Source organism: Sphingomonas sp., assembly GCF_035944535.1.
GTDB lineage: Bacteria > Pseudomonadota > Alphaproteobacteria > Sphingomonadales > Sphingomonadaceae > Sphingomonas_B.
The window spans coordinates 55,913-165,396 of record NZ_DASZBC010000002.1 but is presented as its reverse complement, the minus strand read 5'-3'; the positions used below and the strand labels follow the sequence as shown (position 1 = coordinate 165,396).

General features: G+C 65.9%; 115 protein-coding genes, 1 tRNA gene and 2 riboswitches (1 of these 118 cut by a window edge). Of the genes, 53 read left to right on the top strand and 63 right to left on the bottom strand.

Annotated features, from left to right (window positions below; translation table 11 throughout):
* The first annotated feature begins 30 nt into the window (after nucleotides 1–30).
* From VGT77_RS01345 to VGT77_RS01315, 7 genes are all read left to right on the top strand, one after another.
* Entirely contained in the window at nucleotides 31–861 is an 831-nt protein-coding gene (locus VGT77_RS01345; RefSeq protein WP_327458806.1) for a tetratricopeptide repeat protein, read from the top strand.
* A 1-nt stretch (nucleotide 862) separates the two neighbouring features.
* Nucleotides 863–1,282, top strand: a complete 420-nt coding sequence (locus tag VGT77_RS01340; protein WP_327458804.1) for a secondary thiamine-phosphate synthase enzyme YjbQ — start codon at nucleotides 863–865, stop codon at nucleotides 1,280–1,282.
* Entirely contained in the window at nucleotides 1,279–1,776 is a 498-nt protein-coding gene (locus tag VGT77_RS01335; RefSeq protein ID WP_327458802.1) for an NUDIX domain-containing protein, read from the top strand. The genes VGT77_RS01340 and VGT77_RS01335 overlap by 4 nt, the downstream gene beginning before the upstream one ends.
* A 9-nt stretch (nucleotides 1,777–1,785) precedes the next feature.
* Nucleotides 1,786–3,720, top strand: a complete 1,935-nt coding sequence (locus tag VGT77_RS01330; RefSeq protein ID WP_327458800.1) for a TonB-dependent receptor plug domain-containing protein — start codon at nucleotides 1,786–1,788, stop codon at nucleotides 3,718–3,720.
* 34 nt (nucleotides 3,721–3,754) lie between these two features.
* On the top strand, nucleotides 3,755–5,875 hold the full coding sequence (locus VGT77_RS01325; protein WP_327458798.1) for a S46 family peptidase: 2,121 nt from the start codon (nucleotides 3,755–3,757) through the stop codon (nucleotides 5,873–5,875).
* A gap of 94 nt (nucleotides 5,876–5,969) precedes the next feature.
* A complete protein-coding gene (dmeF, locus tag VGT77_RS01320; protein ID WP_327458796.1) occupies nucleotides 5,970–6,845 on the top strand; it encodes a CDF family Co(II)/Ni(II) efflux transporter DmeF in 876 nt (291 codons plus the stop codon).
* A 195-nt stretch (nucleotides 6,846–7,040) separates the two neighbouring features.
* Nucleotides 7,041–7,931, top strand: coding sequence for a hypothetical protein (locus VGT77_RS01315; RefSeq protein WP_327458794.1), 891 nt, complete (start codon nucleotides 7,041–7,043; stop codon nucleotides 7,929–7,931).
* 98 nt (nucleotides 7,932–8,029) lie between these two features.
* On the opposite strand, the gene VGT77_RS01310 is transcribed toward VGT77_RS01315, so the two are convergent.
* The 3 genes from VGT77_RS01310 to zapE form a co-directional block, all read right to left on the bottom strand.
* The gene (locus VGT77_RS01310) at nucleotides 8,030–8,326 is read right to left on the bottom strand and encodes a hypothetical protein (RefSeq protein ID WP_327458792.1); all 297 of its coding nucleotides are present in this window, start codon (nucleotides 8,324–8,326) and stop codon (nucleotides 8,030–8,032) included.
* 188 nt (nucleotides 8,327–8,514) lie between these two features.
* Nucleotides 8,515–9,915 carry a M20/M25/M40 family metallo-hydrolase gene (locus tag VGT77_RS01305; protein ID WP_327458790.1) on the bottom strand — a complete coding sequence of 467 codons (1,401 nt, stop codon included), beginning with the start codon at nucleotides 9,913–9,915 and terminating at the stop codon, nucleotides 8,515–8,517.
* A gap of 120 nt (nucleotides 9,916–10,035) precedes the next feature.
* The gene (gene zapE / locus VGT77_RS01300; RefSeq protein ID WP_327458789.1) at nucleotides 10,036–11,148 is read right to left on the bottom strand and encodes a cell division protein ZapE; all 1,113 of its coding nucleotides are present in this window, start codon (nucleotides 11,146–11,148) and stop codon (nucleotides 10,036–10,038) included.
* Nucleotides 11,149–11,241: 93 nt separating this feature from the next.
* Here zapE and VGT77_RS01295 point away from each other — a divergent pair, with 93 nt between their 5' ends.
* The 5 genes from VGT77_RS01295 (at nucleotide 11,242) to VGT77_RS01275 (ending at nucleotide 14,964) form a co-directional block, all read left to right on the top strand.
* Nucleotides 11,242–12,027, top strand: coding sequence for a Coq4 family protein (locus VGT77_RS01295; RefSeq protein ID WP_327458787.1), 786 nt, complete (start codon nucleotides 11,242–11,244; stop codon nucleotides 12,025–12,027).
* Between the two features lie 29 nt (nucleotides 12,028–12,056).
* Entirely contained in the window at nucleotides 12,057–13,115 is a 1,059-nt protein-coding gene (gene recF / locus VGT77_RS01290) for a DNA replication/repair protein RecF (RefSeq protein WP_327458785.1), read from the top strand.
* Nucleotides 13,116–13,189: 74 nt separating this feature from the next.
* The gene (locus VGT77_RS01285) at nucleotides 13,190–13,822 is read left to right on the top strand and encodes a hypothetical protein (protein ID WP_327458784.1); all 633 of its coding nucleotides are present in this window, start codon (nucleotides 13,190–13,192) and stop codon (nucleotides 13,820–13,822) included.
* Between the two features lie 116 nt (nucleotides 13,823–13,938).
* A complete protein-coding gene (locus VGT77_RS01280) occupies nucleotides 13,939–14,433 on the top strand; it encodes a glycine zipper 2TM domain-containing protein (protein WP_327458782.1) in 495 nt (164 codons plus the stop codon).
* Nucleotides 14,434–14,535: 102 nt separating this feature from the next.
* Nucleotides 14,536–14,964 (top strand): EF-hand domain-containing protein, encoded by a 429-nt coding sequence (locus VGT77_RS01275; protein ID WP_327458780.1) that lies wholly within the window; start codon nucleotides 14,536–14,538, stop codon nucleotides 14,962–14,964.
* Nucleotides 14,965–15,070: 106 nt separating this feature from the next.
* Here VGT77_RS01275 and VGT77_RS01270 read toward each other — a convergent pair whose 3' ends face one another.
* The 10 genes from VGT77_RS01270 to VGT77_RS01225 form a co-directional block, all read right to left on the bottom strand.
* Nucleotides 15,071–15,865, bottom strand: a complete 795-nt coding sequence (locus tag VGT77_RS01270; RefSeq protein ID WP_327458778.1) for an esterase/lipase family protein — start codon at nucleotides 15,863–15,865, stop codon at nucleotides 15,071–15,073.
* 63 nt (nucleotides 15,866–15,928) lie between these two features.
* Complete coding sequence (locus VGT77_RS01265; RefSeq protein WP_327458777.1) at nucleotides 15,929–16,477, bottom strand: GNAT family N-acetyltransferase; 549 nt, start codon at nucleotides 16,475–16,477, stop codon at nucleotides 15,929–15,931.
* Complete coding sequence (locus tag VGT77_RS01260) at nucleotides 16,474–17,547, bottom strand: alpha/beta fold hydrolase (RefSeq protein WP_327458775.1); 1,074 nt, start codon at nucleotides 17,545–17,547, stop codon at nucleotides 16,474–16,476. Before VGT77_RS01260 ends, VGT77_RS01265 begins: the two co-directional genes overlap by 4 nt.
* The gene (locus VGT77_RS01255; protein WP_327458773.1) at nucleotides 17,544–17,903 is read right to left on the bottom strand and encodes a hypothetical protein; all 360 of its coding nucleotides are present in this window, start codon (nucleotides 17,901–17,903) and stop codon (nucleotides 17,544–17,546) included. Before VGT77_RS01255 ends, VGT77_RS01260 begins: the two co-directional genes overlap by 4 nt.
* 221 nt (nucleotides 17,904–18,124) lie before the next feature.
* Nucleotides 18,125–18,201, bottom strand: a tRNA-Pro gene (locus tag VGT77_RS01250).
* 95 nt (nucleotides 18,202–18,296) lie between these two features.
* Entirely contained in the window at nucleotides 18,297–18,878 is a 582-nt protein-coding gene (locus tag VGT77_RS01245) for an MT-A70 family methyltransferase (RefSeq protein WP_327458771.1), read from the bottom strand.
* Nucleotides 18,879–18,925: 47 nt separating this feature from the next.
* A complete protein-coding gene (locus VGT77_RS01240) occupies nucleotides 18,926–19,702 on the bottom strand; it encodes a hypothetical protein (RefSeq protein WP_327458769.1) in 777 nt (258 codons plus the stop codon).
* A gap of 67 nt (nucleotides 19,703–19,769) precedes the next feature.
* Nucleotides 19,770–20,132 (bottom strand): hypothetical protein, encoded by a 363-nt coding sequence (locus VGT77_RS01235; RefSeq protein ID WP_327458767.1) that lies wholly within the window; start codon nucleotides 20,130–20,132, stop codon nucleotides 19,770–19,772.
* A 57-nt stretch (nucleotides 20,133–20,189) separates the two neighbouring features.
* Entirely contained in the window at nucleotides 20,190–21,077 is an 888-nt protein-coding gene (gene mmsB / locus VGT77_RS01230; RefSeq protein WP_327458765.1) for a 3-hydroxyisobutyrate dehydrogenase, read from the bottom strand.
* A gap of 29 nt (nucleotides 21,078–21,106) precedes the next feature.
* Complete coding sequence (locus VGT77_RS01225) at nucleotides 21,107–22,321, bottom strand: MFS transporter (RefSeq protein ID WP_327459005.1); 1,215 nt, start codon at nucleotides 22,319–22,321, stop codon at nucleotides 21,107–21,109.
* Between the two features lie 187 nt (nucleotides 22,322–22,508).
* Between VGT77_RS01225 and VGT77_RS01220 the strand changes: the two genes are divergently transcribed.
* The 3 genes from VGT77_RS01220 to VGT77_RS01210 all read left to right on the top strand — a co-directional run bounded on the left by VGT77_RS01220 (nucleotide 22,509) and on the right by VGT77_RS01210 (nucleotide 24,751).
* Complete coding sequence (locus VGT77_RS01220; RefSeq protein ID WP_327458763.1) at nucleotides 22,509–23,123, top strand: class I SAM-dependent methyltransferase; 615 nt, start codon at nucleotides 22,509–22,511, stop codon at nucleotides 23,121–23,123.
* 71 nt (nucleotides 23,124–23,194) lie between these two features.
* The gene (locus VGT77_RS01215) at nucleotides 23,195–23,935 is read left to right on the top strand and encodes a PEPxxWA-CTERM sorting domain-containing protein (protein WP_327458761.1); all 741 of its coding nucleotides are present in this window, start codon (nucleotides 23,195–23,197) and stop codon (nucleotides 23,933–23,935) included.
* A 93-nt stretch (nucleotides 23,936–24,028) separates the two neighbouring features.
* Entirely contained in the window at nucleotides 24,029–24,751 is a 723-nt protein-coding gene (locus tag VGT77_RS01210; protein WP_327458759.1) for a PEPxxWA-CTERM sorting domain-containing protein, read from the top strand.
* Between the two features lie 15 nt (nucleotides 24,752–24,766).
* Here VGT77_RS01210 and VGT77_RS01205 read toward each other — a convergent pair whose 3' ends face one another.
* Complete coding sequence (locus VGT77_RS01205; protein WP_327458757.1) at nucleotides 24,767–25,906, bottom strand: phosphatidylserine/phosphatidylglycerophosphate/cardiolipin synthase family protein; 1,140 nt, start codon at nucleotides 25,904–25,906, stop codon at nucleotides 24,767–24,769.
* Nucleotides 25,907–26,016: 110 nt separating this feature from the next.
* On the opposite strand from VGT77_RS01205, the gene rpoZ reads away from it, so the two are divergent.
* Entirely contained in the window at nucleotides 26,017–26,358 is a 342-nt protein-coding gene (rpoZ, locus tag VGT77_RS01200) for a DNA-directed RNA polymerase subunit omega (protein ID WP_327458755.1), read from the top strand.
* 77 nt (nucleotides 26,359–26,435) lie between these two features.
* Entirely contained in the window at nucleotides 26,436–26,720 is a 285-nt protein-coding gene (locus VGT77_RS01195) for a hypothetical protein (protein WP_327458753.1), read from the top strand.
* Here the strand turns inward: VGT77_RS01195 and VGT77_RS01190 are convergent.
* On the bottom strand, nucleotides 26,707–27,066 hold the full coding sequence (locus tag VGT77_RS01190) for a hypothetical protein (RefSeq protein WP_327458751.1): 360 nt from the start codon (nucleotides 27,064–27,066) through the stop codon (nucleotides 26,707–26,709). The genes VGT77_RS01195 and VGT77_RS01190 overlap by 14 nt on opposite strands.
* Before the next feature lie 68 nt (nucleotides 27,067–27,134).
* Between VGT77_RS01190 and VGT77_RS01185 the strand changes: the two genes are divergently transcribed.
* On the top strand, nucleotides 27,135–27,572 hold the full coding sequence (locus tag VGT77_RS01185) for a hypothetical protein (protein WP_327458749.1): 438 nt from the start codon (nucleotides 27,135–27,137) through the stop codon (nucleotides 27,570–27,572).
* On the opposite strand, the gene VGT77_RS01180 is transcribed toward VGT77_RS01185, so the two are convergent.
* Complete coding sequence (locus tag VGT77_RS01180; protein WP_327458747.1) at nucleotides 27,569–27,886, bottom strand: hypothetical protein; 318 nt, start codon at nucleotides 27,884–27,886, stop codon at nucleotides 27,569–27,571. The two genes, VGT77_RS01185 and VGT77_RS01180, sit on opposite strands and share 4 nt — an antisense overlap.
* A gap of 295 nt (nucleotides 27,887–28,181) precedes the next feature.
* On the opposite strand from VGT77_RS01180, the gene VGT77_RS01175 reads away from it, so the two are divergent.
* Nucleotides 28,182–28,979 carry a universal stress protein gene (locus VGT77_RS01175; protein WP_327458745.1) on the top strand — a complete coding sequence of 266 codons (798 nt, stop codon included), beginning with the start codon at nucleotides 28,182–28,184 and terminating at the stop codon, nucleotides 28,977–28,979.
* A gap of 36 nt (nucleotides 28,980–29,015) precedes the next feature.
* On the opposite strand, the gene gyrB is transcribed toward VGT77_RS01175, so the two are convergent.
* The 7 genes from gyrB to pdxH all read right to left on the bottom strand — a co-directional run bounded on the left by gyrB (nucleotide 29,016) and on the right by pdxH (nucleotide 36,138).
* Nucleotides 29,016–31,478, bottom strand: coding sequence for a DNA topoisomerase (ATP-hydrolyzing) subunit B (gene gyrB, locus VGT77_RS01170; protein ID WP_327458743.1), 2,463 nt, complete (start codon nucleotides 31,476–31,478; stop codon nucleotides 29,016–29,018).
* A 48-nt stretch (nucleotides 31,479–31,526) separates the two neighbouring features.
* Entirely contained in the window at nucleotides 31,527–31,694 is a 168-nt protein-coding gene (locus VGT77_RS01165) for a hypothetical protein (RefSeq protein ID WP_327458741.1), read from the bottom strand.
* A gap of 93 nt (nucleotides 31,695–31,787) precedes the next feature.
* A complete protein-coding gene (locus VGT77_RS01160; protein WP_327458739.1) occupies nucleotides 31,788–32,417 on the bottom strand; it encodes a PEPxxWA-CTERM sorting domain-containing protein in 630 nt (209 codons plus the stop codon).
* A 166-nt stretch (nucleotides 32,418–32,583) separates the two neighbouring features.
* Nucleotides 32,584–33,849, bottom strand: a complete 1,266-nt coding sequence (locus VGT77_RS01155; RefSeq protein WP_327458737.1) for an APC family permease — start codon at nucleotides 33,847–33,849, stop codon at nucleotides 32,584–32,586.
* The gene (locus tag VGT77_RS01150; protein WP_327458735.1) at nucleotides 33,846–34,634 is read right to left on the bottom strand and encodes a PhzF family phenazine biosynthesis protein; all 789 of its coding nucleotides are present in this window, start codon (nucleotides 34,632–34,634) and stop codon (nucleotides 33,846–33,848) included. The genes VGT77_RS01155 and VGT77_RS01150 overlap by 4 nt, the downstream gene beginning before the upstream one ends.
* Entirely contained in the window at nucleotides 34,631–35,566 is a 936-nt protein-coding gene (locus VGT77_RS01145; protein WP_327458733.1) for a cation diffusion facilitator family transporter, read from the bottom strand. The genes VGT77_RS01150 and VGT77_RS01145 overlap by 4 nt, the downstream gene beginning before the upstream one ends.
* Nucleotides 35,563–36,138, bottom strand: a complete 576-nt coding sequence (gene pdxH / locus VGT77_RS01140) for a pyridoxamine 5'-phosphate oxidase (protein ID WP_327458731.1) — start codon at nucleotides 36,136–36,138, stop codon at nucleotides 35,563–35,565. The genes VGT77_RS01145 and pdxH overlap by 4 nt, the downstream gene beginning before the upstream one ends.
* A gap of 83 nt (nucleotides 36,139–36,221) precedes the next feature.
* Here pdxH and VGT77_RS01135 point away from each other — a divergent pair, with 83 nt between their 5' ends.
* Together VGT77_RS01135 and ligD are read left to right on the top strand one after the other, a co-directional pair.
* Nucleotides 36,222–37,127 (top strand): Ku protein, encoded by a 906-nt coding sequence (locus VGT77_RS01135; RefSeq protein ID WP_327458729.1) that lies wholly within the window; start codon nucleotides 36,222–36,224, stop codon nucleotides 37,125–37,127.
* A gap of 8 nt (nucleotides 37,128–37,135) precedes the next feature.
* Nucleotides 37,136–39,628 carry a DNA ligase D gene (gene ligD / locus VGT77_RS01130; protein ID WP_327458727.1) on the top strand — a complete coding sequence of 831 codons (2,493 nt, stop codon included), beginning with the start codon at nucleotides 37,136–37,138 and terminating at the stop codon, nucleotides 39,626–39,628.
* A 78-nt stretch (nucleotides 39,629–39,706) separates the two neighbouring features.
* Here the strand turns inward: ligD and VGT77_RS01125 are convergent, their stop codons facing one another.
* Nucleotides 39,707–41,971 carry an NADP-dependent malic enzyme gene (locus VGT77_RS01125; RefSeq protein ID WP_327458725.1) on the bottom strand — a complete coding sequence of 755 codons (2,265 nt, stop codon included), beginning with the start codon at nucleotides 41,969–41,971 and terminating at the stop codon, nucleotides 39,707–39,709.
* A gap of 84 nt (nucleotides 41,972–42,055) precedes the next feature.
* Here VGT77_RS01125 and VGT77_RS01120 point away from each other — a divergent pair, with 84 nt between their 5' ends.
* The 4 genes from VGT77_RS01120 (at nucleotide 42,056) to VGT77_RS01105 (ending at nucleotide 47,239) form a co-directional block, all read left to right on the top strand.
* The gene (locus tag VGT77_RS01120; RefSeq protein WP_327458723.1) at nucleotides 42,056–43,084 is read left to right on the top strand and encodes a quinone-dependent dihydroorotate dehydrogenase; all 1,029 of its coding nucleotides are present in this window, start codon (nucleotides 42,056–42,058) and stop codon (nucleotides 43,082–43,084) included.
* Between the two features lie 32 nt (nucleotides 43,085–43,116).
* Nucleotides 43,117–44,814, top strand: coding sequence for a gamma-glutamyltransferase (gene ggt, locus VGT77_RS01115; RefSeq protein ID WP_327458721.1), 1,698 nt, complete (start codon nucleotides 43,117–43,119; stop codon nucleotides 44,812–44,814).
* Nucleotides 44,815–44,844: 30 nt separating this feature from the next.
* The gene (locus VGT77_RS01110; protein WP_327458719.1) at nucleotides 44,845–46,635 is read left to right on the top strand and encodes an AMP-dependent synthetase/ligase; all 1,791 of its coding nucleotides are present in this window, start codon (nucleotides 44,845–44,847) and stop codon (nucleotides 46,633–46,635) included.
* A gap of 73 nt (nucleotides 46,636–46,708) precedes the next feature.
* On the top strand, nucleotides 46,709–47,239 hold the full coding sequence (locus tag VGT77_RS01105; RefSeq protein WP_327458717.1) for a hypothetical protein: 531 nt from the start codon (nucleotides 46,709–46,711) through the stop codon (nucleotides 47,237–47,239).
* 12 nt (nucleotides 47,240–47,251) lie between these two features.
* Here the strand turns inward: VGT77_RS01105 and gloB are convergent, their stop codons facing one another.
* On the bottom strand, nucleotides 47,252–47,980 hold the full coding sequence (gene gloB / locus VGT77_RS01100) for a hydroxyacylglutathione hydrolase (RefSeq protein WP_327458715.1): 729 nt from the start codon (nucleotides 47,978–47,980) through the stop codon (nucleotides 47,252–47,254).
* Between the two features lie 81 nt (nucleotides 47,981–48,061).
* On the opposite strand from gloB, the gene VGT77_RS01095 reads away from it, so the two are divergent.
* A complete protein-coding gene (locus VGT77_RS01095) occupies nucleotides 48,062–48,796 on the top strand; it encodes an SIMPL domain-containing protein (protein ID WP_327458713.1) in 735 nt (244 codons plus the stop codon).
* A 104-nt stretch (nucleotides 48,797–48,900) separates the two neighbouring features.
* Here the strand turns inward: VGT77_RS01095 and VGT77_RS01090 are convergent, their stop codons facing one another.
* The 4 genes from VGT77_RS01090 to VGT77_RS01075 form a co-directional block, all read right to left on the bottom strand.
* Nucleotides 48,901–49,320, bottom strand: a complete 420-nt coding sequence (locus VGT77_RS01090) for a VOC family protein (RefSeq protein ID WP_327458711.1) — start codon at nucleotides 49,318–49,320, stop codon at nucleotides 48,901–48,903.
* Nucleotides 49,317–50,036 carry a tetratricopeptide repeat protein gene (locus VGT77_RS01085; protein ID WP_327458710.1) on the bottom strand — a complete coding sequence of 240 codons (720 nt, stop codon included), beginning with the start codon at nucleotides 50,034–50,036 and terminating at the stop codon, nucleotides 49,317–49,319. Before VGT77_RS01085 ends, VGT77_RS01090 begins: the two co-directional genes overlap by 4 nt.
* Nucleotides 50,037–50,041: 5 nt before the next feature.
* Nucleotides 50,042–50,776 (bottom strand): alpha/beta hydrolase, encoded by a 735-nt coding sequence (locus VGT77_RS01080; protein WP_327458708.1) that lies wholly within the window; start codon nucleotides 50,774–50,776, stop codon nucleotides 50,042–50,044.
* Between the two features lie 96 nt (nucleotides 50,777–50,872).
* On the bottom strand, nucleotides 50,873–51,127 hold the full coding sequence (locus tag VGT77_RS01075) for a DUF6356 family protein (protein WP_327458706.1): 255 nt from the start codon (nucleotides 51,125–51,127) through the stop codon (nucleotides 50,873–50,875).
* A gap of 85 nt (nucleotides 51,128–51,212) precedes the next feature.
* Between VGT77_RS01075 and VGT77_RS01070 the strand changes: the two genes are divergently transcribed.
* The gene (locus VGT77_RS01070) at nucleotides 51,213–51,650 is read left to right on the top strand and encodes an addiction module antidote protein (RefSeq protein WP_327458704.1); all 438 of its coding nucleotides are present in this window, start codon (nucleotides 51,213–51,215) and stop codon (nucleotides 51,648–51,650) included.
* Here VGT77_RS01070 and VGT77_RS01065 read toward each other — a convergent pair.
* Both VGT77_RS01065 and VGT77_RS01060 read right to left on the bottom strand, forming a co-directional pair.
* A complete protein-coding gene (locus VGT77_RS01065) occupies nucleotides 51,647–52,690 on the bottom strand; it encodes a M48 family metallopeptidase (protein ID WP_327458702.1) in 1,044 nt (347 codons plus the stop codon). The two genes, VGT77_RS01070 and VGT77_RS01065, sit on opposite strands and share 4 nt — an antisense overlap.
* A gap of 7 nt (nucleotides 52,691–52,697) precedes the next feature.
* Complete coding sequence (locus tag VGT77_RS01060) at nucleotides 52,698–53,795, bottom strand: YjgN family protein (RefSeq protein ID WP_327458699.1); 1,098 nt, start codon at nucleotides 53,793–53,795, stop codon at nucleotides 52,698–52,700.
* 163 nt (nucleotides 53,796–53,958) lie between these two features.
* Between VGT77_RS01060 and VGT77_RS01055 the strand changes: the two genes are divergently transcribed.
* From VGT77_RS01055 to thrS, 3 genes are read left to right on the top strand one after another with little or no spacing between them, the layout of a single operon-like run.
* Complete coding sequence (locus tag VGT77_RS01055) at nucleotides 53,959–54,240, top strand: AbrB/MazE/SpoVT family DNA-binding domain-containing protein (protein ID WP_327458697.1); 282 nt, start codon at nucleotides 53,959–53,961, stop codon at nucleotides 54,238–54,240.
* A complete protein-coding gene (locus VGT77_RS01050) occupies nucleotides 54,237–54,617 on the top strand; it encodes a type II toxin-antitoxin system VapC family toxin (RefSeq protein WP_327458695.1) in 381 nt (126 codons plus the stop codon). The genes VGT77_RS01055 and VGT77_RS01050 overlap by 4 nt, the downstream gene beginning before the upstream one ends.
* A 45-nt stretch (nucleotides 54,618–54,662) precedes the next feature.
* Nucleotides 54,663–56,657, top strand: coding sequence for a threonine--tRNA ligase (gene thrS / locus VGT77_RS01045; RefSeq protein ID WP_327458693.1), 1,995 nt, complete (start codon nucleotides 54,663–54,665; stop codon nucleotides 56,655–56,657).
* Between the two features lie 93 nt (nucleotides 56,658–56,750).
* On the opposite strand, the gene VGT77_RS01040 is transcribed toward thrS, so the two are convergent.
* Together VGT77_RS01040 and aceA are read right to left on the bottom strand one after the other, a co-directional pair.
* Nucleotides 56,751–58,274: an amino acid permease gene (locus VGT77_RS01040; RefSeq protein WP_327458691.1), complete on the bottom strand. Its 1,524-nt coding sequence runs from the start codon at nucleotides 58,272–58,274 to the stop codon at nucleotides 56,751–56,753.
* Between the two features lie 198 nt (nucleotides 58,275–58,472).
* Nucleotides 58,473–59,753, bottom strand: coding sequence for an isocitrate lyase (gene aceA, locus VGT77_RS01035; RefSeq protein WP_327458689.1), 1,281 nt, complete (start codon nucleotides 59,751–59,753; stop codon nucleotides 58,473–58,475).
* 231 nt (nucleotides 59,754–59,984) lie between these two features.
* Between aceA and VGT77_RS01030 the strand changes: the two genes are divergently transcribed.
* Nucleotides 59,985–61,364 carry a helix-turn-helix domain-containing protein gene (locus tag VGT77_RS01030; protein WP_327458687.1) on the top strand — a complete coding sequence of 460 codons (1,380 nt, stop codon included), beginning with the start codon at nucleotides 59,985–59,987 and terminating at the stop codon, nucleotides 61,362–61,364.
* A gap of 78 nt (nucleotides 61,365–61,442) precedes the next feature.
* Here the strand turns inward: VGT77_RS01030 and VGT77_RS01025 are convergent, their stop codons facing one another.
* Nucleotides 61,443–61,754, bottom strand: coding sequence for a GIY-YIG nuclease family protein (locus VGT77_RS01025; RefSeq protein ID WP_327458685.1), 312 nt, complete (start codon nucleotides 61,752–61,754; stop codon nucleotides 61,443–61,445).
* Between the two features lie 162 nt (nucleotides 61,755–61,916).
* Here VGT77_RS01025 and VGT77_RS01020 point away from each other — a divergent pair, with 162 nt between their 5' ends.
* On the top strand, nucleotides 61,917–62,714 hold the full coding sequence (locus VGT77_RS01020) for a DUF1206 domain-containing protein (RefSeq protein ID WP_327458683.1): 798 nt from the start codon (nucleotides 61,917–61,919) through the stop codon (nucleotides 62,712–62,714).
* Nucleotides 62,715–62,771: 57 nt separating this feature from the next.
* Nucleotides 62,772–63,752, top strand: a complete 981-nt coding sequence (locus tag VGT77_RS01015; protein WP_327458681.1) for a sensor histidine kinase — start codon at nucleotides 62,772–62,774, stop codon at nucleotides 63,750–63,752.
* Here VGT77_RS01015 and VGT77_RS01010 read toward each other — a convergent pair whose 3' ends face one another.
* Nucleotides 63,753–64,154, bottom strand: a complete 402-nt coding sequence (locus tag VGT77_RS01010) for a response regulator (RefSeq protein ID WP_327458679.1) — start codon at nucleotides 64,152–64,154, stop codon at nucleotides 63,753–63,755.
* A gap of 298 nt (nucleotides 64,155–64,452) precedes the next feature.
* Between VGT77_RS01010 and VGT77_RS01005 the strand changes: the two genes are divergently transcribed.
* Nucleotides 64,453–65,052, top strand: a complete 600-nt coding sequence (locus VGT77_RS01005; RefSeq protein WP_327459003.1) for a PEPxxWA-CTERM sorting domain-containing protein — start codon at nucleotides 64,453–64,455, stop codon at nucleotides 65,050–65,052.
* A gap of 53 nt (nucleotides 65,053–65,105) precedes the next feature.
* Here VGT77_RS01005 and VGT77_RS01000 read toward each other — a convergent pair whose 3' ends face one another.
* Both VGT77_RS01000 and VGT77_RS00995 read right to left on the bottom strand, forming a co-directional pair.
* Entirely contained in the window at nucleotides 65,106–65,831 is a 726-nt protein-coding gene (locus tag VGT77_RS01000; protein WP_327458677.1) for a Crp/Fnr family transcriptional regulator, read from the bottom strand.
* Nucleotides 65,832–65,926: 95 nt separating this feature from the next.
* Nucleotides 65,927–66,661, bottom strand: a complete 735-nt coding sequence (locus VGT77_RS00995; RefSeq protein WP_327458675.1) for a Crp/Fnr family transcriptional regulator — start codon at nucleotides 66,659–66,661, stop codon at nucleotides 65,927–65,929.
* A 244-nt stretch (nucleotides 66,662–66,905) separates the two neighbouring features.
* On the opposite strand from VGT77_RS00995, the gene VGT77_RS00990 reads away from it, so the two are divergent.
* A complete protein-coding gene (locus VGT77_RS00990; RefSeq protein ID WP_327458674.1) occupies nucleotides 66,906–67,091 on the top strand; it encodes a hypothetical protein in 186 nt (61 codons plus the stop codon).
* Nucleotides 67,092–67,094: 3 nt separating this feature from the next.
* On the opposite strand, the gene VGT77_RS00985 is transcribed toward VGT77_RS00990, so the two are convergent.
* Nucleotides 67,095–67,505, bottom strand: coding sequence for a low affinity iron permease family protein (locus tag VGT77_RS00985; RefSeq protein ID WP_327458672.1), 411 nt, complete (start codon nucleotides 67,503–67,505; stop codon nucleotides 67,095–67,097).
* 106 nt (nucleotides 67,506–67,611) lie between these two features.
* Between VGT77_RS00985 and VGT77_RS00980 the strand changes: the two genes are divergently transcribed.
* Nucleotides 67,612–67,797, top strand: a complete 186-nt coding sequence (locus VGT77_RS00980; RefSeq protein WP_327458670.1) for a hypothetical protein — start codon at nucleotides 67,612–67,614, stop codon at nucleotides 67,795–67,797.
* 4 nt (nucleotides 67,798–67,801) lie between these two features.
* Here VGT77_RS00980 and VGT77_RS00975 read toward each other — a convergent pair whose 3' ends face one another.
* Together VGT77_RS00975 and VGT77_RS00970 are read right to left on the bottom strand one after the other, a co-directional pair.
* Nucleotides 67,802–67,987, bottom strand: a complete 186-nt coding sequence (locus VGT77_RS00975) for a hypothetical protein (protein ID WP_327458668.1) — start codon at nucleotides 67,985–67,987, stop codon at nucleotides 67,802–67,804.
* Nucleotides 67,988–68,191: 204 nt separating this feature from the next.
* Nucleotides 68,192–68,641, bottom strand: a complete 450-nt coding sequence (locus tag VGT77_RS00970) for a hypothetical protein (RefSeq protein ID WP_327458666.1) — start codon at nucleotides 68,639–68,641, stop codon at nucleotides 68,192–68,194.
* Between the two features lie 129 nt (nucleotides 68,642–68,770).
* On the opposite strand from VGT77_RS00970, the gene VGT77_RS00965 reads away from it, so the two are divergent.
* On the top strand, nucleotides 68,771–68,986 hold the full coding sequence (locus tag VGT77_RS00965) for a hypothetical protein (protein ID WP_327458664.1): 216 nt from the start codon (nucleotides 68,771–68,773) through the stop codon (nucleotides 68,984–68,986).
* On the opposite strand, the gene VGT77_RS00960 is transcribed toward VGT77_RS00965, so the two are convergent.
* The 4 genes from VGT77_RS00960 to VGT77_RS00945 form a co-directional block, all read right to left on the bottom strand.
* Complete coding sequence (locus VGT77_RS00960) at nucleotides 68,958–69,791, bottom strand: SDR family NAD(P)-dependent oxidoreductase (protein WP_327458662.1); 834 nt, start codon at nucleotides 69,789–69,791, stop codon at nucleotides 68,958–68,960. The two genes, VGT77_RS00965 and VGT77_RS00960, sit on opposite strands and share 29 nt — an antisense overlap.
* A gap of 17 nt (nucleotides 69,792–69,808) precedes the next feature.
* Entirely contained in the window at nucleotides 69,809–70,276 is a 468-nt protein-coding gene (locus VGT77_RS00955; protein WP_327458660.1) for a ribose-phosphate pyrophosphokinase, read from the bottom strand.
* Nucleotides 70,277–70,409: 133 nt separating this feature from the next.
* The gene (locus VGT77_RS00950; protein ID WP_327458658.1) at nucleotides 70,410–70,943 is read right to left on the bottom strand and encodes a dihydrofolate reductase family protein; all 534 of its coding nucleotides are present in this window, start codon (nucleotides 70,941–70,943) and stop codon (nucleotides 70,410–70,412) included.
* Nucleotides 70,944–71,104: 161 nt separating this feature from the next.
* The gene (locus VGT77_RS00945; RefSeq protein ID WP_327458656.1) at nucleotides 71,105–71,905 is read right to left on the bottom strand and encodes an HNH endonuclease; all 801 of its coding nucleotides are present in this window, start codon (nucleotides 71,903–71,905) and stop codon (nucleotides 71,105–71,107) included.
* Between the two features lie 206 nt (nucleotides 71,906–72,111).
* Here VGT77_RS00945 and VGT77_RS00940 point away from each other — a divergent pair, with 206 nt between their 5' ends.
* Together VGT77_RS00940 and VGT77_RS00935 are read left to right on the top strand one after the other, a co-directional pair.
* The gene (locus tag VGT77_RS00940; protein ID WP_327458654.1) at nucleotides 72,112–73,692 is read left to right on the top strand and encodes an AAA family ATPase; all 1,581 of its coding nucleotides are present in this window, start codon (nucleotides 72,112–72,114) and stop codon (nucleotides 73,690–73,692) included.
* Entirely contained in the window at nucleotides 73,685–74,620 is a 936-nt protein-coding gene (locus VGT77_RS00935) for a DUF4435 domain-containing protein (RefSeq protein ID WP_327458652.1), read from the top strand. Before VGT77_RS00940 ends, VGT77_RS00935 begins: the two co-directional genes overlap by 8 nt.
* A gap of 257 nt (nucleotides 74,621–74,877) precedes the next feature.
* On the opposite strand, the gene lepA is transcribed toward VGT77_RS00935, so the two are convergent.
* Complete coding sequence (lepA, locus tag VGT77_RS00930; RefSeq protein WP_327458650.1) at nucleotides 74,878–76,689, bottom strand: translation elongation factor 4; 1,812 nt, start codon at nucleotides 76,687–76,689, stop codon at nucleotides 74,878–74,880.
* Nucleotides 76,690–76,739: 50 nt separating this feature from the next.
* Here lepA and VGT77_RS00925 point away from each other — a divergent pair, with 50 nt between their 5' ends.
* Nucleotides 76,740–77,447: a DUF72 domain-containing protein gene (locus VGT77_RS00925; RefSeq protein ID WP_327459002.1), complete on the top strand. Its 708-nt coding sequence runs from the start codon at nucleotides 76,740–76,742 to the stop codon at nucleotides 77,445–77,447.
* Nucleotides 77,448–77,607: 160 nt separating this feature from the next.
* A complete protein-coding gene (locus VGT77_RS00920) occupies nucleotides 77,608–78,438 on the top strand; it encodes a CsgG/HfaB family protein (RefSeq protein WP_414713337.1) in 831 nt (276 codons plus the stop codon).
* A 123-nt stretch (nucleotides 78,439–78,561) separates the two neighbouring features.
* Here VGT77_RS00920 and VGT77_RS00915 read toward each other — a convergent pair whose 3' ends face one another.
* Complete coding sequence (locus tag VGT77_RS00915; RefSeq protein ID WP_327458648.1) at nucleotides 78,562–79,101, bottom strand: AAA family ATPase; 540 nt, start codon at nucleotides 79,099–79,101, stop codon at nucleotides 78,562–78,564.
* Nucleotides 79,098–79,676, bottom strand: coding sequence for a nicotinamide riboside transporter PnuC (gene pnuC / locus VGT77_RS00910; RefSeq protein WP_327458646.1), 579 nt, complete (start codon nucleotides 79,674–79,676; stop codon nucleotides 79,098–79,100). The genes VGT77_RS00915 and pnuC overlap by 4 nt, the downstream gene beginning before the upstream one ends.
* Nucleotides 79,677–79,860: 184 nt before the next feature.
* Here pnuC and VGT77_RS00905 point away from each other — a divergent pair, with 184 nt between their 5' ends.
* The 3 genes from VGT77_RS00905 to VGT77_RS00895 all read left to right on the top strand — a co-directional run bounded on the left by VGT77_RS00905 (nucleotide 79,861) and on the right by VGT77_RS00895 (nucleotide 83,086).
* Nucleotides 79,861–80,841 (top strand): beta-propeller fold lactonase family protein, encoded by a 981-nt coding sequence (locus tag VGT77_RS00905; RefSeq protein WP_327458644.1) that lies wholly within the window; start codon nucleotides 79,861–79,863, stop codon nucleotides 80,839–80,841.
* A 173-nt stretch (nucleotides 80,842–81,014) separates the two neighbouring features.
* Nucleotides 81,015–82,316: an FAD-dependent oxidoreductase gene (locus tag VGT77_RS00900; RefSeq protein ID WP_327458642.1), complete on the top strand. Its 1,302-nt coding sequence runs from the start codon at nucleotides 81,015–81,017 to the stop codon at nucleotides 82,314–82,316.
* Between the two features lie 50 nt (nucleotides 82,317–82,366).
* Nucleotides 82,367–83,086, top strand: coding sequence for an SIMPL domain-containing protein (locus VGT77_RS00895; protein ID WP_327458640.1), 720 nt, complete (start codon nucleotides 82,367–82,369; stop codon nucleotides 83,084–83,086).
* Nucleotide 83,087: 1 nt separating this feature from the next.
* On the opposite strand, the gene ispG is transcribed toward VGT77_RS00895, so the two are convergent.
* A complete protein-coding gene (gene ispG / locus VGT77_RS00890) occupies nucleotides 83,088–84,203 on the bottom strand; it encodes a flavodoxin-dependent (E)-4-hydroxy-3-methylbut-2-enyl-diphosphate synthase (protein ID WP_327458639.1) in 1,116 nt (371 codons plus the stop codon).
* Nucleotides 84,204–84,302: 99 nt separating this feature from the next.
* Here ispG and VGT77_RS00885 point away from each other — a divergent pair, with 99 nt between their 5' ends.
* From VGT77_RS00885 to VGT77_RS00870, 4 genes are read left to right on the top strand one after another with little or no spacing between them, the layout of a single operon-like run.
* Nucleotides 84,303–84,644, top strand: coding sequence for a DUF6152 family protein (locus VGT77_RS00885; protein ID WP_327458638.1), 342 nt, complete (start codon nucleotides 84,303–84,305; stop codon nucleotides 84,642–84,644).
* Between the two features lie 53 nt (nucleotides 84,645–84,697).
* Nucleotides 84,698–85,111 carry a hypothetical protein gene (locus VGT77_RS00880; RefSeq protein WP_327458636.1) on the top strand — a complete coding sequence of 138 codons (414 nt, stop codon included), beginning with the start codon at nucleotides 84,698–84,700 and terminating at the stop codon, nucleotides 85,109–85,111.
* A 9-nt stretch (nucleotides 85,112–85,120) separates the two neighbouring features.
* Nucleotides 85,121–86,044 carry an isoaspartyl peptidase/L-asparaginase gene (locus tag VGT77_RS00875; protein WP_327458634.1) on the top strand — a complete coding sequence of 308 codons (924 nt, stop codon included), beginning with the start codon at nucleotides 85,121–85,123 and terminating at the stop codon, nucleotides 86,042–86,044.
* A complete protein-coding gene (locus VGT77_RS00870; protein ID WP_327458632.1) occupies nucleotides 86,044–86,880 on the top strand; it encodes a S1/P1 nuclease in 837 nt (278 codons plus the stop codon). The genes VGT77_RS00875 and VGT77_RS00870 overlap by 1 nt, the downstream gene beginning before the upstream one ends.
* Here VGT77_RS00870 and VGT77_RS00865 read toward each other — a convergent pair.
* The 5 genes from VGT77_RS00865 to VGT77_RS00845 form a co-directional block, all read right to left on the bottom strand.
* Nucleotides 86,873–87,760, bottom strand: a complete 888-nt coding sequence (locus VGT77_RS00865; protein ID WP_327458630.1) for an acyl-CoA thioesterase II — start codon at nucleotides 87,758–87,760, stop codon at nucleotides 86,873–86,875. The genes VGT77_RS00870 and VGT77_RS00865 overlap by 8 nt on opposite strands.
* Nucleotides 87,761–87,867: 107 nt before the next feature.
* Complete coding sequence (locus VGT77_RS00860; protein ID WP_327458629.1) at nucleotides 87,868–89,004, bottom strand: acyl-CoA dehydrogenase family protein; 1,137 nt, start codon at nucleotides 89,002–89,004, stop codon at nucleotides 87,868–87,870.
* Between the two features lie 99 nt (nucleotides 89,005–89,103).
* A complete protein-coding gene (locus VGT77_RS00855) occupies nucleotides 89,104–90,294 on the bottom strand; it encodes an acyl-CoA dehydrogenase family protein (RefSeq protein ID WP_327458627.1) in 1,191 nt (396 codons plus the stop codon).
* A 4-nt stretch (nucleotides 90,295–90,298) separates the two neighbouring features.
* Complete coding sequence (locus VGT77_RS00850; protein WP_327458625.1) at nucleotides 90,299–91,609, bottom strand: amidase family protein; 1,311 nt, start codon at nucleotides 91,607–91,609, stop codon at nucleotides 90,299–90,301.
* Between the two features lie 77 nt (nucleotides 91,610–91,686).
* The gene (locus VGT77_RS00845; RefSeq protein ID WP_327458623.1) at nucleotides 91,687–92,916 is read right to left on the bottom strand and encodes a serine hydrolase domain-containing protein; all 1,230 of its coding nucleotides are present in this window, start codon (nucleotides 92,914–92,916) and stop codon (nucleotides 91,687–91,689) included.
* A 113-nt stretch (nucleotides 92,917–93,029) separates the two neighbouring features.
* Here VGT77_RS00845 and VGT77_RS00840 point away from each other — a divergent pair, with 113 nt between their 5' ends.
* Nucleotides 93,030–94,733 (top strand): class I adenylate-forming enzyme family protein, encoded by a 1,704-nt coding sequence (locus VGT77_RS00840; RefSeq protein WP_327458621.1) that lies wholly within the window; start codon nucleotides 93,030–93,032, stop codon nucleotides 94,731–94,733.
* A gap of 134 nt (nucleotides 94,734–94,867) precedes the next feature.
* Here the strand turns inward: VGT77_RS00840 and VGT77_RS00835 are convergent, their stop codons facing one another.
* The 7 genes from VGT77_RS00835 to VGT77_RS00805 form a co-directional block, all read right to left on the bottom strand.
* The gene (locus VGT77_RS00835) at nucleotides 94,868–95,650 is read right to left on the bottom strand and encodes an SDR family oxidoreductase (RefSeq protein ID WP_327458619.1); all 783 of its coding nucleotides are present in this window, start codon (nucleotides 95,648–95,650) and stop codon (nucleotides 94,868–94,870) included.
* A gap of 51 nt (nucleotides 95,651–95,701) precedes the next feature.
* The gene (gene gcvPB / locus VGT77_RS00830; RefSeq protein WP_327458617.1) at nucleotides 95,702–97,297 is read right to left on the bottom strand and encodes an aminomethyl-transferring glycine dehydrogenase subunit GcvPB; all 1,596 of its coding nucleotides are present in this window, start codon (nucleotides 97,295–97,297) and stop codon (nucleotides 95,702–95,704) included.
* Nucleotides 97,294–98,652 (bottom strand): aminomethyl-transferring glycine dehydrogenase subunit GcvPA, encoded by a 1,359-nt coding sequence (gene gcvPA / locus VGT77_RS00825; RefSeq protein ID WP_327458615.1) that lies wholly within the window; start codon nucleotides 98,650–98,652, stop codon nucleotides 97,294–97,296. The genes gcvPB and gcvPA overlap by 4 nt, the downstream gene beginning before the upstream one ends.
* Nucleotides 98,653–98,692: 40 nt before the next feature.
* Nucleotides 98,693–99,457 carry a class I SAM-dependent methyltransferase gene (locus VGT77_RS00820; protein ID WP_327458613.1) on the bottom strand — a complete coding sequence of 255 codons (765 nt, stop codon included), beginning with the start codon at nucleotides 99,455–99,457 and terminating at the stop codon, nucleotides 98,693–98,695.
* A 109-nt stretch (nucleotides 99,458–99,566) separates the two neighbouring features.
* Complete coding sequence (gene gcvH, locus VGT77_RS00815) at nucleotides 99,567–99,938, bottom strand: glycine cleavage system protein GcvH (RefSeq protein ID WP_327458611.1); 372 nt, start codon at nucleotides 99,936–99,938, stop codon at nucleotides 99,567–99,569.
* Nucleotides 99,938–101,065, bottom strand: a complete 1,128-nt coding sequence (gcvT, locus tag VGT77_RS00810; protein ID WP_327458609.1) for a glycine cleavage system aminomethyltransferase GcvT — start codon at nucleotides 101,063–101,065, stop codon at nucleotides 99,938–99,940. The genes gcvH and gcvT overlap by 1 nt, the downstream gene beginning before the upstream one ends.
* A gap of 49 nt (nucleotides 101,066–101,114) precedes the next feature.
* A riboswitch (glycine riboswitch) is annotated at nucleotides 101,115–101,220 on the bottom strand.
* Nucleotides 101,221–101,312, bottom strand: a riboswitch (glycine riboswitch). It lies immediately after the preceding riboswitch.
* A 20-nt stretch (nucleotides 101,313–101,332) separates the two neighbouring features.
* Entirely contained in the window at nucleotides 101,333–101,806 is a 474-nt protein-coding gene (locus VGT77_RS00805; protein ID WP_327458607.1) for a DUF2231 domain-containing protein, read from the bottom strand.
* An 85-nt stretch (nucleotides 101,807–101,891) separates the two neighbouring features.
* Here VGT77_RS00805 and VGT77_RS00800 point away from each other — a divergent pair, with 85 nt between their 5' ends.
* On the top strand, nucleotides 101,892–102,737 hold the full coding sequence (locus VGT77_RS00800) for an alpha/beta hydrolase (protein WP_327458606.1): 846 nt from the start codon (nucleotides 101,892–101,894) through the stop codon (nucleotides 102,735–102,737).
* 27 nt (nucleotides 102,738–102,764) lie between these two features.
* Here the strand turns inward: VGT77_RS00800 and nadB are convergent, their stop codons facing one another.
* A complete protein-coding gene (gene nadB, locus VGT77_RS00795) occupies nucleotides 102,765–104,351 on the bottom strand; it encodes an L-aspartate oxidase (RefSeq protein WP_327458604.1) in 1,587 nt (528 codons plus the stop codon).
* Nucleotides 104,352–104,538: 187 nt separating this feature from the next.
* Here nadB and VGT77_RS00790 point away from each other — a divergent pair, with 187 nt between their 5' ends.
* A complete protein-coding gene (locus VGT77_RS00790; protein ID WP_327458602.1) occupies nucleotides 104,539–106,284 on the top strand; it encodes a right-handed parallel beta-helix repeat-containing protein in 1,746 nt (581 codons plus the stop codon).
* Between the two features lie 4 nt (nucleotides 106,285–106,288).
* On the opposite strand, the gene VGT77_RS00785 is transcribed toward VGT77_RS00790, so the two are convergent.
* Nucleotides 106,289–107,206 carry an ABC transporter ATP-binding protein gene (locus VGT77_RS00785; protein ID WP_327458600.1) on the bottom strand — a complete coding sequence of 306 codons (918 nt, stop codon included), beginning with the start codon at nucleotides 107,204–107,206 and terminating at the stop codon, nucleotides 106,289–106,291.
* A gap of 159 nt (nucleotides 107,207–107,365) precedes the next feature.
* Between VGT77_RS00785 and VGT77_RS00780 the strand changes: the two genes are divergently transcribed.
* Nucleotides 107,366–107,569 carry a zinc-finger domain-containing protein gene (locus tag VGT77_RS00780; RefSeq protein ID WP_327458598.1) on the top strand — a complete coding sequence of 68 codons (204 nt, stop codon included), beginning with the start codon at nucleotides 107,366–107,368 and terminating at the stop codon, nucleotides 107,567–107,569.
* A 111-nt stretch (nucleotides 107,570–107,680) separates the two neighbouring features.
* Complete coding sequence (gene tldD, locus VGT77_RS00775) at nucleotides 107,681–109,111, top strand: metalloprotease TldD (protein WP_327458596.1); 1,431 nt, start codon at nucleotides 107,681–107,683, stop codon at nucleotides 109,109–109,111.
* 70 nt (nucleotides 109,112–109,181) lie between these two features.
* On the opposite strand, the gene VGT77_RS00770 is transcribed toward tldD, so the two are convergent.
* A protein-coding gene (locus VGT77_RS00770; protein ID WP_327458594.1) for a hypothetical protein crosses the window boundary here: on the bottom strand, nucleotides 109,182–109,484 show its 3' portion. Its footprint extends 159 nt past the window's final position; the window shows 303 of its 462 coding nt (coding positions 160–462); the start codon falls outside the window, past its right edge; the stop codon is at nucleotides 109,182–109,184.

The window sequence follows — 109,484 nt, the reverse complement described above, 5'->3', positions numbered from 1 at the left end:
TTGAAGCCGCTCCATCGGGGTTCTCACCTTATGTTCCGATTGCTTATTGTCTCTCTGCTGCTGACGACCGCTGCGACCGCTCAGACCGCGCCCGACCTTGGCACGCGCGTCAACAAGATCGAGCGGGAGTTGCGCGCGGTGCAGCGCAAGGTGTTTCCGAACGGCCAGCCGCTCGAGCCGGAAATCGTCGCGCCGGCACCCGCCCCGACGCCGGTCGCGCCCACCACGTCGCCGATCGCCGACCTGACTGCGCGGGTCGACGCGCTGGAGGCGCAGATCCGCAGCCTCACCGGTCAGACAGAGCAGAATGGCTTCAAGCTGCGCCAGCTCGAGGAGCAGGTGAAGAAGCTGACCGACGAATCCGCCGCCCGCACCGCGGCGACGCCGCCTCCCACCGTCAGCAATGAACCGACGCCCTTCGTCGATGAATCGACGACACCCGGCAGCGGCATCGAGCGGCCGTCGACCGGCGACCCGGCCGAGGACAGCTATAGCTACGGGTTCCGCCTTTGGCAGGCTAAGCGCTATGCCGAGGCGCAGGCCGAGCTGAAGCGCGTCGCGGACAAGCATCCGGAGCATCGCCGCGCCTCGTTCGCCCAGAACCTGCTCGGCCGCGCCTATCTGGACGAAGGCAAGCCGGCGCTGGCGGCAGTGGCGCTTTATGACAGCTACAAGAAGTGGCCGCAGGGTGAGCGGGCCGCTGAGAGCCTCTACTGGCTCGGCCAGGCGCTCACCCGGCTGAAAAAGCCCGCGGATGCATGCAAGGTCTATGCGCAGTTCGGCGACGATTATGGCGCCACGGCTTCCGCCAGCCTGAAGGCGCAGGTGGCTGCGGGCCGCAAACAGGCCAAGTGCGCCTGAGGTGAAGCAGGCGACCGGTCAGATCGAGGTCACGACGCCGGGCGCCGGGCTGGTCGAGATCACCGATCGGGTCGCCGCATGGGTGGCGGATCAGGACATGGAACAAGGCCTGCTCACCCTGTTCTGCCGCCACACCTCGGCCTCGCTGATCATCCAGGAGAATGCCGCGCCGGCGGTGAAGAGCGACCTTCAGCGCTATTTCGATCGGATCGCGCCGGAGGATGCCGCTGCTTACGATCATGACGACGAAGGCTTGGACGACATGCCGGCGCATATCCGCACGGTGTTGACCGGGGTGAACCTTTCCATCCCGGTTATTGGCGCGCGGCTGGCGCTCGGCACCTGGCAGGGCGTTTATCTGTTCGAGCATCGTCGGCGCCCGCACCGGCGGTCGGTCGCCCTGCATCTGATCGGCGCATGAAAAAGGCGCCGGGCAGCGCCGGCGTGCTGCTGTTCCGGCACACCGGCGATGCGCTCGACGTGCTGCTCGCGCGTCCCGGCGGCCCTTATTGGCGCAGCAAGGATGTAGGCGCCTGGCAGATCCCGAAAGGCGCGATCGAGGTCGGCGAGGCGCCCGTGGAGGCTGCGCTGCGCGAGGCAGAGGAGGAACTGGGCTTTCGTCCGCAAGGCGAGTTGCTGCCGCTGGGACAGCTTCGTCAGGCGGGCGGAAAGCTTGTGGAGGCGTTCGCGGTCGAGGCGATGTTCGATCCCGCCCAGCTGGTCAGCAACAGCTTCGAGATGGAATGGCCGCCCCGGAGCGGCCGGCGCGAGCGTTTTCCGGAGCTGGAGGAGGTCCGCTGGTTCGGGCTCGATGCGGCGCGTGCGATGATCCTGCCGAGCCAGCTGCCCTTCCTTGATCGCCTGGCGGACTTGTTCCCGCACGTCGCCGGTGACGACCGCCCCGCTTCGCTTTAGGTCCACAGGATGTTTCTTCCCGTTCTGATGTTCGCGTTGCTGCCGCCGGCAGAAGAAGAGTGGCAGACGATTACCGTCACCGCCGAGCCTGCCCAGGGGCGCGTGCTGCCGCCGCAGGTGGAGATTGGCGAAACTAGGCTGTTGGAGCGTCAGCCGCGCAATGCTGCCGAAGCGTTGGAGGGCTTGGCGGGCGTCTCCACCCGCACCAACTCGCGCGGCGAGACGATCGCACGCGTGCGTGGCAGCGAGGAGCGGCAGACCCAGGTGTTTCTGGACGGCGCGCCGCTCGCGGTGCCCTGGGACGGGCGCGTCGATCTGGGCGTGATCCCGGCCGGGCTGATCGGCGCGGTCAGCGTCACCAAGGGCGCGGTGCCGATCGAATATGGTGCCAATGCAGTGGCCGGCGCGGTCGACCTGCGCACCCGCTCGGGCGGGGAGCGCAACTTCCGCGCCTTGGCGGAGCTGGGAAGCTATGGCTTCGGCCAGGGGTCGGTAGTGGCCACGCTGCCGGTGGGCGGGCTCGACCTGACCCTGGCTGCGTGGGGTGTGACGCGAGACGCCGAGCCCGTGGCGGATCTGGACGCGCTGCCGTTCAGCCAGCCGCGGTCGAACCGGCGGCTCAACACCGATCTGGACAGCGTCACCCTGTTCGCCGCGGCGCGCTATCGGACGGAGCAGCTGACGATACGGGGCTATCTGCTGCACGTCGATGCCGAGCGGGGCATTGCCCCGGAGTCGGACCGCGACCCGGCCGTCGATGCACCGCGCTACTGGCGCTATCCGCGGATCGAGCAAACCCAGGCGGCGCTGACGACGGACCTGGACCTTGGCGGCGCGTCGGCGCGGCTGGTGCTGTGGCGGCAATGGTTCGGGCAGCGGATCGAGCAATATACCAACGCTCGCTATGCGGCCGTGCGGGCGACGCAAGAGGATGAGGATGACACGCATGGCGGGCGCCTTGTGCTCTCGGCCTCGCCCGGCCCGGTGACGCTGCGGCTGGTCGGCACGGCACAGACCAGCCGGCATGCGCAGGTCGATACCACGCTGCCTAGGGCACCGGGGCCGCGGCTCGTTTTTCGGCAGAATCTCTACACGCTCGGCGGCGAGGCGGACGCGCCTTTGTTCGGCGGCAATGCGACCTTGGGGCTCGCCTATGACCGATCGACCAATACGCGCACCGGCGACAAGCCCGGCCAGCCGGCCAAGAATGCACTGGCCCTTTCCGCCGCCTATCGGCTGACGGTGGCGGACGGCGTGACGCTTGCTCTTTCCGGAGGACGGCGCAGCCGCTTTCCCAGCGCGCGGGAGCTGTTCGGCGAGGCGTTGGGCCGCTTCCTGCCCAATGCGGACCTCGCACCCGAGCGCTCCTGGCTGGCGGATGCCGAGCTGAGCATCGTCCGGCCCCGCTTTTCGCTGACGCTAAACCCCTTCTTCATCCGCAGCACCGACACGATCGCGCAGCGCGTGATGCGGGTGAACGGCGTCAATCGTCGCCAGCGCTTCAACCTGTCTGGATCGCGCAGCTATGGCGTGGATGCGGCGGTGACGGCGCAGGTGAGCGAGGGGCTCGACTGGGAGCTGAACGCATCGCTGCTCCGCGCCCGCGCAGATGCGGGAGCGGCACCGTTCCGCCAGCTGGTGCAGCGGCCTTCCTATGACGCGATGACCGCGCTCGACTGGCAGCCGGTCGAGCGGCTGTCGCTGCGCGGCGAGTATCGGCGTGTCGGACCGGCGGTCGATCTGGCGCCGAACGGAATCAAGGCGCGGCTGAAGGCGGGCGAAGAGATCAACCTGCGCGGGCGCTGGAACCTCGTGTCGCTGTTCGCCGGCGCGCCGCTGTGGCTGACCGCCAGCATAGACAATGTGACCGACGATGTGATCACACCCCAGCTGGGGCTGCCGCTGCCTGGACGGAGCTTCCGCATCGGCTTCCAGATCGGCTAAGCCTGCCGGTACGACGAAGAATATCGGAGAGAAGATGCACAAGATCCTGACCGTCGCCCTGCTTGCCACCGCAGCCCCCGCTCTGGCCGAGGAAGGTATGTGGCTGCCGAGCCAGACGGGCGCCATTGCCGAACAGCTGCGCGCCGCAGGCTTGCAGCTCGATCCGACGAAGTTGGGCGACCTGCAGCAGCCGCCGTTGACTGCGATCGCGTCGCTTGGCGGCTGCTCGGCGGCGTTCCTGAGCCCGCAGGGCTTGGTCGCGACCAACCATCACTGCGTCTATGGCTCGATCCAGTATAACTCGAAGCCGGGGCAGGATTATCTGACAGACGGCTTCCTTGCGGCCTCGCTTGCCGATGAGCTGCCGGCCGCTCCTGGCACGCGCATCTATGTGATTGAGGATCTGCGTAACGTCACGGGGGCGATGCTGAAGGGCGCGGAGAAGCTGACCGGCCGCGCACGCTATGACCGGCTGGAGACCAACCGCAAGGCGCTGATCGCGGCCTGCGAGAAGCAGGCGTCGCGCCGCTGCGACGTGCGCCCCTATTTCGGCGGGCAGAACTATTGGCTGCAGCAGCAGCTCGAGATCAAGGACGTCCGCCTCGTCTATGCGCCGGCCGGCGGCGTCGGCAATTTTGGCGGCGAGACGGACAATTGGATGTGGCCGCGCCACACCGGCGATTTCGGCTTCTACCGCGCCTATGTCGCGCCCGACGGCTCCTCGGCACCGTTCGCCAAGGAGAATGTGCCGTTCAAGCCCAAGGCATTCCTGAAGATCGCTGACAAGGGCGTCGAGGAGGGCGACTTCATCATGGTCGCCGGCTTTCCGGGCGTCACCTTCCGCCACCGCACGGCGGCCGAAGCCAAGTTCGCGTTCGAGACGCTGACGCCGCTGCAGCAGCGACTGCTCAACGAATATTCCGACCGGATCATCAGCGCGACCGCCGGCAACGAAGCCGCGAGCATCAAATATGCGTCGATCCTGAAGGGGGCCGACAACTACAAGAAGAAGTATATCGGCGAGCTCGCGGGCGCCGAGGCGATGGGGCTGATCGAGAAGAAGGAGGCGGAGGAGGCCGCCTATCGCGCCTGGGTCGCCGCCGACCCGAAGCGCCAGGCGCTCTACGGCCCCGCCATTGCCGAACTCGACCGGCTGGTGGCGGAACAGAATGCCTATGAGCTGGCCGAGGCGCGGCGGGGCCTGCTCAACCGCGCGCAGCTCTTCTCGGCGGCACGTCGTGCCTATCGCTGGGCGCAGGAGCGGGCCAAGCGGGACGCGCAGCGCGAGCCCGGCTATCAGGACCGCGACCGCGCTTTCCTGGAGCAGAGCCTGACCGCGATCGAGCGGCGCTACGACCCCGCGATCGACCGCGCCATCCTCGAGCATGCGCTTGCCGAATATCGCAAGCTGCCGGCTGCCGAGCGCTGGTCGAGCTACGATGCAGCGCTGCCCCAGACGCTGGACGGGCTCTATTCGGGCACGCAGCTCGGCGACACCAAGGTGCGCGTCGGACTGCTCGACCAGCCCGTCTCCGCCTTCCAGTCCTCGAACGATCCGTTCGTGCGGCTGGCGGTCGCGGCCTATGACGAGGATCTGCGGCGCGAAGCCGCGGCCAAGGCGCGGGCCGGCGACATCCAGCGCGCCCGCTCGGCCTATATGGCCGGCCGGCTCGCCTATGCGCAAAGCCAGGGCAAGTCGCTCTACCCCGACGCCAATGGCTCGCTCCGCTTCACCTGGGGCAAGGTGACGGGCAAGACCAAGGACGGGCAGGTCTGGACGCCGTTCACCACCGCCGAGGGGCTCGCCGCCAAGCACACCGGCAAGGGCGAGTTCGACGCGCCGGACAAGATGATCCAGCTGATCCAGGCCAAGGATTATGGCCGTTATGCGTCGCCGTCGCTGGGCACGCTGCCGGTGGACTTCCTCTCGACGGTGGATATCACCAATGGCAACTCCGGCTCCTCGACGCTGAACAGCCGCGGCGAGTTCGTCGGCCTGGCGTTCGATGGCACGCTCGAAGGCGTGGTCAGCGACTGGATGTTCAATCCGGCCGTCAACCGCACCATCCATGTCGACAGCCGGTTCATGCTGTGGACGATGGACAAGGTCGACGGCGCGCACCGGTTGCTGGATGAGATGGGGGTGAGGCGCTGAGCCCTTCGTCATTGCGAGCGCAGCGAAGCAATCCAGAAATCGTCGGGGGCTCTGGATTGCTTCGTCGCTTCGCTCCTCGCAATGACGAGGCGTTATGACGATCTCCCACGATTACCTCCACGAGCATCACGACCGGAATGCGCGGCGGACCCAGTGGGTCGTCGCGCTGACCGCCGTGATGATGGTCGGTGAGATCGTCGCGGGCTATCTGACCGGATCGATGGCGCTGCTCGCCGACGGCTTCCACATGGCGACGCATGCGGGGGCGCTGGGCGTGGCCGCGATCGCCTATCGCTATGCACGGCGTCATGCCCATGATCCGCGCTACAGCTTTGGCACCGGCAAGGTCGGCGACCTGGCTGGTTTCGCTTCCGCACTGATCCTGGCGTTATTCGCGATCGGCATTGCCGCGGAGTCGATCACGCGGCTGTTTGAGCCGATGCGGGTCGATTTCGCCGATGCCACGCTCGTCGCCGTGCTCGGTCTGATTGTGAACCTTGTCAGTGCCGTGCTGCTGTTCGACCGGCACCATCACGATCATGGGCACGGCGAGCACCATCACCACCACGACAATAACCTGCGGGCGGCCTATATCCATGTGCTGGCGGACGCGCTGACATCGGTGCTGGCGATCGCGGCCTTGCTGGCCGGGCGCTATCTGGGGCTCGTCTGGCTCGACCCGGTGATCGGCATCGTCGGCGCGATCGTCATCGCCCGCTGGTCCTGGGCGCTGATGAAGGAGACCGCCGGCATATTGCTCGACAGGACCGACATCGGCACGGCGGACAAGGTCCGCGCATTGCTGGAGCCTGAAAACAGGATCGTCGATCTGCATGTCTGGCGGTTGGGACCGGGTGCGCTGGCCGTGATCGTCGATCTCGCGGAGCCTGCCGATCTTGTCTCGGCACGTGCGCGGCTGCGCACTCTCAACGGCGTGGTGCACCTGACGGTCCAAGCTCACGCGCACTGAACCATCGTTTCGTGAACGTAATATCGTGTTGGAACTTCGACTGATCGTTCCTGAACAGGAACGGAAGCCAAATACCTCCTTTTCTGAACGGCTTGCCGTTGCCGGTAACCATGGTCGTGATAGCTTCTTCAACGACGCGACTCTCAAGAAGAGCATGAAAGCGGAGAGCCGCGTCGGTCTTTAAGGGGAAGTCTCATGATTGCTCGCCGTTTGAGCGCTTTGGCGCTCCTCTTGTCGTGCGCGTCCGCGCCGCTCCAGGCCAGCGTCGATCCGGCGCTCAACCGCGATTGCTGGAATGGAGTCGAGCTCGAGGCGCTGAAGGTCCAGCGGTTCAAGACGATGCTGCTAGTCGCCATGCTCAACTGCCGCGATCTGGAGCCGGCGATGGCGGCGGATTACAACCGCTTCATTCGCGCCAATCGCGACCTGATCGCCCGCAAACAGGCGGTGGTGCGCGAGCATTTCATCCGCACCATGGGACCGTCGGCGGGTCTCAATGCCTATTCGAACTTCGAGACGTCGCTCGGCAATCGCTATTCCGATGCCGATTTCGACGAGCAGCGCTGTGCCGGCATGGCGCAGGACGCGCGCTTTGCCGGCTATGTGTCGGAAGGCGAGTTGATGGACCTGATCCAGTCGGTGCCGGACGAGGACCGGCTGGCGGTATGCAGCGCCGAGCCGCGCTATGCCGCGCGTCGGGAATGGGCGCCGCCGCAGCCGCCAATCTATGCCGAGACCGCCGAAGCGCCTGCTCCGGAAGTCGCGATTGCCCCGCCGCCACCCACCCCGATGCCCGAAAAGGCTGCCGAGCCGGTGGAAGTAGCGCAGAATGAGTGGCCGGACCTCGCGCCCGTCGATCCGGAAGGTCCGGCGCGGGCCGTCGATCCGAACGCAGTGCGGGTGGCGGAAGCTGCGCCTGCTCCGGAGCCTGCGGCCGAGAAGGTGGCGGAGCCGGTGCAGATGGCGTCGGTGGAGGTGACCAAGCCTGCGGCGCCCGACCGGGTGCAGGCGGTGCGGGAGGCCGCCAAGGCGCTGCGCGAGGCACTGGCCGCGCTCGAAGCCGGCGAAGGCGACACGACCAAGTGAGAGGAGGGGCCCGCTTTACTCTGTTCCCCGGCGAAGGCCGGGGTCCAGAAGCGATGTAGATGGCCCCCGGCTTCCGCCGGGGAACACTTACGCTCTGATCAAGCCGCCATACGCCGCGTCGCGTTCAGCCAGGCCCGGGCCTGGCGCTGCGCCTCGGCGATTTCGCGGGCGGTCATGTCTTCGGCGACTTCGGCCCGGCATTCGGCGGCGCGGGATGAGCCCGACAGCGCCGACAGGTTGAACCATTTGTGCGCTTCGATCAGATCGATATCGAGGCCGCCCGCGCCCGACGAATAGGCGATGCCCAGGTCGAAGCAGGCGTCCGGATCGCCCCGCGCCGCGTCGGCGAGGCGGGACTCGATCAGGAATGCGGCACTCTTGTAGCTGCTGCCCATGTCAGCAATTCCCCTTCTGCTGCGTGAGCCAGATTGGGACGGGTGTTTTTAAGAATGGTTAACGGCACCCGGGGACGATTTCTGCTCCCTAGGACAAAGGGAAAAATAGGGACAGTCCCTATTTTCTTTCTGCTGATTTTTCCGGTGCGGGAAGCGGCCCGCGAAAATAGGGACTGTCCCTATTTTGGTTACCCTGCCAGGGAGCGGATCATCCGCACCCAGTGGTCGACATTGTCGTCGAGCGCCTTGACCGGCAGCCGCTCGTCGCGGCCATGGGCGCGCTCGTCATCGGGGGAGACGATCCAGCTGCCGTCCACGCCATAGACGGGAATGCCGACGGCGCGGAACTCCTTGCCGTCGGTCGCGCCCGTCGACATTTGCGGGATCACCTGCGCCTTCGGGGACATGGCCTGCACTGACCGGGTATAGGCGCCGACCACGTCCGCGCGCAGCGGCGAGACTGGAGTCGGCACATTGGGCGTGCCGAAGGAGGTGACTTCGACATTGCGGCCGACGAGCTGCTTCAGCTCGGCCTCGATCACCTTCGGCTCCACGCCGGGCAGGATGCGGCAGTTGACGCGCGCCTGGGCGAGCTGCGGCAGCGCATTGTCGGCATGGCCGCCGTTCAGCATGGTCGCGACGCAGCGGGTGCGGGTGGTGCCGACTTCCAGCTCGCTCGCCTCGATCGCGTCGGCGGCGGCGGCGTCGTTCGGGTTGGCCACCCAGCGCCGCATCGCCTCGCCCAGCGGGCCGCTCTCCTGCTTGGCGCGCTCGGTGAAATAGGCCCGAGTGGTCTCGTTCAGCGCCGGTGCGAAGCGGTGCGCCTCCAGCTTCTTGAGCGCGGTCGCAAGCTCGTAGATCGCATTGTCCGGCCGCGGCCTTGAGCTGTGGCCGCCGCGATTGCGCACGGTCAGATCGTAGCTCTGGTATGTCTTCTCGGCCGTCTGCAGGCCGAAGCCGAGCGAGCGCCCGTCGCTGGTGAAGGCGCCACCGCCGCCATCGGAGTTGAGGCCATATTCGGCATCGGTCCAGCCCTTCTTCCGCCATTCCGTCGCGCCCAGCTTGGCGCCGTTCATCTCGGTCTCTTCGTCGCCGGTGAAGAAGACGATCAGGTCGCGCTTCGGCTTGAAGCCTTCTGCCTTCAGCTTCAGCAGCGCCGCGGTGACGGCGACATTGCCCGATTTGATGTCGGTGGTGCCGCGGCCATAATAATAGCCGTCCTTCTCGATCAGCTTGAACGGGTCGACCGACCAGTCGGACGGCTTGGCCTCGACCACGTCCATGTGCGACATGAGCAGGATCGGCTTTGCCTTGGCCCTGGCCGCGGCCGGCCAGCGAACGATCAGCGCCGCGGTGTTGTCGCCCTTCTGCCCTTCATAAGGCTCGACGCGGACATCGGTGAAGCCGGCCGCCTTGTACTGGGATGCCAGATATTCGGCATAGGCGACATGCTGGCCGCGGCCCGCGACGGTCGGGAAGGCGATGGCGTGGTCGAGCAGTTCGCGCGCCTTGGCATGCCATCGATTGTCGGCGGGCGCGGCGAGGGCGGAGGAGGAGAGAAACAGGCCAGCCAGGATCAGTGCGCGCATCGATATTCCACTTCTTCGTCATCCCCGCGAAAGCGGGAACCCAGATCATCTCTTCAACGACGTCCACCATCAACAAGAAAGAGCTGGGTTCCCGCTTTCGCGGGAATGACGAGCGGGAGGTCAGCGCTCGCCATGCCCCTCGGCCAGGTAATCGTCCGAGCGCATTTCCATCAGCCGGCTGACCGTCCGTTCGAACTCGAAACGGCCGTCGCCCTTCTCGTACAGCTCGGCGGGCTCCGCGTCGGCGGCGGCGAGCAGCTTCACCTTCTGCTCGTAGAGCGCATCGATCAGCGTCACGAAGCGCGCCGCCTCGTTGCGGTTCTCAGGTCCGAGCCGGGGTATGCCGACCAGGATGACGGTGTGGAAGCGGCGGGCGATGGCGAAATAGTCGGCCGCCCCGCGCGCTTCGCCGCACAACCGTTTGAAGGAAAAGACGGCGACGCCCTTCAGGCTCTTCGGCACGTGCAGCGTGCGGCCGCCGAGCACGGGAATATCCTCGGTCGGCACATGGGCGCGGTCTTCGGGCGGATAGTCGGTCAGGCGGAAAAAGGCTTCGGACAGCGCCTTGGTGGCCTCCGGTCCGTTCGGCACATGCCAGGACTTGAGGCCCGACATGCGCTGCATGCGATAGTCGGTGGGGCCGTTCAGCGGCAGCACGTCGAGCCGCTCCTCGATCAAATCGATGAAGGGCAGGAAATGCTCGCGGTTGAGGCCGTCCTTGTAGAGGTCACGCGGCGGGCGGTTGGACGTGGCGACCACCACCGTGCCGGCGTTGATCAGCTGGGTGAAGAGGCGCGACAGGATCATCGCATCAGGCGAGTTGTTCACGACCATCTCGTCGAAGGCGATCAGCCGCGCCTCGCCCTTCAGCGCTTCGACCACGGCCGGGATCGGGTCGCCGGCTTCCTTCTGGCGCTCCACGCGCAGCCGGTCATGCACCTCCAGCATGAACTCATGGAAATGCACGCGCCGTTTGCGATCGATGCGGACTTCGGAAAAAAACAGGTCCATCAGCATCGACTTGCCGCGCCCGACGCCGCCCCAGAGATAGACGCCTCGCGGGGGTGCTTCTGGCCGGGAAGTCAGCCGCCACAATATGCTGCCGCGCTTCGGAGCCGCCTCCAACTCGCCCGCCAATCTGTCGAGCAGCGCGGCGGCGTCCGCCTGCGCGGCGTCAGCTCGCAACTCACCGGCACGCACCAGCGCCTGGTAACGATCGATCACATGTCCCACTGAGCCGTCGATAGAGGCAGGTCGCCGCACTTGGAAGCATCAGGGATTGCACGCAGTTGTTGCCGGCGCGAGCCTCGGGCATAAGCCACGGCGATGGCCACGCTTGCTTCCCCCGTTCCCGATGCCGCGCCCGCGCCTGAGACGCCGATCGTCTATGGCACGTCGCGCAAGCGCGACTGGAAGGGCGCATGGGCGGCCCTGCGCAAGCTGCTCGCCGACAGCGACGACACGGTTCAGGCCTTTCTGATCATGCGCGCGCTGAATGCCGACACGCCGGCGCGCCAATATCGCAAGCTTCTCGAGGCGCCTGGCGGCGGGCGTATCGCGTACAAGCGGCAGGAATTGTCGGAGCTGTTCAGCCAGCCGGAGTTCCTGGCGAGCTTCAAGCCCGGTACGGTCGGTGCCGCCTATCGCGATTTCCTCGGCCGCACCGGCTATACGGCTATGGGCCTTGCCGAAGTCTCGGGTGCGCAGGAGATGCAGGACGAGCTCGAACATCCTTATGGCTGGTTCGGCCGGCGCGAGCGGGACCTGCACGACATCTGGCACGTGCTGACCGGCTATTATGCCGACGAGCCGCTGGGCGAATCCTGCCTGATCGCTTTTTCCTATGCGCAGACCGACGGGCTCGGCTGGGCGGTGATCTCGGGCGGCGCGGCGATCAAGTCGCTGAAGATCACCGGCGAGACGGCCTATTTTCGAGCGGTCTGGGAAGGCTATCGCAACGGCAAGCGCGCCGCCTGGCTCTCCGGCGAAGACTATGAGCGGCTGCTTCACGAACCGCTCGACCAGGCCCGCCGCCGCCTGAACATTCCGGAGCCTGTGCTTTATCTGAAAGCGCAGAAAAGGCTGGCGGAGCAAGGCCTGACCGGGCTGTAGTTTCGTCCGCTGCCCGCTAGAGCTTGGGCGTGATTGCCCGCCTGTCGCTGACCGACTTTCGTTCCTACGCCGATGCGGTGATCGAGCCGGGGGCGGGGCTCGTTATCCTAACGGGGGAAAATGGGGCGGGGAAGACGAACCTGCTCGAGGCGGTGTCGATGCTGGCGCCGGGCCGGGGCCTGAGGGGGGCGGCCTTGTCGGAAATGGCGCGGCAGGGTGGACCCGGCGGCTTCACTGTCGCGGCTCGTTTGAGCGATGACGTGGATGTCGGCTGCGGCACGCTGCCCTCCGCGCCCGAACGACGGGTCGTGCGGATCAATGGCGTTGCCGCCGCGGCCAATGCGCTTGCCGAGCGGCTGGCGGTGCTGTGGCTGACGCCGGCTATGGATCGGCTTCTCACGGATAGTGCGGGTGCGCGGCGTCGTTTCCTGGACCGGCTCGTGCTGGCACTGGAGCCGTCGCACGCCCACCACACGGCGCGCTATGAAGCAGCGATGCGCGCGCGGACGCGGTTACTGACCGGCGACATCCGCCCTGATCCATCCTGGCTGTCGGCGCTCGAAGCGCAGATGCAGGAACATGGGGCTGAGGTTGCGGGTGCGCGCGCACGAACGGTGGCGGCCTTGCGGGACCGAGTCTTAGGCGCGTCGGAAACTTCATTCGCGCGAGCGGGGATATCGCTGGAGGGCGCTGACGAGGGGCCATGGCCCTTCGCTTCGAACCGGGGCCGCGACGCCGCGGCGGGCCGTGCGACGGAAGGTCCGCACCGCCAGGATCTTGCCGTGATGCACTTGGGCAAGGGGCAGGCGGCTTCGCTCTGTTCGACCGGCGAGCAGAAGGCGCTGCTGATCGGGCTGGTGCTTGCCCATGCCGAGCTGGTCGCCGATCGGGCGGGGCGACCGCCCGTGCTGCTGCTCGACGAAGTCGCCGCGCATCTCGATCCAGGCCGGCGCGCCGCCTTGCTGGAGCGGCTCGCTGCGCAGGGCGGGCAAGTCTGGATGACGGGCACCGAGCCCGAACTGTTCGCCGCCGCACCAGAGAGCGCGCACCGCTATGTCGTCGCGGAGGGCAAGATCACCCGATCCTAACCCTTGTTGTTTTCGGTTCATGAAACCGTTTGCGTCCTCCTTCCGTTAAAGCGCCGTCAAGAGGAGGAACAGTTATGCGTAAGTTGCTTACCGCGTTCGCCATGACGGCGACAGTCGCGACCGGCGTTCCGGCTGTGGCCGCCGGCCAGTATTACGGCACCTATGGGTCCAGCCAAGTTGCCCCTAATAACAGCGGCTATTATGCCGATGGCGTTTACCGCGACCGTTATGGCGTGCTGCGGGACCGTTATGGCAATCGTGTCAGCGAAGCTGCTGTGGCCGCTAATGTGAATGCAGATGGCTTCTATGTCGACAACCGCGGCACGCTGCGCGATCGTCGCGGCCGTATCGTGACCGCCGCCCGCGCGGAGCGCAATGGCTGGTTCCGTGACCGCAGCGGCTATTGGGTGCGGGGCGACGCTGCCTATGCCTCGAACGGCTATTATCGTGACCGCTATGGTGTGCTGCGCGACCGCAACGGCAACCGCGTTAGCGAACAGACCGCCTATAGCGGCCAGACCTGGGTTGGCCAGGATGGCCGCACCTACTGCCGCCGCAGTGACGGCACGGTCGGCACGATCGTCGGCGGCGTCGCCGGCGCGCTGATCGGCAAGGCGATCGGCGGCACGGTTGGCGCGGTGATCGGCGGTGCCGGTGGCGCCCTTGGCGGCCGCGAAATCCAGCGGAGCGCGAGCGACTGCCGCTAATCAGCTTCAGCAATGAGGCAAGAAGAGGCGGGGCCTTAGGGTCCCGCCTTTTTCGTTGCCTGCCGTTCAGCCGAGCCCAGCTAAGCTTCGGCAATCAGGTTGAAAAGGAGGGGTTCATGCGCACTTTGTTGATCGCGTCGGCGCTCGGTGCAGGCCTTGTCGGCCAGGCTGTCGCCCAGCCGGCGCCGCCGGTTCGTTATGACGATCGCTATGATGACCGCCGCTATGACGATCGCTACGACGATCGCGGCGCCTACGATATCGAGGCTGCGCAGCGCCGCTTCGATGCCGCCCAGGCGCGGTTCGACCGCGAGCGGGACATCTATGAGCGCGAACGGCGTGCCTTCGAGGATGCCCGCGCCCGCTACGAAGCGGATCGCGAGCGCTATGCCTATCGGGGCCAGACCTGGCGCGGCAATGATGGCCGCACCTATTGCCGCCGCAGCGACGGCACGGTCGGCACCATCGTCGGCGGTGTTGCCGGCGCTTTGCTCGGCCGCGCCATCGATGGCGGCCGGCGCAGCGCCGTGGGCACGATCATCGGGGGCGGCGCAGGCGCGGTCGCCGGTCGAGCGATCGAACAGGGCAGCACGCCGCCCGAGTGCCGCTGACCGATAGCTCTGCACGGCCCGCCCCGCCTGCTGGAACGGCGCGGCGGGCCTGATCGCTCCTTGCCTGCGCCCTTAGTGGCGCGAAGATCAAGGAGTGTTCACATGCTACGCACCATCATTGCGGCGAGCCTGGTTGCGGTCTGCGCGCCCGTGCTCGCCCAGACCACCGACACCGAAGGCATGACGCCACCGGCAGCGACCGACCCGGCGATCGTCGTCGAGAACAGCCCGGAGCGGGCAAAGCTTGCGGACAAGGCCGTGCCCACGACCGTCGCTACGAAAGGCGAGATCAAGCTGGCCGTCGACACCGAATGGTGGAAGTTCGACAAGGATCGCTCGGGCGGGCTCGACCAGGCCGAGTTCAACCGCATGCTGCACAAGTTCCAGAAAGCCGCGCTGTCCGGTCCGAGGACGGTCGAGGAAGCCGGCCGCGCTGCTGCTGCCGCTTTCGTGACTGCGGACACGGATAAGGACGGCAAGGTCAACCGCGACGAGTTCGTCGGCCTGCTGCAATCGCCTGCGGCGAGTTAGTCGCGTGAAGCTGTTCCCCGGCAAAGGCCGGGGTCCAGCGACAGGTGGGCAGTTATGACGTGAAGGGTGGACCCCGGCCTGCGCCGGGGAACACTCGTTCAAATGATCAGTGCACGTGCCCCGATGACGGGTACATCCAGGCCATTAGGCCCTTCCGTTCGAACGGCTGCCAAGCGCCTTCAGGCTGCGCCAGCCTGTCGGCGATCGCATAGAGCACCGACGCGTTGACGCCGAGGCCGCAATGGCTGCCATAGACCTCGATATTGTCCGTCGTCGCGTCTTCCGGCTCGCAGCAATTCTGCCACGCCACGATGCCGTCAGCCTTGGTGTAGATTGCGGTGGACGGCACCGGCGGCTTTTGCCGGCTCTCGCGCAACTGCGCCTGGGTGTGCTCGTCCGACATGCGCTGACCCGTCAGGGTTTCGTAAGCGCGCATCACGTTGGTCGCGCGCGGATCTCCGGTGAAGGGCGAGCCCAGAGAGATCACCTGCCGCACCTTGTCGGGGCGGCGGCGGGCGACCTGGCGTGCCATCACACCGCCGAGGGACCAGCCGATGATCGAGACCTTGCGGCCCGTTTCGGCATAGATGGCGTCAAGCCGGTCGATCAGCTTTTCGCCTTCGCGGCCGATCGCCTTGGGCCCCAGGTTGCGGCCCAGTTCCCAAGCATAGGGCGAGTAGCCGAGCAGCTCGAGATAGCGGCGTAGCAAAGTGGTCGATGCGTCGGTGGTGACGAAGCCCGGAAGCACCAGCACGGGGTGCCCGTCGCCCCGCGGCGCGCTCATCAGCAGCGCGCCGAACCAGGGCAGCGAGCCCAGTTCGGCCAAAGCGCGGGGCAGCTCCGAAAGCGCCAGCAGCTTGGACGGCGGAGCAATCCGCTCGCTCGCATGAAGTGAAGTCAAAACAAACGCCTTTCCGTTTACGTAAGCCGTCCAAACGCTTGTTAACGCTTTTGTGTCCGACGCTTACGCCCCTCCCAAACCGAAAGCCTCATGCCTGGCCGCGAACTGCGCGACATCCAGGCTGAGGATCGCGAGATCATGCAGCTGGCCCTGCCGATCCATCACATGATCCTTCAACAAGGCTTCCCCCCGAAAGCCGCTTTCCTCGAACAGCTGGATGGCGCCGCGCTGGTCCGGCGTCATCTGGGCCACCAACTTCTTCAGGTCCCGTTGCTGCGCCGCAACGAACATCTCGTCAAGCAATCGCCGACCGACTCCCTGCCCGCGCAGTTCGGGGGAGACGAGCAGGCGCACCTCGCCGACATGGGTCGACCAGCCGAGCGGATCGCGGACGAGCGCGCAGGTGGCGACGATCGCGTCACCGTCTTCCGCCACGAAACTGTCGATGAAGCCGTCCTCGACCGCCTCGGCCCAGGCCTCGATCACCTTGCGGTGTTTGAGGTCGCGGCTGAGGAACAGCAGGTCATGCTCCGGCAAGGCGCGGGCGAAGCGGAGCATCGCGTCCATGTCGTCGGCGCGGAACCGGCGTATGGTGACGGGCAGGTCGGTCACAGCGAACGCTCCTGAAGCCATTGGTCGAGACGCGGCCAGAGCCGCTTGATCGCGTTGCCGCCGGCGACGAGACTGACATGCCCCCCTTTCAGCACCACCTGCTCCTTGTCCGCCGAGCCGACCATCTCGATCAACGGCGCGGAAGCTGCGCTCGGCACGATATGATCATGCTCCGCGACCACATGGAGAAACGGAACGGTGATGTTCTTGAGGTCCACATGGCGGCCACCGACCTCCATCGTGCCTTCCTTCAGCCGGTTCTCCCACATCAGCGCCTTGGTGGTCTGGCGGAAATATTCGCCTGCAAGCGGCAGCATGTCGGTCGTCCAGCGGTCGAACATGCGGTAGCTCTTCACGAACTCGTCGTTCCACAGATTGTCGAGCAGGCGGATCTGGCCCGCGATCTGGCCCGCCGGCCGCAGCATGTTGAACGAGGTGTAGAGCAGGTCGGCCGGGCAGCAGCCGAATGTGTCGACCAGCCGGTCGACGTCGAAAAAGCGCCGGTCCGACCAAGTCTGGAACTTCTCCATCGCCTTGAAGTCGATCGGCGTGGTGAAGGTGACCAGGTTCTTCATCGGGCCGTCGGCATGAAGCGCCGCCCAGAGAACCGACAGCACGCCGCCGAAGCAATAGCCGACGACGGTCACATCCGGCTCGCCGGTCTCCTCGGCGATGCGCTCGAGCGCGGACGGAATGAAGTCGAGGACATAGTCTTCGAGGCGGAGATTGCGCTCGTCCGGCCGCGGCGGCGACCAGTCGAGCATGAACACGTCATAACCGCGCTTCAGCAGGAACTCGACCAGGCTCTGGCCCGGCACCATGTCGAAAATATAGCCGCGGTTGGTGGTCGCCATCACCAGCAGGAGCGGAACGCGATACACTTCGTCCGACTGGGCGCGGTAATGGTAGAGGTTCATCGTGCCGCGCTGGATCAGCACATCCTTGGGGCTGGCGCCGAGCACCGGTGCGGGAGAGGCCAGATAGCCCATGCCCTTGATGTTGCGCTGGAGCGCGCGGTCGAAGGCAGTCCGTGCTTGTTCGAGCAGGTCGGGGGCGGCCGTCTCGCTCATTCAGCCTTTTTGGGCGGCTTTTTGGTGCGGGCGGGTTTCGGCCGCTCCTGACGCGATACGTCCTGGCCGGCGATCTTGATCAGCAGGCTCTCGATCCGCGACAGCCGCTCCTCGAGCGCGCCCATCCGCTCGCCCAGCATCACCATTTCCTCGCGGCTCGGCATGTTGGCGGCGGCAAGCGCGCGGCTCATCGCGTCCTTCGCCACTTCCTGAGCCTTTAACGACGCGGATGTCGCGCCTTGCATGGTGCGGGCGAACTCGCCCGACTTCATCAGCTCGGACCCGAACTGATTGGCGACGCTCTCCCACTGGCCGAGCATCTCGCGGAAAAAAGCACCAGGATCGGCCTTGGTCATCAGGCAATCATCGGGGCGAGTGGAGGCCGCGTCAAGGCGGGCCAGCCATGCCGATGATTGGCCAGGCGGCGGAGTTCGCGCCAGGGCGGACAGCGGAATAGACGAAATGCTGCTTCAACTCATGGTAGGGTTGAAGGCCGGAATGTGCCTTTCGGGCAGCACTCCTGAAGATGCCGAAGGCGCCGCACAGGCTTTCAGTGCTCGGAGTAATGGCGCTTAAATGGTCGGGGAGAGAGGATTCGAACCTCCGGCCCCTGCCTCCCGAAGACAGTGCTCTACCAGGCTGAGCTACTCCCCGACCGGACCGGGCGCCGAGGCGTCCGCGGAGGCAAGACGTGCGCCCTTAGCGGGCGGGGCCAGGGGTTTCAAGCGCCGTGTGGCGCTTCCGCCACTCTATTCGGCGGCGTCGAGCTTGCCGACTTCATTGCCCCAGGCATCCCAGCCGGCGCGCTCGCTGCGGGCGAAGAGCTCGAGCTTGGAAGCAACCGGATAGAGGCGGTCGATCGCCTCGCGCACCTGCTCCGGCTTTTGCGAGTGGGCGCGCTTGGGGGCGAGGATGACGTTCGGCACGCCTTCGTCGCCCAGCGGCATCGGCCGGCCCTTGGCGACGCGGCTGGCTGCGAGCACAAATTCGGCGGTCGGCTTGACGATCGAGGGCCGAACGCCCTGGGCGCCGATCGGCCCACCGTCCTTGCGCGCCTTGACCCAGACGAACGCGACGCCTCGGAAGTGAAGCTTCCAGGCGGCGAGGCACGCCATGGCAACATCGAGGCGCGGCGACGTTGCCCATAGGAACAGCACGCCGCGTTCGCTCAGCAGTTCCGGCACCGGCAGCGACACGATCGCCTCGTCCGGAGCCGTCACGTAGAACTTCGCCGCGGCGCCCCATTTGTTCTGCTGGCCGTAGTAGCTCCAGGGTGGATCGGCGAGGATCACGTCGTAGGTCCGGTCCGGCAGGTCGCGCCACAGGGTCATGGCGGTGGCATAGCCGAAGCCCGCGCCCGCGCCAGCCGCTTCGCGTATCAGCTCCGCACGGCCGGTGGCGCATGAGCCGGTGCATCGCGGCGGATCAGCGGCAACACCGCGCTGTCCCAGCCGAGGCTCAGCGTTTCCGTGCGCCCAATCCGGGCGCCGCTATCAAGATCATAATCCTCGGCGAGCCACGGGCTGACGATCCCATCTTGCGCCCTAAAGTCGGAGAAGCGCGACTCGATTCGCTTTTCGGTCGAGTCCACGTCCGGATGGTAGGCGCGCCGGTCCTGACGCCGGACGATGTGGCTGGTCGAGGGGTCGAGGAACAGGCGCGCCTCCGCTCCGTCAGCAAAAGTGATTTCAAGGCAAGGCGGAGTGTCGGAGACGAGCGTCAGCCGGTGACCCCGTGTTCCGACGGCGGACAGCGGCACGAGATGGTAGACGATGCCATGCTCCAGCGCCGCGCGTGCCTTCGCGCCGACGGGCGACGGCGCGGGTGCGTCGCCAGGCCACGACCAGGCTCCGGTCGAGTCGATTCCCTCGCTGAACACACGTTTGGTCTTTCCGAAGACATCGATCCGCATGAGCCCGGACCGATGCGCCAGATAGCGGCCGATCACGGTGTAGGTCGGCTCGACGATGCGGACCACCGCATCCATGCTTCGCACCGGGGCGAGCCGTGCCTTCCCACCGCGTGCGCGGTCGTTGCGATCGATCCACTCGCCGGCCGTGCCCTGCGCTTCTAACGGGGCGATCGGCCAGGCCGAACTCAGGCCGAGGCCGGCCAACACCAGCCTGCGCGACAGCAATGCGCCCACTTCCAGCATTGCGCCTCCCTTTTCGGGAGGTTCATGCCAGGCGCATCACGAAATGTCGACTACAAACGTAATCAGATTACATCGCCGGTTGAGATGCGTTCGGGTTCGGCATCGTCGCCGGGGCGAAGGCGTCGCGCTTGCGCGGGTCGACGGCGGCAGTCGGGTCCGGGCGGAAGTCGGTCGGGGCGCGGTCGCCGGGGCCGTGATGCGGCTGATCGAGCGACAGGTCGGCCGCGGTGCTGCCACCATCGCCAGCCGCCGTGCTGGGGGTGCCCAGCGCGCGATCGATTGCGCCGAGGCTGCCAGACGCGCCGTCGCGCCCCTTACGGCCGAGCACGAACAGGCCCAGCAGCAGACCGATGCCGCCCGCGGCAATTCCCGCGATCAGCCCCGAATTGTCGCTCGCCTGCTGCTTCGACTTCTTGTTCCTTTTGGCCATCGTGACGCTCCTTTGAACCGTTTCGGGTTCAACGGGCGGGCTTGGCGCCTGTTCCGGTCAGTCGCGCGTGCCACCGAGCATCCGAATGATGCCGGAGAAATCGAGGCCGCCATGGCCGTTATTGGCAAAGGCCTGGTAGAGCGCCATCGCCTCTGACCCCATCGGCACCGAGGCGTCAGCGTCGGCGGCAGCCTGAACGGCGAGCTTCAGATCCTTGAGCATCAGCCCGGCCGCGAAGCCGCCCTGATAGTCACGGTCGGCTGGGGTCTCGGGACCAACGCCCGGTAGCGGGCAATAGCTGGTCATCGACCAGCTCTGGCCGGACGAGACCGAGCTGATGTCGTAGAAGGTCTGCGGATCGAGACCGAGCTTCCGGGCCAGCAGGAATGCCTCGCATGTGGCGACCATCGTCGCACCCAACAGCATGTTGTTGCAGATCTTGGCGGCCTGGCCGGCGCCGCTCGGTCCTGCATGGATCACCGCCTTGCCCATGCTGGCGAGGATCGGCTCGGCCCGGGCAAAGGCTTCGGCGCTGCCGCCGACCATGAAGGTCAGCGTGCCGCTTGCTGCCGCCGCGATGCCACCGGAGACGGGCGCGTCGACAGCCGAGAGCCCTTTTGCGGAGGCGGCCTCTGCGACTTTCTTCGCCGTGGTGACATCGATGGTCGAGCAATCGAGCAGCAAGGTGCCCGGCGCAGCGGCGGGGAAGAGCGCCTCTTCATAGACCTGGGCGACGTGCCGGCCAGCCGGCAGCATGGTGACGATCGCTTCGGCGCCCGTCGCCGCCGCGGCGGCGCTGTCGACCGGCAGGCAGCCCGCGCTTTTCGCCTTGTCGAGCGCGTCGGCCGAGAGGTCGAAGGCATGTACGTCATGCCCTGCCTTCGCAAGGTTTGCGGCCATGCCGCCGCCCATATTGCCGAGCCCGATGAAACCGATGCGTGCCATATTGTCCTCCGTTGGCGGCGGGATAGCGGCTATCGCTTCAGCCGCAACAGCAGATAGGGAAGCAGCAGCAGCAGCGCAGCGGCCGAGACCACATAGGGCAGCGGCCCCCAGAACTGGTACAGGCCGACGCCGATCGACGGTCCGAGCACAAAACAGGCGCCGTTGATCGACGTGGTCTGGCCGGCGACCGCGCCCTGTTCGTTCATGCCGACCGCAAGCGACGCGCCCGCGGTGAAGCCCGGCCGCAGAAAGCCGAAGCCGAGCGACGACAAACCATAGCTCACCGCCAGCATGTGCAACGAATGCGAAAAGCCGATCGCGGCGCAGCCCGCCGCCGCCAGTACCGCTCCCCAGATCGCGAGCTGGCGCGGCGTCAGGCGCAAATTCGGGATGATGCCCCATTGCGCGAGCAGAGCGGCGCCTGCCCCTACCATCAGAACGATGCCCGTTTCCGCCGCCGCCTGCATTGCAGAGAGCTTTAGCTGGTCGATGATCAGAAAGCCGATCGCCTGGCCCGCCATCGCCTGGGCATGGCCGGTGACCAGGCCGATCAGCATCCAGGGCCAGATGCGCGGATCGGTCAGCGGCAGCTTGCCGCGATCATCCGCCGTCGCGGCGCGGGCGCTTGCCCCTGTCGGCTCGCCGCCAATCGAAGGATAGCTGGTCGCAGCACCACGGCCCTCACCGCCGGGCGTGTCGTCGGGCAGCAGCCGGGCGGTGACGATCAGCACGCCGATGCCGAAGATCGAGAAAACGAAAGCGGGGCCGGCCAGTCCGACGACTGGCAGCACGAAGAAGGGCGCCAGTGCTGGACCAAGGATCGTTCCCAGGCCGAACGCGGAACCGAGCAGCGACAATGCCCGCGTCCGGTCCTCGCGCGACGTGCCCATGGCGACGATCGCCTGCGATGCGGGCGGGGCCGCCGCGCCGAACGTGCCGTAGAGCATCCGCGCGACAATGAAGCAGAGGAAGGCTGGCAAGGGCGCGATCCAGCCGACGATCCCCGCTGCCAAAAACACGCCGCAGAGGAACACAGAAGAGCAAAAGCCGAACAGGCCGAGCAGCACCATCCGCCGCCGTCCCTGTCGGTCCGACCGCCGCGCCCAAATCGGCGCCGCGATCACCCAAACCAGCGCCGACACCGAAAAGGCTGCCGCCACCGCAGCATCGGGCACGCCCAGCGACCGGCCGATGGCGGGCAGCACCGACTGCAGGGCGGTGTTTCCGGCCGCAATCGTCAGCATGACAAGGAAGAGCAGGCGGAAGGGCGGCGGGGCACCAACTGCTCCACCCGGCGTTGAGGCGGCCAACGGCGCTCGCGGATTCTCCTCGGCCATAGCTGGCCGATAGAGGAGTGCGGGCGCCACCGAAAGCGTTGCCAGCAACGCCGCGATTTGCGACGGGTCCGCAACGAAGGAAGAAAGGGACCGAATGCCCGTGTCATCCGCCGGCGAACAGGCCGGCGCCGCTCGCAGCCGTAAGGCGAGCCACCCTCTGGTGCTGTTCTTCAAGGGCTTCGTGAAGCATCCGGCGATGGTCGGATCGGTGATCCCGTCATCACGAGCGCTGATCGATCACATGTTGCGGCCGGTCGATTGGGGCTCGGTCAAGCTGTTCATCGAATATGGCCCGGGTGTCGGCACCTTCACCCGGCCCATTCTCGAACGGCTCGGCCCGGAAGCCGAGCTGATCGCGATCGATACCAATGCCGATTTCATCGACCATCTTCGCCACGAGATCGCCGACCCGCGGCTGCGCCTGGTGCGCGGCTCTGCCGCAGACGTCGGCCGGATCGTTGCCGATTTCGGCCACGCCAAGGCCGACAATGTGCTGTCTGGCCTGCCCTTTTCAACCTTGCCCGAGGGAGTTGGGGATCGCATCGCGGCGGAAACGGCGGCGGTGCTGAAGCCTGGCGGCGCCTTCCTGGTTTATCAATTCTCGCCCAAAGTGGCGGAGTTCATCACCCCGCACTTTACCGCCATCGATCAGGGCTTCGAATGGATGAACATACCGCCGATGCGGCTCTTCTGGGCGCGGAACGGCTAACTTAAGGCAACGTTCGCCCGGAAGAGACGTTAATGCGGCGCGGCAATCGCCGCGGTCAAGGTCGCGTCTTCATGCTTCGTGTGTTCGCCAGGCGATTGAGCAGGCATCCGGCCATTCTGGTCGACGCGCACGGCCGCGCCTCGGATCCGGCGAGCCGGATCCGGCTTCGGGCGAGCAGTGCAACTCTCGCCGCCGTGCTGGCGCTGACCCTTGCAGCACCGGCGGACAATCTTGGCGGAAGCTTCCTCAGTCCAGTGCGCGAATCAGCAGCCGCTGCTCTGGCCGGCGTGGCCGAGGCGATCCGGTCGCGTTCGCCCGGCGTGCGCGGAAGGGTGGTTTGGATCAAGGGCAGGCCGGTCGTCGTCCGCCCTAGGGCGCGAGCCGCGCCACGGGGGAGGCGCCCGGCTGCTCGTGCCTCCGTCCTCCCGCCCGCCGCGGCGCCGCCATCGCTGGTCACAGCGCCTCCTCCGGCGGTACCGCTCGCCCTCTTGGGAAACGATATCGCACCCGGAGGTCCGGTGACGATCGGGCCCTTGCCGGCCTATGATCTCGCGAATCCGCAGCCGGTGGAATATGTGCAGCTTCCGCCTGAGCGCGGGCCGAGCATCATTATCGGCGGCGGGCCGATCGGCGGCACCGGCCCCGTGCTCCCACCGCCACGCCCGCCTGCCATTCCCGAGGCGTCGACCTGGGCCATGATGATTCTCGGCTTCGGCGCGATCGGGAGTTTGTGGCGAAGGCGGAGGCTGATTGCGGCGGCGGTGATGGCACACATTCCGCTCCGGCTCACGCACCTCCCTTTGAGCCAATGACGTTTTGACGTCGCATCCATCCTATCCGCTGCTCGTCCACGGGGTGTAATCACTCTTGAGGCGAACGGGGCACGCAGGTTCGGGAGAGGATTGATGCGCAGGACCTTACTCAAGCTGGCCTTGGCGGCGGCTGTTGCGACGCCGGCGAGTGCCGCCACCTTCGTCGAGACGTTCGACGGCCCCACCTTGTCGCCGGCGCTGTCCACCTCCCTTGCGCCCGGCTTCAGCTTCGCGCTGAACGGAGGACGCGGCGTGATCTCCAAGGATGCGCAGACCGGCGGCGGCTTTGGCAACGTGAACACCAATTTCTCGCTGCTGGGCGACTTCTCTGCGACGGTCACAGCCGACCGCACCAACAATCTGTCGGCCTCGTCCGGGCTCGCAAGCGGCCATGTTGCCGGCTTCACCGACGTCTATTTCTTCGGCGCGAGCAACGTCGTCGCGAACATCTTTGTGCCGAGCCCGCCGGGTTTCGGCCAAACCATCCTCAGCGATTCCGACCAGGTAGTGAATTTCCGCATCCGGCGCGTCGGCAACACCATCTTCGAGGAATATGATCCGGAACAGGACGGCAGCTTCGTGGTGGTTCGCCAGGCAACCGGCGACGCCCTGCTGGGCGCTGTCACCATCTCGCTCTTCATGGGCCAGGAAGCGGGCAATCAGGGCGCGGCGTCGATGGCCTATGACAATCTCGTGATCACCGCAGATGCCTTCCGCACCGCTGTGCCGGAGCCGGCCAACTGGGCGATGATGATCGCTGGCTTTGGCCTGCTCGGCGCGGCCTCGCGCCGCCGGGCGCGGGTAGTCTTTGCCTAAGGTCTTCGCGCCGCCTCAGTCTTCCGGCAGGTTGAGGCGGCGCGAGACGGTGAAGTCGACCACCGACACCAGGAAATAGGCGAGGGCATGGCGGGCGCGGGCGACGCCGCTGCCCCAGCCCGTCATCTCCTTGAGCGTGACTTCGCGGCTCTGCTCCCGCTCATGAGCGAAAAGAGTGCGCAGCTCCTCCGCGAACGCCTTGTCCTCGACCCGCAGCATCAGCTCCATGTTCAGGAACAGGCTGCGCATGTCGAAGTTCGCCGAGCCGATATGCACGGCATCGTCGATGATGAAGAGCTTGGTGTGCAGCTTGGCCGGCTGGTATTCGAAGATCCGCACGCCTTTGCGCAGCAGTCCCGGATAGGTGAAGCGCGCCGCGGCGATGGTGGTGGTGTTGTCCGAATGGGCAGCGGTGATCACCTGCGCGTCGCCGCGCTTGCCAACGCGGTCAAGGCGGCGAAGCATCGCCGGGCTGGGGGCGAAATAGGCCGCGATCAGATGGACGAGGCGCGCGCGCCGCATGTCGTGACGGACCGTGCGGGCCCAGGGACTCAGGCGCCGCGTCGGGCCGCCCATCAGCCAGCGCACGCGGCCCTCCGGCTCGCTCCACCGGGACAGCGCACGGCGCAGCTCCCGCATGCGGGAGCGCGGCCGCTTGGTCCAGGCGAGCAGCGCATCGACATAGCCGGTCAGGCGCCCGGCCGCCGGGCCTTCGACCAGCAGACCGAGATCGCGCCAGCCCTCGTTTTCGGCGAAATAGCCATCGGCGATGTTGAAGCCGCCGACGATCAGCCTCTGCTCGTCGGCTAATGCCAGCTTCTGGTGATTGCGCAGCAGATAACGCCGTCCCCAACGCGGCAGGAAGCGGCAGATGTCGGCTCCGGCGTCGCGCAGCGGCTGCAGGAACGCCTCGTCGGCATCACTGCCGAAACCGTCGATGATCAGGCTGACCGCCACGCCACGCGCGCAGGCGTCGATCAGCGCGTTGCGGACGCGCTGCCCGGTCCGGTCGTCGGCGAAGGTGTAATAGAGCAGGCGCAGCGTCCGTTCGGCGCCGTCGATCAGGGAGAGGAGGCCGAACAGCCTTTCGTCTGCCTCGATCAGCAGCGACAGGCGGTTGCCTTCGACTTCGATCTGCTCGCCTGCCCCGCTCACCGCTCGCTCATGCGCCCGGCGACTGTCAGGCGCAAGTTGACTTGGAGGCCTGGCGCATCTATGTCCCCCGCCTTCCCGAACTCCCGGAAAACCATAGGCTGGAGCGTTAAATGGCGCGCGTTACCGTCGAGGATTGCGTCGACAAGGTCCCGAACCGCTTCGATCTGGTGCTGCTCGCGGCGCAGCGCGCGCGGCAGGTGTCGGGCGGCGCCGAGCTGACCATCGACCGTGACCGCGACAAGAATCCTGTCGTCGCACTGCGCGAGATCGCCGAAGAGACGATCCAGCCGGAGCATCTGCGCGACACGCTGGTCGCCAGCCTGCAGCGCGTGCAGGTCGATGACGACGATGCCGTCGACGAGCTCGGCTCGCTGGCCCAGCAGGCCGAAGCGCTGCGCCTGACCGCCGCTGCCCCGCCGCGCAATCAGAACATGGGCGGCGACTACGAGTAAGCGCTGCTGAGCCGTTTGGGGAACCAAGCGGCTTCGCTGTCGGTTCGGACGCGGAACCAAAAGCGAAAGGCTGTTCCATGAAGTTCCTGTCCCACGGCGTCGCCGCTGCCGGTCTCGTCCTGCTCGCCGCATGCGGCGGCAATGCCGACGACAAGGCGGCCGAGAACATCTCCGAGATGACGGAGAACAAGGCGGATGCGCTCGAAGCGCAGGCCGACAATATGGGCGGCGCCGCCGAAGACCAGCTCGAAGACAAGGCCGACCAGGTCCGCGAAGCGGGCGAGGACGCGGCCGACCAGGCCGACGATAACGACGATCCGCGCGTCGAGAACCAGGTCGCCAATCAGATCAACGGGATGTAGTCCCCTTCGCCGCGACGGGGCCGGTGACCTTGGCGTTGCCGTCCCGCGCGATGACGATCATCCAGCCGCGGCCGTCCTCGCAGCGTACCGTCCAGGCGGCTTCGCCGTTCATTGGCCCGGCGTCCTGCTCCGCCACGACCTGCTGACAGGCCTGCTGCGCGTCGCGGATCGCGCGCAGGAAGGTCGCCTTGCGCTGTTCGGGCGCCATAGTCCTGATTTCGGCGACATAATCGGTGCCGTTCGCCGCCGGGGCCGAAGTAGCGGCATTGCTGCTGTTCCCCTCGTCCGTTGCAGGCGTGCAGGCGGCCAGCGCTGCTCCGGCGGCGATCGCTAGAATGTGTTTCATGTCACTCCTCCTCGGCCGATTTTCCGTAATCTGCTATGCGAGGATGGGGCCAAGGGGAAGGCAGGGGCATGATCCGGATTGCAGTGGCGGTGGCGGCGCTCGGCATGGCGGCGGCGCTTGCGGCGCAGAATGCCGCGGAGTTCGAGTTTTCGCCGGTACCGCGCTGGTCGAAGGAGCCGGAGAATGGTGAGCTGTGTAAGGCGGTCATGGCGGAATGCCCGGCGTTCAGATCGGGCGACATCGAGGCCAATATGGCCTTTGACGAACTGCACGATGTGCGCGGCTATCTGATCGGTATCCGCATGACTCGCTCGACCGGATGCAAGCCGCTCGACGAAAGCGTGATGCTCGGCCGCAAGGAGTTTCGGCAGCGCTTCGAGTCCAAAGACACCCCATCCCTCGACGACGTCACTGTCGAATTGCGCGACGGCATCGATCCGGCGGGCGTGCGTATCGTCCAACGCGTCGACAATATGCAGATCGGCATGGGCTGCGCGGCGGACTAGCTCGCCGGTTCAGCGCAGCCGCGCCGGCGCTCGCCGCCGACGATCAGGTCCACACTCATCGGATAAAGTTTGTCCGACATCCCGTCCGAACAGCCAGGAGCGGCGCTGAGGCGAAGCTCGAAGAGCCGACCGTCCAGCGCACCTGACCAGACGGGCCCATCCGGGGCCTCGGAAAGACGCGTCCAGAGGCGCGTGCCTTTCGGATTCTCCGGATGCGAATAGGTGATACAACGCCCGACGATCCGCGCGTTCCAGAAGGGCTCAGTGCCGATTGCGCGCAACGGAGCGGCATCGAGCCGCTTCTGTCCCTGCATAAGGCATGGATGGATTTGGCTCCCGGTCGCTACGGCGGTGTCACCTTTCGGCCGCTTCGCTTCGGAGCAGGCAGCCATCGCAAGAAAGACACAGAGGAGCAGCCGCTCAACCATGGCTCTCCAACGCCGCGATGATCGGCCAGGGTCCCTTGCTTGCCACGCGGTCATGGCATGAACCGAAGCATCGGATCATGGCTCCGCAGGACCCCCAGCGACAGCCGCACCGATCCGTAGTCTCCCTGATTCCCGGGGTGACGATCTCCTGCCATCCCGCTGGTGGAACAGGGAGGCCGAGATGAAAAATGTCCTGATGCTGGCGCATGACGATAGCGGCCAGGAAGCACGGCTGCAGGCGGCGCTGGATCTTACCCGCGCGCTTGGCGGGCATCTGCATTGCGTCGATGCCGTGCAGGTGCCGGTGATGGTCGACAATTTCGGCGGCGCCGCGACGACGGTCCTGCTTTACGACGGACGGCAGCGCGAGGCCGAAAATCGGCGCGCGGTCGAAGGTCGACTCGCTCGTGAGGATGTGTCGTGGAGCTGTACCGAGGCCATCGGCGACTTCAGTCGCTGCATCGAGGAAGCAGCGCGTACCGCCGATCTCGTCGTGCTCAACCGGCAGCTTGACCGCACCGGCCCCGACATGCGCCGCATCGCCACGGATGTGCTCACTCACACCCGTGCGCTGGTGGTCGCGGTGGACGATGACCTGCGCGGCTTCGATGCCGCGGGTAGGGCGATGATTGCCTGGGACGGGTCCGAGACCGCGATGGCGACGATCAAGCGTGCCATCCCCCTGCTCCGCCTTGCCAGCGAAGTGCGCATCTTCCAGGCCGGCCCGCTTTCCGAAGCGGCAATTCCGGCGGACGAGGCCGCCGCGTATCTGTCCCGTCACGGCATCAGGGCGGACGTCGAGATTGCGCGCAGGCCCGACAGCATTGCCGTTGCGATTCGGATGGCGGCCGAGCGCTCTGGCGCGGCCTATCTGGTGATGGGCGCCTTCAAGCATGGCGTGCTCAAAGAAGCGCTGCTCGGCGGCGTGGCCCGTGCAATGCTGAGCGCGTGCAACCTGCCGCTTGTCTTGGGGCACTAAGACGAGGACGCCGCCCGGCTTCTGCCCGGCGGGGCCTCACACGTCCAGATTGGCGACGCTGAGCGCGTTTTCCTGGATGAACTCGCGGCGCGGTTCGACGACGTCGCCCATCAGCCGGGTGAAGATCTCGTCGGCCACATCGGCCTGAGCGATCTCGACCTTTAGGAGCGAGCGCACGTCGGGGTCGAGCGTCGTTTCCCATAATTGCTCGGCGTTCATCTCGCCAAGCCCTTTGTAGCGCTGGACCGACAGCCCCTTGCGGCCTGCGGCGAAGATCGCTTCCAGCAGTTCCGACGGCCGGTTAACGGCCGCGCCTTTCGGATCGGCGGGAGCGTCCTCGCCTTCTTCCGCCGAAGCCTGCTTGACTGACACCAGCCGCGACGGCGCGGCATAGCTGTCCGCCTGCTCCTGCGAGAGGCTGTGGAGCTTGCGCGCTTCCGCCGAGCCCAAGAACGCCGCCTCGACGACATGGTGGTCGGTCACACCCCGCCACAGCCGTTCGAGATGATAGCCGCCCTCTGCCGCCACTCGCCCGCTCCATCGCGCTTCCAGGTCGCTGGCGTCGAGCCAGGCCGAGACCTTGGCGATCGCCGCCGCCTTGGCGTCCACGATCAGGTCCGGAGCCAATGCGCCGCCGATCGCCAGCGCTTCGATGATCGTCGGATCATAGCGGCGTGGCACGTAAGCCATCAGCGACCGCATGCGGCGCGCATGATCGACCAGTTGGCGAAGATCGTCGCCGAAGCGGGTGCCCTCAGCCGTCTCCAGCCGCATCGCCTCGACGCCAGCGCCGATCAGGTAATCGTCCATCGCCGCCTGGTCCTTGAGGTAGGTCTCGGACCGGCCGCGCGCGACTTTGTAGAGCGGCGGCTGCGCTATGTAGAGGTGCCCGGCCGCGATGATCTCCGGCATCTGCCGGTAGAAGAAGGTCAGCAAGAGCGTGCGGATATGGGCACCGTCCACGTCCGCGTCGGTCATGATGATGATCTTGTGGTAGCGAAGCTTTTCGAGGTTGAAGTCGTCACGGCCAATGCCGGTGCCGAGCGCCTGGATCAGGGTGCCAATCTCTTTCGACGACAGCATCCGGTCGAACCGCGCGCGCTCGACGTTCAGGATCTTGCCCTTGAGCGGCAGGATTGCCTGATAGTGCCGGTCGCGGCCCTGCTTGGCTGAGCCGCCTGCGCTGTCGCCCTCGACCAGGAACAGTTCGGACTTGGCGGGATCACGCTCCTGACAGTCGGCGAGCTTGCCGGGCAAGGAGGCAATGTCCATGACGCCCTTGCGCCGGGTCAGCTCGCGCGCCTTGCGGGCCGCTTCGCGCGCGGCGGCGGCATCGATGATCTTCTGGACGATCGCGCGGGCGTTCTGCGGATTCTCCTCCAGCCACTCGTCCATTTTGTCGGACATCAGCTGTTCCATAGGCTGACGCACTTCGGAGCTGACGAGCTTGTCCTTGGTTTGCGAGCTGAACTTCGGGTCCGGCAGTTTCACCGAGACGATCGCGGTCAGCCCCTCGCGCATGTCGTCGCCGGTCAGCGTCACCTTTTCTTTCTTTAGCAGCCCCGACCGCTCGGCATAGCCGTTGAGCGTTCGCGTCAGCGCGGCGCGGAAGGCCGCCATGTGCGTGCCGCCGTCGCGCTGCGGGATGTTGTTGGTGAAGGCGAGGACGTTCTCGTAATAGCTGTCGTTCCACTCCAGCGCGATGTCGATGCCGATGGCGTCGCGCTGGCCGGAAATGGCGATCGGTTCCGGGAAGAGCGGAGTCTTGGCGCGGTCCAGATACTTCACGAACGCAGCGATGCCGCCTTCGTAGAACAGGTCGTGCTCGACCTTCTCCTCGTGCCGCGCGTCGACCAGCCGCAGCCGCACGCCCGAGTTCAGGAAAGCGAGCTCGCGATAGCGATGTTCCAGCTTGTCGAAATCGAACTCGGTAATTTTGAACGTCTCGGGAGAGGGCAGGAAGGTGACGCGCGTCCCCTTCTTCCCCTCGGGCGCGTCGCCGACGACCTTCAGCGGCGCTTCGGCGTCGCCATGACGGAAGCGCATCCAATGTTCCTTGCCGTCGCGCCAGACGGTGAGCTCAAGCCATTCGGAGAGCGCATTCACCACCGAGACGCCGACACCATGCAGGCCGCCCGACACCTTGTAGGCATTGTCGTCCGACGTGTTCTCGAACTTACCCCCCGCGTGCAGCTGGGTCATGATGACTTCGGCGGCCGACACGCCTTCTTCCGGGTGAATGTCGGTCGGGATGCCGCGGCCATTATCCTCGACGGAAACAGAGCCGTCCGGATTCAGCTGGATCAGGATAAGGTCGCAATGGCCTGCCAACGCTTCGTCGATCGCATTGTCGGAGACCTCGAACACCATGTGATGGAGGCCGGAGCCGTCATCGGTGTCGCCGATATACATGCCGGGGCGTTTGCGGACCGCGTCCAGGCCCTTCAGCACCTTGATAGAATCGGCGCCGTAACTGTTCGAATTGGGGGAAGTTGCCATGCCGAGCATATAGGAACTCGGGGGCAGGAACGAAAGCGAAATGGCCGGTCAGAAGCCGCTGACGCTGTGCGCCGCGCGCTCTCCCGCACGCTCCGCCCAGTGCGTGGCCGCGGCGCTGTTCTCGAACAGCTTCGCGGTCAGTTCGCTGCCATTGAACGCCTTGTCGCAGACCAGGGTCAGTGACAGCGCGATTGTCAGGTTCAGGACTTTTCTCACGCGCGCAAGGTTAGCTAGGCAGCGTTAAACCAAGGTTAGCGCAAGCAGGAAGCCGCCGGCCGAACCGGCGGCTTCCCAACTCGCACCCGGCGCTTAGGCCAGGGTGACCTTCGTACGACGGCTGCGGCGGGTCGCCGCACCCAGCATGCCGAAGCCGCCGAGCAGCATCGCCCAAGTCGCCGGTTCCGGAATGGCGTCAGGGTTGTTGCCCAGCGCCGGCACCGTGACTGAACCGAGCGTATAGACCGGGGTGTTGGAACCGCCCGGGAAACCGTCCGGATTGTTCTTGGTGGTCAGCGTGAAGAAGGCGTCACGCGCGCGTCCGCCAAGCGTCGACCGGGCGCCGAGCCCGTTAAAGTCCAGCGGCACGAACGGCCCGCCGGTATTGCGGATATTCGGTCCCGTATAGGTGAAAACCAGGTTCACCAGCGTGGGATCGTCGGTGAAACCAGGAGTCACCAGCGCGGTCGGGCTGGTGAATTCGATCGAGGCCGTCACGCCGGGGCTCGGTGCGAAGACCGAACCGGCGATATAGCCCGCAAAGTCGAAGATCACGAGCCGGTCGCCGGTGCGCAGGCCTTCATCCGGGCCCAGAGTGCCCTGATAATTGAAGGTGAAGTCGTTGGGACCGTTGGTGGTGACGCTTTCAAGCGTGATCACCGCAGCATTTGCGGAGCCCGCCAACCCGATAGCCGCTGCCGCGGCCAATACCCACTTTTTCATAAGCTACACTCCCTGCACGGGACGTTTCCCGCAGTTTCGACCCGAGCTCCGCCGCCGGCTCGCGGCAGATCACCCAAGCGTCACAACACGCACTCGCGGGTCCGGTTCACGAGCCGGTTAAATTTTGTTTAACCATGTGTGAACAAGGCGGATGGACCGGCTTGGGTCAGGCCGGTTGGGCAGGCTTTCCCCGGCGCGAGAAGGCGAACAGCGGCATGCCGGATGCAGCCAGCGCGAGAAGGGTAAGCCAGCTCACCGCGCTCGACTGCGCCGCCGCCCAGGCGCAGACGGCAATCCCCGCGATCACAAGGCTCAGCACGAAGGGTCGACCACCCTCAAGCTTTGGAAGCGCGGCGATCGCGAGCGCATAGACGAACATGCGGGCGAGAGTTGAAACGACCGCCAGCCAGACGAAACTGCCGCTGAGTGCCAGCGCTGCGATCAGCGCACCCATGAACAGGATCGAGTTGGCCGGTGTGGCGAAGCGGGCATGCACGCGCCCGAACCAGGCCGGGGCGAGCCCGTCGCGCCCGAGTGCGTAGGTGATGCGCGTCGACCCCGTCATGCCGCCGCTGATGTTTCCCAGAAGCGAGAAGATGACCGTCGCGGTCAGAAGCACCGCCCCGGCAGGCCCGAACACCCGGCCGGCAAGCTCGACCAGCGGGGCGTCTCCGCCTGCTCCCCTGTCCATCCAAGCGACATAGGCTGCCTGCACCAGCGTGTAGAGGAGCGCCGTTGCGATCACTGTGCCGATCAGCGCGCGCGGGATGGTGCGCCTCGGGTCGCGCGTCTCGCCGGCCGCCACCACGCTGTTTTCAAAGCCCACGAATGCATAGAGGATCAGCAAGGCGGCTGCGCCAAGCTGGTCACCGGGAGGCAGGATCGTCGATATGTTGGGGGCGCGAAGCCCGAGCGCCCAGAGCGCGAGCAGCAGCAGGGGCGCTGCCTTCAGCAGGGTCAGTGCATCGAGTGCCCTTACGGCCCGCCTGACCCCCACGATGTTGATGGCGGTGGTCAGCGCGACCATGGCCAGGATTGCCGCGGCGCGGCCCAGGCCTCCTGCTGCGGCGGGCCAGAAGACAGACAAATAGGTGGCGAACACGGTCGCATTGGCTGCCAGCGCCGCGACCCGCGCGACATAATAGAGCCAGCCGGCCTGGAAGGAGGCGAAGCGCCCGAACGGCGCGGCATAGGCGACCGGTCCTCCGGTCGCGGGAAAGTGCGCCGTCACACGGGCGAACGGCACTGCGATCACCAGGAACAGCGCGCCGAAGAGGGGAAAGAGCAAAGGGCTGAATGCCCCGAAGCGGTCGAAAAGCGTGCCCGGCAGCACGAAAATGCCGGCGCCGACCAGGCCGTTGAACGACAGGAAGGCGGAGCCGAAAAAGCTGATGTCCCGCTTCAGCGGCTCCTCGGCCGGTGCTGCGATCAAAGGAAGAAGCTGCCTTCGATCACCGTGACGGAGCGTCCGCCGAGTACCGCCCGATCGCCTGCGAGCGTGCAATCGACACGGCCGCCGCGGGCGCTCGCCTGAAAGGCGGTGAAGCTCGGGCGTCCCAGCCGTTCCGCCCAGAAGGGGGCGAGCGCGGCATGGGCCGAGCCGGTCACCGGGTCTTCGTCGATGCCGAAGGAAGGCACGAAGACGCGGCTGACCACATCGGTGTTCGTCCCCGGAGCAGTTGGCACGACCATGACGTGGTGCCGTCCGAGCGCGCGAAAGTCGGGCTCCAGCGCCCGCACCGCCGCTTCATCCTTCAGCAGCACGATCACCGTCTCCTCGGCCGCGTCCGTCGCCGACGCCCAGGTCGGCGCATCCGGCACTCCGAGGGCCGCGGCGATCTCGGGCCGCGGCTGCGGGGACATGAAGGTGGCGGGCAGCTCCATCGCATAGCCGTCGCCTGCGCGGCGAACGGTCAGCACGCCGGCTTTTCGGGTGCGGAAGCGAACCCGTTCGCGGTCGCCAATCAGATGATGACCGGATGCAAAGGTGGCATGGCCGCACAGGGCGACCTCACACGCGGGCGTGAACCACCGCAGCTCGTAATCCGCGTCGCCTTCGGCCGGGATAGTGAAGGCCGTCTCCGACAGATTGTTCTCGAGCGCGATCGCTTGCAGCACATCGTCGGGCAGCCACGCGTCGAGCGGCATCACCGCCGCCGGGTTCCCGCCAAAGGGACGGTCGGCAAAGGCATCGATCTGGACGAAGGGCAGCTTCATGTCTCGGGCGTCTCTCTCAAGCGTTCGTCGTGCTGGCCGGCGCGGTCGATCCGGCCTTCCGGGTCGAGATGGATCAGCACTTCCGCGCCGGGGAAGGCGGCATGCAAATTATCTTCGGCCGCTTCGACGATCTCATGCGCTTCGGCAATGGTCATGTCCGGATCGACCCACACGTGAAATTGCGCGAAATCATGCGCGCCGCTGGTCCGAGTGCGCAGGTCGTGAATGCCCCGAAAGCCGCGCTGCCGGTTGGCGAGCTGCACGAAGCGCTGGCGTTTCTCCTCCGGCCATTCGCGGTCCATCAGCTGGTCGATCGCGTGCGAGGATGACTGCCAGGCGCCGCGGGCGAGCCACAATGCGATCAGGACCCCGAGCACCGGGTCGGCGCCGCGTAAGCCTCCCCAGCTTTCCAGCGCCAGCGCAACGATGACGCTGCCGTTCAGCAGCAGGTCGGACTGGTAGTGGATATTATCCGCCGTGATCGCGACAGATCCGGTGCGGGCGATGATCCGGCGTTGATAGGCGAGCAGCAGGAAGGTCGCGGCGATCGCGACCAGCGACACGCCGACGCCGAGTTCCGGGTCCGCCGTTGTGCCGCCGGTCCGCAGTCGGTCGATCGCCCGCCAGAGGATGCCGGTCGCCGACACCGCGATCAGCGCCACCTGAGCCAGCGCGACCAGCGCCTCCGCCTTGCCATGGCCGAAGCGATGATCGCGGTCCGCCGGGGTCGACGCCAGCTTGACTCCGTAGAGCGTCAGCAGCGACGCCATAACGTCGAAGCCGGTATCGGCGAGCGATCCGAGCATCGCCACTGATCCCGTCGACCAGGCGGCATAGGTTTTCAGCGCGAGCAGGAAGAGCGCCATCGACACGCTCGCGATCGCCGCGCGCGCGGTCAGCTTGCCGTGCTGCTGCAGCCGCTCGTCGGTCACGGATAGAGCAGGCCTTCGCGCCAGCCCGTCCCGTCGCGCACGAACAACCGCCGCTCGTGCAGCCGATGCGCGCGGTCCTGCCAGAATTCGATCCGCTCCGGCGCCACGCGATAGCCGCCCCAATGCGGAGGCCGGGGCACCGGCTGGCCTTCGAAGCGGCGCTGCATCTCCTCGAACCGCCGCTCGAACGTCGCACGCGCATCCAGCGGTCGCGACTGGTCCGACGCCCATGCGCCCAGTTGAGAATCGCGGCTGCGGGATGCGAAATACGCGTCCGACTCTTCGTCCGACACTTGGGTCACCGGCCCCTCGATCCGGATCTGCCGTCGCAGCGACTTCCAGTGAAACAGCAAGGCCGCGTTCGGGTTCGCCGCGAGCTCGCCTGCCTTCCGCCCCTCCTGATTGGTGTAGAAGACAAAGCCGCGCGGGTCGAAACCCTTCAGCAGCACCATGCGCACCGATGGCCGCCCCTGCGCATCGGCGGTCGCCAGCGCCATCGCGTTCGAGTCGTTGATCTCGGTGTTCCGTGCCTCATCATACCAGGCACGGAACAAGTCGAACGGGTCGGTCATGGGGGCGCTTTACGGCCCCTGTGCGCCCAAGGGAACGACTCTCGTGCTGGCACATTGAATCGGCCTCGCAACGAAGGTGACTCATGGCCGCACGCGCCTATTGGCAGGGACAGATCCGTCTCGCGCTCGTCTCGATCCCGGTTGAGATATACTCGGCAACGAAGAGCGGCGCCCAGATCTCGTTCAACCAGATTCACGAGCCGTCAGGCAAGAGGATCAAATATGAAAAGGTCGCGCCGGGCATCGGCCCGGTCGACCCCGACGAGATCAAGCGCGGCTTCGAATATGAAAAAGGCTCCTACGTCCTGCTCGAGGACGAGGAGATTGACGCGGTCAAGCTCGAGTCCAAGAAGACGCTGGAACTGACTCAGTTCGTCGATGCCGACGAGATCGACGTGCTCTATTTCGAAAAGCCCTATTATGTCGTGCCCGCCGATGATCTGGCCGAAGAGGCGTTCATCGTGCTGCGAGAAGCGCTCAAGCGCACTAGGAAGGTCGGCCTCGGCCAGCTCGCGCTGCGCGGCCGCGAATATATCGTGAGCTTGAAGCCATGCGGCCGCGGCATCGTGCTGGAAACGCTGCGCTATGCCGACGAAGTGAACAAGGCGCAGAGCTATTTTCGCGACATCGGCGACGCCCAGCCGGACGAGGAGTTGCTCGACCTGGCCGAAACGCTGATCGCCAAGAAGACCGCGCCCTTCAAGCCGGACCAGTTCCACGACCGCTATGTCGATGCGCTGAAGGATTTGGTGCAGAAAAAGCTCAAGGCCAAGGGCGGCAAGGTCAAGCCGGAACCCGAGGACGAGGCGCCCAAGCGTGGCTCCAACGTGGTCGATTTGATGGCGGCGCTCAAGAAGTCGCTGGAGAAGCCAGGCGCGCAGAGCGGCGACGCGGAAGAGAAGAAGCCTGCGCGCAAACCTGCGGCGAAATCGCCCGCGGCCAAGCCGCCGCCCCGCCGCGCCCCCGCCAAAAAGCGCGCGGCGGGATGAGGCTCTGAATGGCGACAAGCGCCCGCGATCCGCTCGCCCGCTACAATGCGAAGCGGGATTTCACCAAGACCGCCGAGCCGGCGGGCAAGGTCGCGAAGGCTGCGGGCAACAGCTTCATGGTCCAGAAGCACGACGCGACGCGGCTGCACTGGGACCTGCGCCTCGAACTGGACGGCGTGCTCAAAAGCTGGGCAGTGACGCGCGGGCCCAGCCTCAATCCGGACGACAAGCGCCTCGCCGTCCGCACCGAAGACCATCCGCTTTCCTACGCCACCTTCGAAGGCACGATCCCCAAGGGCGAGTATGGCGGCGGCACGGTGATGCTCTGGGATCGCGGCACCTGGGCGCCGATCAAGGGCAAGAGCGCCAAGGACCTGGAGAAGGGCCACCTCCACTTCATCCTCCATGGCGAACGGATGAAGGGCGAATGGCTGCTGATCCGCTTGAAGCCGCGGCCGAAGGAGCGCACCGAGAGTTGGCTGCTCCGCAAGATCGACGACGAATATGCCGGCGGCTCGGGCGACCTGGTCGATCGCTGCCTCACCAGCATCAGCACCGGCCGCACGATGGAGGAGATCGCGGCGGGGGTGGAAGCGAAGGCCTCCAAGGCTGCTCCCCGGCGAAAGCCGGGGTCCAGGAGCCGCACAGGGGAGACGCAGAAAGTGGACCCCGGCCTTCGCCGGGGAACGGGCAGGAAGCTTCCCGCTTTCCAATCCCCCCAGCTCGCCACTCTGGTCGACGCCGTGCCGACCGGCTCCGCCTGGCTGCATGAGGTCAAATATGACGGCTACCGCGTGCTGCTTGCGGTCGGCGGCGGTGAGGCGAAGGTCTTCACCCGCTCCGGCCTCGATTGGACCGAGAAGTTTCCCGAAGTCGCCGCCGCCGGCGCCGCGCTGGATGTCGGCTCGGCACTGATCGACGGCGAAGTCGTAGCGCTCGACCAGTCCGGTAGGCCAAGCTTCTCCGCCCTGCAGGATGCGCTCAAGCGGGGCGGCAAGGGGCTGGTGATGTTCGCCTTCGACCTGCTCTCGCTGGACGGCGAGGACCTGACGCGCCTGCCCAATCTCGAGCGCAAGGAATTGCTCCGCCCGGTCATCCCGCAGGATGGACCGATCGCCTATGCCGAACATGTGATCGGCGCCGGCGAGCAACTGTTCAAGACCATGTGCCGCGAAGGCTATGAAGGCGTAGTCTCCAAGCGCGCGGACGCCCCCTATCTCGGCAAACGCACGCAGAACTGGCTCAAGATCAAATGCATCCAGCGCCAGGAATTCGTCATCGTCGGCTGGACGCCAAGCGAGGCGCGCGGCCGCGGCTTCCGCTCGCTGATCCTGGCGGTGAACGATGGCGGCACGCTCCGCTTTGCCGGGAAGGTCGGCACCGGCTTCGATGCGAAGCTGATCGAGGAGATCAGCACCAAGCTGGCGAAGCTCGCCACCGACAAGGCTCCGGTCGAGGCGCCGCGCGCCGCCGTACGAGGCGCGCGCTGGGTGAAGCCCGAGCTTGTCGCCGAAGTCGCCTTTACTGAGTTCACCGCCGACAATGTCGTCCGCCATGGCAGCTTCATCGGTGTGCGCGAGGACAAGAAGCCGAGCGAAGTGAAGCCAGAGAAAGCGGCGAAGGCGCCGCCCGCACCCGAACTGTCGATCAAGATCAGCAATCCCGAACGCGTCATCTACCCCGATTCCGGCATCACCAAGGGTCAGTTGGCGAACTACTACGCGCAGGTCTCCGGCATCATGATGCCGTGGCTCGCCAACCGCCCGATCAGTCTCGTCCGTTGCCCGCAGGGCCGCGCGAAAAAATGCTTCTTCCAGAAGCACGACGCCGGCAGCTTCGGCGAGCATGTCCGGCACGTGCCGGTCAAGGAGAAGAACGGATCGACCGAGGACTATCTCTATGTCGATTCAGCCGAAGGCCTGCTCACCTGCGTGCAGATGGGCACGATCGAGTTCCATGGCTGGGGCAGCCTCGTCAGCGACTATGAGAAGCCCGACCGGATGGTGTTCGACCTCGACCCGGACGAAGATCTGGGCTTCGATCAGGTCAAGAAGGCGGCGTTCGACCTGAAGCGCTATCTGGGCGATCTCGGCCTCGTCACTTTCCCGATGCTGACCGGTGGCAAGGGCGTTCATGTAATCGCGCCGCTCACCCCCCGTGCCGAATGGCCGCAGGTGAAGGACTTCACGCACCGCTTTGCGCTTGCCCTATCGGAAGCCGAGCCCGACCGTTTCCTCGCCAACATGTCCAAGGCGAAGCGCAAGGGCCGCATCTTCATCGACTATCTGCGCAACCAGCGCGGCGCGACTGCGATCCTGCCCTATGCCGCCCGCGCGCGGCCGAATGCGCCGGTGGCGGCGCCGGTCAGCTGGGAGGAACTGAAGGACCTCGACACCGCCGCGCGCTGGACGGTGCTCGACGGCGCCAAGCTGTTGGAGCGGGCGAACGCCAAGGCGCTCGCCGGTTGGGGCATCGCCGACCAGGCGCTGCCGGATTTCTGAGGTCTCAGCCGTGCTCCGGCGAAGGCCGGAGCCCTGCGTCACAAGGCTCCTGCCTTCGCAGGAGCACTGGGGGGGCTGTCACCGCGCAATTCCGCTCGCGGCGAGCACCGCCAGCGTCACCAACTCCGACGCGCGGGTCGCCATGGTCGCGATCTGCACCGGCTTGGCCATGCCGACGAGCATCGGCCCGATCACCGAATCCCCGCCCAGTTCGCGCAGCAGCTTGGCGGAGATGTTAGCCGACTGCAGCCCGGGCATGATCAGCACATTCGCCGGCCCCGACAGCCGCGCGAAGGGGTAGTTTGCCAGCACGCGCGGATTGAGGGCTACGTCCGGCGCCATCTCGCCTTCATATTCGAAGCTGACGCCGCGCTGGTCGAGCAATGCCACGGCGCCGCGGATGTTCTCAAGGAACTCGCCGGGCGGGTTCCCGAAGGTCGAATAGCTGAGGAACGCCACCCTGGGCTCATGGCCCATACGGCGGGCGACGGCGGCGGTCTGCTCGGCGATGTCGGCGAGTTCGGAGGCGGTGGGCCGCTCGTTGACCGTCGTGTCCGCCATGAACACGGTGTGGGCCTGGCCGACCAGCACATGAATGCCGAACGGCGTGCGGCCTTCTTCAGGATCGAGCACGCGGCGGATCTCGCGCATAGACTGGGCATAGGTGCGGGTGGTGCCGGTCAGCATCGCATCGGCTTCGCCCATTTCCAGCAGCAGCGCCGCGAACACATTGCGGTCCTGGTTCACCATCCGCTCGCATTCGCGCAGCAGATAGCCGCGCCGCTGCAGCCGCTCGTAGAGCCGCTCCGCCATCTTCGGCACCAGCGGCGAGTTGCGGCTGTTGTGCACCTCGAAGCTTTGCGGATCGTCGACGCCGAGCGCCTTCAGCTTGTCGTACACGTCCTCGCGGCCGACCAGCACCGGCGTGCCATAGCCGCCGTCGCGGAACTGGATCGCGGCGCGCAGCACCACTTCCTCTTCGCCTTCCGCGAACAGCACCCGCTTCGGATTGTCGCGCGCCGCTTCGTAAGCCAGCGTCAGCACCGAAGTGGTCGGGTTCAGCCTCGCCTTCAGCGACTGGCGATAGGCGGCCAGGTCCAGGATCGGCTTGGTCGCGACGCCCGAGTCCATCGCAGCCTTTGCAACCGCGGCTGGAACGATCTCCATCAGCCGCGGATCGAACGGTGCCGGGATGATATAGTCGGCGCCAAAGCTATGCGCCCGCCCGCCATAGGCGGCCGCGACTTCCTCCGGCACCTGCTGCCGCGCCAGTTCGGCCAGCGCCTGGGCGGCGGCGATCTTCATCTCGTCGTTGATCGCGGTCGCGCGCACGTCCAGCGCGCCCCGGAAGATGAAGGGGAAGCCCAGCACATTGTTGACCTGGTTCGGATAGTCGGACCGGCCGGTGGCGACGATCGCGTCCGGCCGCGCGGCCTTGGCCTCCGGTGGCGTGATCTCCGGGTCGGGATTGGCCATGGCGAAGATGATGGGGCGCGCCGCCATCTTCATCACCATGTCCGGTTTCAAGGCACCGGCTGCCGAAAGGCCCAAGAAAATATCCGCGCCTTCCAGCGCCTCGTTCAGCGTTCGGCGATCGGTGTTCGCGGCATGGGCGGACTTCCACTGGTCCATGCCTTCGGTGCGGCCCTGATAGATCACGCCCTTGCGGTCGCACATAATCACATTGTCGTGGCGCACGCCCATCGCCTTGATCAGCTCGGTGCAGGCGATGGCGGCGGCGCCTGCGCCGTTCACCACGACCTTCACGTCCTTCAGTTCGCGGCCGGTCAGATAGCAAGCGTTGATCAGCCCGGCAGCGGTGATGATCGCCGTGCCATGCTGGTCGTCATGCATGACCGGGATCTTCATCCGCTCTTTCAGCGCCTGCTCGATAATGAAGCAGGCAGGTGCGGCGATGTCCTCCAGATTGATGCCGCCGAAGCTCGGCTCCATCAGCGCGACGGCATTGATGAAGGCCTCCGGGTCTTCGGTGGCGAGTTCGATGTCGATCGAGTCAACATCGGCGAAGCGCTTGAACAGCACCGCCTTGCCTTCCATCACCGGCTTGGAGGCAAGCGCGCCGAGATTGCCGAGTCCCAGAATGGCGGTGCCGTTCGAGATCACCGCGACCAGATTGCCCTTGGCGGTATAGTCATAAGCGCAGCCCGGATTGTCGGCGATCGCCCGCACCGGCACCGCGACACCGGGCGAGTAAGCGAGCGACAGGTCTCGCTGCGTCGCCATCGGCTTGGACGCGACGATCTCGATCTTTCCCGGCCGCCCCGCCGAGTGAAACAATAGCGCCTCGCGCTCCGAGAATTGGACGTTCGCGTTCTCGCTCATCGGGGCCCCTCGATCTGTTCATCTTCGACCCTAGAGGCGGAGCGCCGGGCTTTCCAGTCCGCCCGCACATGCTATCGCGCGCTGGTGACGCTCTATCCGCTGCTCCGGCCCTTCGTTTTCCAGCTCGATGCCGAACGCGCCCATCGGCTGACCATCGCTGCGCTGAAAACCGCGCCGCCGCTCGGCGAGCCAGTGAGCGATCCCGTGCTGGCAACACAGGTTTCCGGCTTGACCTTTCCAAATCCGGTCGGCCTCGCTGCCGGGTTCGACAAGGATGCCGAGGTGCCGGCGCAGATGCTGGGGCTCGGCTTCGGCTTTGTCGAGGTCGGCACGCTGACCCCGCTGCCTCAGGCCGGCAATCCGCGCCCGCGCCTGTTTCGGCTCGCCGAGGACCGTGCCGTCATTAACCGCATGGGCTTTAACAATGGCGGGCAGGCGGAGGCGCTGGGGCGATTGCAGCGGCTGATCCGGCGGACTGGGCCGGTCGGCGTGAACATCGGCGCCAACAAGGATGCGGCTGACCGGATTGCCGATTATGCAATCGGCGCGCGCGCAATGGCGGGCGTGGCCGATTATCTGACGGTCAATATCAGTTCGCCCAACACGCCCGGCCTTCGCACGCTGCAGACCGCCGCAGCGCTCCGGGAATTGCTCGACGGTGTGATGACGGCGCTGCCGATCCAAAAGCCCGTCTTTCTCAAGGTCGCGCCCGACCTCGAGCCCCCGGAAATCGACGAGATCGCGCGCGTGGCAATCGACAGTGGCGTGCATGCGCTGATCGTGGCCAACACGACCGTCTCCCGCCCGGCCCTGCGCTCCAGCCACTCTAACGAAGCGGGTGGCCTGTCAGGCGCCCCGCTTGCCGTCCTGGCAGCAGAGAAACTGAGAGCATTTCGCACCGCAACCGGAGGCGCGCTGCCCCTGATCGCGGCGGGCGGCATCGGCAGTGCGGACGAGGCTTATGCCCGCATCCGCGCCGGCGCCTCGCTCGTCCAGCTCTATAGCGCCCTTGTTTACGAAGGACCTGGCCTCGCCCGGCGCATTGCTCGCGGATTGGCCGAGCGGCTGCGGCGTGACGGCTTCGCCAATGTCGCGGAGGCGGTCGGCGCTTGAGGTTCGGCGCGAGCGCTCTAGTGTCGCGCGCAATGATTGCTCGCCTGCTCAAGTCGCTGCTGCCGCTGGCCGTGCTCACCGGTTGCGCCACTGCCACCACCCGACCCACGACGCCTGCCAGCGCCGGCGCCGTCTCCGCCGCCGATCCGCGCGCCGCAGCCGCAGGACAAGAGATGCTGCGTCAGGGCGGCAGCGCCGTCGATGCGGCGATCGCGATTGGCATCGCGCTGACGGTCGTTGAGCCGCAATCCTCCGGTATCGGCGGGGGCGGGTTCCTCGTCCTCCACGACGGACGGACCGGCAAGCTCACCAGCTATGACGGGCGGGAGGTTGCGCCCGGCGCCGCGACGCCCGCCTTGTTCCTCGATGAGAGCGGCAAGCCGCTTCCTTATGGCGAGGCAATCCCGGGTGGGAAGAGCGTCGGCGTCCCCGGCAATATCCGGATGTGGGCGATGGCGCACCGCGCGCATGGCAAGCTGCCTTGGGCCAAGCTGTTCGAACCCTCTATCCGACTTGCCCGCGACGGGTTCGAGATCACGCCGCGCATGGCCGAGTTCCTCCAGTCGCGTGGACGGGGCGCCGCCTTCTCGCCTTGGGGCAGCGCCTATTTCTTCAAGATGGACGGCACCGCTCGCCAGGCGGGCGACGTGCTGAAGAATCCTGATCTTGCGGAAACGCTGACCGCAATCGCCTTGCGGGGACCCGATTCCTTCTATGTCGGGCCAATGGCGCAGGCGCTGGTGCAGACAGTGCGCGGCGCCTCGAAGAATCCGTCGCAGATGACGGCCGGCGACCTTGCCGCCTATGAGGCCAAGCAGCGTCCGGTCATGTGCGGCACCTATCGCCGCCACCGCGTCTGCGGCATGGGTCCGCCCTCCGGCTTCGTCACCATGTTCGAGATGCTGAAGCAGCTGGAGCGCTTCGACCTGCGCGCGCTCGGCCGCGACAATCCCGAGGCCTGGCATCTGATCGCCGAGTCCCAGCGGCTGGCCTATGCCGACCGCGACGCCTTCATGGCCGATCCCGATTTCACGCCGGTGCCTGCCGCCGGACTGATGAGCGACTCTTATCTGTCCGCTCGCTCAGCCCTAATCCGTGCCGACGGTCGCATCGCCAAGGCGGTTGCCGGTACGCCGCCCGGCGCGCGCCCGGTCACGCCCGCGCTGTCGCCCGAGCCTGCGGGCACATCGCACATGGTAGCCGTTGATGCCGCCGGAAACGTCGCCACCATGACTTCGACCATTGAAGGTCCATTCGGCTCAGGCCTGACCGTGGGCGGCTTCTATTTGAACAACGAGCTGACCGACTTCAGCTTCGCACCGGAGCGGGACGGCGCACCCGTCGCCAATCGCGTCGAGGCCGGCAAGCGTCCGCGCAGTGCCATGTCGCCGACCATCGTCTATGCGCCCGATGGGCATGTCCGGCTGGCACTGGGTGCGGCAGGCGGGGCGACGATCATCGCCCAGGTTCTGAAGACGATCATCGCCGTGATCGATTGGGACCTGCCGGTCGAGGAGGCCATCGTGTCGCCGCAGCTGGTCGCGATGGGGGATAATGTCGCGGTCGAACAGGGCACTGCCCTGGAGTCGATGATGCCCGCGCTCCGCGCCAAGGGGCATAATGTCGTCGCGCGCGCGCTGCCGCTCAAAGGAAATGCGATCGAGTGGCGGGGCGGCCAGTGGGTCGGGGGCGCGGACCGGCGCAGCGAAGGCGCGGCGCTGAAGGAATAAGCCGTAAGAGCGGCTGAGAGGGGAGAGGCCATGCGCCAGTTCGAGCAATATCCGAACTTGGTCACGATGTTCTTCAGGCGCGCGCGCGAGGAGGGCGACAAGCCCTTCCTCTGGCGCAAGCAGGACGGCGCGTGGCAGTCGATCAGCTGGGCCGAGGCGGCGCGCCGTGTCTCCGCCCTTGCCGCCGGACTGAAGGGGCTCGGCCTCCGGTCCGGCGACCGCGTCATGCTGGTGTCGGAGAACCGTCCCGAATGGTGCATCGCCGATCTGGGCATCATGGCGGCCGGTTGCGTGACGGTTCCGACCTACACCACCAATACCGAACGCGACCACCTTCACATACTGGAGAATAGCGGCTCGGCGGCGGTGATCGTCTCGACCGAGAAGCTGGCGAAAACTTTGCTGCCGGCCGTGCTCCGTTCCGATACCACACGGCACGTCATCTCGATGGACAGCGTCAAGCTGCCGCAGGGCGGCGACGTGTCCTTCCATCGCTGGGAAGATCTGCTCGCCACGCCGGCGGATGTCTCCGCTGCGGAAGATCAGGCCGCCCGGATGCAGCGTGGCGACCTTGCCTGCATCATCTACACGAGCGGCACCGGCGGCGCTCCGCGCGGCGTGCAGCAGCATCACGGCGCGATCCTCAAGAATGTCGAAGGCTGCGTGCAGATCATCGAGGAGGATTTCGGCTGGGGCGAGGAAGTGTTCCTGTCCTTCCTGCCCCTCTCCCACGCCTATGAGCATTCCGGCGGCCAGTATCTGCCGATCGGGCTGGGCGGGCAGATCTATTATGCCGAAAGCATGGAGAAGCTCGCCGCGAACATCGAGGAGACGCGGCCCACCATCATGGTCGTCGTCCCGCGTCTGTTCGAAGTGCTGCGTCAGCGCATCGTCAAGAATATCGAGAAACAAGGCGGGCTCGCCGCCAAGCTGCTCGACCAGGCGCTTGCGATCGGGGCCAAGGACCTGGAGGGCCGCAAGAGCTGGCGCGACAAGCCGATCGATCTCGCGCTGGACGCGCTGTTCCGCCCCACGATCCGCAAGCGCTTCGGCGGGCGGATGAAGGCGATGGTGTCAGGCGGGGCGCCGCTCAATCCCGAGATCGGCATCTTCTTCCACTCGCTCGGGCTGATGGTCCTGCAAGGCTATGGCCAGACCGAGGCCGGGCCGGTGATCAGCTGCAACCGGCCGAAGGTGGGTATCGGCATGCACACGGTCGGCCGGCCGCTCAAGGACGTGGAAGTGAAGATCGCCGAAGATGGCGAAATCCTATGCCGCGGCGAGCTGGTGATGCACGGCTATTGGCAGAACGACGCCGAAAGCGCGCGGGTGCTGAAGGACGGCTGGCTGCACACCGGCGATATCGGCCATCTCGACGATAAGGGCCGCATCGTCATCACCGACCGTAAGAAGGACCTTATCGTCAACGACAAAGGCGACAATGTCAGCCCGCAGAAGGTCGAGGGCATGCTCACTCTGCAGCCCGAAATCCTGCAGGCGATGATCTATGGCGACCGCCGCCCCTATCTGGTCGGGCTGATCGTGCCCGATCCGGAATGGACGGCTGAATGGTCCGTGCGGAACGACTATAAATGCGACTTCGCCGCGCTGGCCTACAATCCGATGTACAAGGCGGCGCTGATGTCGGCGGTAGACCGGGTCAACAAGGACCTGTCGGTGATCGAAAAGGTCCGCCGCATCGTCGTCGCCGACCAGCCCTTCTCGATCGAGAATGAGCAGATGACGCCGTCGCTCAAGATTCGGCGTCACGTGCTGAAGCAGGTCTATGGCGCGCGGCTGGACGCCTTGTACAAGGGCTGATCTGGTCGGCGGGGAAACAACATCCGTCGAATGCGGATAGCTCGCGGACAGGGAGGATAATAAGGCGGCGGCGATGATCGACGTCCTGCTCCTGATTGCTGCCACCTCAGCGGAGCCGATGCTCGACGGGCGGTGCGACGACCATGCGGGGACACCGGTGCTGACGGACAAGGGCGTGGGCGTGCGCCTCACGCAGACGCGCGATCATGTCTGGTTGTGCCTTACGGCGCCCGTTGGCAGCTGGAGCGCCGTCGACCTGCGCATTGAGGCGCCGGGCCTTACCGAGCCGCTGAACCTTCATGCTTCCGCCCAACTGGGTGAATGGGCGGCAGGACGGACTGATGCCGCGCCTCGCGATGCGCAAAGCCCGGTTTGGTGGAACAATCGGGGCTGGGCCGGCAGTGTAAGCCGCTTCAACGGGATGGAAGCGGGCCGCGTCCGGTTCAAGCCGGTGGAAGGCCGCGAATTGCAGCTCGCGAAAGCCCGCTTCGGACGCGGCACGTGGCGCCTGGCTCTGGACGTGAACGGCGTGGCTGGACCGGACGGCAAGACAGGCAGCGTTCGGCTCCCCGCAACCGGCACGCTCGCGCTCCGCGTCCGCTGACGCCGAGAGATTTCAGCCTCTGAAGCTGTCCTTCGCCGCGCGCCTCTCGGCAAGCTCGGTAGCACTCCGCGCGCGCATGAAGGGATTGGTCGCCTTCTCGAGCGCGATGCTGGTCGGTACCGTTGCTTCGCCCCGTGCCCGCGTGGCCTCGACATCAGCCATGCGCGCGACGATCGCCTGATTGTCGGGCTCGGCGGCCATCGCATAGCGGCCGTTCGACAGCGTATATTCGTGCGCGCAATAGATGCGCGTCTCGTCGGGCAGGGCCGCCAGGCGCTGCATGTTCGCGAACATCTGTTCGGCCGTCCCTTCGAACAACCGCCCGCACCCCATCGCGAACAGCGTATCGCCGACGAACGCCGCCTGCTCGGTCGGGAAGTGGTAGGCGATATGCCCGGCGGTATGCGCCGGCACGTCGATCACCTCGGCCTTCACCGCGCCGAGCCGGACTTGGTCGCCCCCGGCGACAGTCCGGTCGAGCGTCGGAATGCGCGCCGCCTCGGCCGCTGGACCGGTAATGATGCAGCCGGTCGCGTCCTTGATCGCGGCGTTCCCGCCGGTGTGGTCAGGGTGCCAGTGCGTGTTCCAGATTTGCGTGATGGGCCAGCCGCGCGCATCCGCTGCTTCCAGCACCAGCGCCGCCTCGGCTGGATCGACCACCATCGTCTCGCCGGATGAGGGCTCATGCACCAGCCAGATGTAATTGTCGCTTAGCGCCGGCACGCGCACCACTTCGATCATCACCAACTCCGTTCATCGTTGTAAAGCAACGGTTCATCGCAGCTTTGTCACCGTCCGATCCTCAAGGGAGGAACGCACATCATGAACGCTGTCGCAACTGTCAGCCGTCCGGCCAGTTTGCTTGTTGCCGCCGCCTTGCTGTCGACTGGCATGCTCGGTGGCGGCTATCTGCTGGGTGACGGGCTGCGCCGTGCGAAAATGGCGGAGCGCTCAGTTACCGTTCGCGGCCTCGCCGAGCGGAACGTCACTGCCGACCTTGCCACCTGGACAATCGTCTTCTCCGAAACCGGAACGGAACTCGGCTCGGTCCAGGGTTCGATCGACGAGAAGAGCCGGGCGGTGCGCAGCTTCTTCGCGCGCGCCGGCTTTCCAATCAATGCGGTCAGCGACACCGGCGCGAGCGTTAATCAGTTCTTTGATTCCAACCGCCAGCAGAATGTCGTCACCGTCCGGCGGCGGCTGCAGCTGCGCACCGCCGACGTGATGCGCGCCCGCGCCGCCTTTGCCCGCCAGGCCGACCTGATCCGCGCCGGCGTCGCGCTCGAGGAAGGCAGCGGCATCGTCTACAGCTTTACCAAACTCAACGCGATCAAGCCGCAGATGGTGGCGGAAGGGACGCGCAGCGCTCGGCAGAGCGCGGAGCAGTTCGCCAAGGATAGCGGCACCGATGTCGGCGGCATCAAGTCCGCAACCCAGGGCTATTTCTCGATCGGCGCGCGCGACGGCGATGTGGACGGCGAAGGTGGCGGCAGTGCCGGCAGCTCGCCCTTTCAGAAGGTGCGGGTGGTGACGACGATCGACTTCTACCTTCGGTAGGGCCGTCGTCTTGATCTCGTCATCCCCGCGAAAGCGGGGACCCAGTCCCCCTTTTTCTTTAGCTGGGTTCCCGCTTTCGCGGGAATGACGATGCGCAGGTCAGGCTACCAACTGCCGGTGTTCGGCATCGACGCCCAAGGCTCGGCCGGCTCCAGTCGGCCGTCCTGCAGCAGCTCGACCGAGATACCATCCGGCGTACGGACGAATGCCATATGGCCGTCGCGGGGCGGGCGGTTGATCGTCACGCCGGCCTCCATCAGCCGCTGGCAGGTCTCGTAGATGTTGTCGACGCGATAGGCGAGGTGACCGAAATTGCGCCCGCCCGAATAATCCTGCGGGTCCCAGTTGTGCGTAAGTTCCACTTCGGCGACGCCCTCCTGGCCCGGCGCGGCGAGAAAGATCAGCGTGAACCGGCCCGCTTCATTGTCGAAGCGGCGTACTTCCTTCAGCCCGATCAGCTCGAAGAAGCGGATCGTCGCTTCCGGATCGGTGACCCGGATCATGGTGTGGAGATATTTGGTCATTCGGGCTTCGGTGCGGTCGAGCCCCCGAGTCGGTCAAGCTCCGCCTGTGCCGCCTTGGCGGCCTCTCCGCCGGGTTGGTTCTTGATCGCTGCCTGAAAGGCGAGCCGCGCTGCGGGCAGCGAGCCGGCGGCCAGAGCGATCCGGCCAGCCTCCAGCGCTACGCTGGCATCGTCGGGCGAACGCTTCGCTGCTTCAGCGATATCGGCCTGTGCACGGTCGAGCTGGTCCATGCGCCGCGCGAGCGAGGCGGACAGCAGCCAGGCGAGCGGGTCCTCCGGCACCAGCCGCAGCGCTTCGTCCAGATCGGCTCGCGCCGCCTGCACATCGCCGGCAGCGACATTGGCGCGGGCGCGGTCCAACCGGATCTCGCCCTTGGCAGGCCCGCTCAGCAGCCCCGACACCAGAGCCTTGTCGAACGCGGCAACCGCGCCTCGTGGATCGGCCCCGGCCAGCCGCGCATTGCCCGCCTGAACCCAGAGATTGGCGGCGGCTAGCTGCTCGTTCGGCTTGGCGTCGCGTGCCGCTTGCTCGAAGGCGGTCGCCGCTTCGGCCCAGCGCTCCTGCGCCACATAGGCAAGCCCCGCGCATTGCCGCGCCAGTGCACCGCCGCCCCGCGCGGCCCAGCTTTGCGCCGTCTCCGCCGCCTTCACCGGATCGGCGGCGATCTGGTCGGTGCAGCTCGGCTGGGCGGCTTGGGCGAGGAAGAAAAGGAGCATGAGCGTCACCGAGTCAGGGATGCGACGGTCGCGATCAACAGCTCGAGGTCCTGTGGGCGCGACAGCCGATGATCGCCGTCCTTGACCAGGATCGTCTGCACATCGGCTGAACGAAGGCGGCCGGCGAGATGTGTCGAATGATGCCAGGGCACGTCCGGATCGCGCTGCCCGTGCAGCAGCCGCACCGGACAGTCGATCGCGATCTCCCGATGAAGCATGCGCAGGCCTTCGCCCGATTGCCAGAAGGCGCGGGTGGTGACCATTGGCGCGCCATAGTCGGACGGCCGCTCCAGCCGGCCTGCCGCCAACAGCTTCATCTTTTCGTCCTGGGTGAAGCCCCAGTCAGTGAAGTCCGGCGCTGCGGCGATGCCGACGAACGCGGCAATCCGCTCGGGTCGCGCTTCGGCGACGAGCAGCCCGATCCAACCGCCCATCGACGATCCGACCAGGATCAGCGGGCCTGCGGTCAGCGCGTCGATGATCGCGAGCGCATCGTCCCGCCAAATGGTGAGCGTTCCGTCCTCGAACCGCCCCTCGCTCTCGCCGCACCCCGAATAGTCGAAGCGCAGCATGGCCCGGCCCTCCTGCTGCGCCCAGGCATCGAGCGCGACGGCCTTTGTGCCGCTCATGTCCGACGCATAGCCGGGAAGGAAGACGATGGTGGGGCCGCTACCCTGCCGAAGGGAATAAGCGAGTGCGGGGCCGCCTGATCGCCGGTGAAGATCGGAACGCTGGTTCATCTTCCCGTCTTTGCGAGGAGCGAAGCGACGAAGCAATCCAGTGGCGCTGAGCTCAGTTGGATTGCTTCGCTTCGCTCGCAATGACGGACAAAGGAGTCAAATCACCCACTCGATCGAGCGCATCTCGATATTGGCCTCGCGCTTGGCGGCGCGCTTAGCGACCATCTGGTCGTAGAGCCTCTTCACCATGCCGCTGCCGGTAGTGATGAACAGGCCGGGCACGATCGCGTGCACGACGCAGGCGATGCCGCCCACGATCATCTTGACGCCGAAGCCGCCCGCCGCGGCGAAATGTTCGGCATAGCTTTCACCGACTTCGCTCGGATGCTCGCGGAACAGCTTGTTGAACATGGTCAATCCTCCCGGTCGGCCGGTTAACATAGCTGAACGGCTCTGTCCCGCTCGAAGGCGCGTCCAGGCCTATTGCTATTGCGACTTGATCGCAACAAAGACACGTGCCACCAAGTGTTTCATGCTCGACCAGATGTTCGCGCCGCCGCCCCGCACCGCAGACCTGCTGCCGGAGGAAGCCGCCCTCGTTTCCGCCACACGCAAATGGGTCATGGCGCAACGGGTCGCGCGGGTCTGCCCGATCCACGCGGCCGCGCAGCAACTCGGCAGCTTGAAGGCAGCCCGCTCGCTCCACGTGCTGCTCGCCCATGTCGGCGCGAGCTGGCCGGACGCTGTTGCGGTGGCGCCGCCTTGTTGCCCGGTGCTGACGCATGACGAGGCGACTCTGCTCGGTATGGTCATCGCCGCGAACCGCCACACACGGCCGGTCTTCGACGCGCTCACTTGCGAGATGCTCGGCCAGGCCGCTCGCGACCGGCTCCATGACGCAGCCGTGGAGCTCGGGCGTTTGATCGATCTCTAGCTCGGCGGGCGGGAAGAGCAGATGGCGCGCAGCTCCGTCCATTCACGGGGCGTGAGCGCCGGCCGGTAACGCGCATCCTTCCTCGCTGCTTTCTTGAAACGCTGCGCCCGGTCACCCGACAGCGGGTGCGACGACAAATAGGCGAGCGCCGGCTCGAAGCTGCCGAAATTCGTCTCGACCTTCTTCAGCCGTCCGAAGAAGTTCGCCGTCGGCGCGGGGTCGATGTTCGCGCGCCTGAGCATGTCGATCGCCGAACCATCGGCGTCATTCTCCGCCCGCCGCGTGAAGCTCAGCGACACGAAACCATCGACATTCCCCCCGGTCGTGCCGCCGAGCGCGGTCGCGAACAGGCCGACGCCGAACTCGCGGATCAGAGCGGCGGTGACGTGGCGGCGCCGCACATGCGCGATCTCGTGCGCCAATATGCCCGCCAGCTCCTCCGGGCTGTCGACAACCTCGAACAGCTTGTCGAACAACACGATATTGCCGGCGGGAAGGGCGGCCGCGTTGACGATCGGCATGTCGATGACGCGGACGTTCAGCTCTTCGGGCCTGGCATCCAGGCTGGCGGTCAGCTTCTTGAGCGCCGCGTCGCCGATGGGCGTCGAGCAATATTTGCCGCCGAAATCGCCGACCAGCGCCTCGCCATATGCCTGCTCCACTGCCGGCGGTACCAGAGGGGCCAGCAGGGTCGGTGCAAAATAGCCGAAGGTGACGACCGCTGCCGCGACCGCCGTGAAGGCGGCCGTCGCCGGCCGGATGCCGACCCGGTCGATCCAGCGGCCATAGCCGAAGCGTTTGGGGAGGAGCGCCGCCACATCGGGTTCCACCGGTGCCGTCAGGCGCAGCCGCCAGCCAGGAACGTCCGTCCGCGTGAGCGTCAGTCCCGCCGCGCTGCGATCCGCCACGGAGAGCAAGGAGGACGGGATCTCGTCCTCCCAGCCATTGTCCATCGACAGCCGCAGACCGCCGCCCGCTGCGGCCGCCGTCACTTCATAGCGCAGGCCGCTATGGCCGTCGTAAAGATGGCCCTGGCTCACTGGCGCCTCAGACGGCGCCGATGTCAAACGCGGTCGCCAGCCCCTCGGCATCGCCCTGCGCGCTGGTCTGCGATTGGGTGAGGCTGTCAAGCTCGACCATGCCTTCCGCCTCCATATGCCGGATCACGAAGGCCCAGTTGCGATAGGCAAGGAACAGGTAGCCGATACCCAGCGTGCCAATCACAAGCAGAGTGTTGGTGATCAGCAGCATCACCCACTCGCCCGTCCGTGCCTCGAAGGAGAAGCGCAGACCGCCCAACCTCAAGCTGCCGATCGCCTCGCGCAGATAGGCCGAATAGTAAGCGAGGGCGATCAGTCCGGTCAGCGCATAGGTGCCGAGCACGATCACCAGGAACATGATGCTCGTGAACATCGGCGAGCTGCTGTAGAGCTGAAACGGCCCGAGATTGGCCCCCGTCAGCACGGCGAAGGCAAGGCCGACCAGGAAGAACAGGAAGGGCAGCAGATAAAAGCAGAAATAGCGGCCCATCAGCGAGCCCGCCTTGGCATCGGCCTCGAACGGGTCAGGGCCGAAGCTCATCGCCCGCCAGCGCTCATTCCACAGAGTCGTCATCGACCAGGGAATGAGCAGGCCGAGCGCAAGGATGCCGACCCCGGTTCGCCATAGATAGGAGACGCCATAGCCCCAGCCGCCCGGCTCGCCGCCGCCGCGGATGCCGTGCCAATAGGTGCGCGACAGCCGGTAGCGCAGCGCGCGGTAGCGGGCGACGCCGGCCAGGAAGAAGAAGCCAATATAGATCAGGGCCGCGATCGTTCCCGCCACTGCCGCCTGGCCGCGCAGCACCATCGCCTGGAAGCCGAACTGGAGGAACAAGATCGCCGGCAGCAGCACCGCCATGACGATCAGGAAGCCCTTGAACATCTCGCCGCCGGTGCCGGTCCATTCCAGCGTATCGTCGATGAACTCGGTCCGGCTCCAAAGATAGCGTCGCTCCCGTGCCTTTGCCCAGAAGCGGTAGATGCCGAGCGTCACGATCGTGAGCAGCAGGTTGGTAAAGGCAATCGGCGCGAACTCGCGCCAGCTGCCCGTGAAGCGGAACGCACTCGTTCGCGCCGGGTCGAAGTCGTGCGACTGGATGTTCATGGATGCTTCCCCCGAAGCGAGACTGCCGGGATTGCGGGGAAGATGCAACTTCTCCTCCCAGCTCTCGCCGCCGCTAAGTCATTAGGAGTGAAGACAAGGTTTAAGTCGCATGACCTCGCAGGACACAAGAGACGAGTTGTTGGCACGAAACTGAAGTCATGCCATGTCGGAGCGCACATGGCACGAGTTGGTGGATGTCTCCATGACGATCGAGGTGAAAGTAACTCCCTCCGGCCGCATAAGCCTTCCTGCTGATGTGCGCCGGCGTCTGGGTTTGAAGAGCGGCGACCGGCTGCTGCTGGACGAGCAGGCCGATGCACTGGTGCTGCGGACGGCAGCGCAGGCGGTGGCGCATGCGCGCGCGATCAGCGACCGCTTGCTTGCAGGCAAGAAGGGTGCTGCCGTCGGCGACTTCCTGAAGGCCCGAAAAGACTGGCAGGAATGATCCTCGACGCATCGGCCTTGCTCGCCGTGCTGCGCTCCGAGCCGGGCGGCGAATTGGTCGCCAAGGCGCTGCCAGACGCAAGAATGAGTGTCGTCAACTACGCGGAGCTGGTCTCCCATTATTCGCGTCTGGGTGCGGACGCCGATGCGATCAGGACCACGCTGAAGCCGCTGCCGATCGCTTTGGTGCCGGTTGATGCTGCCGTCGCGGCATCGGCTGGATTGTTGGCCGCACTGGTCGCGAAGGCTGGACTGTCGCTTGGCGACCGCTTCTGTCTGGCGCTTGCCAAGCTGGAAGAGGCTCCGGTTTGGACAGCCGATCGTGCATGGACACGTATCGCCAAGGAAGCAGGAGTTGATGTTCACCTGATCCGGTAGCTCGTGCCTTGAGGCGGGGGGGCGCGGCCGCTACATGCCCGCCCCATGTCGAGCATGATCCGCATCACCCTTCCCGATGGCTCCGCGCGCGAAGTTGCGCCGGGGACCACCGCTGCCGACATCGCCGCGGCGATCGGGCCGGGGCTGGCCAAGGCGGCGCTGGCGGCGAAGGTCGATGGCGAGGTGCGCGACCTCAACCGGCCGATCGAGGCGGACGCGGCGCTGGCGCTGATCACGGCGCGCGACGAGGCCGATGCGCTCGAGCTCGTGCGGCACGATTATGCCCATGTGCTGGCGGAAGCGGTGCAGAACCTGTTTCCCGGCACGCAGATCACCTTCGGCCCGGCCACGGACGACGGCTTCTATTACGACTTCGCGCCCAGGGACCGGCCGTTCACGGAAGAGGATCTGCCGGTAATCGAAGAGGAAATGCGCCGCATCATCGCCAAGGACGAGGCGCTGATCCGCGAGGTCTGGTCGCGCGACCAGCTCATTTCCTACTTCCGGGAGCATGGCGAGACGTTCAAGGCGGAGTGGGCCGGCGAGCTGCCTGACGATGAGGAGCTGACCGTCTATCGGTCCGGCGACTGGCTCGACATGTGCCGCGGCCCGCACCTCCCCTCGACGGGGAAGCTCGATCCGCAGGCGTTCAAGCTGACCCGCGTGTCTGGCGCTTATTGGCGCGGCGACCAGAAGAATGCGATGCTCAGCCGCATTTACGGCACCGGCTGGCTCAACAGGAAGCAGCTACAGGAGCATCTGACGCGGCTGGAGGAAGCAGCGAGGCGCGACCATCGCAAGCTGGGCGCGGAAATGGACCTGTTCCACCTCCAGGCCGAAGCCCATGGCTCCATCTTTTGGCACCCCAAGGGCTATCTGATCTGGCGCCAGCTCGAAGCCTATATGCGCCGCCGGCTCGATGCGGGCGGCTATGAGGAAGTGAAGACGCCCCAGATCATGGACGCGCGCCAATGGGAGCAGTCCGGCCATTGGGGCAAATATCGCGAGAATATGTTCGTCATTCCGGACGAAGTGCCGAACACAGAGGACGAAGGCCCGGTCGTATCGAACGACGCCGACTGGATGGCGCTCAAGCCGATGAATTGCCCGGCGCACGTCCTCATCTTTCGCCAGGGGATCAAGAGCTATCGCGACCTGCCGTTGCGCATGGCCGAGTTCGGCTGCTGCCACCGCAATGAACCGCATGGCGCGCTGCACGGCCTCATGCGGGTGCGCCAGTTCACCCAGGACGACGCGCACATCTTCTGCCGCGAAGATCAGCTGGTCGAAGAAGTCGCCCTGTTCTGTGACTTGCTCGACCGGGTTTATAAGGATCTCGGCTTCGAGAAATATGCGATCAAGCTCGCGCTGCGCCCGGAGAAGCGCTTCGGCACCGACGAGATGTGGGATTGGTCGGAGCAGTCGCTGCGCGATGCCGTCGCGGCGACCGGTCGCAATACGGCCGAATTCGGTTGGGAGGAGCTGCCCGGCGAAGGCGCCTTCTACGCGCCCAAGCTCGAGTTCCACCTGACCGACGCGATCGGCCGCACCTGGCAGGTCGGCACGATCCAGACCGACACGGTGCTGCCGGAGCGGCTCGACGCGTCCTATGTCGCTGCGGACGGCGAGCGGCACCGGCCGATCATGCTGCACCGCGCGATCCTGGGTAGCTTCGAACGCTTTATCGGCATCCTGATCGAGCATTATGCGGGCAAATTCCCGCTCTGGCTCGCGCCGGTGCAGGCGGTGGTCGCGACGATCGTGTCGGATGCCGACGATTATGCCGGAGACGTGATGGCGGCGCTCGCCAAAGCCGGCATCCGCGCTGAGGCCGATCTTCGCAACGAGAAGATCAACTACAAGGTGCGCGAGCATTCGCTGGCCAAGGTCCCGTACCTGCTGGTGGTCGGCAAGCGCGAGGCCGAGGAGCGCACCGTCGCCCTCCGCCCGCTCGGGGCCGACGCGCGGCAGGAAGTGCTGCCGCTGGACGAGGTGATTGCGCGCCTAACGAGCGAAGCCGTTCCGCCGGACCTCCGCTAACTCGCCGTCACTGCGAGGAGTGAAGCGACGAAGCAATCCAGCGGAGCCGAAGTCCGGCTAGATTGCTTCGCTACGCTCGCAATGACGGACCGGTCAATGCGTCCCCGGCACCGGCGGGTCGATGTCGTGGATTTCCGGTTCGTGCACTTCCGTCAGGCCGCGGCCGACATGGCTGCGGCTGCGGCTGTAGAGGAAGTAGACGGCCAGGCCGATCACCGCCCAGATCAGGAAGAGCTGCTTCGATTTCTCGTCGAGGCTGAAGAAGAGATAGATGCAGCCAAGGATCGAGATCGGCGCGATCACATAAACCGCCGGCGTCCGGAACGGGCGCTTGCGGTCCGGATCGGTCCGGCGCAGCAGCATCACCGCGATCGACACGGCGGCGAAGGCAAAGAGCGTGCCCGAGTTGGAGATGTTCGCCAGCTGGCCGACCGGGAAAAAGGCCGCGAACAGCGCCACCGCGATTCCGGTGATGATGGTGATCACGTGCGGCGTGTTGAACTTCGGGTGGATCTTCGAAAAGGCCTGGGGGAGCAGGCCGTCGCGGCTCATCACAAAGAAGATGCGGGTCTGGCCGAACATCATCATCAGGATAACTGAGGGCAAGGCGAGGCCGGCGGCGAGGCCGATCAGGTTGCCGATCTGCGGCCAGCCGATCTCGCGCAGCGTCCAGGCGAGCGCTTCCTTCGAGCAGGTCACCGCCTGCTCGCCGATCGCGGCGCACTGGGCCGACAGTTCGCGGCTGCCCGGCTCGAGCGCCGTCCCGGCCGCATCGGTCACCGGCTGCGCGCCCACGGAGCCGATCACGCCGGCCGCGACCAGCAGATAGAAGAGGGTGCAGATGGCGAGCGAGCCGATCAGGCCGATCGGCATGTTGCGCTGCGGATTCTTGGTTTCCTCGGCCGCGGTCGAGACCGCGTCGAAGCCGACATAGGCGAAGAAGATGGAGGCCGCCGCCGCCGATACGCCGGCGAAGCCGAGCGGTTGGAACGGCGTGAAGTTCTCCATGTTCATCACCGGCAATGCCAGGATCACGAACAAGGTCAGGGCCGCCACTTTCACCGCGACCAGGATCGCGTTGACGGTGGCGCTTTCCTTGGTGCCGATCACCAGCAACAGGGTGACGAGTCCGGCGATGAACATGGCCGGCAGGTTGATCAGCCCGCCATCATAGGGCCCAAGCACCAAAGTGTCGGGTATGTCGATCGCGAAGGCGTTCTCGATCAGGCCTACCACATAGCCGGACCAGCCGACCGAGACGGCGCCTGCGGCGACCGCATATTCGAGGATCAGCGCCCAGCCGACCATCCAGGCGAGGAGCTCGCCCATCACCGCATAGCTGTAGGTATAGGCGGAGCCGGAGACCGGCACCATCGACGCCATTTCGGCATAGCAGAGCGCGGCGACTGCACAGACGGCGCCGGCAATGATGAAGGACAGCATCATGCCGGGTCCGGCCTTTTGCGCGGCCTCGGCGGTCAGAACGAAAATACCGGTACCGATCACCGCGCCGATGCCGAGCATGGTCAGCTGGAATGCACCCAGCGAACGCGTCAGCGATTTCTTTTCGGCGGTGGCAAGGATGGCGTCGAGTGGCTTTCTGCGCCCGAATATCATGCCCTTTTGATCCTCTTTCCAGCGCTGCGAGCGAGCGCCCTTATGCGCGCGGAAACTAGAGGCTTATCACGAAGGCGCAACAGATTATCGTTGCGGCCGTGTCCGTCATTGCGAGGAGCAAAGCGACGCGGCAATCCAGCGGGGCGCGAGGCCGCACTGGATTGCTTCGCTCCGCTCGCAACGACGTGATGTTCCGCCTCAGGCTGCGTTCTTCTTGAACTGGTCGGCCTCGGTGCTCTCGGCGAGCGCGGTGGTGCTCGCCTCGCCGCCGGACACCGCCTGCGCGACCAGGTCGAAATAGCCGGTGCCGACTTCGCGCTGGTGGCGCGTCGCGGTGTAGCCGTCCTTCTCGCTCGCGAACTCGGCCTGCTGCAGCTCGGAATAGGCCGCCATGCCGCGGTCCTTATAGCCGCGCGCCAGCTCGAACATGCCGTGGTTGAGCTGGTGGAAGCCCGCCAGGGTCACGAACTGGAACTTGTAGCCCATCGCGCCCAGCTCGCGCTGGAACTTGGCGATCGTGTCCTTGTCGAGCTTGGCTTCCCAGTTGAAGCTCGGCGAGCAATTGTAGGCCATCATCTTGCCCGGGTGTGCTTTCTGCACAGCCTCGGCGAACCGCTTGGCATCCTCCAGGTTCGGGTGGCTTGTCTCCCACCACAAGAGATCGGCATGCTCGGCAAAGGCGATGCCGCGCTTGATGCAATGATCGACGCCGGTGCCGTCCTTCAGCCGGAAAAAGCCTTCGGGCGTGCGCTCGCCCGTCAGGAATTCATGATCACGCTCGTCGATGTCGGAGGTAATCAGCTTGGCGCTTTCGGCGTCGGTGCGGGCGACGAGCACGGTCGGCACGCCACAGACGTCAGCGGCGAGGCGCGCCGCGTTGAGGTTGCGGATATGCGCTTGGGTCGGGATCAGCACCTTGCCGCCCAGATGGCCGCACTTCTTTTCGGAAGCGAGCTGGTCCTCGAAGTGCACGCCGGCGGCGCCCGCCTCGATATAGGCCTTCATGATCTCGAAGCAGTTGAGCGGCCCACCGAAGCCGGCCTCGGCGTCGGCGACGATCGGCACGAACCAGTCGCGCTTCGCGCCACCTTCGGAATGCTCGATCTGGTCGGCGCGCTGCAGCGTCTTGTTGATCCGCTTGGCAAGCTCCGGGCCGGCATTGGCCGGATAGAGCGACTGGTCCGGATACATCGCGCCGGCGGTGTTGGCGTCGGCCGCGACCTGCCAGCCGCTGAGGTAGATCGCCTTCAGCCCCGCCCGCACCATCTGCATCGCCTGGTTGCCGGAGAGAGCGCCGAGCGCGTTGATGTACGGCTCGGACTTCAGCAGCTCCCACAGCTTCAGCGCGCCGCGCCGGGCAAGCGTGTATTCGATCGGCACCGATCCGCGCAGCTTCTCGACATCGGCCGCCGTGTAGGTGCGGTTGATGCCGTCGAAGCGGCCTTCGGGTGCGGCGATCAGGTCGGAGAAGTCGGTCATGTGTACGCCCCTTTACAGATTGAGCTGAGATGGAACGTGTAAAGCACAGATCCCACGTACCGCTGTAAGCGGAAGAGCAGCTAAGAGGGTCGCTCTGTGGATGGGCGGCTTGCCCGCCGCGTGCAGTTGTAAACTATTTACAATCGATTCGTTTCGAGCGAATTCGAGAAACATTGGTGAAGCGGCAAGCGCTTCTCGACTTCGCTCGACGCGAACGGTGTTGGGGTAAGCATGGCGAAGCTGATCGCAGGGCATCAGGTGCGGCGCTTGCGGCGGCAGGCGGGGTTGAGCCAGGCCGCCATGGCCGAGCAGCTCGGCATTTCGGCCAGCTATCTGAACCTGATCGAGCGCAACCAGCGGCCGCTGACCGCGCAACTGCTCGTGCGCCTGACCGAGCTGTTCGACTTCGACCCACGCTCGCTTAGCGCCGGCAGTCCGGGCGGCGGGCCGGAGGCGATACGGCGCCGGCTCAACGACCCGATGTTCCAGGATCTGGAGATCGACCGCGCGGAGCTCGAGGAATGGCTGGCCGGAGCCCCCGGTGGGGCTGAAGCCTTTGCCCGCGCCTATGACCGGCTCGGCAGCGGCGGCGGCGCGGCGACGGACGCGGCCGATCCGATGACACTCGCCCGGCGCGAGATCGAACGCTGGCGCAACCATTTCCCCGATCTCGACGCCGCCGCAGAAGGTTTGGCCGACGAACTGCGCCTGTCGGCAGGCGACCTTTATGCCGCAATCGCCGAGCGGCTGCGGGTCAAGCACAGCCTGACGCTTCGCATCCTGCCGGTCGAGGTGCTGCCCGATGCGCTCCGACGCCTCGATCTCCACGCGCGTCAGCTGCAATTGTCCGAAATGCTCGATCCGGCCTCGCGGACCTTCCAGGCCGCATTTCAGCTCGGCAGCATCGAGGCGCGGGCGGAGATCGAGGCGCTGGTGAAAGGCGCAGCCTTGCCGGAGCGTGCCGCCGAGCGCCTCTTCCGTCGTCACCTGACCGGCTATTTCGCCGCGGCGCTGATGATGCCCTATGCCCGCTTCCTCCGCGCCTGCGAGGCGACCGGATATGACGTCGAGCTGTTGCAGCGCCGCTTCGGCGCCGGTTTCGAGCAGGTCGCGCACCGGCTGACCACTTTGCAGCGCGTGGGCGCGCGCGGCCTGCCTTTCTTCATGATCCGCATCGACCGCGCCGGCCAGTCGAGCAAACGCTATGCGGGGGCCAGCGGTGCGCCCCTGGTCGAGGCGGACGGCCGCTGCCCGTTATGGCGCCTTCACGCCGCTTTCGATCGCCCCGGCCGGATCGAGCGCGACCTGGTCGAACTGACGGATGGCAGCCGCTGGTTCAGCTTCGCCCGCACGGTCCACCCCCAGGGCCGCCGCGCCGGCGATGTCGGCGCCGAGTTCGTCGTCGGCCTGGGCGTCGCGGCGGAGCTGGCCGGCAGCCTGGCGCTCGCCCGCGGCATGGACCTGACCGGCACGGCAACGCCGATCGGTCTCGGCTGCCGGCAATGCACCCGCCCGCAATGCCCTCAGCGCAGCGCCCCGCCCGCCGGCCGGGCCCTGCTGTTTAACGAACGCGAACGAGGGTTGAGCGCCTTCAGCTTCGTCGAGGATTGAGGGGCTCCTGACTGCTTCTACAAGCATGGCCAGACGACCTTCGTCATTCCCGCGGAAGCGGGAACCCAGCCGCTCCGCTCACTTGAGCGGAGCGAAACTTAGTGACTCGTATAGGTCGCGCCAGTCTGGGTTCGTCCCCTCAATCAGCTCCAGCTTCCACGCGCGGTTCCACTTCTTGACCCGCTTCTCGCGCTGGATCGCCGCCGCCATCGTGGCATGCATTTCGAACCAGACGAGGAGCTTGACGCCATATTCTCGCGTGAAGCCTGAGACCAGGCCGTGCCGATGTTGATGCACTCTCGTGATCAGGTCCGATGTGACGCCGACGTACAGCGTGCCATTTCGCTGTGGCGCGAGTAGATAAACGGCGGGCGCGAAGTGGCGATGCATCGTGCTGACTTAGCTGGGTTCCCGCTTTCGCGGGAATGACGAAAAGAGGGCCACCATAGCAGAGTGTCGCCCTAGGCCGACCATATTGCCGCCTCTCCTGCACCCGTCGTGACGGGAACGAAACTGTGATGCTGCGCGCTTCACCCGCCTGGAGGATCGATCATGGCCGATGTCGCTCAACGCCTGACCATGCTTACTCGTTTGGGCTTTGCCGCGCGCGGCCTGCTCTACGTCGTGATCGCGCTGCTTGTGCTGACGACCGGCCGGGCGGAAGATCCGAGTGGCGCGCTGCAGACGCTGGGTCAGGGCGGGGGGCGGATCCTGCTTGCGCTTATGACAGCCGGCTTTGTCGCCTATGGCCTTTGGCGGCTTTCGGACGCAGCGTTCGATGTCGAGCGGCATGGCAGTGACGGATCGGGCCTGCGCGAGCGGCTGGGCGCGGGCGCCAGCGGCATCATTCACTTGCTTCTGGCCTGGCAGGCGATCCGCCTGATCCAGGGCATGGCCGCGCAGACTGGAAGCGGCACGCAGGAGGGCGCGCAATCGACGCTGCAACTGCCAGGTGGCGGCGTGCTGCTGGTGCTGGCAGGACTTGTGCTGCTTGGCATCGGACTGTTCCAACTGGTCAAAGCCGCAAAGGCCGGCTTCCTGAAGCATCTCGAGCCGCAGGTTGCCGGGCGGGAGTGGGTGCGGTGGACCGGCCGGGCGGGCTATGCCGCGCGCGGTTTGGTTTTCCTCATCAGCGGCTTCTTCCTGGTTCGCGCCGGTCTCGACCAGCGGGCGAGCGAGGCCGGTGGCATGGCCGAGGCGCTTGCCTGGTTGAGCAATCCCTGGGACGTGGTCGTCGCCCTTGGGCTGCTGGCCTTCGGTCTGTTCAGCCTGATCGAAGCGCGCTACCGCATTCTCCACCAAATGCCCGTCGAGGGGCTCGGCCAACGCGTGCGCTCGCATCTGGGATAAAGCGGCTTGGAGATTGTGGCGGTAAGTCGATCGATCGCGGACGAGCCCGGCGCGGGAGTGGGCCAGATTTCGTTTCAGCAGCTCGCGGACGCGATGCCGCAGATGGTCTGGTCGACGTTGCCGGACGGCTCGCACGATTACTATAATGCGCGATGGTATGCGTTCACCGGCGTGCCGGAGGGCTCCACCGACGGCGAGGGTTGGAACGGCATGTTCCACCCGGACGATCAGGAGCGGGCCTGGGCGCGCTGGCGGCACAGCCTCGAAACCGGCGAGCCTTATGAAATCGAATATCGGTTACGCCATCGTAGCGGCGTCTATCGCTGGACGCTTGGCCGCGCCCTCGCCGTCAGAAACGAAGCGGGTGAGATCGTCCGCTGGGTCGGCACCTGCACAGATATCGACGAGCAGAAACGGATCGCCGAGCAGAATGACGTGCTGAGCCGGGAGCTCAGCCACCGGATCAAGAACATCTTCGCGGTCGTGAACGGGTTGATCGGGCTTTCCGCGCGTCAGCGGCCGGAGCTGAAGGACTTTGCCCGCCAGCTGCAAGATCGGGTGGCGGCGCTCGGCCGCGCTCATGACTATGTCCGGCCGCACAATGCAGACAGCGCGCGCCATCCCGGGCCGTCGCGGCTGAAGACGCTTCTCGAGGAACTGCTCAGCCCTTATCCGGCGCTCGATGAGGGGCGGCTGACGATCGAAGGCGACGACCTGCCGGTCGACGATCGCGGGGCAACGCCCATCGGCCTGGTCTTCCATGAACTCGCCACCAACGCGTCAAAATATGGCGCTTTGTCACGGCCCGAGGGGCGGGTGCGGGTCGTCTCGGCCGTGCAGGGCGGTAAATTGCTACTGAGTTGGGAAGAGCAGGGCGGCCCTTCGATCGTCGCGGAACCCGAATTCTCCGGCTTCGGCAGCCGGTTGACCGAGATGAGCGTGGTCCAGCAACTGGGCGGTACGCTGGAGCGGGTCTGGGCGACCGAAGGCCTGCGCGTGCGGATCGTGCTGCCGCTGACCGCGCTCAGCCGAGGCTGATCAGCCGAAGCGGCGCAAGGACGGTGGCGCCTCAGCCGGCTGGCCAAGGCGCACCCGCAGGGCAAAGGCCACGGCCGACGTCAGGCTCGCCTCGTCGGTGGGCTTGGAGATGACGCCGATCGTTCCCGCCACGCCATTGCCGAGCAGCCGCGGATTGGCGGTCACGAACAGCACCCCGGCCTGATGCTCGCCCGCCAGCCGGGCGCCGATCTCCGGACCGGTCAGGCCGTCGCGCAGATTGAGATCGACGAGGGCAAGGTCAATGCCCTGCTGCGCATAGCCGAGCGCGCTCGCCAGGTCGGCGGCAATGCCCAGCACGCGATAGCCATGTTCTTCGAGGATGCTCTCCATCTCGAGCGCGACGAGCATCTCGTCTTCGACGATCAGGATTGATGGAGCCATGTGCGTAACAATCCCGTCGGAGGGCTGAAGTTCCGGCTTTGAATCTGATGCAGTGTCCTCGTGCTCCAAACGAGCGACTGGGTTGTGTTGGGAACGCCTATGCACCTTGACTTCGATGTCTTGACAATCGCCGAGCCCTCAGGGCCGCCGTCCCGCTTCGGAACAGCGCGAAAAAAATGTGATTCTTCAATGAACCGGAGTGCCTCGACCCCTGTTCAGACGCGCGGAGCAACGGAGCCGTGGGTTGGCTCCCGCCAGGGGTGGCGTTTCTGCTCAGGGAGTGAAGACATTGAAGAAGATGCTATTGGCCGCGGCCGCGGCGATCGGCCTTGCAGGTTCGGCGAACGCGGCGGTGATCACGCTGCAGAGCGTCACCAACAACGGTCCCAACAACAACACCTTCCGCTATCAGGGCACTCTGGGTCCGGATGAAGGTCTGCGCAGCGGCGACCGGCTCGTGATCTACGATTTCGCGGGCTACATTGCGGGCTCTGTCTTCTCGCCATCAGCGCAAGTGGTTGCCACGACCGAGCTGACGTCGAGCGATCCGGTGACGCCGGGCTTCACCGACAATCCGAACCTGGTGAACCTCGTCTTCACCTATGTCGGCCCGGACTTCCGCAACGAGAACGGCCCGTTCGCGCCGCTGGACTTCAACGGCCTGGGGGCGCGCTCGACGTTCAGCGGCCTGGTCGCCGATGCGTTCTTCACCCAGACCACGAAGAACAATCCGAACGGCCTGCCGGGTGGATCGAACACGCCGGTCTTCACGCTCGGCAACGTCTCGGTCCCGAATGCCATTCCGGAACCGGCGACCTGGGCGATGATGCTGGGCGGCTTCGGCCTGCTCGGCGCCGCGGCGCGCCGCAGCAACCGGCGCACGGTCGTTTCGGCCTGATCCGGACCTGAGCATAGGAAGGGCGTCGCTGGTCGGACCGGCGGCGCCCTTTCTCATTCGTCGTGGTGCAGGTAGCGCTCGCTGAAGTCGCCGGCCTCGGCCAGCCGATCCCAGTCCAGCAGCGTCATCGTGCCAGACGAAAAACTGATGATCCCGTCGCGGCGCAGCCCCTGCAGCGTCCGGTTGGTGTGGACGGCGGTCAGCCCGGTCGCGTCGGCCATCTGCTCCTGGGTCAGGGGAAGGTGAAACGAGTCCCCTTGCGACAGGCCTGATCGGCGCATGCGCAGCGACAGTTCGCACAGCAGGTGCGCGACCCGCGCGCGTGCCGAACGGCGGCCGACATTCACCACCCATTCGCGGAAGATGGAGCTGTCGATCAGCGAGTCCAGCCACACCGCGCGGCGGATCGCCGGATAACGCCCGATCAGCTCGGACAGCGCCGGCACCGGCACCATCGCCACTTCCGATCGGCCAAGGCTCTGCACATTGTGATCGGCGGTCGCGAGCAGCAGGTTCTGCAGGTCGACGAACTCGCCCATGATGTGGATGGAGATGATCTGCCGCGCGCCGGTCGTGATCAGCTTCTGGCGATAGGCGAAGCCGGCGAGGAGCAGATGGCAATGGGTCGGCGTTTCGCCCTCGCGGACCAGATAGGCGTCACGGTGCATCTGGCGGCGCGTGAATGGCAGCGACAGCACCGCTTTCTGCTCTTCGTCGGTGAACGAAACCCGTTGTTGCCATCGCGCAAGCAATGGCGTGAGTGTCGATCCCTGCTGCAAGAAGACGCACCTTTGCTACGGCCAAGGATCGTGAACTAAGCTTATCGGGGCGCGCGTTCTTTCGCGAAAGTTGGGCTGGTCATACCTAACCTTGGTTAGGCATTCTGGATGCGCAGATAGCGGGTGGTAAAATCCCCGACGTCGCGCATCGCTTTCCAGTCGGGGAAGCGGATGGCGCGGCGGTCGCGGTCGATCAGCCGGTCGGCCTGCAGGGGTTTGAGCGTGCGGTTGACGTGCACCGATGTCAGGCCGGTGGCGTCCGCCAGTTGTTCCTGGGTCATCGGCAGCTCATAGCCGTGATGGCCGTCCAGCCCCTGCGCGCTCAGCCGCACCGCAAACTCGCAGAGCAGATGGGCGATGCGGGTCCGCCCGTCGCGCCGGCCGACATTCAACGTCCATTCGCGAAACACCGACGCTTCGACCAGCGTGGACACGAACATCGCCCGCCCGACGCCGGCGTTGGCGTTCGCCAGCTCCTCCAGCGCGCCTATCGGAATGTCGGCAATCTCGCCGCGCGTGAGCATCTGAGCGTTATGGTCGGACTGCTCCAGGAACAGGTTCTGGAAATCGACCGCCTCGCCCGAGATATGGATGGATAGGATCTGGCGCGCCCCGTCGCCCGTCAGCTTGTGGCGAAAGGCATAGCCGGAAACGATCACTGCACAGCGCTCCGGCCGGTCGCCTTCCCGGAGCAGATAGGTTTGCGGCTCGACCGCCCGCAGCTTGTGGGGCAGGCCAAGAATCGCCGCCCGGTCTGCATCCTGCAAAGGGTGGTGCGTCTCCAGCTTTCTGACCAGCAGCTGGAGGGGATGCGTGTCTCGCCCGGTCATGAACGTCTCCCGCGGGATTGGGGCGGGAGCATGAAACGTCTCTCGGTCACCGGCGCCCGAAATAGCTAGCCGGCGATGGGCCAAGCATAACATCTGTCGGCGCGCTATACTGAACATATGTTTCGTTTGAACGGCTTAGCTTGGGATCGTCACCGCATGCGCTCTTTTTTTCGGTCAACATGATCCTTGTGAAGGCGATTGGTTCGCGACTCGCTTAACCACCTGTTTCGCAGGGGAAAATGCGATGCAGGATTACCGGCTCTACTGTCTCCGTGCCGATGGTCGGATCAAGGACCGGCACGACTATCAGGCGTCGGACGATGACGCCGCGTTGGCCCAGGCAGTCATCTGCCCCGATGGCTTTGGCGCCGAGATATGGCAGGGCCCGCGCCGCCTCGCATCGCTGACCGGCAATCGTCAGCGCGCCTGAGCCTCAGTAACGTTCGAGCAAACGCTCCACCGTGTCGTCAGCGGTTCCCGGCTTGCCCGGTTCCTTGCCGACTTCCCGCTCAAGCGCGGCGCGCAGGTCCTCGATCTGGCGGTCGGTCAGATGCTCGATGCCGATGAACTGCTCGCGCGCTTTCTCCAGCGCGCGCAACATCTCGTCCAGCTTGGCCTGCATCGCCGCCGCGTCCCGGTTCTGGCTGTTCTGGATGACGAAGACCATCAGGAAGGTAACGACCGTCGTTGCCGTGTTCACGACCAGCTGCCAGGTGTCGGAATAGCCGAAATAGGGGCCTGACAGCCCCCAGCCCAGAATTACCAGCAGGGCGACCAAGAACGTCTGCGGCTGGCCCGCCGCCGTTGCGATGCGCGTTGCAACATGGGTAAAGATGCGGTCCATTTTTCGGCAACGCGCATCCGCCCGTCCGGCTCCGCCGGGCCCAGGCGCCAGCAAGCCGGGGTTCAGGCTCTTTCCGTCAAAGGCATTGGAACGGAAGGGGTTCCACTTGGATCACGCGCACAGGCTTTACCGCCTCTACACGGTCAAACATGGCAAGATCATACGCCACCGCGACTTCGAGGCGCGCGATGACCGCGAGGCGCTGCGCCGCGCCGCCGCGCTTCGCCGCGAGGGCGCGCGCGAACTCTGGGACCTGAGCAGCGCCCCGGCCCGCCACGTCTCGACGATCTGAACGATCAACCCTGACGCGTCTCGACCAGCATGAACTCGACCGGCTCTCGCGCCGCAGCGGCGGCCGCGCGGGAGGTGTAATCCTCAGCCATAAGGCGCAGCGAATGGGCGGTGCGGGCGTCCGAACAGTCGGCGGCGAGGCGGCGGCAGCGTTCGGCCTGTTGGCGAAGATAGACGCTATCACTGATCACGGCGGTTGAACCACCAGAGGCTATGTCGGGTTCCCGACATAGACAAAGTTATAATTGCGCCGTCCGGAAACGAAAATGCCCCGCCAGGCACCGGGGGGGTGAGGGCCTGAGCGGGGCGGTATCGGAGCTTGGGGAAGGGGGGTTCTTCAAGCTCTCGGAGGGTAGAATGCCCGAGCACGCCCTCCTGTTCCAAAAAGGGACAAATTATTTTTGCTTCTGCATCATGCGCTTACGCGGCGGAGGAGGCGGGGGCGGCGGGCGGAGGCGGCAGGCTTCCCGCGTTACCGTCTCCCCGGCCGTGTCGGGCGTCGGCGGGCTCAGCCGCTGCAGCGCCAGTTCCTCGCCATCGACCTGCTCGTTCAGCACCCGGCCGGTGCCGTCCAGCGACACGATCCGGATCACCGCCGACGTGCCGTCGCGGCAATCGACCAGCTCCAGATGCCGTTCCTCGACCGTGCCGTCGCGCCGGGGCTCCGGATAGGAAACACGCCACCAGGCCCGCTGCACCGAACGCCAGTTCAATGAGTTGCGGTCGATTTCGATCGTCCGGCCCGCATGGTCCATGCCCGCCGCGGTCCAGCGCGGCATTGGCGGCGCGGCAGTGGCAGCGGCGGGCGCCGCGGCGATAAGGCCCAAAGCCAGCAGTCTCTTCACTCATGTCCTCCCTGTTGCCCTTGGGGCTAGCCTATCGCGCGACGAATGCAGTGGCGAGCGTCACACTATGTCGGCTGGAGGACAGACGCACGTCGCCGACTCGGCTATGAAGCTGGTCGGGGGTGGTCCATGGCCGAGTATAAGCTTTACTGCCTGGATCGCAGCGGGCGGATCACGCGCCGGCACGAGCTGCTTGCCGAGAATGATGACGACGCGATCGCCGCTGGCCGGAAAGTCGCGCCCTCAGTCGATTGCGAACTCTGGTCCGGCGCGCGCAAGGTGGCGCTGCTGCCGGCCGGCGCCGATCCGATCCCCGTCACTGGCGCTCAGGCAAAGTCCGCCTGACCGGCGCCGGCTCCGGCCGCGCCCCCTTCGCCCGCTCCTCCGCCAGCCGCGCACCTTCCTGGGCGAGCAGGCCGAACAGCCGTTCCGGATCGGCAAAGCGCAACGCCGCGCCGCGCGCCTCGCCGCCCTCCGCGACGATGATCTCGCGCGTGCCTGCCTTCATGCCGGCCAGGATCCGCCGCGCGCATTCCGCCGGCTCCATCCCCGCATCGATGTTGACGTCCGACTCGCCTCGGGCCGACCCGTCCGCCACCAGCGCATTGGCCGCAACCTGCGTCCTGACCGAACCCGGCAGCACCGTAGTGACCTTGATGCCATAGGCCAGCTCCACCTCGGCGCGCAGCGCGTCGAGATAGCCGATCAGCCCGTGCTTGGCCGCGCAATAGCCGGTCCGGAGCACTGTTCCGACGCGCCCCGCGACCGAGCTGATCCCGACGATGTGCCCGCCGCGCCCCCGCTCGACCATGGCGGGCAGCACCAGCTGGGTCAGCCAGATGGGGGCAAGCAGGTCGGTCTCGATCAGCGCCTTGTAGACTTCGGGCCTGGTGTCGACGGCAAGACTCCGCTGGCTGATGCCGGCATTGTTGACGAGCACGTCCACCTCGCCCGCCGTCGCGACCGCTTCCGGCAGCGCCGCCCAGTCGGTTGCCTCGAACGGCAGCAGCACCGCATCCGGCTGCACCCGCGCCCCGACCTCCGCCAGCGCCTCGCGCCTGCGCCCGGACAGCACCAGCCGCGCGCCCTCTGCCGCGAACGCCTCCGCCAGCGCCGCGCCGATGCCGGACGACGCGCCCGTGATCCACACTTTTCTGCCTTCGAACACTATTCATCTCTCCAATAGTCGAACGCCCGGCCCTGCAGCTCCCGCACCAGCGCCTTCGCCTCGGGCCCGGTCCAGTCGCCCTCATGCCCGTAGCGCAGCGACGATCCGACCCACCAGCCCTGGCCCGGCAGCCCGTCCGATTCCCGCACCACCAGCACGGCCAGTTCCGGCTCCCCCGCCGCCGCGCCGGCCTGGTCGACGGCGTCGAGCGCCTTGCAGAAGGCCCGCATCTTCGGCCGGGTGAAGCGGTGGCCGAACGCCGCCAGGCCTTCCACATAGGAGACGGCCCGCCCCTCCCGCGCCGCCGCGATCAGCAACGCCCGCACTTCGCTCACGTCGAACATGGGCGGGAGCGTAGCGTCGCCGCCGAGCGCAAGCCAGCTTGCGCGCAGAGCCGGCGCCCGCCCGGCCGCACGGCGCGGATTCACTCCGCGCCACCCTTCCCGCACATTCCGCACGATCCGCACATTCCGCACCTTCTGCACGTGCGATATGTGAATCTCGTGAGCGGCGAGGGCGCGATCCGGACGAGTCACAGAGCCTTGAGCGCAAGGGCTAGCAAGGCGGGCGGCGTGTAGGACAGCGAAATCGAAAGGATCGTCAGGCAGGGACGTAGCGCAGCCGGATCACGTCGCCGTCGATCAGATCGTGCGCGAGGAGGAGAAGCGGCGGGCGGGCGCCGGCGAAATAGGGCGTGCCACCGCCCAGCACGACCGGGTGAAGATAGAGGCGGTATTCGTCGATCAGTCCCAGGGCGGAGAGGCTGCCCGCCAGCGCCGGCCCGGCGACCTCGATCTCGCCCGCATGGCTCTCCTTCAGCCGGCGGACCTCCGCCGCGAGATCGTCCACGCCCAGCAGCCGCGCTTTCGGCCCGGCCCCGCCCAGCGTCCGCGACACGACCCATTTCGACTGACGCCGCCACGCCGCCGCGAACGCCCGCTCGTCCGCACCCCAGCCCGGCTGGTCCTCCTCCCAATAGCGCATCAGCGCATAGACGCGGCGGCCATACAGGCTCCCCACCTGCCCCTCGGCCTCGGCAACGAAGTGCCGGAACAGCCCCGGCGACGGCGCGAACCGGTCATGATCGACATAGCCGTCGAGGGAGACGTTCATTCCGAAGACGAGCTGGGCCATGGTGTTCCGTTCTCCGCGCGGTGCACCGCACCATCGTCATCCCGAACTCGTTTCGGGACAAGGGTTGAGCAGCGCGTTGTTTGAAGTTGCGCTCCCCAGCTTGGAAGCGAGCGGACGCCTTGTCCTGAAACAAGTTCACGATAACGGGGGAGTTGGTGGCCTCAGTGCTTGAAGCAATGCTCCCGATGCCAGCCGAGAAAATGCGGGTGCGGCCGATCCATCGCGCGCGCCGGCGCCAGCGCCTTCCGCGCCTTGTTGACCAGGCTCCACACGCTGTCCGGATCATTCACCTGCCGCGACACCAGGATGTCGAGCTCATCCGAAAGGCTGATCAGCCCGCGATCGAACATCCAGTGCACCGTGCCGGACAGCGCAAGCCCGTTCTGCACCGTATCCGGCCCGTCCGCACCCACCGGACGGATATGCGCCGCTTCCACCTCGGCCCGCCCACCGCCGTTTATCAGCTTCAAGCCGGTGATCGCGCAGCGCGCATCATAGGCTTTGACGACAATGCGGCGGAACACGCGGTCGCGGACGATCCGCGAAGTCAGCGCCGTGATCCGCTCCTGCTCATACAGAAAAGGCGCAGGCTCCTCGCGCACGGCCGAGCCCGGCGCCGCTTCACCGATGCGCGGCAGCAGATCGTCATGCTCGGCCAGCCCCAGCGTCACGATCCGGTAGAAGTCGCCCGGCGAGATCGGCCGTACGGCCGACTGCGCGCGGCCGGAGATCGCGCCCGCCTCGTTCAAAAGCCCGCGCTCGACCAGCCCATCGGGGCTGTTGAACGGCACAGGATTGGCGATGTCGAGATAGCTGCCGGCTTCGATAATCGCGAGATACATGCCGGGCGTGCCCGGATCGAGAATGACCTGCTGCACCTTCGCGACAGCGAAATAACCGCGCGTGCCCGGCACCTTCACCGGCTCATAATAGATGATCCAGTCACCAACACAGGCCTGCACGCGCCCGAGATACTGCGGCGAAAACTGGTACCGCTCAGCCGGGCTGTCGTCGTAGATCGAGTCCGAGCGATGGATGAAGATGCCGAAGGTGATGGGGTAAGTAGGCTCATTCCAAAGCCTCTCCCCGTCTGCGCCGCGAACCGCCTGATGTCCACCCTTGCTAAAACGTCATCACTCAATAGGTTTCTGCTTCAGGAGGGGGCTCGATGTCCGAAGTTACAGAGGTGCTTGCGACTCCGGACGCACAGGAGCGCGCCGCGTTGGCTGGAGCGCGTCCCGCCTTGATAGAACGGTTCGGGATCAGGGGACTCTACGGCTTTCGCGATATATCCTTGTCTTCGAAACACGCGGCTACAATCCTGATAGCGAGGAATGGCACTGGCAAGACCACCCTCCTCAGCGCATTAGACGCCTTCTTGAAGCTGCAGCTCTATAGGCTTCGAGACCTCGACTTTGCAGAGATATATTGCCGACTGAGGGGCGTTCCGGAAGAACTGGTTCTAACGCACGATGATCTCCTTACCTTTCTCCAAGGCTCGTCTGAAGGCGAGATTGGGCGTCTCGCAAGTAGGTCTCAAGTTGGAACCGATAAGCTCCTAGCGTTTCTATTCTCAGACTATGAGCCCTATCTAGACAACTGGGCTAACGATCATGATCAGCACAGCATAACGAATGCGTTGTATAGAGCGTTCGGGCATGACAGCAGGGCAGTTAGAAAAGCATGCGCGGATGCTTACAACTCGCTTTTCAGAAAAAGCCCTCCTCTTGATCGATTAAGGACCACATTAGCTGAGGCTCTTTCAGACTTCGAGATAGTTTATCTGCCGACTTACCGGCGCGTCGAACTTGCACTCACCGACAATAGAGAGGAACGTCGTCGCCTAGGACGATCTAAGCCGAAGCTTAATATATCCGCCAGTGGACTGCATACTGCAGAAATACAGTTCGGCTTGGGCGATATCTCCGAAAGGCTATCTCAACTTCACGATAGGATTATTGCGCGATCAAATAGGGAATATCGTGAGATTAGCGAGAACATAATTGATGAACTTATCCGAGGATACGAGGTTTCAGAGGACGCAGAGATACCCCAGCCTGACGACCTAAAGCTCTTCTTCTCGCGTCTGGAGTCCGGAACAAGAATGATGGGGCCTTATTATTCCAGGATTAGCGCTCCGGATTTTGCAAAAATCTATAGTAGCGAAGGCGTGCCCCCGGAATCGGCTAAGTTCCTACGTTACTTCCTAAACAAGCTGAATGGAATAATTAACATAACAAAGGAGATCGAGCAGCCTGTTGGGGATTTCATAAGGAGCTGCAATCGTTACTTGTCATCTTCGGAACCCAGTACGCTTCCTAGTACAGAAGCGAACCGGACGCATCTACAAGAGATTGACGCAAAGGAGCTTAAGTTAAACCCAACAGACCTGAGCGTTAATGTTGAGAGCCTACCGGCGAAGACGCCTATTTCGCTCGACTCTCTCTCGTCCGGCGAGAAGCAAATGATATCTCTTTTTGCTCGAATGTATCTGTATCCAAAGAAAAAGATTGTTTTGATCGATGAGCCAGAGCTGTCTCTCTCTATTGATTGGCAGCGCGGTATATTGATTGACGTTCTTCTATCGCCAAACTGTGAGCAGGTTGTGGCAATCACTCATTCGCCTTTTGTGTTTGACAATTCTCTCGAACCTTTTGCGCGGACTCTCGACTTATCAGTCTCTGACGCGAACCAACCGCAGTTGGCGCTCCCGACATCAGCCGGGAATGGTGACGTGTCCGATGATTGAGGAAGGCAGCGGTCAAGACTCTTATGTTGCTAGCCAGATTGCAGCACGTGATCGACAGGCTGTGGCCAAGATCAGCTTCCTCAACTTTCGATCCCGCTATCCCAGCGGCCTGATCTTCGCAGTCGAGGGCGACGACGACAAAATCGCCTACTCCTACTGGATTCAGCGCGTCGCTCCAGATCTAGCGTACGAGTTTTTCGTTTGTTCAGGCAAGCGTGAAGTTAAGAAGCTCAGGAATGTTCTAGCCAGAGATCTTTCAAACGCAAATGAAGGCGTCGCCTTTCTAGTTGATAGAGATTTTGACGAATTAGAAGGATTTGAGAGCATCGATTTCGTGTTCATGTTGGATCGCTATTCAATCGAGAACTACTTAGTAGACAGGCAGGTTCTTGACGAAACGATCAAAGTGGCCTTTCCGGGCAGTGGGGATAGGGCTATGCGCGAAAAAGTTTGCATGCTGTTCGAAGCAGACTACGCGGACTTCCTACAAATAGCTTCGGAGTTGAATCGGCGGATATTCTTCGCTCGGCGCGTCCGTGTCGAGATCGACAACTACATTCCTACCTCCTTGGCAAAGTTAGCTGCGGTCGAATTAGGACATGTGCAGCCGTGTAATCCTCCGGCGGAGGAGGCGATAGCTCTCCCGATTTTGGGAGAGGCTACTCAGCAGCTTGAAGAAGAGTTTAAGCAGCTTGATCCTGGCGAGCGCTATCGAGGTAAGTTCGCGTACAAGTTTTTCCGAGGATGGCTCGACCGACTCTGTGATGAATATAGGAATGCTCGCCATGGCCTCTTCCCTCCACCGATCGGTCAGGATGCCAAGCTGAAGCACGATGAGATGAGTCTCGGCTCGCTCGCGTCTCGCTCACCGCTACCCGAAGGCTTTGCTGCGTTCTTGGCAAAATGCGATCGTGCAGCTAGGCTATAGAACTCAGGTTGTGGCTGCATTAGTCTATCGCCTCCCCTAGTTTTCCGAGTTTCGCGCGCCGGCCAGTGATGTCGCGGTGTCTCGTCTAAATCGGCGATTGCTACGCAAGCCCCCTTCTCAACCTCAGAAGCCATCCACCTGCGCTAGCGCACCGCGCTAACGGTCGCTGCGCGTTCCGCATCGTCTTCGTGCCAGAACTAGGGCTTCCTCGATCCCCGGTATCGAGGGTTCCTGCCCATTTCCTGCCTGTCCAGCAGCTAGCCTTCGTCGCCCATGCGGAGCGCGGCGATGAACGCCTCTTGAGGGATGGAGACGCTGCCGTACTCCCGCATCTTCTTCTTGCCCTCTTTCTGCTTGTCGAGCAGCTTGCGTTTCCGCGAGATATCGCCGCCATAGCATTTCGCCGTCACGTCCTTGCGCAGCGCGGCGATGGTCTCTCTCGCGATCACCTTGCCGCCGATCGCGGCCTGGATCGGGATCTTGAAGAGGTGGCGGGGGATCAGGTCCTTCAGGCGTTCGCACATGCCGCGGCCGCGCGTCTCGGCCGTGCCGCGATGGACGATCATGCTCAATGCGTCGACCGGCTCGTTGTTGACCAGGATGCTCATCTTGACGAGGTCGCCCTCGCGATAGCCGATCTGGTGATAGTCGAAGCTGGCGTAGCCGCGGCTGATGCTTTTCAGCCGGTCGTAGAAGTCGAACACAACTTCATTGAGCGGCAGCTCGTAGGTGAGCTGGGCGCGGCCGCCGACATAGGTCAGGTTCTTCTGGATGCCGCGGCGATCCTGGCAGAGCTTCAGGATGGCGCCTAGATATTCGTCGGGCACATAGATGGTCGCCTCGATCCAAGGCTCCTCGATCATGTCGATCCGATTGGGATCGGGCATGTCGGCGGGGTTGTGTTGCTCGATCGTCTGCGCCTCGGCCTCACCGGCGGCGCGGGTCAGCTGCAGTCGATAGACGACGCTGGGCGCGGTGGTGATCAGGTCGAGATCATATTCGCGGGTCAGCCGCTCCTGGATGATCTCCAGGTGCAGGAGGCCGAGGAAGCCGCAGCGGAAGCCGAAGCCCAATGCGGCGCTGGTCTCCATCTCGAAGCTGAAGCTCGCATCGTTGAGGCGGAGCTTGGAGATGCTTTCCCTGAGCTTCTCGAAGTCGTTGGCGTCGGTGGGGAAGAGGCCGCAGAAGACGACCGGCTGCACTTCCTTAAAGCCTGGCAGCGCTTGCGCCGTGGGGCGGCGGGCGTCGGTCAGCGTGTCGCCGACGCGCGCCTGCGCCACGTCCTTGATCTGGGCAGTGATGAAGCCGACCTCGCCGGGGCCGAGCTCGGGCAGGTTCTCGATCTTGGGGCGGAACACGCCGGCGCGGTCGATCAGGTGGGTGGTGCCGGCCTGCATGAACTTGATCTGCTGGCCCTTCCTGACGACGCCGTCGATGACGCGGATCAGGATGACGACGCCGAGATAGGGATCGTACCAGCTGTCGACGAGCATCGCCTTCAAGGGCGCGTCGGCATCGCCCTTGGGGGGCGGGATCTTCCTGACGATCGCGTCGAGCACTTCGTCGATGCCGATGCCGGATTTGGCGGAGGCGAGCACCGCTTCGGAGGCGTCGAGGCCGATCACTTCCTCGATCTCGGCGCGCACCTTTTCGGGTTCGGCGGCGGGCAGGTCGATCTTGTTGATGACAGGCACGATTTCATGGTCGTGCTCGATCGACTGATAGACATTGGCGAGCGTCTGCGCCTCGACACCCTGCGCCGCGTCGACCACGAGCAGCGCGCCTTCGCAGGCGGCGAGGCTGCGGCTGACTTCATAGGCGAAGTCGACATGGCCCGGCGTGTCCATCAGATTGAGGGTGTAGCCATTCCATTCCAGCCGCACGGTCTGCGCTTTGATGGTGATGCCGCGCTCCTTCTCGATGTCCATATTGTCGAGGACCTGGGAGGACATTTCGCGGTCGGTGAGGCCGCCGGTGCGCTGGATCAGCCGGTCGGCGAGCGTCGACTTGCCATGATCGATATGCGCGATGATGGAGAAATTGCGGATCTTGGAAAGTTCGGTTGCCATGCTGCCGCGCGCGTTAGCAGGGGCGGGAGGAACGGGAAAGCTTGGGCGAGATGCGGATCGGCACGGCGGGCTGGGCGATCCCGCGCCAGACGGCGGAGCGCTTCCCGGCCGAGGGCACGACGCTGGAGCGCTATGCGGCGCGGTTCGGGTGCGCCGAGATCAACTCGACCTTTCACCGGTCGCATCGGGCCTCGACCTTCGAGCGCTGGGCGGCATCGGTGCCGGAGGGGTTCCGCCTTTCGGTGAAGGTCCCGAAGACGATCACGCACCAGGCGAAGCTGGCCGGATGCGGGGAGTTGGTGCGCGCGTTCCTGGGCGAGATCGCGCCGCTGGGAGACTGGCGCGGCCCGCTGCTGGTGCAACTGCCGCCCAGCCTCGCCTTCGATGTGGAGGTCGCCGCAACGTTCTTCGCGCAACTGCCGAGGCCCGCAGTGTGCGAGCCGCGTCACGCGAGCTGGTTCACGGAAGAAGCGGATGCGCTGCTGGCCGGCTGGGAGATTGGACGCGCCGCTGCCGACCCGCAGCTGCACGAAGGCGCGGCAAGGCCGGGCGGCTGGCCGGGCCTCGCCTATTTCCGTCTGCACGGGAGTCCGCGCACCTATTGGTCCAGCTATGAGCCGGACGCGCTCCTGCTCTGGGCGGAGCGGGTGCGTCTGGCGCATGCAAATGCCGGCGAAACCTGGGTGATCTTCGACAATACGGCGGGCGGCGCGGCGGCGGCCAATGCGCTCGATCTCGCGGCTCTGCTCGGCGCTTAACCAGTCGCCAAGGCCTGCGCTTTACATTATCGTCGCTGAAAAGGGGTCGCACATCGCAATGGCTGTGACTTGGGTCACGGAACGGCGCTTCGGCGCCGGGTAAGGCGCGTGTCGAAAAGGGGGCAAGGCGCCTTGCTTCAAGGGTTTAGGGAGATTGAATGTGCGTAAGTTCATCGCAAGCCTCGCCGCCAGCGCGGCGCTGATCGGGTCCATGTCGCCGGCGGTGGCGCAGACCAACATGTCGTCGGACGGCCGCACCTATAAGGACGGCACCACCAAAGGGGCGTCGTCGGCGCGCCGGGCGCAGGAGCGGGCGGAGCGGAACATCCCGACCTGCACGCGCAAGCTTGGCTCGGTCGCGATCGTTGAGCCGGACACCCAATGGTGGCGGGAGTTCAACCTGGGCAGCCCCGAGGCGATCCTGAAAGTGTTCATCCAGCAGTCGGGCTGCTTCACCCTCGTCAATCGCGGCCGCTCGATGGCAAGCCGCAACCTGGAGCGCGCGATGGCAGACCAGGGCGAGCTGCAGGCCGGCTCCAACCTGGGCAAGGGTCAGGTCAAGGCGGCGGATTACTTCCTGCAGCCGGACATCGTGACGGCGAACCGCAATTCGGGCGGCGGCGGCATCGGTGCGGCGGCGGGCGCGCTGGGCGGCCTGTTCGGCGGCTTCGGCCGTGCGGTCGGCGGCATCGCTGGCGGCATCAACATGAAGAAGGGCGAAGCGACCGTCACCCTCTCTGTCGTCAACGCTCGCACCACTGAGGAAGAGGCGCTGACCCAGGGCTATGCCCGCAAGACGGACGTCAGCTTCGGCGCCGGTGGCGGCTATGGCTGGATGGGCGGCTTCGCGGCAGCGGGCGGCGCCGGCTATCAGGATACCGAGATCGGCCAAGTGATCGTGCTCGCCTATCTCGATGCGTACACCAAGCTGGTGTCGCAGCTGGGTGGCCTGCCGTCGAACGCGGCGGCGGCGGCTCCGCAGGCGCGGTAATGCTTGAAGGCCTCCGCTCGTCCTGAGCGGAGGCCGAAGGCCGCAGTCGAAGGCCGTTGCTTCGACGTTAGCGCCCCTCGACTACGCGCTTCGCGCTCCGCTCGGGACGAGCGAATTGAGCCTCTAGGCGGCTTCGGCGAGGTAGCCGGCGCGCATCGCGTTCTCGATCGCCTTCATCGTGTTGGCGAAGCGCTCTTCGCCCGCGCCCTTGATCATCGCCCAAGGCAGGTTCCGCCGCTCCAGCTCTGCTTTCGACAGCTCGAAGAAGCGGGTGCGCAGCTCGTCGGTGCCGAACATGCGGGTGCCGTCCGGCACCCAGGGCAGATCTATGTCGTACATCAGGTAGAAGTCGGCCGTGTCCTTGAAGCGATCGAACCAGGGATCGCGTGTCCCGAACAGCATGTCGGCCCACACAGCAGTCATCAGCGGATCGGTGTCGAGGATGACATAGGGCGGGCGCCGGTTCAGCGCGTCGCGGGCCGCCGCCATATGGCCTTTGGCGATCGCGACCAGATCGGTCATGGTGAAGCCCAGGCCCTTGGCTTCGGACCAGGTGCGGCCGAACTCCTCCACATAGATGCCGCCCAGCGCTTCGGCGAGGCGGGGGCCGAGCGTCGACTTGCCGGTGCTTTCCGGGCCGTGCAGGCAGATGGTGGCGGTCACGTCGTCGCCGTCCGATCGGATTGCGCGCGGCGCCAGCTGACGAACCCCACAGCGGACAGGATCAGGAACAATAGGTAAAGCAAGGCAAGCAACGTCAGACCCTTAGCAGCATATACGCCGATCGCGACGACATCGACGACGATCCACAATAACCAGTTTTCGAGATAGCGCCGCGCCATCAGCAGCTGCGCCGCAACGCTCGCCATGGCGATGAACGCATCCCACCAAGGCAGCGAAGCATCAGTGAAGCGGTACATAAGGGCGCCCCAGCCCAAGGTCGTTACCGTAATCGCCGCAAGACACGCAGCCCATGCGCTTCGAGGCAGCCGCTCGACCGCGATCTCCCCTTGCGTCGCCTGCGCCTTCGACCAGCTCCACCAGCCGTAAAGCTGGACGACGAAGAAGAAGAGCTGAAGCAAGGCGTCGCTGTACAGCCGCACGTCCGGCTGCACGAACAGCCAGGCAGAGATGCTCACCATCGCGATGCCAAAGGGGTAGTTCCATACGCTCCGCCGCACGATCAGGACGATGTTGATGACGCCGAGCGACGCGGCCAGCACTTCCCACGGATTCACTTGCGCGCCTTAGCAGTGCTTGCATCGCTGTCGATACGGGCGCGACCAACAAGCGGTTCGGGGCGACGGACATCCCGCGATCGTCATTGCGAGTGAAGCGAAGCAATCCAGAAGTCCGGAACTGTGGATTGCTTCGTCGTTGCACTCCTCGCAATGACGAGAAGCTAAAATCAGAGGATTTGACATGAGATCTGCGCTGTTTCCGCTGCTCCTGGCCGCTCTTCCCGCACCAGCCCTGAGCGCAGACCTGCTGCTGGTCGGCAACAAGGTCGAGGACACGCTGAGCTTCGTCGATCTTGCCACGGCGAAGGAGCTGGGTCGGGTGGCGACCGGGCGGATGCCGCACGAGATCGCCATTTCGCCCGACGGACGCCAGGCGGCGGTGGTCGCTTATGGCGGGCGCAGCATCGATCTTTTCGACGTTGCCCGCCGGAGCAAGCTGCGGACGCTCGACCTTTCTCCGAACGAGGGGCCGCATGGCCTCGTCTGGCTGCGCGACGGGCGGCTGCTGGCGACGACCGAGCGCAGCCTGTCGCTCACCCTGATCGAGCCGCGTGCGGGCGATGCGGTACTTTCCATTCCGACGGGCCAGGCAGGCACCCATATGGTGGCGGTCTCGCCGGACCTGCGCCGCGCCTATACCGCCAACATCCCGGCCGGCACGGTCACGATCGTCGACCTGGAAGGGCGCCGGAAGCTGCGCGACCTGGCGGTCGGCGGACGGCCCGAAGGCATTGCCGTGTCGCCCGATGGCAGGACCTTGTGGGTCGCCGATCTGGAGGGCGCACGGGTGCAGGCGTTCAGCACCAGCGCGATCGAAACCGGCAGCGCAAAGCCGCTGGCGCTGGTGCCGACGGGCAAAAGGCCGATCCGCGTCGCCTTCAGTCCGGACGGGCGCTTTGTCGTCACATCGAACTTCCTGGACGGCACGCTGACCGTGATCGACGGCGCCAGCCGCAAGCCTGTCCGCACCATAGCCGTTAGCGGCCAGGAGGCGGCGGCGCAGGTGACGATCCTGTTCTCGGGTGATGGCCGGCGCATCTATGCGGCGGAGACGGGACGCAATCAGGTGGCGGAGATCGACTTTGCCAGCGGGCGCGTGCTGCGGCGCCTGCCGGCGGGCGCGCAGGGGGATGGCCTCGCCTTAGCGCGGGCGGCAGAGTAGATATGGCCGCCTCTTTGTTCCCCGGCGAAGGCCGGGGTCCAGGGGCTGGGCGGCGTCGTCGAGCTTGCCACTCTGGGCCCCGGCCTTGGCCGGGGAACAGTTGGTCCTTGGTACGCCACTTGCGCTTGGCCCCCGCCCCGCTAGCATCCCGTTGAAACGGCGGGAGAGCGGGATTGCGGCACGTGGCGGTGATCGGGTCCGGGCCGGCGGGGTTCTACACCGCCGAAGCCGCCTTGAAGGCGTTTGGCGACCAGGTGTGCGTCGATCTGATCGACCGGCTGCCGGTGCCCTACGGCCTCATCCGCTTCGGCGTCGCGCCCGATCACCAGTCGATCAAGGCGGTGTCGCGCCGATACGAGCAGGTGGCACTGTCGCCGAACGTCCGGTTCGTCGGCAATGTCTGCGTCGGCCGCGACGTGTCGATCCCCGAGCTTCAGTCGCTCTACGATGCAGTGGTGCTGGCGACCGGCGCGCCCGTTGACCGGCCGCTGGAGCTGCCCGGCAGCGACTTGCCCGGCGTGGTCGGATCGGCGGCGTTCGTCGGCTGGTATAACGGTCATCCCGAGTTCACCGATCTGAACCCGACGCTGGACGGGCCGGGCGCGGTCGTGATCGGCAATGGCAATGTCGCGCTAGACGTCGCCCGCATCCTGTCGAAGACGCGGCGCGAGTTCGAGGGCGCAGACATCACCACCCATGCGCTGGAAGCGCTGGACCGGTCCGGGATCGTGCGGGTGACGTTGCTTGGCCGGCGTGGCCCGCACCAGATCGCGATGACGCCGAAGGAACTGGGCGAACTCGGCCATCTCGAGCGCGCCCAGCCGCTGGTCGATCCCGCCGACCTGCCCGATGCCGGCGCCGACGCGCTGCTGGAGCCTGGCATGCGCAAGTCGGTCGGGCATTTGCGCGACTTCGCCGCGACGCCGCCAGCGGGCAAGCCGGTCACCATCGAGTTCGATTTCTTCGCCATGCCGGTGGCGATCGAAGGCGATGGCAAGGCAGAGCGCGTGGTGGTCGAACGGACGCGGCTCGATTCCGAGATGCGCTCCATCCCTACGGGTGAGACCTATGTCGTGCCGGCGTCGCTGGTGGTCAGCTGCATCGGCTACAAGACGCCGCCGATTGAAGGCGTGCCCTACGAACATGGCCGCGGCCGTTTTGCCAACAGCGACGGCCGCATCCTGCCCGGCCTTTACTGCGTCGGATGGGCGCGGAGGGGTCCGACCGGGACAATCGGGACCAACCGGCCGGACGGTTATGCGGTCGTCGACCTGATCGCGGCCGATATCGGCGAGGGCGCGGGGCGGGGCGGACCGGAAGGGCTCGACCGGCTGCTTGGGCAGCGCAACGCCGATGTCGTGACCTTCACCGACTGGCAGCGGATCGATGCTGCCGAAGCCGCTCGTGCCCGCTCCGGCGCGCCACGCGAGAAGTTCGTGTCCATCGCCGACATGATCGCCGCGGTACGCAACTGACGCTTGCTGCCGCGATGTAATAATGTATCCTTCTTGCGAAGGAGTTGATTATGCGCGCACTTTTCTTGCTGCCCTTGCTGGTTCTGGCGCCCGCCTGCCAGGAGCGTCGCCCGGATCCGCGCGGGGTCGATCGCGATGAGACCCTGCTGACAGTCGCCGCCACGGGGCGCGCCGATGCGCGGCCGGACGAAGCGCGGCTGCAGCTGGGCGTCAACTCGCTCGGGCCTAGCGCCGCGGAGGCGAGCCGCGCCAATCGCGAGAAGATGGAGCGGGTGGCGGCAGTGCTGTCGCGGCTGGGCGTCAAGCCCGACCAGATGCAGACCCGCAACATGAGCCTGCAGCGGATCGACTATGGCGCCGATCGCGGCCGCTTCCGTGCCGAAAACCTGATCGAGGTACGCATGCGGGCGATGGACCGAGTTGGCGAGGCGATCGCCGCGGTGACCGACGCTGGCGCCAATGTCGTGTCCGGACCCGAGCTGCGGGTGTCGGATCGGGAGGGATCGAGCAAATCGGCCTATGCCGCCGCCTATCGCGCCGCCCGCTCGCGCGCGGAGGCCTATGCCGGCGCGGCCGGGCTGAAGGTGCAGCGGGTGCTCGCCATCTATGACGGCGGCGAAGGCTATGCGCCGCCGCCGATGATGCGCGGCATGGCGGTGGATGCCGTCGCGCAAACCGCCGCACCGCCGCCGGTCGCCGCCGTTCCGTTCAGTCCAGGGGTGAACACCACCGAAGTGCGGGTCCGTGTGGATTTCGCGCTGGGGGAGTAGGCTAAGCCGCCTTCGCCTGGTTGGCGGCTTCGATCTCCGCGGCCTTGGCTTCGACCAGACGGACGATGTGGTCGATCATCGCTTCGTCGCTGACATGATGGTCGGTGACGCCGGACAGATAGACCATGTGCTTGCCGGCGCCGCCGCCGGTCAGGCCGATATCGGTCTCGCGCGCCTCGCCAGGGCCGTTGACGACACAGCCGAGCACAGACAGCGACATCGGCGTGCGGATATGCTGCAGCCGTTCCTCGAGCTTCTCGACGGTGCGGATCACGTCGAAGCCCTGGCGCGCGCAGCTGGGGCAGGAGACGATGCGGACGCCGCGATTGCGGATGCCGAGCGCCTTCAGGATCTCGAAGCCGACGCGCACTTCCTCTTCGGGCTCGGCGGACAGGCTGACGCGGATCGTGTCGCCGATGCCGAACCAGAGCAGAGAGCCGATGCCGATCGAGGATTTGACGGTGCCGCCGATTAGCCCGCCGGCCTCGGTGATGCCGAGGTGGAGCGGGCAGTCCACGGCTTCGGCGAGCTGCTGATAGGCGGCGACGGCGAGGAACACGTCCGATGCCTTCACCGCGACCTTGTAGTCGTGGAAATCATGGTCCTGGAGCAATTTGATGTGATCGAGCGCGGACTCGACCAGCGCCTCCGGGCAGGGCTCGCCATATTTTTCGAGCAGGTCCTTTTCGAGGCTTCCGGCATTGACGCCGATCCGGATCGCGCAGCCATTGGCCTTGGCGGCGCGCACCACTTCGGCGACTCGCTCGGACGAGCCGATATTGCCCGGGTTGATACGCAGACAGGCGGCGCCGGCATCGGCAGCCTCGAGCGCGCGCTTATAGTGGAAGTGGATGTCGGCGACGAGCGGCACGCGGGCGGCGCGGGCGATCTGGCGAAAGGCGGCGGTGCTTTCGACGTCCGGGCAGGAGACGCGGATGATGTCGGCGCCCGCTTCCTCGCAGCGCCGGATCTGGTCGATCGTCGCGCGCGCGTCGGAAGTCGGCGTATTGGTCATGGTCTGCACCGTCACCGGCGCATCGCCGCCCACGGGCACGTTGCCGACCATGATCTGGCGCGAAGGGCGGCGCACGATATCGCGCCAGGGACGAACAGACATGGGGTTTCCTTGGGCTCAAGCTTGTGCGCCATATAGCGATGGCCGGGCCAATTCGGAACTGCTAGCCTCCGCTTCACTCAGGAAAGAGGAGCGATGCGCATGTTCCGTAACCTGGTTCTGGGATTGGCGCTGCTGCCGGCGGCAGCCTTCGCCCATCATGGCTGGAGCAGCTATGATGCGGCCCAGACGATCACTCATACCGCGACCTTGAAGGCGGTCAGCTGGGGCAATCCGCACGGATCGGCGACGGTGCGCTACAAGGGCAAGGACTGGGATGTTGTGCTGGCGCCCGTGTCGCGGATGGAAGCGCGGGGCCTTACCCGTGAGATGCTGGGGCCGAAGCAGAAAGTGACTTTGGTCGGCTATCCGCGGTCGGACGGCACGGCCGAGATGCGGATCGAACGCGTGATCGCAGGCGGCAAGACGGTCGAACTGCGCTGACAGCGCTTTCGGAGTTCGCGGCCGCGGTCGAGGCCTCGGCGGTGGGCGTCTGGATGCGCGAATCGGCCAATGCCTATCCGGCGGCGAACCTGATTCACTTGCTCGGGCTGGTGATGCTGCTCGGCGCGATCGGGATCGTGGACCTGCGCATTGCCGGCGCGCTGCGGAGCCTGCCGCTGCGGGCGACCGTCACGGCGCTGACGCCGATCGGCCTGGCGGGGCTGGTGCTGCTCGCGCTGTCGGGGCCTTTGCTGTTCGCCGCCGATGCAAAAGCATTGGTTGGCTCCGACGTGTTCGCGCGCAAGCTGGTGCTGATCGGCTTTGCGCTGTTCAACGCCCTGCTATTCCGCTGGCAGTGGCGGCGCGCGGGCGACGAACCGACCGGATGGATGCGCGCCGGAGCGGTCGCTTCGCTGTTGCTCTGGATCATGGTCGCGGCGCTTGGACGGCTGATCGCCTACCGCTAAGGCGCGGGCATGAACCAGGATTGGACGCTGGTGGTGCATGGCGGGGCCGGCATCATCGAACAAGGCAATCTCTCGCCCGAGGAGGAGCGGAGCATTCGCGCCGCCCTCTCGGCCGCACTGGAGGCGGGCGCCGCGATCCTGCGCGAAGCCGGCACCGCGCTTGACGCGGCCGAAGCGGCGGTGCGGGTGCTGGAAGACGATCCGCATTTCAACGCCGGCCGCGGCTCCGTCTTCACCTTTGATGGCGACATCGAGATGGACGCAGCGGTGATGGACGGCCGCACGCGCGATGCCGGAGCGGTGACCGGCGTCGGCCGCACCCGCAATCCGGTAAGCCTCGCCCGACGCGTGATGGAAGACAGCCCGCACGTGCTGCTCAGCCGCGAAGGCGCTGACGCTTTTTCGCTGCAGCAGGGGCTGGAGCAGGCTGGGCCGGAGTGGTTCGAGACAGCCGAAAGGCGCCGCAATCTTGAGGAGCTGAAGTCCGCCGGCAACGACGCGTTCGATGTCGACATGAAATACGGCACGGTCGGCGCCGTGGCGCGCGACAAGGCCGGGCATGTCGCCGCAGCGACCTCGACAGGTGGCGTCACCGGCAAGCGCTGGGGCCGGATCGGGGATTCGCCGCTGATCGGCGCTGGCACTTATGCGGACGACCGGGCCGGGGCGGTCTCCTGCACGGGGTCGGGTGAGTTCTTCATCCGCGCCGTCGTCGCCCATGAGATTTGCGCGCGCACCCGGCTGGCTGGCGAGCCGATCCTGGGCGCGGCGCGGGCGGTCATCAAGGACGTGGGCGCGCTCGGCGGCACCGGCGGCGTGATCGTCGTCGGGCCGGACGGCACCGGAGGGTGGGCGTTCAACTCATCGGGCATGTATCGCGGCCGGATCAGCAGCGAGTCCGAGCCGGTGGTCGCCATCTACGGCGACGAGTGATGCGTTTCCTCCTCGCCATGCTGCTCACGCTTATGCCGGCGGGCGCTCAGGCCTGGTGGGACTATGGACACAAGACCATCGCGGCCATCGCCTGGGACGAAGTGAAGCCGACGACACGGGCGAAGCTGAAGATACTCCTCGCACGGTCGACGACGCTGGAGACGCCGAAATGCCCGGCTCGGACGCTCGAAGAGGCGAGCGTCTGGGCGGACTGCATCAAGTCAGGCGAGCGGTTCAGCTACGTCTTTCCCTGGCACTTCCAGAATGTGGACGTCTGCAAGCCGTCCGACGTGAAGGCGGCGTGCCCGTTCGGCAACTGTGTGTCGGCGCAGGTGACCCGCAACGCCAGGCTGCTGGCGGACAAGAGCCTGCCGATGCGTGAGCGGGTGCAGGCGCTTGCATTGCTGGTCCATTTGGTCGGCGATCTGCACCAGCCGGTTCATGCCGCCGACCGCGCCGACCAAGGGGGCAACCGCACAACTGCCAGCTATGGCGAAGCCGCCGGTCGCAAGTCGCTGCACCTGGTCTGGGACGGATACCTGGCCGAACGCGCCATCTCCTCTCCGCGCGGCGAGGCGGCCGGGCTGTTGAGCGAAGCCGCAGCTGACGAGCGCCGGGCGCTTACCAGGGGCTCCGTCGAGGACTGGTCGCACGAAACTTGGGACGTCGCCCGCCGCGTCACCTATGGCGCGCATGCCCAGGATCCGTGCGCGACGCCCATCGAGCATGCCGTGCTCGACAATGCCAAGATCGAAGCCGCCATTCCGGTGGTGCGGGGGCAGGTCCTCCGGGCCGGACTGCGGCTCGCGCGCATGCTCGACGAAGCGCTCAGGTAGCGCGTTTGCGCATCAAGCCTTCCTGCGCGACGCTAGCGACCAGGCGGCCGTCGCGGGTGAAGATCATCCCTCGGTTGTAGCCGCGGCCGCCGCCGCTCCAGGGCGCGTCCATCGCATAGAGCAGCCACTCGTCGACGCGCACCTCGTCATGGAACCAGATCGCGTGGTCGAGGCTGGCGGTCTGGACGCCGGGTTGCGTCCAGCTCAGTCCATGCGGGCGCATGGTGGTGCCGAGCAGATACATGTCGCTGGCCCAGGCAAGCATCGCTCGGTGCATCTCCGGCCCGCCCGCGACCGGCGCAACGGCCCGGAACCAGACATTCTGCACCGGCTCCTGCGGCCTGTCCTCGAGCGGAGACCAGGGCGAGGCATGGCGGGTCTCGAACGGGCGGGGGCGAACGAAGAATTCGCGCAGCCGTTCGGGAATGCGGTCGGCGACCTTCAACCGCTCTTCCGCTTCGGAGGGCAGGTCCTCGGGCGGAGCGACCTCAGGCATGTCGAACTGATGCGCGAGCCCCTGTTCCGCACGCTGGAAGGATGCGGCCAGGTTGAGGATCGGCTCGCCCTTCTGGAAAGCGACCACACGCCGTGTCGAGAAGCTGCCGCCATCATAGTCACGGTTGACGCGGTAGATGATGGGAACCTGCTCGTCGCCCGGGCGCATGAAATAGGCGTGGAGCGAGTGGGGCACGCGTTCGGCGTCGGTCGAGCGCACCGCCGCCATCAGTGCCTGAGCGATGACCTGACCGCCGAACACGCGGCCACGGCCCTCGGGCTGGCGTGCGCCGCGGAACAGGTCGCGGTCCAGCTCCTCGACGGTCAGCAGCCGCTCGAGTTGAGCGATCATGCCGGCGGGATCGGTTGCGCGGGGTTCGTCCATCAACACTTACATCCTTTGCGATCGTCATTGCGAGGAGCGCAGCGACGAAGCAATCCAGCTGCGCCGAAGCCTGGCTGGATTGCTTCGCTTCGCTCGCAATGACGAAATCAGTATCCCGACATTCTAGCGAGCTGGTCCGCCGCCCAATTGGTGTCGCCGAACATTTCGGCGAGGACGCGGCCGCGCTTCATGTAGAAGCCGATGTCATATTCGTCGGTCATGCCGATGCCGCCATGCATCTGCACGCCTTCCTGCACTGCAAGCGTGGTGGCGAGGCCGGTCATTGCCTTGGCGACCAAAGCGGCGCGCTCGGCATTCGGGTCGCCGGCATCGAGCGCCTGCTGTGCCTTGAGCACGGCGGCGCGGGCGACTTCCATCTCTGAATAAAGATGCGCGGCGCGGTGTTGCAACGCCTGGAAGCTGCCGATCGCCACGCCGAACTGCTTGCGCTCGCGTAAATAGCCGAGCGTCATGTCCATCGCGCCGCCGCCAACCCCGAGCATCTCGGCCGAGGCCGCAACGCGAGTGCCGGAGAGGATGCGCGAAAGGCCGGTCCAGCCCTCATCGACTTCGCCGATCACCGCATCGGCATCGACTTCGACGCCCTCGAAGGTCAGCCGGGATGCGATGCTGGCGTCGGCGAGCCGTTCGGGGCTGGCGGAGAGATTGGCCACGCCCTTCTCGACTGCGAACAGGGTGATACCCTTGTCCTCACCCGCGCTGCCCGCAGTGCGAGCCGCGACGACGATCAGGTCGGCGACATGGCCGTGCGCGACGAAGCTCTTGGTTCCGGTCAGCTTGAAGCCGTTGCCGGAGCGTTCGGCCTGAAGCGCGACCTGCGACGGCCGGTGCTTGGCGCCTTCGTCGATCGCGAGCGCGATGACGGCGTCGCCGGAGGCGATGCGCGGGAACCAGGCCTGGCGCAGCGCCTCGCCGCCGGTGGAGAGCGCCGACACGCCGCCGACCGAGGTGGAGAGGAACGGCGACGGCGTCAGGTTGCGGCCAATCTCTTCCAGCACCACTCCCGCCTCGACATGGCCGAGGCCCAGGCCGCCTTCGGCTTCCGGGATCAGAATGGAGGTGAAGCCCATCTCAGCGAACTGCTTCCACAGGTCGCGGGAGAAGCCGGTGGCGTCGTTGGCGTCGCGCAGGCCGCGCATGTGGGAGACGGGCGCGGTTTCGGACACGAACTGCCGGGCGCTGTCGCGGAGCATCGATTGTTCGTCGGTGAGGAAGAGAGGCATGTGCTTGTCTTTCGTTTCCCGGCGGAGGCCGGGATCCAGAGTGGCAGGTTTAGGTGCTTGGGGATTCCTGGGCCCCGGCCTTCGCCGGGGAGCATGCGGTCAGGCGCCGGGCAGCTCCAAAATCCGCTTGGCGATGATGTTGAGCTGGATCTCGCTGGTGCCGCCCTCGATCGAATTGGCCTTGGTGCGGAGCCAGGCGCGGGCTTTCGTGCCGCCGCCGGACTCGGCGCTCTCCCATTCGAGCGCGTCGGAGCCGCCGGCCGCCATTACCAGTTCATAGCGCGCCTTGTTCAGCTCGGTGCCGTAATATTTCATCATTGACGGCTGGGCGGGGTGCGCCTTGCCCGCCTTCAGTTCGTCCATGAACTTCTCGGACATGGCCCGGAACGCCCGCTCGCGCACTTCGAACAGCGCGATCTGGGCGCGGAGCAGCGGGTCGGCAAGGCGGCCTTCCGCATCGGTGCCGACGGCGCGCTTCGCGTCCTCGGCCAGTGCCGCCGGGCCGCCCGAGCCGAGCCCGCCGCCGCCCAGGCCCATGCCGGAGATCATCTCGCGCTCATGGCCCAGCAGATATTTGGCGACGTCCCAACCCCGGTTGAGCTCGCCGACGAGCTGGTCCTTCGGCACCTTCACATTGTCGAAAAAGGTCTCGCAGAAGGGCGAATAGCCAGAGATCAGCAGGATCGGCTTGGTCGAGACGCCTTCGCTCTCCATATCGAACAGCAAGAAGCTGATGCCGTTGTGCTTCGACTCCTTGGAGGTGCGGACCAGGCAGAAAATCCAGTCGGCCTTGTCGGCATAGGAGGTCCAGACTTTCTGGCCGTTGACGAGGAAGTGGTCCCCCTTGTCCTCGGCGGAGGTTTGCAGGCCGGCGAGGTCGGACCCTGCATTGGGCTCCGAATAGCCCTGGCACCAGCGGATCTCGCCGCGCGCGATCGGTGGAAGGAAACGCTTCTTTTGCTCCTCCGTGCCGTATTTGAGCATGGCCGGCCCGAGCATCGAGATGCCGAAGCTGTTCAAGGGATTGCGGCAGCCGAGGCGGGCCATTTCCTGTTTGAGTATCTTGGTTTCCTCGGGGCTGAGGCCGCCGCCGCCATAGGCTTGCGGCCAGTCGGGCACCGTCCAGCCGCGCGACGCCATGGCGTCGAGCCAGGCGCGCTGGTCGGGCGACAGCTGCGCCTTGCGGCCGCCCCAGACGATGTCCTGCTCGCCGCGCACCGGCTGACGCATGGAGGGCGGGCAGTTCGCCTCCAGCCATTCGCGGACATCTGCCCGGAAACTGGCCGTCATCTCTTCAACTCCTCATCAGTTCATGCGCCAGGCGCGCAATCGCGATCGCCTGGTGGTCGCGATACAGGTCGCAGATCACCTGCAGGCCGATCGGCAGGCCGTCAGCGCCGGTCGCAAGCGGTACGCTGGTCGCCGGCAGGTTCGGGAAGGTCGCGAGGCCGGCATAGGCGAATTGCGGGGCGAATGCCGTCTCGGCGCCGTCGACGATCAGCTTGCGGGTGTTGGTCGGCTCGTCATCGTGCGGGAAAGCGGTGGTGCCGAACACCGGCGCAATGACTGCGTCGTAATCGCGGAACACCCGCTGCCAGGCGCGGATGCAGCGCGCCTGCTCGTCCTGCATGTCGAACCAGGCCGACAGCGTCGTCGCCTGACCGCCCGGAGCGGGCGCGCCGCGCGACAACACGGTCAGCAGCATCTTCATGTAGTTGCGATGCTGCGCCGCCAGATCGGGAAGCATGTCCGGCGCCCGCTCCACTTCCGCTCCGGCCCGCTCGAAGGCCTGGCCGACTGCCTCGACCGCGCGCTTCATCTCGGCGGAGGCAGGGGCGAGCGGATGTTCGTGCAGCAGCAGGATGCTGAGATCGCCGGCGTCGAAAGCTTCGGCGCGCGGCAGCGGGAAGTCGGCGAGCACATCCAGCACGGCGGCGAGATCGTCCGGGTCACGCGCCATCGGGCCCATCACGCCCAGCGCCACGCGGGCGCTGTCCGTGCCCGGGAAGCTATGGCCTTCGGGCGAGATGACGCCGTAAGTCGTCTTGTGGCCCGAGACGCCGCAGAACGCCGCCGGCGTGCGGATCGAGCCACCGATGTCGGAGCCGATCTCCGCCGCCACGAATCCGGCTGCCAACGCCGCCGCGGCGCCGCCCGACGAGCCGCCGCAGACGCGGTCGGGGTTCAGCGGATTGCGGGTGCGGCCATAGACGGGATTGTTGCTCTGCAGGTCGGCAAGCGCAACGGGCACGTTGGTCTTGCCGAGGATCACGGCGCCGGCGGCCTTCAGCCGCTGCACAGCGACGGCATCGGCATGGGCGATGTGGTCGGCATGCTCGGCAAAGCCCCAGGTCGTGGGCAGGCCGGCCACGTCATAACTTTCCTTGACCGTCATTGGCAGGCCGAGCAGCGGCGCGGGATCGCCGTCCGCCAGCCGCTGATCGGCGGCGCGCGCCTGCTCGCGGGCCCGCTCGAAGTCGCGGACAACGACGGCGTTGATCGCGGCGTCCCCGGCCTCGATGCGGGCGATCGCGGCTTCGGTCTCAGCGAGCGCGGTGGTGGTGCCGGCACGGATCGCGGCGACGGTTTGGAGGGCAGTCAGCATATCGTTCCCCGGCGCAGGCCGGGGTCCATGGCGCGCTGGGCCCCGGCCTTCGCCGGGGAACAGGAAGGGCGTAGAACTCACGCGCGGCTCTTCGTGATTGACGAATAGATCATCGTCTTGAGCTCGCGCCGGACCGGGTAAGTATTGGATGGGCTGAGCTGGGTCATGAAGATGAAGATCAGCCGCTCGACCGGGTCGATGTGGAAGGCGGTCGAGAACATGCCGCCCCAATAATATTCGCCGACCGAGCCGTGGACGAGCGTGGGCGCGAGGTTGATCGTGACGGCAAAGCCGAGGCCGAAGCCGACGCCGGCATTGGTCGCTTCGCTGAACAGCGAGCGCGACATGCTGGCGAGGTCGCGGCCGCCGGGCAGGTGGTTGACCGTCATCAGCTCGATCGTCTTCGGGCTGAGAATGCGCGCGCCATCGAGCGTGCCGCCGTTCAGCAACATGGCGCAAAAGCGGTGATAGTCGGCCGCGGTCGAGACAAGGCCTCCCCCGCCTGAGAACTGCGTCGGCTTGCGGGACCAGGCGCTTTTAGCGCCTTCGTCGTACATCACAGCGCCCTTTTGCGGGTGCATGGTGTAACAGTCGGCGAGGCGGTGGACCTTGTCGGCAGGCACCTGGAAGAAGGTGTCGTCCATGCCCAGCGGGCCGAAGATCCGTTCCTGGAAGACCTGATCGAGCGGCTTGCCCTCAACCCGCTGGATGATCAGGCCGAGAATGTCGGTCGCGACCGAGTAATTCCACGCTTCGCCCGGCGAAAACTCAAGCGGGATGCCGGCGAGCGTGCGGATGACGCTGTCGGGATCATGCTCGCCATGCCAATTCTCGATCTTGGTATCGCGATAGGCGGCGTCGATATTGCCGCGATTCTGGAAGCTGTAGGTGAGGCCGGCGGTGTGGCGGAGCAGGTCGACCATGCGCATCGGCGCGGATGTCGGTTTGGTCACGAACGGGGCCGAGCCGCCGCCGCCATCATAGACGCCCAAGCCCTTCCATTCCGGGATGACCCGGTGGACCGGGTCGTCGAGCGCGACCCTGCCTTCCTCGACCAGCATCATAAAGGCGACGCTGGTCACCGGCTTGGTCATGGAGGCGATGCGGAACAGCGTGTCGGGACCGACCGGCTGGCCGTCGCGCATCGTGCCCGCGCTGGAGAAATGCACCGGCTGGCCGTCGCGACTGACCAGCAGCTGCGTGCCCTTGAAGCGCCCGGTCTGCAGATAACGTTCGTCGAGAAAGCGATCGATCGCCGACAGCCGTCCGGCGTCCATGCCGAGAGTGGCGGGATCGGCGGTTTGCATGGGGCTCGCTCTCCTGATTTCGCGGGGCGGCTTATCGCCTTGAGTGCGGCCGCAATCAACAATATCCCGCGGAAAAGCGCGGTTTTTCAAGACCGCCGATCAGGAGAGAGGGAATGGCTTTGGCGGACGCTACGGCATGGCCGCATCTGTCGCTGGAGGAATGCGAGGCGCTGCTCTGCGCACCGGGCCAGCGATTCGAAATCGAGACGGTCGACATCCGCGGCATGCCGACTCGCGTTTGGAAAAATGCGCCGCCAGACCTGCGCGCGCTGGCCGAAGTCAGCCGCACGCACGGGGCACGTGCGGCCTGTGTGCTTGAGGACGAGCGCGTCAGTTTCGAGGCGCAATATCGCGCCATCGCGGCGCTGGCGGAGGCTCTGCACGAGCGCGGCGTCGGCAAGGGCGACCGGGTCACGACCGTCATGCGCAACCTGCCCGAGTGGACCGTCGCCTTCTTCGCCATCACCAGCCTTGGCGCCATCGCCGTCCCCTTGAACGCCTGGTGGACGGGGCAAGAGCTGGAATATGGCCTGAGAGACTCAGGCGCGAAGCTGCTGATCGCCGATGCGCAGCGCTGGGAGCGGATCGCGCCGTTTCGCGAGGCCCTGCCCGAGCTTCGACATGTGATCGTCACGCGCGGCGGCGGGCCGGAGACGCTGGAGAGCATCATCGGCCGGCCGAACGACTGGGCTTTGCTGCCGGACCGGAGCCTGCCTGAGGCCGAGGTCGAAACCGACGATGACGCGACCATCTTCTATACGAGCGGGACGACGGGCGCTCCCAAAGGCGCGCTGGGTACGCACCGCAATCTCGTGACGAACATATTGTCGGGCGGCTATAATTCGACGCGCGCCTTCCTGCGCCGCGGCGAGGCACCGCCCGAGCCCGAACCCAAAGTCTTCCTGACTGTCATTCCGCTGTTCCACGTCACCGCCTGCTCGGCGACGCTGATGGGGGCGATGGCGGCGGGGCACACCCTTTGCTTCATGCGCAAATGGGATGCGGTCGAGGCGATGAAGATCATCGAGCGCGAGCGGGTGAACGTCACCGGCGGCGTGCCGACGATCGCCTGGCAGCTGCTCGAACATCCCGACCGGCCCAACTACGACCTGTCGAGCCTGGAAAGCATCGCCTATGGCGGCGCCCCGTCCGCGCCCGAGCTGGTGCGGCGCATCCATGAGGAATTCGGCGCACTGCCCGGAAACGGCTGGGGCATGACCGAGACGATGGCGACAGTGACCGGCCATGGCGCGGAGGATTATCTGCACCGCCCGGACAGCGCGGGTCCTGCGGTGCCCGTCGCGGACCTCGAGATCCGCGCGGAGGACGGAGTCACCGTGCTGCCGCCGAACACGGTCGGCGAGCTCTGGGCGCGCGGGCCGATGATCGTGCGCGGTTATTGGAACAAGCCGGAGGCGACCGCGCAGACATTCGTCGGGGGCTGGGTGCGCACCGGCGACCTCGCCAAGCTGGATGAGGAGGGATTCTTGTTCATCGTTGACCGCGCGAAGGACATCATCATCCGCGGCGGGGAGAATATCTATTCGATCGAGGTGGAGAATGCGCTGTACGAGCACCCGGCGGTAACGGATGCGGCGCTGATCGGCTTGCCCCACAAGACTTTGGGCGAGGAGCCCGCGGCGGTCGTGCATCTGGCGCCGGGCGAGCAGGCGTCGGAGCAGGAGCTGCAGGACTGGGTGCGGGCGCGGCTGGCGCCCTTCAAGGTGCCGGTGCGGGTGGTGTTCGTGGAGGAGACACTGCCCCGGAACGCGAACGGAAAGATATTGAAGCGGGAGTTGAAGGGCTTGTTCGTGTGAAGTGCGTCACCTCAGCCTTCGTCATCCCGAACTTGTTTCGGGATAGGGATTGAGCCGGGTAGAGCCGGACGCAACTTTCGGATGACGAGCCGCCGGATGGCTTATCCCAAAACAAGTTCGAGATGACGGTAAAGCTACTCTGCGCTCTTCGGTCTGATCCTGTTCACCAGCCCCGGTGCCCAGCGCATGATGAAGGCCAGCCGCTTCGCCGTTTTTCCGACCAGCACGTGACGCTTCCGGCCGTGCACTGCTTCCCACACCGCCGCGGCAACCTTGTCGACCGGCGTGAACTCCAGCCCCATCTCGACGACCTTCTCGCGCATGCTCTGGTTCGAATCGGCCGTCGGACCGCTCAGCAACGGCGTGTCGATGAAGCTGGGCATGATCGAGCGGACCTTGATGCCGTGCGCCTCCTGCCATTCGGCGTCGAGCGAGTCCGTCAGCGCGCGCACGCCGAATTTGGTGACGCAATAGATCGACATGCCGGCGCCTGCATAAAGCCCTGCCGCCGAACATGTATTGACCAGCACCGACCCTGGCGTGGCCTTCAAGTGCGGCAAGCCAGCCTCGGCGCCGTGGATCACGCCGCGCAAGTTGACGTCGAGGACACGGTCGGTCTCGTCCTCGCTCATCGCCTCGAACGCGCCGCCCTGGGCGATGCCGGCATTGTTGAACAGCACGTCGAGGCGGCCACCGCTCGCCTCAACGAAGCGCTGCAGGGCGTCGCGCCATTGCCCGCGGTCGCGTACATCCATGCGGGTGGCGAACACCTCGCCACCGATTGGCTGGGCCGTCTCCACCATGCCAGCTTCATTCAGGTCTCCGAGACCCACGAACCAGCCACGCTCGGCGAACAGCTGCGCGGTCGCGCGGCCGATGCCCGATCCGCCGCCGGTGATGAAGATCGCCTTGCGCATGCCGCCCTCCCTTACTGTCACCAGTGTAAGGAAAAGGCGGCGCGCGGCAAGCTACTCGGCGGCTTGCGCCACCTCCGGGTCCTTCCAGACCAGCACGGGCTTCCTCGCCGCGAGCGTCTCGTCGAGGCGCCGGCGGGGAGCGAAGTGGGGTGCAGCCTTGAGCGCGGGATCGCCCGCCTTGGCCCGCTCCGCCACCGAGCGCAGCGCGCCGATAAACTGGTCGAGTGCAGCCTTGCTCTCGGTCTCCGTCGGCTCGACCAGCATCGCCCCGTGCACGACCAGCGGGAAATACATGGTCATCGGGTGATAGCCTTCGTCGATCAGGCCCTTGGCGATGTCCAATGTGGTGAAGCCATCGGCGAGCCCGTCGTCCGAGAAGAGCGCTTCGTGCATGCAGGGGCCGCTGGCGCCGAACGGCGCGTCCAACACATCCTCCAGGCTCCTGAGGATGTAGTTGGCATTGAGCACCGCGTCCTCGCTGACCTGGCGCAGTCCGTCGGCGCCGTGGCTGAGCATATAGGCCGCCGCGCGGGTGAACATGCCCATTTGGCCGTGGAAGGCGACCATGCGCCCGAAGCTGTGGGCGTGATGCTCGTCTGCCGTTTCTTCCTCGACCAGGTGGAAGTGGTCGCCCTGTTTCTCGACAAAGGGCAGGGGCGCGAAGGGCGCGAGCGCTTCCGAGAAGACGACCGGGCCGGAACCGGGACCGCCGCCGCCATGCGGGGTGGAGAAGGTCTTGTGCAGGTTGATGTGCATCGCGTCGACGCCCAGATCGCCCGGACGCACCCGGCCGACGATCGCGTTGAAGTTCGCGCCGTCGCAATAGACGAACCCGCCGCAGCCATGGACCGCATCGGCGATGCGCTTCATGTCCGGCTCGAACAGCCCGCAGGTGTTCGGGTTGGTGATCATGACCCCGGCGACGTCGGGACCCAGTCGCGCGACCAGCGCGTCGAAGTCGACGCGACCGGCGGGCGTCGCCGGGATGTTCTCGACCGCATAGCCGGCGAAGGCGGCGGTGGCCGGATTAGTGCCATGCGCAGACTCCGGAACCAGGATGACGGAGCGGGCATCGCCGCGCGCCTCCAAGGCCGAGCGGATCGCGAGCAGGCCGCACAGTTCGCCATGGGCGCCGGCCTTGGGGCTCATCGCGACGGCGGGCATGCCGGTCAGCTTGCACAGCCAGTCGGCGACAAGGTGGATGAGCGCATAGGCGCCCTGCACCGTCTCCTGCGGCTGCAACGGGTGGATGTCGGCAAAGCCGGGCAGCCGCGCCATTTTCTCGTTCAGCCGCGGATTATGCTTCATCGTGCACGAGCCGAGGGGGAAAAGGCCGAGGTCGATCGCGTAATTCTGGCGGCTGAGGCGGGTGTAATGGCGCACGGCCTCGGGTTCGGAGAGGCCGGGCAGGCCGATGGGGCGGGTGCGGAGCAGGCCGTCCATGTGCCCCGGCGAAGGCCGGGGCCCACCCTGGGCACCGGCCTTCGCCGGTGAACAAGGCAAGTCCACCCCCGTCGTTTCCTCGTCACCGATTTCGAAGATCAGCGGCTCTTCCAGCATCAGCGCGCGGTTGCCGGTGAAGGTTGCGGTGTTGGCTTCGGTCTCGCCTTCGGGGCGGGAGACGCGGCCCTGGCGGTTCATGCTCATGCCAGGTCCTCCTGAATAGCGACGGCAAGCGTCTCGATGTCCTCCGGCGTGGTGGTTTCGGTTACGGCGACGACCAGCCCGTTCTGAAGCACGTGGACGCCGGGATAGAGGCGGCCCAGTGACACGCCGGCGAGGATGTTGCGCTCGGCGAGGCGGCGGACCAGCGGGCGCGCTTCCGTCGACAGCTTCAGCGTGAATTCGTTGAAGAAGCCGTCATTGACCAGTTCGACGCCCGGCACCTTGGTCAGCCGCTCGGCAGCTGCCGAGGCGCCGGCGTGATTCACTTCAGCCAGGCCGCGCAGGCCTTTCTCGCCCAGCAATGTCATGTGGATGGAGAAGGCGAGCGCACAGAGTCCGGAGTTGGTGCAGATGTTGGACGTCGCCTTTTCGCGGCGGATGTGCTGCTCACGCGTCGAAAGGGTAAGCACGAAGCCGCGCTTGCCTTCGGCATCGACGGTCTCTCCACACAGCCGGCCGGGCATCTGGCGGACGAACTTCTCCTTGCAGGCGAACAGGCCGACATAGGGCCCGCCGAACTGCAGTCCGACGCCCAGCGCCTGGCCTTCGCCCACGACGATGTCCGCGCCCATTTCGCCGGGCGACTTGAGCAGGCCAAGCGCGACCGGCTCGGTCACTACGGCGACCAGCAGCGCGCCTTTCTCATGCGCGCGGGAGGCGAGCTGCGACAGGTCGGCGACCCGGCCGAGGATGTCGGGATATTGGACGACCACGCAGGAGGTGTCGCCGTCGATCTGATCGATCAGGGTGGCGATGTCGGTTGCGGCCTCCAGCTTCGGCAGCGCAGTGCGGAGGTCGTCGCCCGTGAAGCGCGCCATCGTCTTGGCGACCGCGACATAATGCGGGTGCAGACCGGCCGAGATCAGCGCCTTGGCGCGGCGGGTGATCCGACGCGCCATGGTGATCGCTTCCCAGCACGCGGTCGAGCCGTCGTACATCGACGCGTTCGCGACATCGCAGCCGAGCAGGCGCGCGACCTGCGTCTGGAACTCGAACAGCATCTGCAGCGTGCCCTGCGCGATTTCCGGCTGATAGGGCGTGTAGGCGGTGAGGAACTCGCCGCGCTGGATGAGGTGATCGACGCTTGCCGGGATGTGGTGCTTGTAGCTGCCGCAGCCAAGAAAGAAGGGCACAGCGCCGGCAACGGTGTTGCGGCGCGCGAGCGCGGAGAGCTGGCGTTCGACCGACAGTTCGGAGGCGTGGTTCGGTAGCTCGGCGATAGGGCCAGAAAGACGGGCTTCGGCGGGCACATCGACGAACAGGTCGTCAATGGTGGCTGCGCCGACCTTGTGCAGCATGGCGCTACGGTCGGCCTGGGTGAGGGGAAGATATCTCAAAGCACTACTCCAAGCAGCGAAATCACAGGAAGAGGCGAACTCACGCCGGCTTCCTCATCGTGAAGCGGAGGCGGACATAATCGGCCATCCAGTGGCCGTCGGGCTGGCGCAGCGCCGGGGCGGCGCGCGCTTCGGCCTCGGTAACGACGGCGTCGATTTCGGCTTCGGGAACCTGCGCTGAATCGAGGAAGCCGGCGCGGAAGGTCCGGTACCAGGCGGCGGCGCCGGCGGGCAGCGGCGTGGGTCGGTCGATCAGCCAGGCTTCGACGGCACCGAAGCCGGCGCCCTTATAGACCGCGCGGAACTCTTGCGGAGAGGCATACCATTGCGGGTCTTCGGCCGGCACGGGATAGCCGCGCTCGGTCAGCACCTCGCGCAGCGCGCCGCGGAGCTTGGCGATGTTGCCGGCGCCGCCCTGCTCGCCGACAAAGCGGCCGCCGGGCTTCAAGGCGCGGAACACACCGCGCGCGACGGCGGGCGGGTCGAGCATCCAGTGCAGAGCGGCGTTCGAGAAGACTGCGTCGAACTCGCCGTCGAACTGCAGCGCCTGTCCGTCCATCACCCGCGCGTCCAGCCCGCGCGCCTTGGCGGCGGCGATCATGTCGGGCGAGGCGTCGACACCCACCACTTCCGCGCCGGCCGCGACCAGAGCTTCGGTCAGCACGCCGTCGCCGCAGCCGAGATCGAGGATGCGCTCGCCGGGCCGGGGGGCAAGCAGCTCCACCACCGCCTTGCCGAGCTCCGGCACGAAGGCGGCATTCTTGGCGTAATCGGTCGGGGACCAGCGGGAAGTGGGGTTCAGCAAGTGCGGCACTCCATTGTCGCTCGTCCCGAGCGGAGCGAAGCGTCGTCGAGGGGCGCGGCTCCAAGGTCGTGCCAGCGCCCCTCGACTACGCTCGGGACGAGCGAGATTCCTACAGGGTCGAGACGAATTCCTGATATGCAGCCTCGTCCATCAGCGCCTCGAGTTGCGAGGCGTCCGACAGGCGCAGCTTGAAAAACCAGCCATCGCCTTCCGGCGCGGTGTTCACCAGGTCGGGCGTGTCGGCGAGCGCGGCATTGCCTTCGGTGACTTCGCCCGAGACCGGCGCATAGACGTCCGACGCGGCCTTGACGGATTCCACGACCGCCGCTTCGCCGCCCTGGGTCAGCTGGCGGCCCGCTTCGGGCACTTCGACGAAGACGACGTCGCCAAGCTGGCTCTGCGCATAATCGGTGATGCCGACGGTGGCGGTGTCGCCATCGACATCGATCCACTCATGTTCCTTGGTAAAGTAACGCGGCATCAGGCTGCTCCCTTGCGGTGATAGCGGTGCGGGACGAAGGGCATCGGCGTGACGACACCCTCGAAGATCTTGGCGCGCTGGTTGAGGCGCACGCGCGTTCCGGGCTGGGCGGAGGATAGCGGCACATAGGCCATGGCGATTGGCCGCTCGAGGCTGGGCGAGAAGCCGCCCGAGGTGACGCGGCCGACTTCATTGCCGTCCTGGTCGACCACCGCCGCGCCTTCGCGAACCGGTTGCCGGCCCTCGACGAACAGGCCGACGCGCTTCAGCACCGGGCCTTGCTCGCGCTCCATCAGGATGCGCTCGGCGCCGGGGAAACTGCGCTCCTCGCGGCGGCGCTTCCAAAGTGCGAAGCCGAGATCGGCCATCACCGGCGTGGTCTCCTCGTCCAGATCATGGCCGTAGAGCGGTAGTCCAGCTTCCAGGCGCAGCGAGTCGCGGGCGCCGAGGCCGATCGGCTTGATCTCCGGCTGCTGGCAGAGCAGCTCGGCGACGCGCTCCGCTTCGGAAGCAGGCAGGGTGATCTCGACGCCGTCCTCGCCAGTATAGCCGGAGCGGCCGATGCCGATCTGCACGCCGTTCCAGTCGAAGCCGGTTGATTCCATGAAATAGAGGCTAGCCGCCTGCGGCCAGATGCGGGCGACCGCCTCCACCGCCTTCGGGCCCTGCACCGCCAGCAGCGCCTGATCCTCCAGATGGTTGAGCACGATCTCGTCGGGCAGATGCTCGCGCAGATGGGCGATGTCGTCCCATTTGGTCGCGCCGTTGATGACCATGTAATAGGTGCCGCCGCCGAGATTGGTCACCATCAGATCGTCTAGGATGCCGCCGCTCTCGTTCAGCAGCAGCGAGTAGCGGACCTTGCCTTCGGCGAGCCCCTTGATGTCGCCGGGCAGCAACGCCTCGAGCGCAGTCGCCGCGTCGGGGCCGCTGATCAGCAGCTGCCCCATATGGCTGACGTCGAACAGGCCGGCGGAGGTGCGGGTCCAGAGATGCTCGGCGATGATGCCTTCATACTGGATCGGCATGTGATAGCCGGCGAACGGCACCATGCGTGCGCCGCGGGCGCGGTGCCAGGCATCGAGCGGCAGGCTCTGGGTGGGAAGATCGTCCGCTTGCTCGCTCAATTCGGCCTCCGTGACTGCGCAGCAGCGTCCGGCCGGAACCGAACGCATGGCTGCCCCCTCTGTCACGGAACCTGAGAGCTTTCACCGGACGCGGGGACCGGCTTACCCCTTCGGTGGCCCGGGCTGACGCACGGACGCTTTCCAGAGTGTCGCTGAAGCGCTTCGCGGTCCTTTGACCTGAGAGATTCCGGGGCGGTTGCTCCTTCGGCGGTGAAGGCGAACCTTCACACTCTCCCGCGAACGCCCGACAGTTGCCCGCCGGCGACGTCAGCGGCTGTGGCGGGCCTCCCGCCCGGAGTCAACGCCAACCCCATGTTCATACACAAGAGTTGCGCCCTTCCAGCCCGAATAGCCGAGGAGGAGGACGGCGATGGCGGACATGATCAGGCCCGTGGGCGTGATCGCGCCGGGGCCGCCGGTGAAGCGCCACGACCAGTTCAGGATTTCAACCAGCATCACCAGCACATTGGCGATCAGATGATGATTGGCGGCCCGGAGCGCCCGCACGCGCGAATCGCCGAAATAGTCGATCAGCCCGAAAATGGCCGCGACCGCCGCGGTGAGGATGCCGAGACCGAGCGTCAGCAGGCCGACAGTCGCCCAGAACAGCTCGCCCGTCGTCGCGAACAGGATGTCGCAGAGGAGCGTGGCAATAAACAGCACGACGGGAAACATCACCGTCATCGGATGGATCGGGTGGCCGGCGATGCGGGCGGTGCTGCGAGGATGGTCGTGCTCCATGAGCGGCAAACGCGACGGCTGCGGCGGCGTTCCCACCCCTTGCGTCAGCCAAGGTTCAACCCATCTCCGCCATAGGCTTAAGGTAATGGACAGACGAACTTTTCTGGAAGGCGCGGCGGCAGCGACCGCGCTCGGCGTCGCGGGCGAGGCGATGGCGCTGACCTTCACGTCGACTCGGCTCTCCGTGCAGGTGCGGGGCGAAGGGCAGGACGTGATCCTGATCCCGGGCCTGACCAATGGCCGCACTTTGTGGGACGGCACGGTGCGGGCGGTGCCGGGCTATCGTTATCACCTGGTGCAGGTGGCCGGGTTCGCAGGCGATCCGGCGCGTGGCAATGCGGGTGGCCGGGTGGTCTCTTCGGTCGCCGAGGAGATTGCGCGATACGTCGTCGAGGCCAAGCTCAAGAGCCCGGCGCTGATCGGCCATTCGATGGGCGGCATCGTCGCGATGATGGTCGCGGCGCGCTACCCGGCGCGCGTGGGCAAGGTCATGGCGATCGATATCCTCCCCGCGCCGGCGAGCGGCTTCGGCTTTGCCGGCGCGCAGATCCGGCCGCTTGCCGATGCGCTGTTCGGATCGCTGATGAGCACACCGGGCGGGCGGCGCACGCTCGACAACCTGATCGGCCGCTTCGGCGGGTCGGGCATCGCCAACAGCCGCAGCGACTCCGGCGTAGTCGCCCATGCCACGCATGAACTGGCGACGACGGACCTCACGCCCGAGCTGCCGCGGATCAGGGCGCCGCTGACGGTGGTCTATGCAGTGCCGGCGAGTGCGCAGGACGCGCTCGCGGTCGATCGGCTGTACCGGAGCAGCTACGCGCCGGCGAAGGGTGCGACGCTGCGGCGCGTCTCGGGCGCCACGCACATGATCATGTATTCCCAGCCGCAGCGCTTCTACGCGGAAGTGCGGGAGTTTTTGCGTGATTAAGCCCCTCCCCTAAAGGGGAGGGGTTAGCTAAGGCGCCAGGACCGTATCCCGCGCCTCGGCGAGCATATCAGGATAGTCGAGCGTATAATGCAGGCCTCGGCTTTCCTTGCGGGACAGGGCCGAGCGGACGATCAGGTCGGCGACCTCGACCAGGTTGCGTAGCTCGACCAGGTCGGGCGTGACGCGGAAATGGCCGTAATAGTCGGCGACTTCCTGACGCAGCAGGCGGATGCGGTGCTGGGCACGTTCGAGGCGCTTGTCGGTGCGGACGATGCCGACATAGTCCCACATGAAGCGACGGATCTCGCGCCAATTGTGCTGGACGATGACTTCCTCGTCGGAATCGGTGACGCGGCTTTCGTCCCAGGGGCGGATGGGCGGCGGCTCGGGGAAGCTGTCGAAATTGGCGGCAATGTGCTTCGCCGCCGCTTCGCCGAAGACAAAGCACTCGAGGAGCGAGTTGGAGGCAAGGCGATTGGCGCCGTGCAGGCCCGATTCCGAGACTTCGCCGGCGGCATAGAGGCCGGGCAGGTCGGTGCAGCCGTGCAGGTCGATGATGACGCCGCCGCAGGTGTAATGCTGGGCGGGAACGACGGGGATCGGCTGTTTGGTGATGTCGATGCCGAGCGTCATCAGCTTGGCATGGATGGTGGGGAAATGATCTTTCACGAACTCGGGCGGCTGGTGGCTGATGTCGAGATGGACGTAATCGAGGCCGAGCCGCTTAATCTCGTGGTCGATCGCGCGGGCGACGACATCGCGCGGGGCCAGCTCGGCCCGCGGGTCGAAGTCCGGCATGAAGCGATGGCCATTGGTCGGCAGCTTCAGCATCCCGCCTTCGCCGCGCACCGCTTCGGTGATCAGGAAATTCTTGACCTCAAGGTTGTATAGACAGGTCGGGTGGAACTGCATGAACTCCATGTTCGACACTCGGCAACCCGCCCGCCACGCCATGGCGATGCCGTCGCCGGTCGCGCCGCGCGGCGCGGTCGAATAAAGATAGGTGCGGCCCGCGCCTCCGGTCGCGAGGATGCTCGCTCGGCCGGTGAAGAGTTCGACGCCGCCGGTCTGGCGGTTGATGGCGTATACGCCCCAGACGCGGCCATCGCCTGAATAGCGGACGCCGTGGCGCCCGGTGACGAGGTCGATCGCCACCCGGTCGGGCACCAGAGTGATGTTGGGGTGGGCGTGAGCGGCGCGCTCCAGCGCCTGCTGCACGGCCCAGCCGGTCGCGTCGTCGACATGGACGATGCGGCGGTGGCTGTGCCCGCCCTCGCGCGTCAGGTGCCAGCCGGGCCCTTCCTCGTTGAACGGCACACCGAGCTCGGCGAGGCGGGCGATCGCCGCGGGAGCATTCTCGACCACGAACTCGACCGTCTCGCGGTCGTTCAGGCCGGCGCCGGCAACCATCGTGTCTTCGATGTGATGCTCGAACGTGTCGCCCTCGTCGAGGACGGCGGCGATGCCGCCCTGCGCCCAGGCGGTGGACCCTTCGGACAGCCCGCCCTTGGCCAGCACCACGACACGGAAACGGTCGGCTAGGTTCAGCGCGGCCGTCAGCCCGGCTGCGCCCGACCCCAGGATCACCACATCGAAGCTCTGATCTTCCGCCACGCCTGTGGATCTAGCTAGATGGACGGCACAGGCCAAGCGTTCCGCACCCGGTTCGGTTCGCCTCCGTTTCGGCTCAAATCGCCGCAGGACGGTTTTTCAGCTCCGCTTCGCTTCGTAACCAGCCGCAGCGGCCACAGGAACGGCCGACCCTCCCGCAGAGGAGGCGCACCAAAGGCGGGGTCGTGTCATGTCGATTTTGATTGCCAATCAGGCGCAGCTGACGGCTGCGCTGTCCAAGGCCGTGGGCGGCGAAACCTTTCTGCTCAAGGCTGGCAGCTATGATGCCGTCTATTTGTCCGGGCGCAACTTCGGCGCGACCGTGACCATCCGATCGGCCGATGCAGCCAATCCGGCGCGGATCGAAGCGTTCAACATCTCCAAGTCGAGCAACATTGCGCTTCAGGCGCTGGATGTGGGCCATGCCCTGGACGATGACGATGCCGACTTTGAGAAGATGATCACCATCGCCAGTTCGCGGAACATCAGCCTCGACGGGCTGAAGGTGCACGGGTCACTCGACGGCAAGCCACAAAATGACGGCTGGGGCATGCTGGTCCGCGAAAGCGCCGATGTTCGTGTGTCAAACACGGAGTTCACCGAGCTGCACCGCGCCGCCGTATTCCAGCGCACGACTGGTCTGACGGTCGAGAACAACCATTTTCACCATCTGCGCAGCGACGGCGCGATCTTTGCCGATGTCGATAATGTCATGGTGCGCAACAACCGCTTCCACGATTTCTTCTTCAAGGGACAGGATCACCCGGACGCGATCCAGTTCCAGACCAACGGAACCAGCACCCAATCCACCAACATCACGATCACGGGCAATCAGATTTTCCAGGGCGGCGGCCGCGGGCTGCAGGGCATCTTCATGAACGACGAACGGGGGCACCTGCCGTTCAAGAACGTGAAGATCGACAACAACATCGTCTACACCAGCGAGCATTGGCACGGTATTGCCGTGCTGGGCGGCGATGGCGTGGCGATCACCAACAACACGGTCGTTTCCCAAACCGGCGACTGGCCCTTCCTTTGGATCAAAGTCGAAGACGCGAAAGGCGTCACCATCGCCCGCAACGTCACCGACGACGTGTTTGTGATGCCGGGCACTCAGGCAAACGCGCGGGACAATCTGGAGCTGCGCTGGAGCGCGGCGGACCGGGCGCGTATTCCGAACCTCGACAAGGGTGCGGCAACGACGGTGCAGGACCTGCTGGTCGACGGCTATGGCTATCATCCCGGAGGCGGCTCGCCGTCCCCTGCTCCGACGCCAAGTCCGGCACCCTCACCCTCACCTTCACCGTCTCCGTCGCCGTCTCCCTCACCGACTCCGCCTCCCTCTACCGGGCGCGAAGTTTATGGGACGGCGGCCAGCGAGACGGTGTTTGGCACGTCGGGTGCCGACGTCATTTACGCGATCGGCAAGGGTGACAAGGCGCTCGGTGATAATTCGCGCGACAAGATCTTCGGGCGTGCCGGTGCCGACATTTTCGTGCTCGGAGACCAACGCGGCGCATTTTACGACAATACGGGCGGCACGCCTTCCGGCCGTGCCGACTTCGTGCAGATCATGGACTTCGCGAAGGGCGACCGCATCCAGCTGAGCGGCTCCGCATCCGACTACATCTTCCACCGTGAAACGCTGAACGGCGTGAGCGGCACGTCCATCTTCAAGGACAATGGCAATGGCCGCTGGGACGGAGGCGACGAGCTGATCGGCCATGTGGCGCGCACCAGCCTGTCCGCGGCGTCCAAGTCGGCCCTGATCTTTACCGGCGTCGGGGCGCGTTCCAGTGCCCAGGTCCATGCGGAGCCCTCCGCCGAGCAGCCCGACATTGCGACGCTTCATCCGGAGCCTGTCTTTCAGCTGCCAGAGACACCGTTGTTCATCGATCTGGACCGGCTGTTCGGCCAGCATTTCGCCCTCGCCTGAGGAGTCAGGCGGCGCGGGTCAGGCTCAGGAACACGTCCTCGAGATCGGCTTCCTTGGTGGACACATCGACGATGCCGAGACCCGCGCCGCTGACCGCCGCCAGCACTTCGCCGGCATTCACCTTGGCCTTGGAATAGGTGATCTCCAGCACCCGGTCGCCGCGCAGCACGATCTTTTCAAAGCATGGCGCTTCCGGCGGCGCGGCCAGGTCGCGATCGACCGTCACTTCGACGAGCTTTTCCTGCGCCTTATTGACCAGCTCGCGCGTCGGCTCGTTTGCGATCAGCCGGCCATGGTTGATGATCGCGATGCGGTCGCACAGCTCTTCCGCTTCTTCGAGATAATGGGTGGTGAGGACCACCGTCATGCCTTGGCCGTTCAGCTCGCGCACATAGGCCCAGAGCTGCTGGCGGAGTTCGATATCAACGCCTGCCGTCGGCTCGTCGAGCACCAGCACGGGCGGGGAGTGGACCATCGCCTTGGCGACGAGCAGCCGACGCTTCATGCCGCCCGATAGCGTGCGCGAATAAGCGTCGCGCTTGTCTTCCAGATGGACGGCGCGGAGCAGCTCCATCGAGCGCCGCTCCGCCTTCGGCACACCATAAAGGCCGGCGAACAGCTCCAGCGTCTCGAACGGCGTGAAGAAAGGATCGAAGACGATCTCCTGAGGCACGATGCCGATCGACGCCTTGGCGTTACGCGGATGTTCGTCGATGTCGAAGCCCCAGATCGAGGCGGTGCCGCTGGTCTTCCTGACCATGCCCGAAAGGATGTTGATCAGCGTCGACTTGCCGGCGCCATTCGGACCGAGCAGCCCGAAAATCTGGCCCCGGGGCACGTCGAAACTGACGCCGTCCAGCGCGCGCTTGCCGCCCTTGTAGGTCTTGGCGAGTTCACGGATGGCGATGGCGGCTTCGGTCATATCTGCGCTCTAGTCTTGCAGCAGCGCACAACCAACCCCGTTCGCTTCGAGCGAAGTCGAGAAGCGCAGGTTCGGCGTGGGTGACGCGTATTTCTCGACTTCGCTCGAAACGAACGGATTTGTTGAACACACGTCGCGCACAAGCTAACAGCCCGCACCATGATCCCGCCGCCCGAGACCTTCCGCGTCAACTCCCGCCGCGTCGCCTGTGACGGCTCCGGCCACGGCATTGACCCGGCGCTGGGCCACCCGCGCATCTACATCGAGATCGACGAGCGCGGCTTTGGCGAGTGCGGCTATTGCGACCGGCGCTTCGCGCTGGCCGGCGGGCCGGCGGATGATGGGACATTGGCCGACCATTAACTCGTCACCCCGGCCTTGAGCCGGGGTCCCGCTTCTTGCCGGCAGTAAAGAAGCGGGATGCCGGATCAAGTCCGGCATGACGGGAGGGGATTCGCTTCCTATATCCTTCCCATGACTCTCCCCACCGATCCGCGCGCCTGGCTCTATCGGGCCGATCTCGATCCCGACATTGCGCTCAAGCTGACCGCCGATGCGCTGCATCGCTGCGACGATGGCGAGCTCTACCTCCAGTATCAGACGTCGGAGAGCTTCGGCTTCGATGACGGGCGGCTGAAGACGGCGGACTACAACACCACCGCAGGCTTCGGCCTGCGCGGCGTTTCGGGCGAGATGACGGCCTTCGCGCATGCGAACGAGCTTTCCGCCGCCGCGATCAAGCGTGCCGCCGAGACGATGCGGCTGCTGGACCCGGCCAAGGGTCACAAGGCGCCCCCGCCGCAGCGCAGCAACCGGCATCTCTATACTGCCGACGATCCGCTGACCTTAGTGCCCTTCGCCGAGAAGGTGGCGCTGTGCCAGAAGATCGATGCCACGGCGCGTGCGCGCGACCCGCGGGTAAGCCAGGTGTCGGTTGGCCTATCGGGCTCCTGGAGCGTGATCGAGATCGTGCGGCCGGATGGCTATGTCGCACAGGACATCCGCCCGCTGGTGCGGCTCAACATCTCGATCGTGGTCGAGCAGAATGGGCGACGCGAGACGGGCAGCTACGGCATGGGCGGGCGCTATCTCTACGGCCGGCTGTTCGAGGAAGCGGCGTGGCAGCGGGGCATCGGCATCGCGCTCGACCAGGCGCTGGTGAACCTCGAATCCGTCGCCGCTCCGGCGGGCGAGATGACGGTGGTATGCGGGCCCGGCTGGCCGGGCGTGCTGCTGCACGAGGCGATCGGTCATGGGCTCGAAGGCGACTTCAACCGCAAGGGCACTTCGGCTTTCTCGGGCCGGATCGGCGAGCGCGTGGCGGCGCCCGGAGTGACGGTTGTCGATGACGGCGCAATCGAGAACCGGCGCGGATCATTGTCGATCGACGATGAAGGCACGCCGACGCGCGAGACGGTGCTGATCGAGGACGGCATCCTCAAGGGCTATATGCAGGACCGGCTGAACGCGCGGCTGATGGGCGTCGAGCCGACCGGCAATGGCCGCCGCCAATCCTACGCCCATGCGCCGATGCCGCGCATGACCAACACCTTTATGAAGGGCGGGCAGGACGATCCCGGCGAGATGATCGCGCGGGCGAAGAACGGCATCTATGCGAAGAGTTTCGGCGGCGGGCAGGTCGACATCGTGTCGGGCAAGTTCGTGTTCAGCTGCACCGAGGCGTACAGAATCGAGAATGGCCGGCTCGGCGCGCCGATCAAGGGCGCGACCCTGATCGGCGACGGCCCGACGGTGCTCACCAAGGTGCGGGCGATCGGCAACGACTTCGCGCTGGACGAAGGCGTCGGCATGTGCGGCAAGGGCGGGCAGAGCGTGCCCGCGGGCGTCGGCCAGCCGAGCCTGATGATCGAAGGGCTGACTGTCGGGGGGACGGCGACGGGTTAGCCGAGTGTGCTCCGGCGTAGGCCGGAGCCTTGTGGCGCAAAGCTCCGGCCTTCGCCGGAGCACAGCCTGTTTACGGTCTCAAGCCCGGGTTCAGGCCCTGCACTTCGGTGAGGAAGCTTTTCGGCTTACCGAGGAAGCGTGTGTTCGGATTGGTCTTGATGCCCAGCGTGTGCAGCGCATCGCGGACGAAACTGACGCAGTTCGCCTTGTAGAGATCGTAGCTCGGCTGTTTGCGGCTGCCCCAATCAGCCGCCACGCGCATCAGCCTTTGATATTGTTCGTTCGACAGGCGGAGGGTGAAGTGCAGCCGGCTGCGCGAGACGTAATCCGGCTTCATCTCGATGATCTTGCCGGCAACCGGGCTCATCAGGAT

Excerpts from the sequence above, each read along its gene's own strand:
- VGT77_RS01345 (WP_327458806.1), top strand. The coding sequence starts at position 31 with ATGTTCCGATTGCTTATTGTCTCTCTGCTGCTGACGACCGCTGCGACC.
- VGT77_RS01335 (WP_327458802.1), top strand. The coding sequence starts at position 1,279 with ATGAAAAAGGCGCCGGGCAGCGCCGGCGTGCTGCTGTTCCGGCACACC.
- VGT77_RS01330 (WP_327458800.1), top strand. The coding sequence starts at position 1,786 with ATGTTTCTTCCCGTTCTGATGTTCGCGTTGCTGCCGCCGGCAGAAGAA.
- VGT77_RS01325 (WP_327458798.1), top strand. The coding sequence starts at position 3,755 with ATGCACAAGATCCTGACCGTCGCCCTGCTTGCCACCGCAGCCCCCGCT.
- dmeF (WP_327458796.1), top strand. The coding sequence starts at position 5,970 with ATGACGATCTCCCACGATTACCTCCACGAGCATCACGACCGGAATGCG.
- VGT77_RS01315 (WP_327458794.1), top strand. The coding sequence starts at position 7,041 with ATGATTGCTCGCCGTTTGAGCGCTTTGGCGCTCCTCTTGTCGTGCGCG.
- VGT77_RS01310 (WP_327458792.1), bottom strand. The coding sequence starts at position 8,326 with ATGGGCAGCAGCTACAAGAGTGCCGCATTCCTGATCGAGTCCCGCCTC.
- VGT77_RS01305 (WP_327458790.1), bottom strand. The coding sequence starts at position 9,915 with ATGCGCGCACTGATCCTGGCTGGCCTGTTTCTCTCCTCCTCCGCCCTC.
- VGT77_RS01295 (WP_327458787.1), top strand. The coding sequence starts at position 11,242 with ATGGCCACGCTTGCTTCCCCCGTTCCCGATGCCGCGCCCGCGCCTGAG.
- VGT77_RS01285 (WP_327458784.1), top strand. The coding sequence starts at position 13,190 with ATGCGTAAGTTGCTTACCGCGTTCGCCATGACGGCGACAGTCGCGACC.
- VGT77_RS01280 (WP_327458782.1), top strand. The coding sequence starts at position 13,939 with ATGCGCACTTTGTTGATCGCGTCGGCGCTCGGTGCAGGCCTTGTCGGC.
- VGT77_RS01275 (WP_327458780.1), top strand. The coding sequence starts at position 14,536 with ATGCTACGCACCATCATTGCGGCGAGCCTGGTTGCGGTCTGCGCGCCC.
- VGT77_RS01260 (WP_327458775.1), bottom strand. The coding sequence starts at position 17,547 with ATGAGCGAGACGGCCGCCCCCGACCTGCTCGAACAAGCACGGACTGCC.
- VGT77_RS01255 (WP_327458773.1), bottom strand. The coding sequence starts at position 17,903 with ATGACCAAGGCCGATCCTGGTGCTTTTTTCCGCGAGATGCTCGGCCAG.
- VGT77_RS01245 (WP_327458771.1), bottom strand. The coding sequence starts at position 18,878 with ATGACCCTGTGGCGCGACCTGCCGGACCGGACCTACGACGTGATCCTC.
- VGT77_RS01240 (WP_327458769.1), bottom strand. The coding sequence starts at position 19,702 with ATGCTGGAAGTGGGCGCATTGCTGTCGCGCAGGCTGGTGTTGGCCGGC.
- VGT77_RS01235 (WP_327458767.1), bottom strand. The coding sequence starts at position 20,132 with ATGGCCAAAAGGAACAAGAAGTCGAAGCAGCAGGCGAGCGACAATTCG.
- mmsB (WP_327458765.1), bottom strand. The coding sequence starts at position 21,077 with ATGGCACGCATCGGTTTCATCGGGCTCGGCAATATGGGCGGCGGCATG.
- VGT77_RS01225 (WP_327459005.1), bottom strand. The coding sequence starts at position 22,321 with ATGCTGACGATTGCGGCCGGAAACACCGCCCTGCAGTCGGTGCTGCCC.
- VGT77_RS01220 (WP_327458763.1), top strand. The coding sequence starts at position 22,509 with ATGCCCGTGTCATCCGCCGGCGAACAGGCCGGCGCCGCTCGCAGCCGT.
- VGT77_RS01215 (WP_327458761.1), top strand. The coding sequence starts at position 23,195 with ATGCTTCGTGTGTTCGCCAGGCGATTGAGCAGGCATCCGGCCATTCTG.
- VGT77_RS01210 (WP_327458759.1), top strand. The coding sequence starts at position 24,029 with ATGCGCAGGACCTTACTCAAGCTGGCCTTGGCGGCGGCTGTTGCGACG.
- rpoZ (WP_327458755.1), top strand. The coding sequence starts at position 26,017 with ATGGCGCGCGTTACCGTCGAGGATTGCGTCGACAAGGTCCCGAACCGC.
- VGT77_RS01195 (WP_327458753.1), top strand. The coding sequence starts at position 26,436 with ATGAAGTTCCTGTCCCACGGCGTCGCCGCTGCCGGTCTCGTCCTGCTC.
- VGT77_RS01190 (WP_327458751.1), bottom strand. The coding sequence starts at position 27,066 with ATGAAACACATTCTAGCGATCGCCGCCGGAGCAGCGCTGGCCGCCTGC.
- VGT77_RS01185 (WP_327458749.1), top strand. The coding sequence starts at position 27,135 with ATGATCCGGATTGCAGTGGCGGTGGCGGCGCTCGGCATGGCGGCGGCG.
- VGT77_RS01180 (WP_327458747.1), bottom strand. The coding sequence starts at position 27,886 with ATGCAGGGACAGAAGCGGCTCGATGCCGCTCCGTTGCGCGCAATCGGC.
- VGT77_RS01175 (WP_327458745.1), top strand. The coding sequence starts at position 28,182 with ATGAAAAATGTCCTGATGCTGGCGCATGACGATAGCGGCCAGGAAGCA.
- gyrB (WP_327458743.1), bottom strand. The coding sequence starts at position 31,478 with ATGGCAACTTCCCCCAATTCGAACAGTTACGGCGCCGATTCTATCAAG.
- VGT77_RS01160 (WP_327458739.1), bottom strand. The coding sequence starts at position 32,417 with ATGAAAAAGTGGGTATTGGCCGCGGCAGCGGCTATCGGGTTGGCGGGC.
- VGT77_RS01150 (WP_327458735.1), bottom strand. The coding sequence starts at position 34,634 with ATGAAGCTGCCCTTCGTCCAGATCGATGCCTTTGCCGACCGTCCCTTT.
- pdxH (WP_327458731.1), bottom strand. The coding sequence starts at position 36,138 with ATGACCGACCCGTTCGACTTGTTCCGTGCCTGGTATGATGAGGCACGG.
- VGT77_RS01135 (WP_327458729.1), top strand. The coding sequence starts at position 36,222 with ATGGCCGCACGCGCCTATTGGCAGGGACAGATCCGTCTCGCGCTCGTC.
- ligD (WP_327458727.1), top strand. The coding sequence starts at position 37,136 with ATGGCGACAAGCGCCCGCGATCCGCTCGCCCGCTACAATGCGAAGCGG.
- VGT77_RS01125 (WP_327458725.1), bottom strand. The coding sequence starts at position 41,971 with ATGAGCGAGAACGCGAACGTCCAATTCTCGGAGCGCGAGGCGCTATTG.
- ggt (WP_327458721.1), top strand. The coding sequence starts at position 43,117 with ATGATTGCTCGCCTGCTCAAGTCGCTGCTGCCGCTGGCCGTGCTCACC.
- VGT77_RS01110 (WP_327458719.1), top strand. The coding sequence starts at position 44,845 with ATGCGCCAGTTCGAGCAATATCCGAACTTGGTCACGATGTTCTTCAGG.
- VGT77_RS01105 (WP_327458717.1), top strand. The coding sequence starts at position 46,709 with ATGATCGACGTCCTGCTCCTGATTGCTGCCACCTCAGCGGAGCCGATG.
- gloB (WP_327458715.1), bottom strand. The coding sequence starts at position 47,980 with ATGATCGAAGTGGTGCGCGTGCCGGCGCTAAGCGACAATTACATCTGG.
- VGT77_RS01095 (WP_327458713.1), top strand. The coding sequence starts at position 48,062 with ATGAACGCTGTCGCAACTGTCAGCCGTCCGGCCAGTTTGCTTGTTGCC.
- VGT77_RS01090 (WP_327458711.1), bottom strand. The coding sequence starts at position 49,320 with ATGACCAAATATCTCCACACCATGATCCGGGTCACCGATCCGGAAGCG.
- VGT77_RS01085 (WP_327458710.1), bottom strand. The coding sequence starts at position 50,036 with ATGCTCCTTTTCTTCCTCGCCCAAGCCGCCCAGCCGAGCTGCACCGAC.
- VGT77_RS01080 (WP_327458708.1), bottom strand. The coding sequence starts at position 50,776 with ATGAACCAGCGTTCCGATCTTCACCGGCGATCAGGCGGCCCCGCACTC.
- VGT77_RS01075 (WP_327458706.1), bottom strand. The coding sequence starts at position 51,127 with ATGTTCAACAAGCTGTTCCGCGAGCATCCGAGCGAAGTCGGTGAAAGC.
- VGT77_RS01060 (WP_327458699.1), bottom strand. The coding sequence starts at position 53,795 with ATGAACATCCAGTCGCACGACTTCGACCCGGCGCGAACGAGTGCGTTC.
- VGT77_RS01055 (WP_327458697.1), top strand. The coding sequence starts at position 53,959 with ATGTCGGAGCGCACATGGCACGAGTTGGTGGATGTCTCCATGACGATC.
- VGT77_RS01050 (WP_327458695.1), top strand. The coding sequence starts at position 54,237 with ATGATCCTCGACGCATCGGCCTTGCTCGCCGTGCTGCGCTCCGAGCCG.
- thrS (WP_327458693.1), top strand. The coding sequence starts at position 54,663 with ATGTCGAGCATGATCCGCATCACCCTTCCCGATGGCTCCGCGCGCGAA.
- VGT77_RS01040 (WP_327458691.1), bottom strand. The coding sequence starts at position 58,274 with ATGATATTCGGGCGCAGAAAGCCACTCGACGCCATCCTTGCCACCGCC.
- aceA (WP_327458689.1), bottom strand. The coding sequence starts at position 59,753 with ATGACCGACTTCTCCGACCTGATCGCCGCACCCGAAGGCCGCTTCGAC.
- VGT77_RS01030 (WP_327458687.1), top strand. The coding sequence starts at position 59,985 with ATGGCGAAGCTGATCGCAGGGCATCAGGTGCGGCGCTTGCGGCGGCAG.
- VGT77_RS01025 (WP_327458685.1), bottom strand. The coding sequence starts at position 61,754 with ATGCATCGCCACTTCGCGCCCGCCGTTTATCTACTCGCGCCACAGCGA.
- VGT77_RS01020 (WP_327458683.1), top strand. The coding sequence starts at position 61,917 with ATGGCCGATGTCGCTCAACGCCTGACCATGCTTACTCGTTTGGGCTTT.
- VGT77_RS01010 (WP_327458679.1), bottom strand. The coding sequence starts at position 64,154 with ATGGCTCCATCAATCCTGATCGTCGAAGACGAGATGCTCGTCGCGCTC.
- VGT77_RS01005 (WP_327459003.1), top strand. The coding sequence starts at position 64,453 with ATGCTATTGGCCGCGGCCGCGGCGATCGGCCTTGCAGGTTCGGCGAAC.
- VGT77_RS00995 (WP_327458675.1), bottom strand. The coding sequence starts at position 66,661 with ATGACCGGGCGAGACACGCATCCCCTCCAGCTGCTGGTCAGAAAGCTG.
- VGT77_RS00990 (WP_327458674.1), top strand. The coding sequence starts at position 66,906 with ATGCAGGATTACCGGCTCTACTGTCTCCGTGCCGATGGTCGGATCAAG.
- VGT77_RS00985 (WP_327458672.1), bottom strand. The coding sequence starts at position 67,505 with ATGGACCGCATCTTTACCCATGTTGCAACGCGCATCGCAACGGCGGCG.
- VGT77_RS00965 (WP_327458664.1), top strand. The coding sequence starts at position 68,771 with ATGGCCGAGTATAAGCTTTACTGCCTGGATCGCAGCGGGCGGATCACG.
- VGT77_RS00950 (WP_327458658.1), bottom strand. The coding sequence starts at position 70,943 with ATGGCCCAGCTCGTCTTCGGAATGAACGTCTCCCTCGACGGCTATGTC.
- VGT77_RS00940 (WP_327458654.1), top strand. The coding sequence starts at position 72,112 with ATGTCCGAAGTTACAGAGGTGCTTGCGACTCCGGACGCACAGGAGCGC.
- VGT77_RS00935 (WP_327458652.1), top strand. The coding sequence starts at position 73,685 with ATGATTGAGGAAGGCAGCGGTCAAGACTCTTATGTTGCTAGCCAGATT.
- lepA (WP_327458650.1), bottom strand. The coding sequence starts at position 76,689 with ATGGCAACCGAACTTTCCAAGATCCGCAATTTCTCCATCATCGCGCAT.
- VGT77_RS00925 (WP_327459002.1), top strand. The coding sequence starts at position 76,740 with ATGCGGATCGGCACGGCGGGCTGGGCGATCCCGCGCCAGACGGCGGAG.
- VGT77_RS00905 (WP_327458644.1), top strand. The coding sequence starts at position 79,861 with ATGAGATCTGCGCTGTTTCCGCTGCTCCTGGCCGCTCTTCCCGCACCA.
- VGT77_RS00895 (WP_327458640.1), top strand. The coding sequence starts at position 82,367 with ATGCGCGCACTTTTCTTGCTGCCCTTGCTGGTTCTGGCGCCCGCCTGC.
- ispG (WP_327458639.1), bottom strand. The coding sequence starts at position 84,203 with ATGTCTGTTCGTCCCTGGCGCGATATCGTGCGCCGCCCTTCGCGCCAG.
- VGT77_RS00885 (WP_327458638.1), top strand. The coding sequence starts at position 84,303 with ATGTTCCGTAACCTGGTTCTGGGATTGGCGCTGCTGCCGGCGGCAGCC.
- VGT77_RS00880 (WP_327458636.1), top strand. The coding sequence starts at position 84,698 with ATGCGCGAATCGGCCAATGCCTATCCGGCGGCGAACCTGATTCACTTG.
- VGT77_RS00875 (WP_327458634.1), top strand. The coding sequence starts at position 85,121 with ATGAACCAGGATTGGACGCTGGTGGTGCATGGCGGGGCCGGCATCATC.
- VGT77_RS00870 (WP_327458632.1), top strand. The coding sequence starts at position 86,044 with ATGCGTTTCCTCCTCGCCATGCTGCTCACGCTTATGCCGGCGGGCGCT.
- VGT77_RS00865 (WP_327458630.1), bottom strand. The coding sequence starts at position 87,760 with ATGGACGAACCCCGCGCAACCGATCCCGCCGGCATGATCGCTCAACTC.
- VGT77_RS00860 (WP_327458629.1), bottom strand. The coding sequence starts at position 89,004 with ATGCCTCTCTTCCTCACCGACGAACAATCGATGCTCCGCGACAGCGCC.
- VGT77_RS00855 (WP_327458627.1), bottom strand. The coding sequence starts at position 90,294 with ATGACGGCCAGTTTCCGGGCAGATGTCCGCGAATGGCTGGAGGCGAAC.
- VGT77_RS00850 (WP_327458625.1), bottom strand. The coding sequence starts at position 91,609 with ATGCTGACTGCCCTCCAAACCGTCGCCGCGATCCGTGCCGGCACCACC.
- VGT77_RS00845 (WP_327458623.1), bottom strand. The coding sequence starts at position 92,916 with ATGCAAACCGCCGATCCCGCCACTCTCGGCATGGACGCCGGACGGCTG.
- VGT77_RS00840 (WP_327458621.1), top strand. The coding sequence starts at position 93,030 with ATGGCTTTGGCGGACGCTACGGCATGGCCGCATCTGTCGCTGGAGGAA.
- VGT77_RS00835 (WP_327458619.1), bottom strand. The coding sequence starts at position 95,650 with ATGCGCAAGGCGATCTTCATCACCGGCGGCGGATCGGGCATCGGCCGC.
- gcvPB (WP_327458617.1), bottom strand. The coding sequence starts at position 97,297 with ATGAGCATGAACCGCCAGGGCCGCGTCTCCCGCCCCGAAGGCGAGACC.
- gcvH (WP_327458611.1), bottom strand. The coding sequence starts at position 99,938 with ATGCCGCGTTACTTTACCAAGGAACATGAGTGGATCGATGTCGATGGC.
- VGT77_RS00805 (WP_327458607.1), bottom strand. The coding sequence starts at position 101,806 with ATGGAGCACGACCATCCTCGCAGCACCGCCCGCATCGCCGGCCACCCG.
- VGT77_RS00800 (WP_327458606.1), top strand. The coding sequence starts at position 101,892 with ATGGACAGACGAACTTTTCTGGAAGGCGCGGCGGCAGCGACCGCGCTC.
- VGT77_RS00790 (WP_327458602.1), top strand. The coding sequence starts at position 104,539 with ATGTCGATTTTGATTGCCAATCAGGCGCAGCTGACGGCTGCGCTGTCC.
- VGT77_RS00785 (WP_327458600.1), bottom strand. The coding sequence starts at position 107,206 with ATGACCGAAGCCGCCATCGCCATCCGTGAACTCGCCAAGACCTACAAG.
- VGT77_RS00780 (WP_327458598.1), top strand. The coding sequence starts at position 107,366 with ATGATCCCGCCGCCCGAGACCTTCCGCGTCAACTCCCGCCGCGTCGCC.
- tldD (WP_327458596.1), top strand. The coding sequence starts at position 107,681 with ATGACTCTCCCCACCGATCCGCGCGCCTGGCTCTATCGGGCCGATCTC.